The organism is Rhodococcus sp. SB1D, assembly GCF_048573875.1.
In the GTDB taxonomy this organism is placed as follows: domain Bacteria; phylum Actinomycetota; class Actinomycetes; order Mycobacteriales; family Mycobacteriaceae; genus Rhodococcus_F; species Rhodococcus_F qingshengii.
Genome location: NZ_JBMAIQ010000001.1, coordinates 974,807 through 1,090,149 on the forward strand (window position 1 = coordinate 974,807; position 115,343 = coordinate 1,090,149).

Genomic DNA, 115,343 nt, shown 5'->3' on the forward strand with positions numbered 1-115,343 from the left:
AAGATCAACGCCGAGGTTCGCAAAGCTCTGCGCACTCGTTGGCCGGACGCCGGGCTCCTGCCGGAACCGATCCTGAGGCCGGGTTCGTGGATCGGCGGTGACCGAGACGGCAATCCGTACGTGACCGGCGAAATCGTCCAGCGCGCCACGTCGCGCGCTGCGGCGACTGCTCTCGAGCATCACCTCGAGGAACTCGAACATCTCGAGCGTGAACTGTCGATGTCGGCGCGGCTGGTTTCCGTCACGCCCGAACTCGATCTGCTGGCGTCTACCTCCGGCGACGACTCTGCCTTCAGGGCCGACGAGCCGTACCGTCGCGCGATTCGCGGTATCCGCGGGCGCTTGAGCGCCACAGCACTGACGGTACTGGGGGAGTTGCCCGCCCACGGGTCCGACGACGGACTCGAGGCGTACACCGACCCGGCACAGTTGCAGCGGGATCTCGGAATCATCGACACCTCGTTGCGTCGTTTCGGTGACGAGACCATCGCCGACGATCGACTCGATCGGCTCCGAGAAGCGGTGGAGGTGTTCGGCTTTCACCTGTCCGGTCTGGACATGCGGCAGAACTCCGAGGTACACGAAAGCGTCGTCGGAGAACTTCTGGCGTGGGCCGGAGTTCACCCGGACTACGCGTCCTTGCCGGAAGCCGATCGAGTCGAATTGCTGTCGGCCGAGTTGACGACGCGGCGACCACTGACTTCGCCGGACGCCGAGTTCAGCGAATTGACCACCAAGGAACTGGCCATCATGGCGGCCGGTGCCAAGGCAGTGCGGGTTCTCGGGGCGGGTGCGGTACCCAACTACATCATCAGCATGTGTACCTCGGTCAGTGACATGCTCGAGGCCGCAGTGCTGCTCAAAGAGGTCGGGGTGCTCGATCCGGGCGTCGGTAGCGAGCCCTCGTGCCCGATCGGCATCGTGCCGTTGTTCGAGACGATCGAGGATCTGCAGGGCGGCGCCGACACATTGCTGGCGACGCTCGACATCCCGATCTATCGTGCGATCGTCCGTTCCCGTGGTGACAGTCAAGAAGTGATGCTCGGGTACTCCGACTCGAACAAGGACGGCGGGTACCTGGCAGCCAACTGGGCGCTGTACCGTGCCGAACTCGACCTCGTCGATGCCGCGCGTACGAGCGGAATCAGGTTGAGGCTCTTCCACGGCCGCGGCGGAACCGTCGGACGTGGCGGCGGACCGAGTTACGAAGCGATTCTGGCTCAGCCTCCCGGTGCAGTCGCTGGTTCTCTGCGAATCACCGAGCAGGGTGAGGTGATTGCGGCCAAGTACGCCGAACCGCGTCTGGCACATCGCAACCTCGAAACACTCATCGCCGCGACTATCGAGTCGACGTTGCTCGACGTCGAAGGACTCGGCAGCGATGCCGACGCTGCCTACGCGGTACTGGACGAGCTCGCGGCCCTCGCCCGCACCGCGTACAGCGAATTGGTGCACGACACACCAGGATTCGTGCAGTACTTCGAAGCGTCGACACCGGTCGCCGAGATCGGGGCACTCAACATCGGCTCTCGTCCGGCCTCTCGCAAGCAGACCAAGGCGATCTCCGACCTGCGAGCGATTCCCTGGGTGCTCTCGTGGAGTCAGTCTCGCGTGATGCTTCCGGGTTGGTACGGAACCGGCGCCGCGTTCGAACGATGGATCGACGGAGACGACACTCGGCTTGCCACGTTGACGGCCCTGTACGAGAAGTGGCCGTTCTTCCGAACCGTGCTCTCGAACATGGCCATGGTGATGTCGAAGTCGGATCTCGGTTTGGCGGCCCGGTACGCGGACCTCGTGCCCGACGCCGAACTGCGCGATCGAGTCTTCGGAATGATCACCGACGAGCACGAACGCACAATTCGCATGTACAAGGCAATCACGGGCAACGAGAACCTCTTTGCCGACAACTCGGGCCTCGAGCGTTCGGTCCACAACCGGTTCCCGTACCTCGAACCTCTCAACCATCTACAGGTCGAGCTGATCCGTCGGTACCGTTCCGGCGACGAGAGCGATCAGGTGCGTCGGGGTATCCAGCTGACGATGAACGGCCTTGCCACTGCGCTTCGTAACAGTGGCTAGGTAACAGCGGCTGGTTCTGCAGGTTTACCAGGGTGTGCGTGCGGCGACTCTAGAGCTGTCGCACGCACACCCAACGCTGCGCACCGGACCGAACGGGGACCGCAGTGGATCTGCAATTGGACGGACGAACTGCCGTCGTTACCGGCGCGGGAAAAGGTATCGGGTTGGCGATCACTCGGGCCCTGGTGGCCGAGGGAGTCCACGTCGTCGCGGGCTCGCGGACGCTCTCGCCGGAACTCGAATCGCTGCAGTCCGGCGGCGCCGTCACCTTTGTCGGCGTCGACCTCGCGAGTGTCGAAGGATCAACCCGACTGCTCGAGGTTGCAGCAGCGAGGGGCGGCGTCGACATCCTGGTCAACAACGTCGGCGCCGTCACCCCGAGAACGAGCGGTTTCGCGGCCATCACAGACGAAGAGTGGGCGGCGTCGTTCAATCTGACGTTCTTGTCGGCTGTACGCACTGTTCGCGCTGCGCTGCCGGAGTTGATCCGCCGAGGTGGCGGGAGCATCGTGACGATCAGTTCGGTCAACGCATTCTTACCTGACCCCACGGTGATCGACTACAGCGCCGCCAAAGCGGCGTTGACCAACTTCTCGAAGTCGTTGTCGAAAGAACTGGGCGGGCAGGGGATCCGCGTCAATACCGTCAGCCCTGGCCCGGTGCAAACGGAGTTGTGGCTCGGCAAGCACGGAGTGGCCTCGACGCTGGCGAAAGCGAGTGGATCAGCCGCCGACGACATCGTCGAAAGCGCCGCGGCCGGAGCCGAGACTGGGCGGTTCACCTTCCCCGAAGAGGTTGCCGACCTGGTGTTGTTCCTCGCCAGCGATCGTGCGGGGAACGTGACAGGCGCGGATTTCGTGATCGACGGCGGTCTGATCAAGACCTTGTGATCATTGCTGCCTGAAACCTGATCATGTGCGCGACGGTCGACGACGTGATGCACAGGATCACTGCGGACGCGATGACCACCCACAGTCCCCACCCGATGGACGGTCCGGCAGTGTGCCCTGCGAACTCGGTACTACGTCGCACGATGGACGCGGCGTTTCCGACGGCAACGATCAAGACCGCGATTCCGACCAAAGGGCCGGTGCAGTGATTCTTGATCTCGGGCGTGACGTCTCGAACCATGAGGGTGATCAGCGCGGTCACCGCGCAGAGAGCGAGGACGAGAGTGATCACTCCGCATTCGTCGATACCACTGTGGTCCAGTGCGGAGGATGACGTCCACGGGCCGAGGCTTCCGGCGACGATCCCGGCGCACGCCCAGAGCGATCCGATGAGGCTAGGTCCGAAACGGTCGGGCATGAGGGAGGGAATTGCGCGGGTCGACGGCAGCTGAAACCCGAAGGCGCGTTGGTGATCCGGCTGATTGGGTGTGAACGTCACGGGACGGACCACCTTTCCTCCGCGGCGTCGAGCCGCCCAATCCAATGCTTTTCCGGAGTCTAAGGGCCGCCCAGTTCACTTTTGCCGAATCGAGCGAAATTGATCGAACCCGCGGTAGGCGGAACTGGAACGCGATCTACAAGAATTTCAACCGGTGGTCCAGGAGGGCCGTGTGGCCCTGGCCGCTGGAAACTCCGCGGCCAGTCGATCGAGTTCGATGATGGGCAGCGCCCGCATCATCGAGGCGCTTACCTTACGAAACTGCCAATTTGTGCGCGTCGCCGATTCGTAGACGGGACAAAGCGAAGAACTTCCGCAATGAAGGCCGAAGGCCGGTTCGTCTGGGACGCGAGGAGGCCCGGTTGTCGCAAGTGGCCCATAGCCGCCAAGGGGCGGCCGCAGAGCGATGGCATTAGTTGGGGGAGTCATGGCGTAATTAGTCACTTTGAAACCAACCGGTGCGTCCACTTTGTCTGGCGTGTCCGATACTGTCCTGTTGCCAGGAACACAACAAGGGAGTTCGGAGATCTCGATGGTTGAACCGCTCAGGATGGACAAGGCCAAACAGGGCTTTGACAAAGCTGTTGGCAGCTTCGGAAAGTTCGCGCGGAATAGCTCAAAGCAGCTGATCGAGCAGACCAGCGACCTCGAGGACGTCGCCGTAGGCAACGGCGGGAAGCTGACCACGAAGAAGCCAGACCCCTACGAGGAGGCCATAGCCCAGTACAACGGCGCGTTCACTTCGATGAACGACAAGGGCCTTTCTCTCCTACGCCAGCGCGAACGCTCGACGGATCTGATCGAGCTCGTCGAGCTGCTGGTGAACAGCGTCGCTCACACCCCCAAGACGTTCGAGACCGACTTCGACGAGATCCACGTCCACAAGACCGACTTCCTGGAGGCGGAGGAGTTCGCACGCAAGGACCTCGAAGCCGCGCGCAAGTCGGCTGCCGGAGCAGGCGCTGGGTTCACCGCGGGCGCCGCGGTCGCGAGCATGGCTCCGACAGCTGCATTGTGGGTCGCCACCACCTTCGGTACCGCATCGACCGGCACCGCGATCTCCACTCTCTCCGGAGCCGTCGCGACCAAGGCTGCTCTGGCCTGGCTCGGAGGAGGAGCCATCGCGGCCGGAGGCGGAGGCACTGCGGCAGGTGGCGCCTTGCTCGCTCTGGCCGGCCCCGTCGGCTGGACAGTCGCGGGGGCCACCCTCCTCGCATCAATCGGGCTGTTCGCGAAGAACAAGTTCGAGAACCGCGCGGCGAAACAGGAGGCGCTGACCGCGGTGAAGCAGAACACCGTGCTCGTCAAGGGCATGGACGCTCAGATCGACGACCTCCTCCGGCGCACCACCTCCCTTCGTGAGCTGCTCCTGCAGAGCTACGGCGACGCGCTGGGATACTTCGGCGCCGACTTCCGCGCGCTGCCTGCGCCGCAGCAGTCCCAGCTCGCCGCGCTGGTGAACAACACAAAGGCAGGCGCGGCCCTGCTGGGCAAGCGAATCGAGCAGGACCCCGATGACGAGTGACGCGGCAACACTGACGAGTGACGCTGCAACACTAGGCAAGAGCAACCAGGAACAGGCTGTCGCTGCCTGGGTGAACTACCTCAACCAGCTCCGACTGGAAAACCTGCTGAGCGCCCTCAACCGGCAGGACGTGAACCTCCTGGACGCGCTCGCCAGCCTCCACGACGCGATGCGGAGAATCGACCTCGAGGTGGTTGCCGCTAATCGCGGCGGAGTCAAGGGCATGCACGGCTTCATCGCCGAGGTCGCAGAGGTGGGCCTCGGCAACGCTCGCAGCCAGATCCTCGGTAACGGCCCTGTCTATCAGTGGGTCAATGACAACGGCCCCGTGGACCTGATGCGCGGCGGCGTGGAGATTCAGCAGAAGTTCGTCGCGGCCGGCGGCCGCTTCGGCCTCGGCGCGATCGCCGAACACCTCGAGAAGTATCCCGACTTCGTCGAAAACGGTGGAAAATACCAGATCCCCCGCGACCACTTCGAGGTGATCCGGAAGCTGCACGCCATGCCACGCGAGGATGCTGGCAAGCTCCTGACACTCGGCGGCGACGGCCCCTCGCTCAAGGACTGGAACCGGATCCACGCATTCTTCGACGAAGGCTCTGTCGGCATCGAGTCCCTCGAACCCTCGCACCTGGAGTACTCCGAGGTGCAGAAGGGCGCTTACAGTGCAACGCTGGAGACAGAGGAGGGTTCCCTCCGCTCCACCGACCAGTCCCTGCGCGGCGATGCCTACCAGGAAAGCCGCCCGACCCTGCGCGAGGGCACGAAGGCCACCCTTGCGGCCGCCGCGATCGAGGGCGGGACCGCCGTGGTGCTGGCCTTGGTCGAGAGACGGCGTGCGGGGAAGCATCTCAGAGATTTCACTGGTGGGGACTGGGCCGACATCGCGGGCGAAGGCGGTTTCGGCGTCGCCAAAGGCGGTGTCCGAGGGTTCAGCATCTACTGGCTTACGAACTTCACCGCCACCTCCGCCGCTGTCGCCAGCTCGATCGTCACCGCGGCCTTCGGCGTCGCGGAGCAGGCGAACAAGCTTCGTCGTGGCGAGATCGACGAGCTCGAGTTCATCGAGAACGCGGAGCTCGTCTGCCTCGAGACCGCCGTCAGCGCCCTGTCCTCCTGCGTCGGGCAGGCTCTCATCCCAGTGCCCGTCCTCGGCGCCGTGATCGGCAACACCGTCGGCATCATCATGTACAAGACCGTCTCGTCCTCCCTCTCCCAGCGGGAGGCTTCGCTGATCGCGCAATACGTCGGCGAACAGCGGGCGCTCGACGAGCAACTCGCCGCTGAGTACGGGGAGCTCATCGAGAAGCTCGATGCGAGAATGTCCGACTACCTCGGGTTGCTCGAACGGGCCTTCTCACCTGACCTGGAGGTCGCCCTCCTCGGATCCGTAGAGCTCGCACTCGATCTCGGGGTGGCATCGGAAGAGGTCTTGGATTCCGACGAGAAGGTCCTCGCCTACTTTCTCGACTAGTGAGTACCCTGTGGTTCCCCAGGAAAGACACAGGAATAAGCGAACATCTGGCGGACCCAAGTATGTCTGGGTGCACGCTCGATGTGGCCAGTTCAGCTGATGGGGAGTCGTCGCGCTGCACCATCCCACCAGGGTTCGACCTCACGAAGATTCGCGTGATCGAAGACCCTGCGGAGGGCCCCTGGAGCTCCAAGGGGAGCTTCGATCTATTGCGGTTCAGCCCGGGCAGTGTGTCATCGGTCCTATTGTTCTCTGCTTGCCGACCCTGTCGGGAAAGACCTCGTCCATCGTGGCGGCTATGGTTTCCCGCTGCGGCCGTCTTGACATAGACCATCTCGAGCTAGCGCTACGGGACACCGGTTCATTCATCGCTTCCGTGCCCGCGCAAGACTGGGCAGATCTTTGCGCGAGGACCGTCGAGCGCCTACTCGTACGAGCCGCTCTCCGGTCCAACTCTTCGAGTGTTCGGGACCCAATTCCTTGTTCTGCTACTGCATTCCTTGTTCTGCTACTGCGCAGAATGCGCGAAACAGCAAGGGATCTGGTTCGATCGTGGGCTACTCGACTATTTTGGGTAGGCGAATCCCGGGGGCACCTGGTGGCGACCCATCCACAAGTCACTCGCGGTCCCACCGGTGGCCGGTTGATTCTAGACATCAGTAAACCAGCGAGATCGGCTCTGCGCGTAGATAATTTCGTGTCACGTTCCCGCACTACCGCGGGAGTTACACGTGCCCCTCATCTTCCTTTTGGCGGCGGTCGTCGCCATCCTATGAGCAGTCATTGCGCTGCTGCTTATCCCCGTTGTGTGCACGGCACTGTGGGGCTGCCCGCAGCGCAGTGCAACAGCGCGGTCTGTACTTCGCGACCGGCTAGGTGCACTCAATATCGCGAACCGTCGATCTCTGTGCCCTCCGGAGATGGCGCGGATCGCTGCGACACTGCGCGAGCAGGGTCTCAGCAGCCACCTTTAGCATCGCGCGCTAGCTGTCAGTGAACGAAGTCCAGAGCTTCCTTGATCCACGCGTTGAATTCGACGTTCGAACTCGTCCCGGTTCGGTCGACGACGATCCATCCCTTGCTCATCGGCTTACCCCGCATCTCGGGCCAACTTGCACCCTTGTGCGTCAGAAGCTCGTCGACTCGATCGGGGTCACACCGAACCATGATGTTGCCGTGTGAGTTCGCACTGGCGGCCAGCTTCCCGTTCACCATGAAGCTCAGCCCACCGAACATCTTTACTTCCTCGACGTCGTCCTCGCCCGAGAGCGCATCGCGGATACGCTCAGCCAGCGCTTTGTCGTATGCCATGGAGGCCTCCTGGGGTGGAGTTCCAGGTTAGATCAGATGGCGCAGGTACGTGTGCGGGTCGTGAAGGAACCGCTGCCAGTTCGACACCAGATCGAGGTCCTCCCAGCTCGAGGCTCGGATTCCCCATTCTCCGATCTCGAGCAGGTTGGCGTTCGGCAGCGCCGCGATGATCGGCGAGTGCGTCGCGATCACCGCCTGCGCGCCGGATTCCACCAGCTCGCCGAGCAGCGCCGCCAGTGTCAGGGTTCCTTGGAAGGAGAGTGCGGCATCGGGTTCGTCGATGAGATAGAAGCCGCCGTCGGAGGTCCTCGACGACAGGATCTCGAGCAGCGCCTCACCGTGGGAGAGGTGATGGTAAAGCGGTTCAGGTCGCTTGGGATTGGGGTTGTCCTCCAAGTACGTGTACAAACCGTGCAGGGTTTCGTCTCGGAGGTAGTACGCCCACTTCGATGCGCCGGGACTCCGCTCGACCACAAGGTCGAGGCCGCCCGGTTCACTCGATCGAGTCTGATGCCGCGTATTGGTCGACCCGCCTTCGGCATTGAGACCGAGAACGGCGGCAAGAATTTCGATGACGGTCGACTTTCCCGCTCCGTTTTCGCCGACCAGAATGGTGACACCCGGTGGAAGTTCGAGACCGTCCTGAACGATCTGCGCAACAGCGGGTACCGTCATCGGCCAGCTGCCTACGTCGGCGCCCGACGATGGCCCAGCCTTGATGCGGCGGATGGGTTGTCTCTGCACGGCCATACGTTCTCACAAGGCTCCGACGAGAACGGATGTTAGTGGCGCTGCGCGAGCAATTCGACGATCCGAGCCACGAGATCGAGAGGGATCGGTTTGTTCAGCGGGAACTTCACCGTTGATTTCGCAGCCCGGTAAGGGTCGACGGACTTCTCGAACTCGGCGTCACCCGCCGGGAGCGGGTACATCGAGATGTGGTTTTTCCAGCCTGCGAAGTGAATCAGGTTCTTTCCGTTCACCGTCATGGTCGGCATTTGATAGCTGATGGTCTCATCGAGGCCTGGAACCGTGTTGTGAATCGTCTCGCGGATACTCTCGAGGGCTGGTTGCACGTCGGTGGGAAACGAAGCGATGTATTCGTCGATCGTCGGGAATTCGGCCATGCGCGGATCATAATCGCAGCCGGATTCATTTGGTCCGCCAGAAATCGGGGCGGCTGCCGTCCGCGTCGGTGAACCCGTATTCCGTTCCGAGTTCGCCTGAACTGACCGATCGCTGATTCCATCGCTGTCGATTCGGATCGGCAGCGATGGCCGCGATCGCACGTCCGATGAATCTTGGTGACTCGGAGCGTGCGAAATCCGCGGGCGCAGTCGGACCATCCCGCTCCGGCAACAGAGCGTCCCGCCAATTCGATTCGCCGACACCAAAATTGTCCAGCATCATCTCCGATCGCAGGAACCCGGGAGTGATGGCGACGGCAGTACATCCGAACGGGGCAAGTTCGTGGCCTTGCGAAAATGCGAGCCTGTTCACGGACACCTTGGCCAAGTCGTAGAACACCGAGATACGATAGTTCGATGCGTTGTATTCGGTAGTGCCATCGGTTATTTCGGCGACCAGTCCGCCTGGCCTATCGGTCATGAGCGGCAGGAGGTGGTGCGACGTGGTGATGTGGGTGTCGATCGCCAGGCGCAGAATGTGAAACCCCTTGTCCAGATCGTGTTCCCATACCGGCGTGTTCCACTCCGCCGGCCCACCCTTGAGTAATTCCGCGCCCCAGATGTCGTTGACCAAGATGTCGATATGGTGATAGTCGATTCGCAAGCGTTCGGCGAGATCAGCCACTTGTTTGCTCTTGAGATGATCGACGGCAATCGGCACGCCGACGCCGCCCAGTTCGGTGACCAACTCTGCCGTCTCTTCGATGGTCTCTCCGCGCGGATAGTCCGACTGAAGAATTCCGGCAGATGTGCTCCGACCAGTGCAGATGACGGTTGCACCGGCCTCGCCCAAGGCCGCGGCGATTCCGCGTCCGGCGCCCCTCGTCGCCCCGGCAACTACAGCCACTCGCCCGCGAAGTGCGTCCGGATTCGGTGTCCACGACATTGTTCGATTGTTCTCGCCTGGATTGCTTCGTTCAAGAGTGAACGCGATCTGCGGAACCGAACCTTACTTCGCGGCGTCCAAGGTAGTAATCACTCGGATGAAGGAGGCAGGGGGAGAGATGAATCGTTGTGTGGGGCGCAGTGCCGGTTGGAGAAACGGGATCTCGGGATTGAGTTCCGTTCCGTCAAAAGGAAATTCGCATCGGATCCGGACTCGGCGGGTAGTCGAAAGTCGCCACGGTGAGAAAGTCGTCGACGTACCACCAAGCCGGGAATCGCCGGAAGACGATTCCCGACCGGTGTGAAATCAGATCTGTGAAATCAGATCAGGGAAGCTGCGAGGCAGCGTCCGTATCGAGGAACCAACGTGTCGCAACCAAACCGGTGGCGCCGGCGGACGGCCAGTCCTCGGCCGAAGCACCTCCGACGGCTTTGGCAACGGCCTCGGCCTTTGCAGCACCCGAGACGAGCAGCCAGACCTCTTTGGCTCGCCGAACAGCAGGCAACGTGAGGGTGATCCGCACCGGTGGCGGCTTGGGGGAGTCCGTCACCGCGACTACGAAACGCGCTTCTTCGCGAACAGCGTCGGTGTGCGGGAACAACGAGTTGACGTGTCCTTCGCCGCCCATACCGAGCAGGTGCACGTCGAACGTCGGAACCTGATTCCCGTGTGCCTGAGCGCCCAGCAGTTGTTCGTACGCCGTCGCCGCCCCGTGTGGATCACCGTCGTAGATACCGTCGGATGCGGCCATCGCATGTACCCTGTCGGGATCGACCGGCACATGATCGAGAAGCGCCTCACGAGCCTGGACTTCGTTCCGCTCGGGATCGCCGGACGGCAGGAACCGTTCGTCGCCCCAGTACAGATCGATCTGCGACCAGTCGATGTCGCCGGGAGCTTCACGCAACTTCTCCAGAAGTGCGATGCCGGTTCCACCGCCAGTCAGCACGATGGACGCAAACCCGCGAGCCTTCTGGGCATCGACGATGGTCGTGACCAGGCGTGCGGCGGCAGCGTCGACAAGTTGGCCGGCGTCGGAAAACTTCTCTACGACAACATCACTCATAGGTCACCTTCTCCAATCCGGCCAGAGCTTCCTCGTAGATCTCGTCCGGATCGAGCCGACGCAATTCCTCGGCGAGGCAATCGCGTGTCTCTCGACGACCCAGAGAAACCAGCGCGTCAGGCTGACCGGTGCGGATCAACGTAGCGGTCGTGCCCTCCTGAGGACGACTGATGGAGATGCTGCGAGTCTCGAGCTTCAACTCGACCGTCAGCTCACCCGTACGCCGAATGACCGGACCGTCGATCTTGGCCGCCAACCAACCGGCGAGAATATCCAGTGCCGGTTCGGTTTTGAGACCGGAGACCACCGCTGAGGTGATCTTCTCGTGCGGCGGCTGATCGAGAGCCGACGCGAGGAGCGCGCGCCAGTAGGTGACGCGACTCCAGGCGAGATCGGTATCGCCGGCGGTGTACGACGCGAGTCGCCCCTTGATAGTGGCGGTCGGATCGGGGGCGCCGGTGGCATCGGTGATGCGCCGTATCGCGAGCTTCCCGACGGGGTCCTTCGCCGGAATCTCGGGTGCCTCGAGGGGCCACCACGCGACTACCGGGGTGTCGGGGAGCAGGAACGGGATGACGACGCTGCTCTCGTGGTCCGCAAGCGGACCGTAGAGACGCAACACGACAACCTCCGAGGCGCCGGCGTCCCCGCCGACACGGATCTGAGCATCGAGCCTGGGCTCACTCTGCTCGTCGCCACGCAGAAGCACGATGACGCGGCAAGGGTGCTCGCGGCTTGCTTCGTTGGCGGCCTCGATGGCTTCCTCGGCATTCCCGGTGTCCCTGGTGCAGACGACGAGCGTCAACACTCGTCCCAAGGTGACAGCGCCGCCGGTCTTACGTACCTCGACCAGTTTCTTGCTGACCTGGACCGTGGTGGTGGACGGCAAATCGAGAATCACTAGGGTCGCCTCCATTCGCGTCCGGTGCGTTGCATCATTTCGTCCGCAGACGGTGGTCCCCACGTTCCGGCCTCGTAGGGTTCCGGCTTACCGCCGGCAGCCCAGTGCTCGAGGACGGGATCGAGGATCTCCCAAGACAATTCAACTTCGGCATTCACCGGGAACAGAGACGGCTCGCCGAGCAACACGTCGAGAATGAGCCGCTCGTACGCCTCCGGAGACGACTCGGTGAAAGCCTGGCCGTACGAGAAGTCCATGTTGACGTCACGGACTTCCATGCTCGATCCGGGAACCTTCGAGCCGAACCGCATGGTGACGCCCTCGTCGGGCTGCACGCGGATGACCAGAGCGTTCTGGCCGAGGTCTTCGGTCATCGTCTTGTCGAACGGTAGGTGCGGTGCACGTTTGAACACCACCGCGATCTCGGTGACACGGCGTCCGAGTCGTTTGCCCGTGCGCAGGTAGAACGGCACACCCGCCCAGCGGCGGGTGTCGACCTCGAGGGTGATGGCGGCAAAGGTCTCCGTGATGGAGTCCGCTGCGAAGCCGTCTTCTTCGAGGAGCCCGACCACCGGCAGCCCACCCTGCCAGCCGCCCGCGTACTGGCCGCGGGCGGTGGTCTCGTCGAGGGGCTCGGCAAGGCGAGTAGCCGAGAGGACCTTGATCTTCTCCGCCTGCAGATTGAGCGGCTCGAAGCTGATGGGTTCTTCCATCGCCGTGAACGCGAGCAACTGCAGCAGGTGGTTCTGGATCACGTCACGGGCCGCGCCGATGCCGTCGTAGTACCCCGCGCGTCCACCGAGGCCGATGTCCTCGGCCATCGTGATCTGAACGTGGTCGACGTAGTGCGCGTTCCAGATCGGATCGAACAACTGGTTCGCGAAGCGCAGAGCCAGAATGTTCTGGACGGTTTCCTTACCGAGGTAGTGGTCGATACGGAAGACCGTGTCCTCGGGGAACACCTTGTTGACGACGGCGTTCAGTTCGCGAGCGCTCTCGAGGTCGTGGCCGAACGGCTTCTCGATGACGACTCGTCGCCACTGACCGTCCTCGGCCTGCGCGAGGCCCGACGCCGACAGTTGCTCGAGCACCTGAGGAAACGCGTTGGGCGGAATCGCAAGGTAGAAACCGTGATTGCCGCCGATACCACGTTCGTTGTCGAGCGTGGCCAACGTGTCGGACAGGTTCTGGAAGGCCTCGGCCTCGTCGAAACTGCCCTCCACGAACCGGATACCTTCGGCGAGCCTCTCCCAGACGTCCTGACGGAACTTGGTGCGAGCGCCGTCCTTGACTGCTTCGAGGACGACGTTCGTGAAGTCCTCGTCCGTCCAGTCACGCCGGGCGAACCCGACCAGAGCGAATCCGGGCGGCAACAGTCCACGGTTGGCGAGGTCGTAGATGGCGGGCATGAGCTTGCGCCTGGCAAGGTCGCCGGTAACACCGAAAATCACCAGGGCGCAGGGCCCCGCAATGTGCGGAAGCCGTTTGTCGGTGCTGTCCCGAAGGGGATTCACCCAATCTGATGCCGCCGCGGAATCGCTCACAGGCTCAGCTCTTCTGGGTTGCTGCGCGGAGCTGCTCGGCGGTTGCGTCGAGCAACTCGTTCCAGGACACCTCGAACTTGTCGACGCCCTCTGTCTCGAGGACCTTGAACACGTCCGCAAGATCGATGCCGACTGCAGCGAGCTGATCGAAGACCGCCTGTGACTCCTGAGCGGTGCCCGAGATCGTGTCGCCGGTGATCTCGCCGTGGTCGGCGAGAGCGTCGAGCGTCTTCTCCGGCATGGTGTTGACCGTGTTCGGCGCAACCAACTCGGTGACGTAGAGAGTGTCGGGGTAATCCGGGTTCTTCACGCCGGTCGACGCCCACAGCGGACGCTGAGCCTTGGCGCCGTCGGACAGAAGAGCCTGGAAGCGCGGCTGCACCTCGAAGATCTGCTGGTACGCGTTGTACGCCAGACGCGCGTTTGCGAGTGCAGCCTTGCCACGAAGCTCGAGGGCTTCCGGCGTGCCGATTGCCGTGAGGCGGTTGTCGATCTCGGAATCCACGCGGGAGACGAAGAACGAGGCGACCGACTCGATGGACGAGATGTCGCGGCCGGCAGCCTTGGCGGTGTCCAGACCTTCCAGGTATGCGCCCATGACTGCCTCGTAGCGCTCGACCGAGAAGATCAAGGTGACGTTGACGCTGATGCCCTCACCGATCACCTTGGCGATGGCGGGAATGCCTGCCAGCGTCGCGGGGATCTTGATCAGGACGTTCGGACGATCGACGATCTTGTGCAGCTCGATCGCCTGCGCGACGGTGGCGTCGGTGTCGTGTGCCAGGCGAGGATCGACTTCGATGGACACGCGGCCGTCGACGCCGTTCGACGCCTCGAACTGCGGAGCCAGGATGTCGCACGCAGCACGCACGTCGTCGGTGGTCACCGCGGTGATGGTGGCGTCGACATCGGCGCCGCGCTGTGCGAGCTCACGGACCTGAGCGTCGTACGCCGATCCCTTGGACAGTGCCGCCTGGAAGATCGACGGGTTGGTCGTGACACCCACGATCGACTTCGTGTCGATGAGGTTCTGCAGGTTGCCGGACTGGATGCGATCCCGCGAGAGGTCGTCGAGCCAGATGGAAACGCCTGCAGCGGAGAGCTTTTCGGTATTCACGTTCTGTGTCATCGAGATCATCCCTTCACAGCTGCGAGGGAGCGCTGCGCGGCTTCGACAGTCGCGTCGGCAGTGATGCCGAACTCCCGGAACAAGGTCTTGTAATCGGCGGAAGCGCCGTAGTGCTCGAGCGAGACGGCCTGACCGGCGTCGCCGAGGATGCGCCACCACGGCATCGCGATGCCGGCTTCGACGGACACACGCGCGCGCACGGCGGGCGGAATGACCTCGTCGCGGTACGCCTGATCCTGCTCGAGGAACCAATCGAGGCACGGCACGGAAACGACGCGGGTTGCGACGCCCTGAGCTTCGAGGGTTTCGCGAGCCTCGGTGGCCAGATGCAGTTCGGAACCGGTCGCCAGCAAGATGACCTCGGGCGAACCGTTGGCTGCGTCGACGAGGACGTAAGCGCCGCGCTTGACACCCTCGGCAGCCTTCTCCTTGGTGCCTTCGAGAACCGGGATGTCCTGGCGAGTGAGTGCCAGAGCCGTCGGGCCCGTCTTGTTCTCGAGTGCTGCCTGCCATGCGAACGAGGTCTCGTTGGCGTCACCCGGGCGGACGACGGCGAGGTTCGGGATCGCACGAAGAGCAGCGAGGTGCTCGACCGGCTGGTGGGTCGGGCCGTCTTCGCCGAGACCGATGGAGTCGTGGGTCCAGACGTAGGTGACGGCAGTCTTCATCAGTGCGGCCAGGCGAACCGCCGGACGCATGTAGTCGGAGAAGACCATGAAGGTTCCGCCGTACGGGCGGGTGGGTCCGTGAAGCGCGATGCCGTTGAGGATCGAGCCCATCGCGTGCTCGCGGATGCCGAAGTGGAGCGTGCGGCCGTAAGGCTGCGCATTCCAGTCGTTGGTGGAGATGGAGAACGGGCCGAACGAATCTGCGCCCTTGATGGTGGTGTTGTTGCTGCCGGCGAGGTCGGCGGAGCCGCCCCACAGCTCGGGCAGGATCGGTCCGAGCGCGTTGAGTGCCGAACCGGAGGCCTTGCGAGTCGCAACGCCCTTGGCGTCGGCCTCGTAGGTCGGGAGAGCGTCGGCCCAGCCGGCGGGGAACTCACCGGCGAACAGGCGGTCGAAGAGTTCCTTGCGCTCGGTCTCACGTGCAGCCCACGCGTCGAACTCGACCTGCCATGCCTTGCGTGCGTCGGCGCCGCGGGAGACGACCTCACGGGCGTGAGCCAGAGCGTCGGCGTCGACGTCGAAGGACTTGGCCGGATCGAAGCCGAGGGCTTCCTTGACCGCTGCAACTTCGTCGGCACCGAGAGCGGAGCCGTGGACGTCGCCGGTGTTCATCTTCTTCGGAGCCGGGAAACCGATGATGGTGCGGAGCAAGATGATGGACGGACGATCGACGACGGCCTTGGCCGCGGCAACCGCGTCGAGGATGCCGGAGACGTTCTCGCCACCTTCGACGTGCTGAACGTGCCAGCCGTACGCCTCGTATCGCTTTCCGACGTCTTCGCCGAGAGCGATGGTGGTGTCGTGCTCGATGGAGATCTTGTTGTCGTCGTAGAAGACGATGAGGTTGCCCAGTTCCTGGACACCGGCGAGGGACGAGGCCTCGGACGTGACGCCTTCTTCGATGTCACCGTCGGACGCGATCACGTAGATGTGATGGTCGAAGGGGGAGGAGCCGACCGGGGTCTCCGGATCGAACAGCCCACGCTCACGACGCGCGGCCATCGCCATACCGACTGCGGACGCAAGGCCCTGGCCCAGCGGACCGGTGGTCATCTCGACGCCGACGGTGTGGCCGACCTCGGGGTGGCCGGGGGTCAGTGCGCCCCACGTCCGGAGAGCTTCGAGGTCAGCGAGCTCGAGGCCGTAGCCCGACAGGTAGAGCTGGGTGTACAGCGTCAAGGATGAATGGCCACAGGAGAGAACGAAGCGGTCACGGCCGACCCATTCTGCATCCGAAGGATCGTGGCGCATGACGCGCTGGAAGAGGGTGTATGCCAACGGCGCCAAGCTCATTGCAGTTCCGGGATGGCCGTTGCCGACCTTCTGAACCGCGTCGGCGGCGAGCACGCGGGCGGTATCGACAGCCTTGGTGTCCAGGTCGGTCCAGTCCGAGGGGTGGACGGGTTGCGTGAGGACGTGGATCTCGTCTGTGATCGACACTGGCAGATGTCTCCTGACATGGTGTACGTGGATTGCGAGGGTGGGGTGTCCCTCCACTGCGTAACCCAGCCTAATGGTCCTGGCTGTCCGGGTCGATTCGGTTCCTCAATGGCTGCGGTCTACCATCGTTCGTAGTAGAGAACAGTGTCAGCAGTGTGTCGTGAAGAGTTAGTGCGGTAACGCGTGGTGCAAGGAGAGAACGTGCGGACAGGGCAACAGCCGAGCGGACATGGCTTCGGCAGCCCAGGTGCCGCCCCGCGGGCGACCAATACCGATACGGTGTGGGGTCGCGCAACGGGCAAGGTTCTGGCTTATATCGCGCTCACGAAGCCGCGAGTGATCGAATTGCTGTTGGTGGCAACCATTCCGGCAATGCTGCTGGCCGATCGCGGAACAGTCGACATCGTTCTGATCCTCAGCACCCTCTTCGGTGGCTGGATGGGCGCGGCGAGTGCGAACTCGCTCAACTGCGTCGTCGACGCCGACATCGACAAGGTCATGAAGCGCACGGCGAAGCGTCCGCTGGCCCGCGAGGCGGTGCCGACGCGCAACGCGCTCGTCTTCGGGCTCCTTCTCGGACTCGCGTCGTTCCTGTGGCTGTGGTGGCGAGCCAACCTCTTGGCCGGCATCCTCGTCGTGATCACGATCGCGTTCTACGTCCTCATCTACACGATGGTTCTCAAGCGTCGTACCTGGCAGAACGTCATCTGGGGTGGCGCAGCCGGATGTATGCCCGTCCTCGTGGGCTGGGCCGCTGTCACCGGTTCGCTGAGCTGGCAGCCCGTCGTGCTGTTCCTGATCATCTTCTTCTGGACGCCGCCGCACACCTGGGCGCTGGCGATGCGATACAAAGAGGACTACAAAGCTGCCGGTGTTCCCATGCTTCCGGTGATCGCCACCGAAGAGCACGTCACCAAGCAGATTCTGTTCTACAGCTGGGCAATGGTCGTCACGACGCTTGTCCTCGTGCCCGCATCGGGAGTCATCTACGCCGCCATCACCATCGTTGCCGGTGCGTGGTTCCTGCTCATGGCACATCAGCTGTACCGCAGCGTTCGCGGTGGTGCTCAGGTCAAGCCGCTGCGCCTGTTCCTGCAGTCCAACAACTATCTTGCGATCGTCTTCGTCGGCCTCGCTGTCGACTCGGTGCTCGGACTCCAGACGATCAGCGACATGCTCAGCTGATTCTGCTGTGCGCCTTTACTAACCGCGGGCGGTTAATAAAGGCGCACAGCACTTCGCTAGGGGATCAGAACGATCGACCCGGTCGTTGCTCTACCTTCCAGATCCCGATGGGCTGTTGCCGCGTCGGCGAGGGGATAATCGGCGCCGACACGAATATCGAGCTTCCCGGCCGCAATGGCGTCGAAGACATCGCCGGCACGCCAGGTCAGTTCCTCTCGAGTGCGAATGTGATGCGCGAGCGTCGGACGCGTCAGGAACAGCGAACCCGACGAATTGAGCCGCTGCGGATCGACAGGCGGAACCGGTCCACTGGCCGCACCGAACAAAGCGACCGTGCCGCGGATGCGCACGGAAGCCAAGCTCGAATCAAAAGTTGTCGCGCCGACGCCGTCGTATGCCGCCGCTACTCCTTCGCCGCCGGTCAACTCCCGGACTCGCGCTGCGATGTCCTCGTCGTACCGCAGAACCTCCGAGGCACCGGCGCCGCGCGAGAGTCCTTCCTTTGCATCCGATGACACAGTCGTGATGACCTTCGCCCCGAGGCTGACGGCCATCTGCGTCAGGATCAACCCGACGCCGCCCGCGCCTGCGTGCACGAGCACGGTGTCGCCGCTCTGGATCGGATACGTCGACTTCGCGAGGTAGTGCGCTGTCATCCCCTGCAGGAGCGCCGACGCTGCGGCCGATGCCGGGACACCGTCAGGCACTTTCACTGCGACTGCGGCGGGAACAGCCACCTTCTCGGCATAGCTGCCAGTGGCAGCGGCCCACGCGACCCGGTCGCCCACGGAGAATTCGTTGACCTCGGAGCCGACAGCTTCGACGACACCGCTGCCCTCGTCGCCGGGAATGTAGGGGAGCGGACGCTTGTACTGGCCCATTCGGAAGTACGTGTCGATGAAATTGATGCCGATCGCTTCGGTCTTGACGAGTAGATCGCCTGGGCCGGGTGTCGGTTCGGGTTGTTCGGTCAGAGTCAGAACCTCTGGTCCGCCGGTCTCGGTCACGTAGATGGCTCGCATGGTTTCTGTTCTACACCCGAGGCGGCCGACGCTCAGTCCATGCCTGGTGTCGCTTCCGGGCTACCGACCAGTATTGTCGAGTCATGAGCACCGATACCGAGAAGTCGGACGCCACCCCGTCCGCGCCGGAACTGCCGAAGTCCACGGTGAACGCCATCACCAAGTTCGTCGCCGAGCACGGCGGCTCCGCCAGCGCCGTCATCCAGCCGGTCGGCCTGGCCGGCGTTCGCATCACCCTCGTAGGTGCCGACGGCATCCTCGGTGATCAGGTCGTCGAGGACCTCGCCACGGCCAATGCCGTCGTTGCGTCCTTCGACAACGTCACCGTTGCCGAGTGGGAGCGCGAACTGACGAGCATCGTCACCCCGCAGGAAGGTCATTTCAAGAAGATGGCCGGTTGGGTCGCCAACCAGACTCGGTTCCCGAAAGCTCGCAACGAATCCTGAAATGACGTGTGGGGCGTAGGAACACCTTTTGGTGTTCCTACGCCCCACACGTGTCTTGAAGCGTCAGACAGCTGGTATCGGCGAATTGGTCGGCGTGTACTGGCGGGTCTTACCCGCAGCCCAAACTGCTGCGGTCGCAGCCGTGCACAGTCCTGCACCGGCGACGTGCATGATCACCAGAACTTCCGGCACATCGGTGAAGTACTGCACGACACCGATGAGCGACTGCGCGAGGATCAGTCCCAGCAGGACCTTCAGACGGATCTTCACGGCTGCGGATGTCCCGACCGCATACAGGCCGAAGGTCAGACCCACGACCAGCGCGAGATATCCGACCAGAAGCTGTGAGTGCAGATGGACGAGCGTCACGATCTCGATCTCCAGGCGAGGCACCGTCCGGTCCAGTCCCTTGTCGCCGGCGTGCGGGCCTGCGCCCGTTACGAGAGTTCCAGCGACCAAAACGCCGGCGAGCGCGACACCTGACAGCGCGGTAAGCCAGCGCAACGGCTTCGGCATCACGACCAGAGTTGTTGCTTCGTCGGGTTCCGCGATCTTCGCGTACATCACCGTGGCAACCCAGACCATCAGCATCGACGCAACCAGGTGAATGGCGACCGTCCACCACAGCAAGCCTGTGAGGACGGTGATACCGCCGATCACTGCCTGAACGACAGTGCCGAGCGGCATCATCCAGGCGTAGACAAGCACCTCTTTGCGTCGGCGAGCGCGAGTCACCGCAAGCACGATCGCAGCGGCGACGATGACGACCAGGAAGGTCAGCAGGCGGTTGCCGAACTCGACGGCTTGGTGAATCACCGCGACCTGTCCGTGGCCGACCGGGACGAAGCTACCGGGGAAGCACTGCGGCCACGTCGGGCAACCGAGTCCCGAGTCCGTCACGCGCACCACCGCGCCGGTGACAGCGATGCCGCCCTGCGTCAGGATCACGATGAACGCGATGATTTTCTGCGTTTTCAGCGAGGGGAGAGGTAGTCGATCCACCAAGCGTAAAAATCCGGCATACACACGATTCACCACGCCAACGATCGTAGTTCCCCATCAACTACACAGTGTCGTTGGGGCCAGCTCGCTCCGCGCCTGCCCCGCGTCGTTGGGGCCAGCTCGCTCCGCGCCTGCCCCGCGTCGTTGGGCCCCCTCGCTCCGCGCCTGCCCCGACTCGACGAGACCAGAACTGCGCAGCCGTGGGGCCAGCTCGCGTCAGTTCGCGCGAACTCGCACGATTCCCGAGATCGTTCCCTGGAAGTACTCGCCCGACTCGGTGATGAGTGCAGACATCTGAAGGGTGTCGTTGAGGATCGTCGACGGCAGCGGAGTCGAACCGATCTGCGACCCGTCCTTCGAGTCGATCACCGCGAAGGAGTAACCGTCCAGCGGAGAGGTGTTCGGAGCACCGTCTCGTGTCACGGTGTAGATCGAGCCGTCAGCCGTCGAGAGGTGGGGTACCGCGGAGCTGCGAATCGTGTTGTCCCACACGACATGGCAACCGACCGGATCGATGTCGACGCGGGTCATTCCGCCGTTGAAGGGTGCCGTGGCGGGGACCGCTGGACCGGCACCTTCAGGAGTCGTGGGGTACGGGTATCCGTAAGTGCCGGCGACGTAGACGGAATGACCGATGCCGACGGGGGAGTTCTCGCTGCCGCTCGGTGAGCCGTCCTGGCTGGCAGCGGACAACACCGGCTGCGTGCACACCTCGGCGCCCGTGTCAGCGCGATAGACATGCAAGCTCACTGTCGGGTGGGCGTTGTCGACGATGGTCAAGAAATCGCTGCCCGTCGACGGGCCGAAGTATGTCGGCGTCGATCCGGTTCCCCAGCTGAGCTGACCCGGATTACGGGCCGGCCCGCGGTCGTACGGCTGACGCCAGTCGATGACGACCTCGTCGCCATTTCGCTTCAGTTGGTAGAGCGCGTGGGTCGTTGCGACGGCAGTGCCCGTCGGGGAGGTGGAGATGCTGTTCTGCACCTGTTCACCTTCGGGGAGCGCAATGCTGTGCGCGATTCGATCCGCGCCGACATACCCGACGGTGCCGTGCCCGGTGGCGAACCAGACATTGCCTTCCCAGTCCGGAGCGAGGCCGGTGACGTTGTCGTCGGCGGCTACCGCACCACTGAGATCGACTACATCCGCGAGTTCCAGCCGCCAACTGCCGTCCGGATTCTGCGCATGGGAAATGCGGACCAGTTGACGGTTTCCGTCGACGGCTACGAGACGGTTCTCGTTGTCGAGGTAGGCGTAGACGCCGCCGAGCAGACTGCCCTTCGCGAGCGGCAGTTGTGCTACGGATCTACCCAACGGCATGGCGTCGGCCTTCGGATCGATCAAATGGATGGTCGGGATCTGGCCGATCATCGTCGTGCAGAGCGAGACGACCATGCCGTCGGAACCCTGGAGGACCGTCGGGCAGGCGGCCATCATCGGGAAAGCAGTCACCTCGTGGGGGCCGGTTCCTGGACCGGGCAGCGGAGTGACGTCGGACGAGCCCGCGTCACCGTGCATGGTGGAAGTACCGACGGGACCGAGGTACGGATTTGCAGGTGCGAGTGGACCGGACACCGAAGGGGTCGCCGTTGCGGGTCCGGCACACAACATGACTGTTGCGGCCACACAGCCGACGATCTGAGCTGTCCGTCGTGTACTCACGTGAACTTGAACCACCTTGCTGCGCAGACTCCGGCCACTGCGGCCCAGATGAGTAGTACGAGAATCGAAAACCAGTCCATCGAGGTGTCGAGGGCCGCTTCGAGTGCGTGTGCGAGAGCGCCGGACGGAACAATGCGGACCAGCGTGTGAACAGCGGTCGGAAGTTCGCCGCTGGCGAAGACCACACTGCCGATGCCCACCATGATGAACCACAGGATGTTGGCGAGCGCGAGAACGATCTCTGCTCGCAAAGTACCGCCGAGCAGTAGGCCAAGCGCTGCAAATGTGACAGTACCGATGGCAATGACCACTGCACCGAGTACAAGTTCGACGAACGACGGACGCCATCCCAACGCCAAACCGATAGCGCCGAGCAAGAGTGACTGCAGAGCCACGACGATGATGACGGCAGCGCTCTTGCCTGCGATGATTCCCCACCGCGGTAGCGGCGTTGCACCGAGTCGCTTGAGCGCGCCGTATCGGCGGTCGAATCCGACGGCGATGGCCTGTCCGGTGAACGCCGTCGACATCACGGCAACCATCATGACACCAGGGAGCACGGTATCGACCCGAGAATCGCCCAAATCGCCGATCGGGAGTAGACACAGTCCGATGAGCAGGGTGATCGGGATGAACATGGTGAGCAGCAATTGCTCACCGTTGCGGAGCAGAAGAGTCAGCTCCAGTTTGGTCTGCGCCGCCAGCATCTTGGCCGCCGAATTGGGGCGGGGATCCGGCGAGAAGGTGCGTGGCTCGAAGCGGTTCTCGGCGAGCCGTCGGTCTCTGGCAACGCTGATGGGACTGCTCTGGCCGTTCGACGCTGTTTCGTTCATGACCTTGATCTCCGTCATCCCCTCAGTTCCCGGCCCGTCAATTCGAGGAAGACGTCTTCCAGACTCCGTTGATCGACGCGAATGTCGTTGATCAGCACGTCCTGATCGGCACACCACGTTGCGACAGTCGCCACGGTTGCCGGATCGATTGCACCTTCGACGACATAGGTGCCGGGGTTGGATTCCTCGATGCGGAACCCGGCGAGTGAACCGGCCAGCGAATCGAGGCTCAAACCGGGAACCGTCGTCAGACGGAGTTGTCCTTCGGCGCCCTTGCTGGTGACCTCCGCCGGCGTTCCCGACGCGACGATCTTGCCGTGGTCGATGATGACCAGTTCGTCGGCGAGCGCTTCGGCCTCGTCCATGAGGTGTGTGGTGAGCAGGACGCTCACGCCGTCGCGTCGCAGAGCATCGATGAGTTCCCACACGAGCAGGCGCGCCTGAGCGTCGAGGCCGGCGGTGGGTTCGTCCAGAAATACCAACTCGGGACGCCCGACCAGCGCGCACGCCAGGGACAGTCGTTGCTGCTGGCCTCCGGAGAGGCGGCGGTACGGGGTCTTGCGCGCATCGGTGAGGCCGAGTTTGGAAAGGAGCCAGGCGGGATCGAGCGGGTCGGCCGAGTATGCGGCCACGAGGTCGAGCATTTCCCCGGCCTTGGACCCGGGGTACGCGCCGCCGCCCTGCAGCATGACGCCGATTCGCGAGCGGACTTCACCGGAGTCGGCGATGGGGTCGAGACCGAGCACTCGAACCGTGCCGGCATCGGGGGTGACAAACCCTTCGCACATCTCGACGGTGGTTGTCTTGCCGGCTCCGTTGGGGCCGAGCAGGGCAACGACCTGGGCCGTCTCGACAGTGAGATCGATACCGTCGACGGCTCGAACACCGTCGAAGGACTTGACGACACCCTGGATCTGTACCGCCGGCGTCGACGATCTGGAGGCTCTCGAGGTCACGGGGAATCAGCGTAAGCCCCCGCCGAGTTGTCTTCGTCTACCGGTCCGCCTTTCGTGATCTCCGCTACTGGCTTGTCGCTACGCCAGGGGAGTGAATTGCGGGTGAAGACGATGAGCGTTCCGGCGGTGAGGATGGTCGCGATGACGGCCTGCACGATCATGAACGGAAGGTATTCGGCGCCGTTGGACATCAACATGACGCTGACGATCGAGGTGAAGACGACGGCAGGGATGCGGAAAATCGGCGCGGTGGCCCACGCCGCCAACGGAAGGATCGCCCACAGCAGGTACCACGGCTGAACGACGGGGAACAGGAGAACGATCGCGCCGAGCGCGATGCCGAGTCCGCCGACCGGATGGATGCGGCCCATGTAGACCGAGATCATCATCCGTGCGGTGACGAGCATGGCGACGAGAGTTGCGATGGGCCGCGTGATCGTGAGGATCGCCGTCGTGTGATCGCCGAGTCCGAGCAGTACGCCTGCCAATCCCGTGCCGACGCCCAGGAGCGTCGGGATGGACATCCAACTCCGGACTGCCGTGGCGGTGTCGAGGGTGTTGATCCAACCCATACCGAGCCCACTGGCCACGCTGATGACAAACGTGACGACAGCGGCAACGATGCCCAGGAGAATCGCGGCTCCCGCCAGGGCTTTCCAGGTTCCACCCCAACGCCGGGCCAAGGCCATGCCGACAAATCCCAGTGCAAGCAAGGACGGAATTTTGACGGTCGACGACAATGCGATCAAACCTGATCCCGCAACGAGATAGAACAGCGCTCGCCCACGGATGGGCCCGGACCCTTCGACTGCGCGAAGAGCGATCTCGATTCCGGCGAGCATCAACCCGAGCATGAGTGCTTCGTTGTGGATGCCGGCCACCAAGTGGAAGAGCAACAGCGGGTTCGCGGCACCGAGCCAGAGCGAACTGACGGCAGAGACACCGCATCGCTTGGCCAGTCGCGGTATCGCCCACACGATGAGCGCGACGCCGGCCAATGCGAGCAAGCGGTGCAAGAAGATTCCGGCCACGATGTTGTCGCCGGTCAGTGAGCTGATCCCGCGTCCCAGCCACAGGAAGAACGGACCGTACGGAGCCGGGGTGTCGCGCCAGATCGTCGGAACCGTGCGGGTGAGAACGTGGTCGACGCCCAGTGCCGCCTTGGGGCCGATGGCGTACGGATCGAGTCCACGGGCCGCGATTTCGCTTTGAGCCAGATACGAGTAGACGTCGCGGCTGAACATCGGCGGTGCGACCGAGAGCGGCAGGATCCACAGCAGGAGTGTGCGGTCCAACTGGGAACGGGTCATGCGCCGCGGTGCGCCGGAACGGCTGCGTATGTCCCCGACTGCAAATCGGCCCATCATCAGCCAGGCCAGAACGACGAGCACGGTTCCGGTCATCGTCATGGTGAGTGAGACCGTCGGCATACGTCCGGGAAGGCTGAGGACTCGAAGTCCTGCGGTCGGATTCTGCAGGACGGGTTGTGCGCCGGCGCCGAGCGCTCCGACTGCCATCAAGACCGCGCCGGTTGCGCCGAATCGGCGAATCCCTCGCAGTTGTGCGGTTTCCTTCGCGTTCAGGCCCGGGCGCTCGTCCTCGTCGCCGTGCAGCACCGCGGCCATACTCTGCCGGGGAGCGGATCCGAAAGGTCGAACGCCGATTGTGGAAAGCGCGAGTGCCTTGGGTTTTTCCAGCAGGATCGCGCGCGCCGATCGGGCGGTCGTCGTCTTCTCGGGGGTCTGCGGCACACCAGGCAGCGTAGCGGCTCCATCCAGCCGGACAGACAAGCACAAACAACGTACGTTGTCCGGATATTCCCGAATGTAATGCAGGTTGCCCTTAGTAGACCTGCGAAAAGAATTCCGTCACACTTGTGTTGTGAAAAGAAATGCGTCAGACCCACGAAGCAAGGAAGTTGCAGGTCAGCCCACTGTAGCGGCCTCGCCGAGTGCTGCCGCAAATCCGGTGACAGTGAGCGTCGAAGGTCAGACGCGGGCGGCAGTGGTCAAGCTGCTACTCGAAGAAGGCCCCATTACCGCCTCCGAAATCGGCACGCGCCTCGGTTTGAGTGCCGCAGGTGTCCGACGTCACTTGGATGCGTTGATCGAGTCCGGCGAAGCCCGAACTGCTTCGGCGTCGTCGCTGCGTCAGCGTGGACGAGGTCGTCCCGCCAAGCAGTTCCAGATCACCGCGACCGGTCGCGGCCGCCTCGGCCACACCTACGACGATCTGGCGGGAGCCGCGATGCGGCAACTCCGTGAAATCGGCGGAGACGCGGCAATCGAGGAGTTCGCCAAGCGTCGGGTTCAGGCGATCGTCGGAGACGTCGAACCGGCTGATCCGACAGATGTCGACAACGTCGAGGCGACAGCGGACGCAATCGCCGAAGCCTTCAACGCGGTGGGGTTCGCGGCGTCGACCCGGCCGGTCGGCAACGGCGTGCAGATCTGCCAACACCATTGCCCGGTTTCCCATGTGGCAGAAGAGTTTCCGGAACTGTGCGAGGCAGAGCAGCAAGCATTCCGGCAATTGCTCGGGACTCATGTTCAGCGTCTGGCGACCATCGCCAACGGTGACTGCGCCTGCACGACGCACGTGCCCCTCGTGTCCACTGGGAGTAGATGACCGGACCAGAGTGTTCTACAGAGCGTTGCCACCGTGCAGCGTTCGAATAGAGATTTTTCAGCTAGTTCTTCAAAGTCAGAACTGCTCGACCACAGCGACCAGCCCTCGCTGAACCCGAGCAGCCGTCAAGAAACAAGACTCCGGAAGGAGCTCGCATGACCGTCACATCAGACCAGGCGACTACCACTGCGGCAGCAGGCACCGAGCCGCTCACGCAGGAAGAGACCATCGCGTCCCTCGGTCATTACGGCTACGGCTGGTCCGATTCCGACGAAGCCGGAGCCAGCGCGCAGCGCGGGTTGTCCGAGGCTGTCGTGCGGGACATCTCCGCCAAGAAGAGCGAGCCCGAGTGGATGCTCGACATCCGCCTCAAGGCGCTGCGCACCTTCGACAAGAAGCCGATGCCGAACTGGGGCAGCGACCTCGAAGGTATTCACTTCGACAACATCAAGTACTTCGTCCGGTCCAGCGAGAAGCAGGCCGAGTCGTGGGAAGACCTGCCCGAGGACATCAAGAACACGTACGACAAGCTCGGCATCCCCGAGGCGGAGAAGCAGCGCCTCGTTGCCGGCGTCGCAGCTCAGTACGAGTCCGAGGTCGTCTACCACTCGATCCGTGAGGACCTCGAGGAGCAGGGCGTCATCTTCCTCGACACGGACACCGGTCTCAAGCAGCACCCGGAGCTGTTCAAGGAGTACTTCGGATCGGTCATCCCGGCCGGCGACAACAAGTTCTCCGCGCTGAACACCGCCGTGTGGTCGGGCGGCTCGTTCATCTACGTTCCGCCGGGAGTCCACGTGGACATCCCGTTGCAGGCGTACTTCCGCATCAACACCGAGAACATGGGTCAGTTCGAGCGCACCCTGATCATCGTCGACGAAGATGCCTCCGTGCACTACGTCGAGGGTTGCACCGCGCCGATCTACAAGTCCGATTCACTGCACTCGGCCGTCGTCGAGATCATCGTGAAGAAGGGCGGCCACTGCCGCTACACGACCATCCAGAACTGGTCCAACAACGTCTACAACCTGGTGACCAAGCGCACCAAGGTCGAGGCCGGCGGATCCATGGAGTGGGTCGACGGCAACATCGGCTCCAAGGTCACCATGAAGTACCCGGCCGTGTGGCTGATGGGCGAGTACGCCCGCGGTGAGGTTCTCTCCGTTGCGTTCTCCGGCGAGGGCCAGCACCAGGACACCGGCGCCAAGATGCTCCACCTCGCGCCGCACACGTCCTCGACCATCATCAGCAAGTCTGTCGCCCGTGGTGGTGGACGTGCGTCGTACCGCGGTCTGGTGCAGGTCAACAAGGGTGCCCACGGCTCCAAATCGACCGTCAAGTGTGACGCTCTGCTGGTCGACCAGATCAGCCGAAGCGACACCTACCCGTACGTCGACATCCGCGAGGACGACGTCACCATGGGTCACGAGGCCACCGTTTCGAAGGTCAGTGACGATCAGCTCTTCTACCTGATGAGCCGCGGACTGACCGAGGACGAGGCGATGGCCACCATCGTGCGTGGATTCGTCGAGCCCATCGCGAAGGAACTCCCGATGGAGTACGCGCTCGAGCTCAACCGCCTTATCGAACTTCAGATGGAAGGGGCTGTGGGTTAGTGACCACGCCAGAGACCGGAGTCATCGGAGCTGTTGCCGGGGAGAACCCGACCGCTCCTGTAAAGGGTGCAGCCACAGGCTCACCCATCACGAACAAGGGTGAGCAGTTCTCCTCGTTCGACGTCAATGCTTTCGAGGTTCCCGGCGGACGTGACGAGATCTGGCGGTTCACCCCGCTGCGTCGCCTCCGGGGATTGCACGACGGCAGCGCCGTCGCCAACGGACAGGTCACCGTCGAGGTCGACGGCGGCAGCGACATCACCGTCGAGACCGTCGGCCGTGACGACGCACGTCTGGGCAAAGCCGGCGTTCCCGCTGATCGCATTGCAGCGCAGGCGTATTCGAGCTTCGAGACGGCAACGGTCATCTCGGTTGGTGCCGAGGTCGAGGTCGAGAAGCCCGTTGTAGTCACCATGACCGGCCCCGGAGTCGACAACGTCGCCTACGGACACACCCAGATTCGTCTGGCGCAGTTCGCCAAGGCGACGTTCGTGATCGACCAGCGCGGCAGCGGAACCTTCGCGGAGAACATCGAATTCGTTCTCGGTGACAGTTCGCAGCTGACCGTGGTGGCCATCCAGGACTGGGCGGACGACGCAGTTCACGTGACGTCACACCACGCTCGCCTGAACCGCGACGCAGTGCTTCGATACACCTCGATCAGCCTGGGCGGCGACCTGGTTCGCCTGTCCGCCACCGTCAAGTACGACGGACCGGGCGGCGACGCCGAACTGCTCGGCCTGTACTTCGCCGACGCCGGCCAGCATCTGGAACAGCGTCTGCTGGTGGACCATTCGCAGCCCAACTGCAAGTCCAACGTGGTCTACAAGGGTGCGCTTCAGGGAGATCCCGGATCCGGCAAGCCCGACGCGCACACCGTGTGGATCGGCGACGTTCTCATCCGCGCCGCAGCGGAGGGCACCGACACGTTCGAGCTCAACCGCAACCTGGTGCTGACCGACGGCGCCCGCGCCGACTCGGTTCCGAACCTCGAAATCGAAACCGGTGAGATCGTCGGGGCCGGCCACGCAAGTGCAACGGGACGTTTCGACGACGAGCAGCTGTTCTACCTGCGTGCTCGTGGTATCCCGGAGGATCAGGCTCGTCGTCTGGTCGTACGTGGGTTCTTCCACGAAATCATCAACAAGATCGCTGTTCCCGAGGTGCGCGATCGCCTCGAAGCCGCAGTCGAAGCCGAACTCGCAGCCGTCGGCTCCTGACCGCCCCGCCTGCGACACCACCCCGTCGCTACGCTCGCCCGCCTCATCTTGAAGGAATTTCATGTCTACCAGTGACAACACCACCACCTCGGTCCTCGAGGTTCGTGACCTGCACGTCGAGGTCGCCAACTCCGATGCCAACGCCGAGCCCATCCAGATCCTCAAGGGCGTCGACCTGACGGTCCGCTCCGGGGAGACCCACGCGATCATGGGCCCCAACGGCTCCGGCAAGTCGACTCTGTCGTACGCCATCGCCGGTCACCCCAAGTACCAGGTCACGTCCGGCTCCATCACCCTCAACGGTGAAGACGTCCTCGCAATGAGCGTCGACGAGCGTGCACGTGCCGGTCTCTTCCTGGCCATGCAGTACCCCGTCGAGGTTCCCGGCGTTTCCATGTCCAACTTCCTGCGCACCGCCGCTACGGCCGTGCGAGGCGAGGCTCCCAAGCTGCGCCACTGGGTCAAGGAAGTCAAGGAAGCCCTCAGCGAGCTCGAGATCGATCCCTCGTTCATCGAGCGCTCGGTCAACGAAGGCTTCTCCGGTGGCGAGAAGAAGCGCCACGAGATCCTGCAGTTGGGCATGCTCAAGCCGAAGATCGCGATCCTCGACGAGACCGACTCCGGCCTCGACGTCGACGCTCTGCGCACCGTCTCCGAAGGCGTCAACCGCTACAAGGAGCGCGAGAACGGCGGCGTTCTGCTGATCACGCACTACACGCGCATTCTGCGCTACATCAACCCCGACTTCGTTCACGTGTTCGTCGGTGGCCGCATCGTCGAGTCCGGTGGACCGGAGCTGGCCGACGAGCTCGAGACCAACGGCTACGTTCGTTTCACCGCGGACACCGCAGCTACCCAGGGAGCGTAATCACGATGACCACCTCGGTGCGCGAGCTCGACGTCACAGCGGTTCGGGCCGACTTCCCGATCCTGGCGCGAACCGTGCGCGACGGAAAACCTTTGGTGTACTTGGATTCCGGCGCTACCTCACAGCGTCCGGTCCAGGTTCTCGATGCCGAACGGGACTTCCTGACCACGTGTAACGCGGCAGTACACCGGGGTGCTCATCAGCTCGCAGAAGAGGCGACTGACGCGTACGAGAATGCTCGCGCCACCATCGCTTCCTTCGTGGGTGCGGATTCGGACGAGTTGGTGTTCACCAAGAACGCCACCGAGGCTCTCAATCTGGTGACCCACGTTCTCGGTGACGATCGCTTCGACCGCCATGTCGGTCCTGGCGACGAAATCGTCATCACCGAACTCGAACACCACGCCAACCTCGTTCCCTGGCAGGAACTTGCGCGCCGAACCGGTGCGACGCTCAAGTGGTACGGCGTCACCGACGACGGCCGGATCGATTTTGATTCGCTGGAGCTGACGGACGCGGTGAAGGTCGTTTCGTTCACCCACCAGTCCAACGTGACCGGCGCGATCGCGCCCGTCGAGGAATTGGTGCGACGAGCACGCGCCGTCGGTGCACTCGTCGTGCTCGACGCGTGCCAGTCGGTGCCTCACATGGCGGTCGACTTCCACGAACTGGGAGTGGACTACGCGGCGTTCTCCGGTCACAAGATGCTCGGCCCTTCGGGGGTCGGAGTTCTCTACGGCCGTCGTGAACTGCTGGCAGCGATGCCTCCGTTCATCACCGGTGGCTCGATGATCGAGACGGTCACCATGGAGGTCAGCACTTACGCGCCACCGCCTCAGCGTTTCGAAGCCGGCGTACCGATGACCTCACAGGTGGTCGGGTTGGGCGCTGCCGTGGATTACCTGAACACCTTCGGGATGGACGCAGTCGCCGCGCACGAGCACGTGTTGGTGGAGGCTGCTCTCGAAAAGTTGTCGGCGATCGAAGGTCTGCGCATCATCGGACCACAGACGTCCGAGAACCGCGGCGGCGCGATTTCCTTTGTCGTGGACGGTATTCACGCCCACGACCTCGGACAGATCCTCGACGACGAGGGCGTCGCGATTCGCGTCGGACACCATTGTGCGTGGCCGCTGCATCGTAAGTTCGGTGTCGCTGCGACGGCCCGTGCGTCGTTTGCGCTCTACAACACCACCGCGGAAATCGATGTTCTCGTTGCCGCGATCAAGCGTGCGCAGGAATTTTTCGGTGTCGCAGGGGAGTTGAACTGAATCATGCGCATGGAGCAGATGTATCAGGAAGTGATCCTCGATCACTACAAACATCCGCACGGCCGCGGACTCCGTGAGCCGTTCGGCGCCGAGGTGCACCACGTCAACCCGACGTGTGGCGACGAGGTGACGTTGCGCGTCCAGATATCCGAGGACGGAACGGTCTCCGACGTCTCGTACGACGGTCAGGGTTGTTCGATCAGCCAGGCGTCGACGTCGGTGCTCAACGACCTCGTCATCGGGATGCAGGTCACCGACGCACTGAAGACGGTGACGGCGTTCAACGAGATGGTGAGCAGTCGGGGCACCGTCGAGGGGGACGAGGACGTTCTCGGCGACGGTATCGCGTTCGTCGGAGTCTCGAAGTATCCGGCACGCGTGAAGTGCGCCTTGCTCGGATGGATGGCATTCAAGGATGCTGTAGTCCAGATTGTCGACGGCAGTGCTGTGACGACGGCGGACAGCAGCAGTGAATTGGTCGACACGACTGAAGGACAGGGATCATGACCGAGACACAACCAGTGCAGGACGCCGAGGTCGGCGCTCCGGTGAATCCGAATCCCGATTCCACTGCGGAATTCGGTGGCGCACAGGGCAGTGGCACTGTCCCGTCGCCTGAGCGACTCGACGAACTCGAAGAAGCGATGCGCGACGTCGTCGATCCCGAACTGGGAATCAACGTCGTCGATCTCGGCTTGGTCTACGGACTCTTCGAAGACGACGGTGTCGTCACTATCGACATGACTTTGACGTCGGCGGCGTGCCCGTTGACCGACGTGATCGAGGACCAGGCGCGCGGCGCACTTGTGCGTAGCGATCTGTGTACCGACATGAAGATCAACTGGGTGTGGTTGCCGCCGTGGGGACCGGACAAGATCACCGAAGACGGACGCGAGCAACTGCGCGCACTCGGCTTCACGGTCTGACAAGCAACCTCGGCACGATCAACTGAATACATTTCACCGGAGCGTCGGTGCCCGTTCGTCGGGTACCGGCGCTTCGGTTTGTTATATAGGGCCGTTTTAGCCATGATATTCAGGACAATAGTCCCAAATGGTTGTTTGATGAATATTTGCTGGAAGCTGACTGATCGGTAACATCGCAGCTGATTGTCACGATGTGATCTCCGGCGGGCGATTTGCCAGTTTCCACCCGAGCTTTCCAAAGTATTCGTCTCATTTTCGAAGTGCCCCGATCAGTTCGAAGCGTCCAGCGGACGCATAAACCTGTTTGCATCATGATCAAGTTGTAAGAGGGAGATTCGTGTGGATGGCAGTCCCGACCGAGGAATCGTTTCCGCAGCTCGTCCGGACGACGAACTCACCTTCCCTCTTTCTGCCGCGCAACTTTCCCTGCTTGTCGCACAACAGCTTCGACCCGAGATTCCCGTCAGCATCGCTCAGTACGTGGACGTGGACGGCCCACTCGACATCGAGCTGCTGACCGCTGCCAGCAAACAGACCGGTCGTGAGATCGGCTCCGGATATCTTCGCCTGGTCGAGGTGGACGGGGTTGCGCGTCAGTGGCTCGATCTCGACATGGACGACTCCCTCGACGTGGTCGATCTTCGCGCCGAATCGGATCCGGAATCTGCAGCGCAGGAATGGATGCGCAGAGAGCACACTGCTGCCATCGATCCGTTCACCGATCGCCTGGTCAGGCTGGCAGTCCTGGTGCTTCGCGACGACCATTACTACTGGTACAGCCGTATTCATCACGTAGCGCTCGACGGTTTCGGCGCGATGTCGATGATGAACCGCACAGCCGAGATCTACACCGCCGCGGTGCGCGATCTACCAGTTCCCCCAGCGGTAACTGCCCCCCTCCAATCGTTGGTGAAGGCAGAGGCCGACTATCTGGGCTCAACCCGGTGGGAACGCGATCGCGACTACTGGAACACCAAGATGGCCGACAAACCGGGCGGAACCTCGCTCGCGTCCTCGACTGCTCCGTCGCAGGCATGGTCGCGCCTACGGTCGGCCACGGTACCTACGGAACTGCGGAGCTCCCTCGAACGGCTGGCCGCCGCCCACGACGTGACGACGTCGTCAGTGGTGATCGGTGCTCTGGCGGCTTACCTCGCCCGGGCCACCGGGACCCGCGACGTGGTCCTCAGCCTGCCGGTCTCGGGGCGGACGACAAAAGCTGCTCGCAGGTCCGGCGGAATGATGTCGAACGTAGTCCCGATACGTGCGAGCGTCGATCCGCATTTCGCGGTCGGGGACCTGCTGCACGAGGTGAAGATCGAACTCACCGGCGCACTGCGTCATCAGAAGTACCGCCACGAGGACCTACGACGCGACCTCAACGCCGGTGATCACAGCATCGCCGACGGACGAGGCTTCCACGGGCCGTTGATCAACCTCATGCTGTTCCATTCCGGAATCACTTTCGGGGACGCGCACGGCGAACTGAACGTGATCTCGACCGGGCCGATCGAAGACCTCTCCGTCAACGTCTATCAGACTTCCGCAGCCGAAGAGATCCAGATCGACTTCGCCGCGAACCCAGACCTGTACACCAACGAGGACATCTCGCGTCACCACCGGCGTTTCCTCGAATTCCTCGAATTATTCTGCGCCGCAGAATCGGGAACTCGATTGATGGACATCGACCCCGACGCCGCGGGGAAATGGATCGCCGAAGTCCAACACGCCCGCAACGTCGAGTACTGGTCTGCGACCTTGTCGAACCCCGCCGAGGAACTGGGTTTGCCGGTCGTCGCCGGATCCGGTCGAACGTCCACGCCCCTCGAGATCGAGGCAGGCCTCTGCCGGAGCCTCGAGACGATGGCGACGACGATGAACACGAGTCTGTTCGTGCTGTTCCAGTCTGCGATGGCCGGACTGCTGCGCCGCGTCGGTTCGGCCGACGAGGTGTCGATCGGCGTCTCGGTCCGAGGGTACGGCGCCTCCAATCCGGACGATTTCGTCTCGATGTTCGCCAACCAGTTGGTGCTTCGCTCGACGGTGTCGAACACCATGACGCTCACCGACCTGGTCGGTGCGGTGGACACCGTCGCAATCGAAGCTCTCGAACACGCAGACATTCTTCTGTCTTCGGTGACCGCCGCACTCGGTGACGGCCGCTGGGTCGAGACGGGCCCGTTGTTCCGGGCGATGGTCTGCTTCGAGGAGCCGCTGGATGCTCACCCGAGATTTCCGGGGCTCATGGTCGGTGCGCCTATCGGATCGGATCTGGCCACCGTGCCGGAACTGTTTGTCTCCCTGGCGATTCCGACTGGTGAGCATGCCGATTTCGATCAGCCGATCTCCGGTGTTCTGGATTGGCTCGGCACGAAGGAGCAAGCCGAGGACCTCGCCGACCGTTATCTACGAATCTTGACCGCGATGGTCGGTGCTCCGCACTCGGCGCTCGGCTCAGTGGATCTACTGCGCCCGGACGCGCGCCAGGCGCTGGTGCCGCCCGTTCTGCCGATTACCCCGGTCCGAACGCTCTCCGAGATCCTTTCCGACCGCATTCGGGCGACCCCGGAAGCGATCGCCGTTGTCGCAGGTAGCGAGCGCGTGTCGTACCGCGAACTCGATCGACGATCGAATCAGTTGGCGCGCAAGCTCGTCGATCATGGCGTGCGATCCGAGTCGTTGGTCGGAATCATGCTGCCGAAATCCGTGGACATGATCGTTGCCGCTGTCGCGGTAGTGAAGGCCGGCGGCGGATACCTCCCACTCGATGGTGCGCACCCCGCCGAGCGTTTGGCGTATGTGGTCGAGGATGCGCAACCGGTGTGCGTCATCTCCGATTCCACTTTCCCGAACTCCACTTTCCCGAACTCCGCCTTCCCGAACTCTGACGTGGTGGTCGTCGGGGTCGAGTCCGACGAGTACTCCGGTGAGAGTCTGGAAACCGATGAGCGCCCGCGCGGACACGGAGCCGACAATCTGGCGTACGTGATCTACACCTCGGGGTCGACGGGACGACCCAAAGGTGTCTCCGTCACCCACGCCACCGTGGTGCGATTGTTCGAGAACACGCACGTCGAATTCGGATTCGACGGCAACGACGTGTGGACGATGTTCCACTCGTTCGCCTTCGACTTCTCGGTGTGGGAACTGTGGGGCGCGCTGCTCCACGGCGGAACGCTGGTCCTGGTCGATCACGAGGTATCACGCGACCCTGACGCCTTCCGGGCGCTGGTCGCCGCAGAAGGCGTCACCGTGCTCAATCAGACGCCCTCGGCCTTCTACCAGTACATCGAAGCCGACCTTCGAGCCGATTCGGAGACCCGGCTCCGGTACGTGATCTTCGGTGGCGAAGCCTTGGATCTTCGTCGCCTCGGGCGCTGGTACGACAATCACCAGGGCTACGACAATCACACGGAATCCGGGCCCGCACTCGTCAACATGTACGGCATCACCGAGACGACGGTGCACGTCACCCATCTCGAACTCGACCGGGCGAGCGCGAGTGCGGTTACCGGCAGCCGGATCGGTGACGCGATCGACGGACTTCGTGTGTACCTGCTCGACGAGCATCTCTCCCCGGTCCCGGTGGGGATCGCGGGGGAGATCTATGTCGCGGGCGGTCAACTCGCCCGTGGCTATCTGGGCCGTCCAGACCTCACCGCGGGCCGGTTCGTTGCCGATCCTTTCAATGCCGGCGGACGACGGTTGTACCGGTCCGGCGACCGCGCACGATGGATTGCGCCCGGACACCTCGAGTACCTCGGACGCGGCGACGCGCAGGTCAAGATCCGCGGATTCCGGATCGAACTCGGCGAAATCGACTCCGTCATCCTCAGCGCGCCGGGAATCGACGATGCCGTGACGGTTGTGGCTCCGACGCCGGCGGGCGGCGCTCTCGTGACCTATGTGACCACTTCCGACGTCGTGGACGCCGAAGCCCTCCGAGCTCACGCCGCCGAAGCCCTCCCGACCTACATGGTTCCCGATGCCTTCATGGTCCTCGATTCGATTCCGTTGACCACCAACGGAAAACTGGACCGGCGTGCGCTGCCTTCGCCTATCCTGGCCTCCACCAAGGTCTTCCGACCCCCGACGACCCCGACCGAGGGCAAGGTTGCGGCGGTTCTGGCTGACATCCTGAGTAGTGGACCGCTCGGACTCGACGATAATTTCTTCCATCTGGGCGGAAACTCGCTGGTAGCGACGACGGCGGTAGCGCGCTTGACCGAAGCCACCGGGGTTAAAATGCCGCTGCGTGCACTCTTCGACCATCCCACGGTGTCTGGGATCGCGGCGACGATCGAGCGTGCGGCACAGACCCCGGACGCCGACGGTATTCAGGTCGTGGCCCGGCCGCCTGTACTGCCTCTCGCTCCCGCGCAGCAGCGACTGTGGTTCCTGAACCGCGTGGCACCGGAATCAGGTGCGTACAACATTCCACTGGCGGTGTCGTTGCGCGGCGCCGTCGATCCCGACGCACTCAGTGCCGCGATCGTGGACGTCGTGACACGTCACGAGTCACTACGCACCGTGTTTCCTCAGATCGGGGACAACGCGACGCAGAAGGTTCTGGGCCTGGGCGAGGGGATCGCAGGGCTCGAGTCGATCGACGTGGAACGCGGAAGCCTCGAGAGAGTGATCTTCGAATTCTCTTCGGCCGGTTTCGATCTGGTCCGCGAACGTCCGGTGCGCTACCTGCTGATCACTGTCGCCGCCGAGAAGGAAGGCGATGACGAGGAAGCTGTCCTCGTAGTGGTTCTGCACCACATGGTGGCCGACGGTTGGTCGCTCGCGCCGTTGGCTGCTGATCTCACCGGCGCCTACGCCGCCCGCGTCGGCGGCAACAGCCCGCAGTGGGCACCCCTTCCGGTGCAGTACGCCGACTACACGCTCTGGCACCGAGAACACCTCGGCGACGCGTCATCCACCGATTCACTTGCCCACTCACAGATCGCGTTCTGGAAGCAGCAGCTGGCGGGAGCGCCCGAGCAGCTCCACCTGCCGACGGACCGTCCGCGCGCACTCGACCCGACCATGCGCGGAGCCGGAGTCGACATCAGAATCGGCGCTTCCACGCATCAGAGGCTCGTTGTACTTGCCGCCGATCACGACGCCACGCCGTTCATCGCCCTGCACGCGTGCTTCGCCCTGCTTCTGGCCAGGTACAGCGGCACGGACGACATCGTCATCGGAACACCGGTGGCCGGACGAGGGGACAGATCTCTCGATCTGCTCGTCGGCATGTTCGTCAACACTCTGGCCTTGCGGACCGTCGTCGATCGGGACGCAACGTTCGCCGCACACCTGTCGCAGGTCAGGGCCGTCGACGTGGATGCCTTCGACAATGCGGACGTGCCTTTCGACGTCGTCGTGGACGCGCTCGAACTGGACCGCTCGCCTGCGCACCATCCGGTCTTTCAAGCTGCCATCACCTCGCGGATAACCACCGCTCACACAGCCGAACTGGCCGGGGTGTCGATGACGGCGCGGGCAGTCGAGACGGGGCTGACCAAGTTCGACCTCGAGCTCACCGTTACCGAACGTCACGAGTCCGGGGCCGCAGCAGGAATCGATGCCACGTTCACCTATTCCACCGACCTGTTCGACAACGCGACCGTCGAAGCCTTGGCGCGAAACTTCGTAACCCTCGTGGAATCGGCAGTGTCGGAACCGACTGCATCGGTTGGTGACCTTCGTGTACTCGGATCGCGGGAGAGTGCCGCGACGTTGCCGCGACGCGGTGTGGCTTCGGTGGGCGAATCGACGCTGGCGCAGATCCTCGGAGACACCGCGAGGAAGTATCCCGACGCGATCGCCCTCGAAGACTCCGAGCGCTCACTCTCGTACGGGGAGCTGGAGCGTCGATCGAATCGGATCGCTCGATACCTCATGGATCTGGGCGTCGGCCCCGAGACACCGGTCGCACTGGCAGTTGCCCGATCGGCCGACTCCGTGCTCGCAGTCTGGTCGGTCACCAAAGCCGGTGGCGTTTTCGTCCCGGTCGATCCCCGTTATCCCGCAGATCGAGTTGCGCACATGCTCGCGGATTCGGGTGTGCGGATCGGAATTCGGTCCGCCGAGGTTGCGGCCGGTCCGGCAGCCGGTGGGAACGTCGCAGTCTGGATCGACCTCGGCGACGCGGACACGGTTGCAGAATGTGCCGCCTACTCCGACGCTGCCATCGACGACGCTGACAGAACAGCGTCGATCACTGCGGCGTCGGCCGCGTACGTCATCTACACGTCCGGCTCGACCGGAGTGCCGAAGGGCACCGTCGTCACTCACGCGGGTTTGGCCAATCTTGCTCGCGAACAACAGGATCGGTACCGGATCACCGCCGGGTCGCGGACTCTGCATTTTGCGTCACCGAGCTTCGACGGCGCCGTACTCGAGCTACTGCTCGCCGGTTCGACCGGCGCGACGATGGTGATCGCCCCTCCCGACATCTACGGAGGGGAGGCGTTGAGCGAGTTCCTCCGAAGCCACGAGGTCACTCATGCCTTCATCACTCCGGCTGCGCTGGCGACCGTCGATCCGGCGGGCGTGACGGCACTGGAATGCGTAGTCGTCGGCGGCGACGTGTGCACGCCGGAATTGGTCTCGAGCTGGGGCAACGGGCGCAGACTGCACAATGGATACGGTCCGACCGAAACCACCGTCATGGTTGCCATCAGTGACCCACTCTCACCGGGGGAGCCGATCACCATCGGCGGTCCCATCCGCGGAATCGACGCCGTGGTGCTCGACTCTCGGCTGCAACCGGTCCCGATCGGCGGCGTCGGCGAGCTGTACATCGGTGGGCCGGGCCTTGCACGTGGTTACCACCTTCGTCCCGCGCTGACGTCGGATCGGTTTGTCGCGCATCCGTACTCGACGCCCGGTGCCCGGATGTACCGAACCGGTGACCTGGTCCGCTGGACCAAGGACCTGACCCTTCGCTACGTGGGCCGCAGCGATCATCAGCTCAAGATCCGCGGGTTCCGCATCGAACTCGGCGAGATCGACGCTGCTCTGATGGATTCCCCTCTCGTCCAGTTCGCCACGACGATTCCCGTCGAATCCGCCGCGGGTACCACTCTGGCGTCGTACGTGTTGCTGAGCGGCGACGCTGATATCGAGTCGCTGTTCGTGGGACTCGCCGACACGCTGCCGCGGTACATGATTCCGTCGTCGATCACCCCGATCGACGCCATTCCGTTGACTCCGGTCGGCAAACTCGATCGCAGAGCGTTGCCGACGCCGATACCGCGCGAAATCCTCGGAACGGGCCGTGAACCCGAGGCCGGACTCGAACGAACCGTTGCCGACGTGTTCGCTTCACTGCTCGACGTACCCGAGGTCCGAGCAGGAGACAGCTTCTTCGATCTCGGGGGCAACTCGCTCGTCGCGACGCAGGTGTCCGCGCGGTTGAGCGCAGCGACGGGACTCACCGTGGACGTGCGCTCGATCTTCGAAGCACCGACCGTCGAAGCGCTCGCTGCACGTCTGGCGGCGAGCGCCGAAGCATCAGACGATCGACCTGCCCTGAGCGCCGGTGCTCGGCCGGACCGCCTACCGCTCTCCGCCGCGCAACAGCGCCTGTGGTTCGTCAATCGCTTCGACCCCCATTCCGCGGTCTACAACATTCCGTTCGCGATCCGCATCACCGGAGACATCCACGGCGATGCACTCGAGGAGGCGCTTGCGGACGTCATTGCACGCCATGAGGTGCTTCGAACGATCTACGTCGACAGCCCCGACGGCCCGAGCCAGGTCATCCGAGCAATTTCCGACGTGCAGTTCTCCGTCGAGCGCTACCGCGGATCCGAAGGTGTGGACGCGGCGACGACGGAGTTCGCGGCGCGTGGGTTCGATCTCGGTTCGGATCTGCCGATTCGGGCCATGTTGGTGCGCGAGGACACTTTCGCTCACGTACTGGTCGTCGTCATCCACCACATCGCCTTCGACGGCTGGTCCCTGACTCCCTTTGCGACAGATTTCGTCGCGGCGTACTCCGCACGCGTCGTCGGAGACGCCCCGGTTTTCACACCGCTCGACGTGCAGTACGCCGACTACGCGGTGTGGCAGCAAGACTCGCTCGGACAGGTCGGCGACCAGGAGTCTCTGGTTGCCCGCGAACTGACCTTCTGGACCACTGCCATGGCTGGTGCCCCGGACGAGGTACTGCTACCGGTCGATCGCCCACGCGGATCTGTCTCCACGACCGCCGTGGGATCGGTGCCGATCGTCATCGACGCGGCGACCGGGGAGCGTCTCGCCGCCTTGGCGAGGCGCAGTGGCTCGACGCAGTTCATGGTCGTACACGCGATCCTGGCGGTTGTTCTCGCGCGTCTCGGTGCAACCGACGACGTGGTGGTCGGCACCCCGGTGGCAGGCCGCGGGCGACCCGAGCTGGATTCCCTGATCGGGATGTTCGTCAATTCGGTACCGCTTCGCACGCCGGTCGATCACCGAGCGCCGTTCACCTCTCTGCTCGAGGTCGTCCGTGAACGCGACCTTGCCGCCTTTGCGCACCCCGAGCTGCCCTTCGAGGTGCTGGTCGACGCCCTCGATCTCGACCGGTCGACTACGCGACACCCCCTGTTCCAGGTCATGCTGTCCTATCACCAGAACGTGGTTTCGCCGCAGGTCACGGTCCACGACGCGCATCTCGAAGCGCAAGCACTCGAACCGTCCGTCGCGAAGTTCGACCTCGAGTTCACCCTGCTGGCAGGCGATTCCGAGAAGACCGAGATCACCGGGTCGCTCAGGTTTGCCGAGGCGCTCTTCGACATTGCCACCGCGGAAACGATCGCCGCGCGTGTGCAGTCGGTGGCCCGCGCCGTCGCCGCAGATCCGGAGACCGCGATCGGCGACCTAGATTTCCTCAGCACCCTCGAGCGGGCGTCGCTGATGCCGGTACGAGGTCCGGCGTGGACAGCCTCGCGTACCTTGGCCGAAATATTGACGCGGACCGCCACCCGTTCAGGCGATTCGGTGGCCCTTCGATCCGGTGACACCACCGTGCTCTACCGAGATCTCTTCGCCCGTGCATCGGCGCTTGCCCGCCGTCTGACCACGGAAGGGATCGGTGCCGAAGACATTGTGGCGATCGCGATTCCGCGCTCGATCGACTCGATCGTCGCCTTGTGGGGCGTTTCCTTGACCGGCGCCGCGTTTGTTCCGGTCGATCCGCGATACCCCGCCGATCGCATTCTGCACATGCTCACCGACTCCGGAGCCACTCGCGGAGTGACGACGGAAGCGGTGATCGAATCACTGCCCCGCCCGGTTCCGTGGATGGCGATGGACGACATCCACGGCGACGGTGTCGGGCAGCCGGTTCCGGCCGCGCCGATCCGAATCGACAACCTCGCCTACATCATCTACACCTCCGGATCGACGGGAAAGCCCAAGGGTGTCAGCGTCACTCATCGTGGCCTGAGCGCATTGGCGGCCGAGCAGACGGCGCGTTACGGCATCTCGGCGCAGTCGCGGACGCTGCACTTCTCCTCACCGAGCTTCGACGCATCCATCCTCGAACTGCTGCTCGCAGTCGGTGAAGGCGCGACGATGGTGATCGCCTCTCCCGACGTCTACGGCGGCCAGGACCTAGCCGAATTGGTCACCGATCACCAGGTGACCCACGCGTTCATCACACCGGCAGCGCTGGCCTCGGTCGATCCCACCGGGCTGGACGTCTTGCAGTCGATCGTTGTCGGTGGCGAGGCATGCCCACCCGAACTGGTCCGTAAGTGGGCACCGGGTCGCCGATTGTTCAACGGCTACGGGCCGACGGAAACCACCGTCATGGTCTGTATCAGTGATGCCTTGAGCGTGGGGGAGACCGTGACCATCGGCGGGCCCGTCCGCGGCGTGTCCGCGGTAATTCTCGACGGCTCGGCTCAGCCGGTACCCGTCGGGGTCACCGGTGAGCTCTACATCGCCGGCCTGGGACTTGCCCGCGGCTACCTCGACCAACCCGCCTTGACGGCGACGCGATTCGTGGCAGCGCCGTTCGGCCCGGCCGGCACCCGCATGTACCGGACCGGTGACTTGGTTCGGTGGACGCCGCTCGAGACGATCGAATACGTTGGACGCTCCGATCACCAGGTGAAAGTGCGCGGATTCCGCATCGAACTGGGCGAGATCGACTCCGTCCTCAGCACTTACCCCGGCGTCGAGTTCGCGGTCACCGTGGGCGTCGACGCAGCTTCCGGTGAGACGATGTTGGCGTCGTACGTAGTGCTCGGTGCCGATGCGGTCGAGATGGACGAGTTGCTGAGCCATGCGCGCCGCTCACTGCCCGCCTTCATGGTGCCGTCGGCGATCACCCCGATCGATCACGTACCGCTGACCCCCGTCGGGAAACTTGACCGATCGGCGCTGCCGGCGCCGACACTGCGTTCGTCCGAGCGAAGTGTCGAGCCGCTGACGACCGCGACCGAACTCCAGGTTGCCGGCGTCGTGGCGGAACTGCTGGGTATCGAACAGATCAGTGCGTCGGACAGTTTCTTCGAACTCGGTGGCAACTCACTGCTCGCCACCAGACTGGCCCAGCGACTCGGCGAGTCGTTGGGCAGGCAGGTGCCTGTCCGAATGCTGTTCGAGCACCCCGAAATTCGGGAACTTGCCACCGCGCTCGACACATCCGCCGGGGCGAAGGCGCTTCCACCGATCACCGCCGTAGACCGCCCCGAGCGAATTCCGCTGTCCTACGCGCAAGCACGCATCTGGTTCCTCAACCAGATGGATCCTGGCTCACCCGCGTACAACGTCCCTGCTGCGATCTCCCTCGACGGTGCACTCGACGTGCCGGCCCTCGAAGCTGCGGTCCTCGACGTGATCGAAAGGCACGAAATCCTGCGCACGGTGTTCCCCGACTCCGGCACCGGTCCACACCAGGTGATCCAGGATGCATTCACATCGCTCGAGTACGGAAATGCGGACACCCGTGAACCGGCAGAGCTCGCCAGAGAATTCGCGTCGCGTGGATTCGACATCACGACCCAAGCTCCCGTTCGCGCGCTCCTGCTCGAATCGACGCCGCAGCACCACACACTTGTCATCGTGATCCACCACATCGCGGCGGACGGATGGTCGATCGCGCCGTTGATGAAGGACGTGCTCACCGCCTACGTCGCGAGAAGTTCGGGACACGCTCCCGAGTTCACCCCGCTCGAAGTGCACTACGCGGACTTCGCCATCTGGCAGCGGGAAGCGCTGGGCTCGGTGGACGAATCCGCGAGCGTGCTCGGGGCACAGGCGTCGTACTGGCGGGAGACGTTGCGGGGAGCACCTGAATTGATCGACCTTCCGAGCGATCGAGCGCGCCCGCGCACCCAGTCGTTGAGCGGTGCCCACACGGCGGTCTCGCTTCCGGCGCACACCCGGATCGCGGTCGAGGCGGTTGCCGGAGCCAATGCGGCGACGCCGTTCATGGTGCTGCACGCTGCCTATGCCGTCCTGCTGTCCAGGCTGAGTCGAAGCACCGACATCGTGATCGGATCTCCGGTCGCCGGGCGAGGACACCGAGTTCTCGACGACCTGGTGGGAATGTTCGTGGGCACGGTCGGACTGCGCACGACAGTCGACCCCGGGTCGATGTTCGTCGACGTTCTGCGTACTGTCCGCTCCGTCGATCTCGACGCCTTCGCCCACGCGGACATTCCGTTCGAGCAGGTCGTGGACGTGGTGGCGCCGACCCGGAGCACCGACCGTCATCCGGTGTTCCAGACGATGATCTCGTTCCACGGCGCCCACCCGACGACGTGGGACCTGCCTGGACTTGCCGTTCGTGCCCACGAGATCACACCGGACATCGCCAAGTACGACCTGCAGTTCACCGTTGTCGAACAGACCGCGGAGGAAGGCGGCGGCTACGAGGCCTCCCTCACCTACGCGAAGGATCTCTTCGACACCGATACGGCGGAGTCGTTTGCAGTGATGCTGGAAACGATCGTCGAGACACTGACTGCCCAGCCCTCCGCCGTCGTCGGTGACGTGGATCTTGCGGGACGTGGCCTGCGTGCGTTGCCCGGACGTCCGGCCGGCGATGCTTTGACCTTGCCGGAGTTGCTGCTTCGCGGCGCTGCCGATCCGCACGCTCCGGCAATCGTCGACGCCGCCACATCCGTCACGCTCACGTACGGCGAACTCGACCGACGCTCCGACGCTATGGCGTTTGCGTTGATCGCTCGCGGAATAGCGCCGGAAATGATGGTGGCACTGGCGCTTCCGAGGTCGGCCGACTATGTGATCGCGCTCTGGGCCGTAGCGAAAGCCGGCGGAGTGTTTCTTCCCGTGGATCCGGCGTACCCCGCCGAGCGGATCGAGCACATGCTCACCGACGGTGGAGCGGTACTCGGTATCACCAGGGGCGAGTATGCGGCCGACCTTCCGGGTGTCACATCGTGGATCGAGTTGGATGCGATCGAATTCACCACCGAAATCGAGGCAGTCCATTCCGAGACACTGCCGGACGCGCCACTCGAGTTCGACAACTCGGCCTACTTGATCTACACCTCGGGCTCGACAGGAAAACCCAAGGGCGTGTTGGTCACTCACGCGGGACTGGCAGCGTTTGCCGACGAACAGCGGGAGCGTTTCGGCGTCACCGCGCACTCTCGCGCTCTGAGCTTCGCCTCGACGAGCTTCGACGCGTCGGTTCTCGAGCTCCTTCTGGCTTTCGGCGCCGGCGCAACGATGGTGATAGCACCTCCGACAGTTCTCGGCGGTGTCGAATTGCACGAACTGCTCGACGAGCAGACGATCACCCATGCTTTCGTGACTCCAGCCGCCTTGGCGACTGTCGATCCCGCCGGGCTCGACCATCTCGAAGCCGTCGTCGTCGGCGGCGACGCCTGTTCCGCCGACCTCGTATCTCGGTGGGCACCGGGGCGCCGAATGTTCAACGCGTACGGCCCGACCGAGGCCACCGTCGCAGTCACCATCAGTGATTCGCTGGTCGCGGGGGAGCCTGTGACGATCGGCGGCCCGATCCGCGGCGTGGACGCGATGATTCTCGATTCCCGACTGCACTCGGTTCCCGGCCAGGTCGTCGGTGAGCTCTACGTCAGCGGCGACGGTCTCGCCCGCGGGTACCTCGGCAACCCCGCACTCACAGCCGCGCGCTTCGTCGCCGACCCGCATGGACCCGAAGGCGCTCGGATGTACCGCACCGGGGATCTTGTGCGCGAAGATCGCTCAGGGGCACTGATCTACCTCGGACGCGCAGACCACCAGGTCAAGATCCGAGGGTTCCGAATCGAACTCGGAGAAATCGACGCGGTGCTGGCAGCGGAAGCGTCCGTGCATTCGGCTGTCAGCGTCGTCGTCGGGGAGGGCGTCGACGCTCGGATCGTCGCGTACGTCGTCCCGGCACATGCGGACTTCGACGCCGCCGCGCTACGCCGTCACGCAGGTATATCGCTGCCTGCGCACATGATCCCGTCCGCTGTTGTCGTGATCGACGCAGTCCCGACCACACCGGCGGGCAAGCTCGATCGCAGCGCTCTGCCTGCTCCCAACTGGGAGTCGCCGAGTGGACGCAGTCCGGAAGGCAGCGACGAGATCGCGATCTGCGCTGCTTTCGCGGAGGTACTCGATCTGGCCGACGTAGACACGTACGCCGATTCGAGTTTCTTCGAACTCGGCGGCAACTCACTCATGGCAACGCGTTTGGTCGCTGCCATCAAAGAACGCACCAGCATGACCGTCCCCGTCGCGTGGATATTCTCCGACCCGACTCCGGAGGCATTGGCGCGCAGACTCTTCGAACTCGAGGCAACAGTTGTGACAAGTGACGCGGATACCTCCGCACTTGCGGTAGTCCTGCCACTACGTCCGGAAGGCCGCGCCGAGCCACTGTTCTGCATCCATCCGGCCATCGGATTGGCCTGGTGCTACGGAGCGCTCGATCGCTACGTCGACTCCAGCCGGCCGCTCTACGGCCTGCAGTCGCCGGTCCTGACGGACTCCGAATTTCGGGCGGAGCTGATCGAGGACTTCGCGGCGCGGTACGTCGAGGAAATTCGAGGAGTTCAGCCGCACGGTCCGTATCACCTGCTGGGGTGGTCGATCGGCGGATTGATCGCTCACGCGGCGGCGGTGCAGTTGCAAGCCGCGGGTGAGAGCGTCGCCGACCTGATTCTGCTCGACAGCTTCGTTCTCGAAGACCCGACGATGGCAGGCGCGCAGCCTTCTCTCGCCGAACTGATCGGCGGGTTGGGGATCTCGGTCCCGGACACCGGCGTGCGTGATCTGACATCCGAGGACGCCGAAGCACTCTTGCGTGAAACCATCGGCGATCACCCTTTGGTCTCGAGCGATCGGATCGAGCGACTGTTCGAGGAATACTCCGCCGGCGCCGAACTGGCTCACCGATACCGCCCGGGCAAGTTCGTGGGCGATCTGCTGTTCTTCTCGGCACACGCCGACACCTTCGACCCGCTGCGAACCGCGTCGGCGTGGCGACCGTTCGTCTCCGGGGTGATCATCGACCGTCCGGTGCCCACGTCACACGCCGAAATGTTCACCGAGGCAGGTCTGGAGGCGATCGGACCCGTGATCAACCTTGCGGTCGGAACGGGTCGTCACGCGGCCCCGGACGTCGACGCTGAGTTGGACGCTCTGATCGAGGTCCAAGACGTGCGCGGCTGACTCAGGCTCGTTTCTTCCTCGGTGTGGTCGACTTCGACGAGCCGGCCTTGGAGGCGTTCGACTTCGCTTCGTCCACACTGCGCTGCAGTGCGGCAACCAGGTCGACCACCTCCGCATCGGTGCCCTCTTGGTCGACCTCGGCGGCGGGGATGACCTTCTTGCCGCCGTTCTCGATCATCTCGTCGAGCAACTGCCGCAGTTGGAGCTGGTAGTCGTCGGTGAACTCGGTCGGATCGAAGTCGCCCGCCATGCTCTCGACGAGCGTCTGCGCCATCTTCAGTTCCTTGGCCTTCGGCTTCTCCACGTCGTCGAGCGAAGGGAACTCTGCTGCGCGAACTTCGTCGGGCCACAGCAACGTCTGGATCACCAGGACGCCGTCGCGAGCGCGCATCGCGGCCAGGCGCGTCTTCTGTCGCAGCGTGAAATGCACCAGTGCCGTTCGATCACTCTCGGTGAGCACAGTCGAAAGCAGGACGTACGCCTTCGGCGACGCCGAATCGGGTTCGAGGAAGTAACTCTTCTCGAACAAGATCGGATCGATCTGATCGTTCGGCACGAATTCCAGCACCGGAATCTCGTGCTTCTCCGCGGCCGGGAGTTTGTTGAAGTCCTCGTCGCTCAAGATGACGCGCGATCCGTCTTCCGAGTCGTACGCCTTGTCGATGTCCGCGAACTGAACCGTGTTTCCGCACTCGGAACACACACGGTTGTACTTGATGCGGCCACCGTCTTTTGCATGGACCTGGTGAAATCGGATGTCGTGGTCCTCGGTCGCCGAGTACACCTTGACCGGGACGTTGACCAGACCGAAGGCTATCGAGCCTTTCCAAATCGAGCGCATGCCTCCCATGATGGTCGCCGCCGGCCGTTTGCGCGAGACAAACGATCACGGTTGATCCCGAACCGTTGCGTGTGGATGGGTCGGTTCGGGGCGTATCGAGCGGGTATCCGCTTCGAGAACCCGACTCGCACACCTGGGGGGACACTCCGATGAGAATCCGAACCTACCGTCGACGCGTCACCGCGGCGCTGGCGATTTCACTGGTTCCACTGCTGTTTGCGCCTTTGCCCGCGAACGCAGATCCGGCACGCACCGTAACCATCAGCGTCCACTCCGATGCGATGGGCCGCGACATTCCACTCGAGGTGATCCTCCCCGCCGACACGAGCGCCCCACGGCCCACGTTGTATCTGCTCAACGGCGCCGGTGGTGGCGAGGACAGTGCAACGTGGGAAGGACGGACCGATGTCCTGGACTTCTTCGCCGACAAGAACGTCAACGTCGTGACGCCGCTGGAAGGAGCGTTCAGCTACTACACCGACTGGCAGAAAGACGATCCCGTACTCGGGCGCAACAAGTGGCAGACGTTCCTCACTCGCGAACTGCCGCCCGTCATCGATGCGCAGTTCGGTACCAACGGGGTCAACGCCATCGCGGCGATTTCGATGACGGCGACGTCGGTACTCAATCTCGCGATCTCGGCACCAGGGCTTTATCGGAGTGTCGGGGCCTACAGCGGGTGCGCGGAGACTTCCACCCAGCCGGGTCAGGACTATGTGCGGTTGGTGGTCGGCGCGCGGGGTGGCGCTGATCCGACAAACATGTGGGGACCGTTCGACGGTCCGGGGTGGCGCGAGAACGATCCGGTCGTGAACGCGGAGAAGTTGCGGGGGACCGCACTGTACGTTTCCACCGGATCCGGGCTGCCAGGTCCGCACGACAACCTTCAGGCACCCGATGTGGACGGAAATCCCGGAGCCCTCCTTAATCAGATCGTCGTCGGCGGCATCATCGAATCCGCGGTCAACGGGTGCACGCACGGCTTGGCGGACCGACTGAACGCACTGGGCATCCCCGCGACCTTCGACTTCAAACCGACTGGAACCCACTCGTGGGGCTACTGGCAGGACGACCTACACAATTCCTGGCCGATGATCGCCGGCTCGATGGGAGCGCAGTAGTCGGTCCGGAGTGCTCACCTCAGAAACGGAGCGCGCATCAACGTCTTTCGGACGTGCCACGGTGACGATCGGAACAGGGTTGCCATCACCTTCGCTGTCGCGGACGCGTCCCGCCGATCGGACAGGTAGGACCGCTGAGCCTCGACCGGTAGATCGAAGAACGTGTCGAAGAATGTCGCGACCTCTCTCGAGCCGAGGGTGAGAAGTGCGTTCAGGCCAACGCGGCGAAGGGCAGACACCGCCTTGGCCGACCGCGGCCAGAGCGCCGCGTTGGGATCTCCACCGTCGGCGATTGCTTTGGCGACAGCGTCTGCCTCGGCGAGTGACGAGGCAACGCTGTATCCGGTTCCCGGATGCATCAGACCGCCTCGCCCGCCGAAACGGAGGACACCGTCGGGGAACGATTCCTTCGGGCCTTCGACTGCAAAACGGACTCGCTCGACCGGTGCGTCGTCGGGGACTTCGCAGCCCCGATTGCGAAGCCGGGTGCGCAGACGCGCTTCGAGTTCGCGGAGCCCCAACGCCGGCCGGCCGACGAGGCAGGTCTCCTCGAGGAGAACTCGCTCGTCATCTAGTGGGACCGCATAGAGAAACGACGGAGTGTCGGCGTCGGAGGCGCCGTTGTCTGTTCGCCAGTCCATGAACCAGGCTTCGCCACCACCCAGAATCGGATCGGCCAGAGCGCGGTCGACGATCACTCCGAAGGCGGTCTGCTGGGCGGTTGTCACCGTCAGTTCGGTACCCCGGGCGTCGATGACGACGGAACCTGTCAGCTGCGATCCGTCCACGCACAGGACGGCGGTAGGTGACAGTGTTTGAGCACGCAAGGCTCTGAACTGTACGGATGTGCCCGAGAGAAATGATTGCAGTAAAGATGTATTCAATACGCAATATGTGCGATCAAGCGTTTTCTGTCTGCGGGTCCACACGCTCGGGCGTTCGATCCGGCTTGCGATCACATCGACCGGCAGCCACGACGGCAGCTCGTCAGCCCACGCCGAATAGGTCGGCGTCCACACCCGATGGGGATGCGGATCGACAACGACGACGGTGAGTTGCCGGGCGATACAGCGGGTGGCGAGTGCCCGCCCGGCCGGGCCGCCACCGACGATCACCACGTCGGCGGAAGAGTTGTCTGTGCTCACGACCGGCGCACTACATCGATCCCGTTGCGAGCAGACCGCCGTCGACCCGGACCGTTTCGCCCGTGATCCACGCCGCCGCGTCGGAGACGAGGAAGCCGACCAGACCGGCAACGTCCTCGGGGGTGCCGAGCCGCTTCATCGGGTAGCCCGCCGACGCCTTGTCCTCGCCGGCAGCGACCAGGGCTGCCGCGAACTGCGTCTTGACGATCCCGGGAGCTACGGCGTTGACACGAATCTTCGGTCCCAGTTGCCAGGCCAGTTCTTCCGTCAGGCGGATGAGCGCAGCCTTCGACGCGCCGTACGCCGCGATGACGCCCGTCGACCGGATCCCGGCCACACTTGCCAGGTTCACGACGGCTCCACCGTGTTCGCCCATCCATGCCCGATGTGCTTGTTGGACGTAACCGAGGGCGGCAACCACATTCACGTCGAAGATCTTGCGCACGGCGTCGAGGTCCGCTTCCATGAGCGAACCGAAGACGGGGTTGATTCCGGTGTTGTTGACCAGAATGTCGAGTGAACCGAATTCGGACACGGCGCGGTCGACGGCACCGGAGCGGGCTTCGGCATCGGCTGCGTTGCCCGCGAATGCGACGACCTTTCCGCCGTGCCCCAGAGCGGACAGCTCGGATGCGGCGGCCTCGAGGGGCTCCGGCTTGCGGGCTGTGATCAAGACGTCGGCACCGCGAGCGAGGAGTTCGGCGGCGACAGCTTTGCCGATTCCGCGACTTGCGCCGGTGACGATGGCGGCACGGCCTTCGAGGTCGCGAGGACGAGTGCTGTTTTCGCTAGTCATGTCCCGAACGTTAGCGGACTCACACGCTGCTGGTCGGAACGACCGTCAGGTCACGGTAAAATCGATAGTTCTTGTGTCTGTAGTCAGGCATTGTTTACCCGTATTCGTCGTTTTTCCTGAGGAGTTTGCTTGATTACCGCCACTGACCTCGAAGTTCGTGCCGGTGTCCGCACCCTTCTCACGGCTCCCGGGCCTTCGTTGCGCATCCAGCCGGGCGACCGGATCGGACTCGTCGGACGTAACGGAGCCGGAAAGACGACCACACTGCGCATCCTCGCCGGCGAAGGTGAGGCATATGCGGGAAGCGTCGTACGTACCGGTGAACTCGGATACCTCCCGCAGGACCCCAAAGAGGGCGACCTGAGCGTCCTCGCCAAGGACCGGGTTCTCTCCGCACGTGGCCTCGACACGATGCTCCGCGAGATGGAGAAGCAGCAGATTCTGATGGGCGAGGTGCTCGATCAGGAATCGCAGGACCGCGCGGTCAAGAAGTACGGTCAGCTCGAGGATCGGTTCTCGGCCCTCGGCGGATACGAAGCCGAGAGTGAAGCTGCACGCATCACCAGCAGCCTCGGTCTCGAAGACCGCATTCTCGGGCAGCCGCTCAGCACGCTGTCCGGCGGTCAGCGTCGTCGCGTCGAATTGGCGCGCATCCTCTTCGCCGCCTCCGACGGCAGCGGTGCCCGCTCGGACACGACTCTGCTGCTCGACGAGCCCACCAACCACCTCGACGCCGACTCCATCACCTGGCTGCGTGGCTTCCTCCAGAACCACGAGGGTGGACTGGTGGTCATCAGCCACGACGTCGACCTGCTCAACGACGTCGTCAACCGCGTGTGGTTCCTCGATGCCGTCCGCGGTGAGGCCGACGTCTACAACATGAACTGGAAGAAGTACCTCGACGCTCGTGCCACGGACGAGCAGCGTCGTCGCCGTGAGCGCGCCAATGCCGAGAAGAAGGCCGGTGCGCTGCGGATTCAGGCCGCCAAGATGGGCGCAAAGGCAACCAAGGCCGTCGCGGCTCAGAACATGGCCAAGCGAGCCGACAAATTGATGGCGAACCTCGATGCCGAACGTGTCTCGGACAAGGTTGCGCGGATTCGTTTCCCCGAACCCGCCGCTTGTGGCAAGACTCCGCTGATGGGCAAGAACCTCACCAAGGTGTACGGCTCGCTCGAGATCTTCACCGGTGTCGATCTCGCGATCGATCGTGGGTCTCGTGTGGTTATCCTCGGACTCAACGGTGCAGGTAAGACCACGCTGCTCCGCATCCTCGCGGGCGCGGAGAAGGCGGACGCGGGTGAGCTGATCGCCGGTCACGGACTCAAGGTCGGCTACTTCGCTCAGGAGCACGACACCCTCGACGACGACGCGTCCGTGTGGGAGAACATCCGCCACGCCGCGCCGGACACAGGGGAGCAGGAACTGCGTTCGCTGCTCGGTGCCTTCATGTTCACCGGCCCGCAGCTCGAACAGCCGGCCGGAACGCTCTCGGGTGGTGAGAAGACGCGTTTGGCTCTGGCCGGTCTGGTGTCTTCGGCTGCCAACGTTCTGCTTCTCGACGAGCCCACCAACAACCTGGACCCGATCTCACGCGAGCAGGTGCTCGACGCGCTCCGCAGCTACACCGGTGCCGTCGTCCTGGTCACCCACGATCCGGGCGCTGCCGAGGCCCTCAACCCCGAGCGAGTCATCCTCCTGCCCGACGGCAACGAGGACCACTGGTCGCAGGAGTACCTCGAGCTGATCCAGCTCGCCTAACCCCCTGTGCGCCTTTTTGGTAGTGGGAACTACCAAAAAGGCGCACAGGGGCGAAGCCCCTCAATCTCTCCGCCGCACCGATTCCTCGACCAGATCGAGAACCGCTGACAGGTTGTCGACGCCGTGGCCGGAGGCGATTCTCGCGACCAGGCCGTCCATCACCAGATCCAGATACCCGATCAGAATTTCGGTGGGGACGTCGTCACGGAGTCTGCCTGCCGATTTCTGTCTGGCGAGGCGCGCACTGGTCGCTTCCGTCAGTTCTACGGAGCGCTGTGACCACTTCTCGCGGAAATCGGCGTCGTTGCGCAGTCGACGCGCTATCTCCAGTCGCGTTCCCAGCCAATCGAATTGGTCGGGCTGCGCGAGCATGTCCCGCATGACCTGGACGAGGCCCTCTTCGGCGACGACATCTGCCATCCGGCTCGCATCCTCGCTTGCGAGAGCGAGGAACAGGCCGTCCTTGTCCTTGAAGTGATGGAAGATCGCTCCGCGGGACAAACCGGTGACTTCTTCGAGACGGCGAACTGTGGCGCCGTCGTAGCCGTATTCCGCAAAGCAGCGGCGGGCGCCGTCAAGGATCTGACTGCGCCGTGCCGCGAGATGGTCTTCACTGACCTTGGGCACGGGCATCCCTCCTTTGTCGGGTTGCCTGTGAACACTTTCGGCCGTAGGCGCTGAATGTCGACTCAGTGCACAAAGCGCTCACGACCACCGATGAAACCTGGTTCGCCTTCCGGCGAAAGTGGTCGTGAGCGCTTTGTGACCCGTCAGGGGCCGAAAGTGCTCACAGGCACGTAGTGCCTACTAGCCGCGGATCATGTTGCGAAGCACGTACTGCAGGATGCCGCCGTTGCGGTAGTAATCCGCTTCGCCGGGGGTATCGATGCGTACGACTGCGTCGAACACGACCTTCTCGCCGTTCTCGCGCGTCGCCGTGACCTTCATGGTCTTCGGGGTGACGCCCTCGTTGAGCTTCTCGACACCTTCGATGTCGAAGGTCTCGGTGCCGTCGAGCTTGAGCGAACCTGCGGACTCGCCGACCGGGAACTGCAGCGGGACAACGCCCATGCCGATCAGGTTGGAGCGGTGGATGCGCTCGAACGACTCGGTGATGACGGCCTTGACGCCGAGCAGGCTCGTGCCCTTGGCTGCCCAGTCACGCGAGGATCCGGAGCCGTACTCCTTGCCGCCCAGGACGACCAGCGGGATGCCGGCTGCCTGGTAGTTCTGCGACGCGTCGTAGATGAATGCCTGCGGTGCGCCTTCCTGCGTGAAGTCGCGGGTGTAACCACCCGAGACGTCGTCGAGGAGCTGGTTGCGCAGACGGATGTTCGCGAACGTTCCGCGAATCATGACCTCGTGGTTACCGCGACGCGAGCCGAGCGAGTTGTAATCCGCACGCTCGACGCCATGGGAGTCGAGGTACTGCGCAGCGGGGGTACCGACCTTGATCGGACCTGCCGGGCTGATGTGGTCGGTGGTGACCGAGTCGCCGAGCAGTGCGAGGACGCGAGCGCCCTTGATGTCCTTGACCGGAGCCGGATCCATCGTCATGCCGTCGAAGTAAGGTGGCTTCCGCACGTAGGTGGAGTTCTCGTCCCACTCGAAGGTGTCACCCTTCGGGGTTTCGAGGTTCTGCCAGCGGCTGTCGCCCGCAAAGATGGTTGCGTACGACTTGCGGAACATGTCCTGGTCGATCGAGGACTTGATGGTCTCTTCGATTTCCTGCGTGGACGGCCAGATGTCCTTGAGGTAGACGGGGTTTCCGTCGGTGTCGTTACCGAGCGAATCGGTCTCGAAGTCGAAGTCCATGGTTCCGGCGAGGCCGTAGGCAATCACGAGCGGCGGGGAAGCCAGGTAGTTCATCTTGACGTCGGGGGAGATACGTCCCTCGAAGTTACGGTTACCCGAGAGCACCGCGGTGACCGAGAGGTCGTTGTCGTTGATCGCCTTCGAGACTGCCTCGGGCAGCGGTCCGGTGTTACCGATGCACGTGGTGCAGCCGTAACCACCGAGGTAGTAACCGAGCTTCTCGAGGTACGGCCACAGGCCGGCCTTCTCGTAGTAGTCGGTGACGACCTGCGAACCGGGAGCCATGTTGGTCTTGACCCACGGCTTGGTGGCGAGGCCCTTTTCGACGGCGTTGCGTGCGAGCAGTGCAGCGCCGAGCATGACCGACGGGTTGGACGTGTTGGTGCAGGAGGTGATACCTGCAACGACGACGGCGCCGTGGTCGAGAACGAACTCACCGGCGTCGGACTTGACGACGACCGGCTTGCTCGGACGGCCTTCTGCACCGTTGGCAGCAGAGAGAACGTCGACCGCTCCGTCGTCGGCAAACGACAGAACCGCGGGATCGGAAGCCGGGAAGGACTCTTCGACGGCCTCGTCGAGCTGGGTGTGCTCGGTCGGGTGGTTCTCTTCCACGTAGTTGTGGATGTCCTTGCGGAACGCAGTCTTGGACTCCGACAACAGGATTCGGTCCTGCGGGCGCTTCGGGCCGGCGATCGAGGGAACAACGGTTCCCAGATCCAGCTCGATGTACTCCGAGAAGACGGGTTCCTTGTCGGGGTTGTGCCACAGGCCCTGTTCCTTGGCGTACGCCTCGACGAGAGCGAGCTGCTCGTCGCTGCGGCCGGTGAGGCGCAGGTATTCGATGGTCTCGGCGTCGATCGGGAAGATCGCTGCGGTGGAACCGAATTCGGGGCTCATGTTGCCCAGCGTCGCGCGGTTCGCGAGCGGAACCTCGGCAACACCGTTGCCGTAGAACTCGACGAACTTGCCGACGACGCCGTGCTTACGGAGCATCTCGGTGGCGGTGAGCACGACGTCGGTTGCGGTGACGCCGGGCTTGATCTCACCGGAGAGCTTGAAGCCGACGACGCGGGGGATCAGCATGGAGACGGGCTGGCCGAGCATTGCTGCCTCGGCCTCGATGCCGCCGACGCCCCAGCCGAGCACGCCGAGGCCGTTGACCATCGTGGTGTGCGAGTCGGTGCCGACACAGGTGTCGGGGTATGCCTGTCCGTTACGCGACATGACGGTGGGTGCCAGGTACTCGATGTTGACCTGGTGAACGATGCCCATTCCCGGGGGGACGACCTTGAAGTCGTCGAATGCGCCCTGGCCCCAACGGAGGAACTGGTAACGCTCGCCGTTGCGCTCGTATTCGAGGTCGACGTTGCGCTCGAGTGCGTCGGCCTGGCCGAAGACGTCGAGGATGACCGAGTGGTCGATGACCATGTCGGCGGGGGAGAGCGGGTTGACCTTGTTCGGGTCGCCACCGAGGGTGGTGACGGCCTCACGCATGGTGGCGAGGTCGACGATGCAAGGAACGCCGGTGAAGTCCTGCATGATCACGCGGGCAGGCGTGAACTGGATTTCGATGCTCGGCTCGGCTGAGGGATCCCAGCTTGCGATTGCGCGGATGTGATCCGCGGTGATGTTGGCGCCGTCTTCGGTGCGGAGAAGGTTCTCGGCGAGAACCTTCAAGGAATAGGGCAATTTCTCGGTGCCGGGGACGGCCGAGAGGCGGAAGATCTCGTAAGAGTTCTCACCGACCTCGAGGGTTCCCTTGGCTCCGAATGAATCGATACTGGTGCTCACGTCTGCTCCACTCGTCTATGAGGGTCGCTACCGACGGGGCTGTGTCGGCAGCTGAAGCGAGGTACTTCGGCCGGGAAGATCCTCCGTAGCTCACGCCAATCGCACAGTTCGCGTGAGAACTGTCCGAACATCGGAGCTGCAGTAGAACCTGTCCTGACCGGTGGTACCTCTTGGTCCAAGTCTAACAGTACGCTTGTCCTGTGAGAATTCAGGGCAAGTTGACCGAAACAATCTTCATGCAGACTGCGGGCCTGCGCAACGCAGGCTTGGCTGGGTGACCGCACCCACAGCTACCGCTCGGGCGGCACGCGCGGCGGTTGTGTGTGACGCCTGGTGGCAGTCGACCTGAAGTAGGGTGCATGCAGGCCCGTCGCGGGTCGGCCGCCGAAAAACGACCTCGGAAGAACTCCCCGCATCTCAGCGGTGGACGGAATCCGAACAGCACCCGGATGAGAGATGTCTGCTCCTACAAATCACGCTTTTGCGCCTGTGCACGTGAAGTCCCCGTTGCACGTCGCTGTTCCGTCGGACGTCGATCTCGACGACGTGCTCGCGGACATTTCGACGGACGGCGTCTCCGCCCCCGCGGATGATGTTGCGGGGCTGACCGCGGTGGTGACCGACGCTCGTGAACGTGGTGTCGACTTGAGCGTCGTAGTGGTCGACGCAAATCCGGGCCGGCCGTCCGATCTTAGAGACCTGGCCACGACGGTCGGCAAAACAGAAGGCGGAACGGTTCTCGTTCTGAGCCCTGACTGGATGGGTAGCTACAGCGATTCGATCAGTCGAGTGCAGCTCGAAACTGCACAGGACCGATCTTTCGGCGAAAGCGCAAGCGTGACCGCGGACCGCTTCTCGCACGAGATCGTGGCGCCAGGTCCGCCGTGGACGCTTTACACGGTCCTTGTCATCGCAGTGGTGGCGGTTATTGCCGGAATTACCTTTGCCGTCAAGTGGCGGCGAGAACCAGAAAACGCGCAAACCAGACATATCGCCTCGACTTCGGAAACACCAGCACCATCCGACCACCGGGCCGATTCCGTCTGACCTTGGTCCTTTTGCGAGATTTTCAGTAACTCGTCGAAAACAGGTACTCACTGCTGTTTGCGGTGAGTACCTGCCCTTTTTGGTGCCTGCATGCCATTCGACCAGCTCAAATACCGTTTGTGTTATTTGTGGCTAAAGTTTCCAAAGAACGCTTGAGTGTCGTACGGTACAACTGGCACTTTTTGGGGAAGAAGTGTCGCAGACAGGCTGATGTTGTTCGACGCGTACTTGTCGGTTGCCTCGTTCTCGAGGTGTCGACGGTGGCGTTCGTACGACACGTCCAGGTCGACGAGCAGCTCTCGGGCTGTGGGCGACCGGTGCTTGGTCTGCGCATTCCCTCCCCGCACGGATCGGCGACCCAGCGGGCCGTGGCGTTACACGCGAGGGAGAGTTATTTGTGAGGCAAGTAACACGTGGCGGCGAGTCCCGTCGTGGTCCTTCCCGTAAATCGATGCGCCTGGCGCAACTGGTCATCGGATTCGGCGTCGTCGGATCCCTGATCGTCGGGACGCCGGCCATGTCCTCGGCCGTACCGCCACCGCCGCCGAATCCGAGTGACTCGGATATCGCCGCGGCAGATTCGCAGGTCTCGTCGAGCGTCGGCACCGTCAGCGCGCTCATCAATCAAGTCGCATCGGCAAACGAACAGTTGTCGGCACTCGACAACGAAGTTGCGATCAAGCGTGAAGACGTCAACAAGACTCTCGTGGATCTGCAGAACGCTCGCGGCGCCGCAGACTCCGCAGCGCAGGCCGTCGGAGTCACGAAACAAGCTCTGAAGGACGCGTCGGCGCAGATCGAGGTCGCTCAGACGGACTTCGACAGTTACGCACGCTCGAGCTATGTCAAGGGCACCAATACTGCGTCGATCTCGTCGTTCCTCGACGCCAAGGGTCCTGGCGACGTTCTCGACCGCGCCCAGGTCCTCAAGCTTCTCGCCAATACGCAGAGTGCAGTGCTCGACGGTCTCCAGCGAGCACGTACCGAGCAGGCGAACAAGGATTCCGCGACCCGCCAGGCCAAGCAGCAGGCCGATGCCGCCGCCGAGGTCGCCGCGCAGCTGAAGGATCTGGCGGAGCAAGCGATTCAGATCGCGCGCAACGCTCTCGATCAGCAGGTAGCCAAGAAGGCCGCGATCGAAGCCGAGCGCAACTCTGCCCAGGCTCAGCTCGACGCCGCCCGCAACGCCGTCGCCGGCTTGCAGGGTCAACGCCAGGCATACGCGACCTGGGACGAACAGCGCCGCGCCGAGGAAGCTCATCAGAAGGCTCTCGAAGCCGCTGCCAAGGAAGCGGCCGCTCAGGCCGCCGCCCGTGCCGCAGCCGACCAGGCAGCCAAGGATCGAGCTGCCGCACTGGCAGCAGCCCAGCGTCCGCACACCGCGGTCGAAGACCCGACTCCGACCGTCATCCCGGACGACGACACCTGGACTGACGAAGAAACAGGGACCGACGAGGAAACAGGCACGGACGAAGAGACCGGCACCGACGAGGAAACGGTCACGACGCCCAAGCCCACCACCCCGAAGCCGACGACGCCGAAACCCACCACTCCGAAGCCTTCCGTCACCGGAAGCGCTGCAATCGAATCCGTCATCGACCGCGGAATGTCTCAGCTAGGCGTGCAGTATGCCTGGGGCGGCGGCGACGAGAACGGTCCGACGCGAGGCATCCGTGACGGCGGCGTCGCTGACAGTTACGGCGACTTCAACAAGGTCGGGTTCGACTGCTCCGGCTTGATGATTTATGCCTTTGCCGGCATCGGGATCTCGCTGCCGCACTACACCGGCTACCAGTACACCGCAGGCACTCAGGTTCCGTCTTCGGAGATGAAGCGCGGCGACATGATCTTCTACGGCCCCAACGCCAGCCAACACGTGGCGCTCTACCTCGGTAACGGTCAGATGCTCGAGGCACCACAATCCGGTTCGAGTGTCATGGTCTCACCGGTTCGGTGGGGTGGAATGACGCCGTACGCCGTCCGACTGGTGTCCTGACCGTCAGAGGAAATGCCACTGACACCCGCATTGTCAGGGAAGTATCAAGTTCCCGACGTGGTGTTACGGCATCGAGCGCAACTACCTGGAATAGTTGACGGGGAACACGTTACTGTCGGTACTTTTCTAGGTGAAAGCGATGGATTCTTGGTGACCTCACGTGAAGATTCGGTCGGAACGGTCGACGTAAGCAAGGCGAGTGGAAGTGCGGACGGAGCAGCACCTTCCCTGGCAGCCGACGTTCAGACCTTGGAACGAGCGATTTACGAGGTCAAGCGAGTCATCGTCGGGCAGGACCGGCTTGTCGAGCGCATTCTCGTCGGACTTCTCGCCAAGGGGCACGTCCTCCTCGAAGGAGTACCCGGTGTCGCCAAGACGCTGGCCGTCGAGACTTTCGCGAAGGTCGTCGGCGGTTCGTTCTCCCGCGTCCAGTTCACCCCGGACCTGGTGCCCACCGACCTGATCGGCACGCGCATCTACCGTCAGGGCCGCGAGGAGTTCGACACCGAACTCGGCCCCGTCGTCGCCAACTTCGTGTTGGCCGACGAGATCAACCGTGCCCCGGCCAAGGTGCAGTCCGCGCTCCTCGAGGTGATGGCAGAACGCCACGTCTCGATCGGTGGCAAGCGGTACCACATGCCCGATCCGTTCCTGGTGATGGCGACGCAGAACCCCATCGAGAACGAGGGCGTCTACCCGCTCCCCGAAGCGCAGCGCGACCGCTTCCTGTTCAAGATCCTCGTCGATTACCCGACAGTGGAGGAAGAACGCGAAATCGTCTACCGGATGGGCGTCGCGGCCCCGGAGCCGCACCAGATCCTCGGTCCGGAGGAGTTGGTCAGGCTCCAACGCGTCGCCAGCAACGTCTTCGTTCACCACGCGCTCGTCGATTACGTTGTCCGGGTCATCGCCGCCACGCGTACGCCGCGTGAGGTCGGACTCGAGGACGTCGCCGGCTGGATCGCGTACGGCGCCTCACCCCGCGCGACGCTCGGCATCATCGCCGCGTCGCGGGCCCTCGCTCTCGTCCGCGGGCGCGACTACGTAGTGCCGCAGGACGTCATCGAGGTGATCCCGGACGTGTTGCGTCACCGCCTCGTTCTTTCCTACGACGCCATGGCCGACGAGGTGACTCCCGACGCCGTCATCGCCCGGGTGCTGCAGACCGTCGGACTGCCGCAGATCGCCGCGCGGCCGGTTCCTACCGTTCCCGGACCGCCCCAGCAGGGCGCACCGCAAGCACCGCAGTTCAACGCACCGGGCACAGCTAACCCACAGGGCACAGCTAATCCGCAGGGCAACGGCGCGCCGATCGCGACCGCTGAGACGATGAGTCGCCCGCAGTGACCGAAGGCCGCGACGGTGGCCAGGCGACACCCGCCGGATCCACCGGTTCTCCGCCGTCGTTCCGATCCGGCGAGCTCAGCGACCCCAAACTCACCGCTGCGCTGCGCACCCTCGAGCTGACGGTTCGCCGCCGCCTCGACGGTGTGCTGCACGGCGATCATCTCGGCCTGATTCCCGGTCCGGGTTCGGAGCCGGGAGATGCCCGCGAGTATCAGCCGGGCGACGACGTGCGGCAGATGGACTGGTCCGTCACCGCACGGACGACGCACCCACACGTGCGTCAGTCGGTCGCAGATCGTGAGCTCGAGACGTGGCTCGTCATCGACTTGTCCGCAAGTCTCGACTTCGGGACCGCCGGATGCGAGAAGCGCGACCTGGTCGTCGCCGCAGCCGCGGCGATCACTCACCTGACCAGTTCGGGCGGTAACCGCGTCGGCGCCATCATCTCGACCGGCGCACAGACAACTCGAATTCCGGCCCGCGGTGGGCGAATTCACGCACAGGCGATGCTCCGCAAGATCGCGACGACTCCGCACGCGCCGGACGGGGTACGCGGTGATCTGGTCGGCGCGATCGAAGCGCTCAGACGCCCACAGCGTCGGCGCGGACTCGCGGTCGTCATCAGCGACTTCCTCGGACCGATCGACTGGGAACGCTCGCTCCGCGCCATTTCAGGACGGCACGACGTGCTCGGTGTGGAAGTGGTCGATCCGCGAGACCTCGAACTGCCCGACGTGGGCGACGTGGTGCTCCACGATCCCGAGTCCGGCCGGACCAGAGAATTCACCACGACGCCGCAACTGCGCGCCGACTTCGCCAGAGTCGCCGCCGAGCACCGCGTCGAGGTCAGGCAAGCTCTACGTCGTTGCGGCGCACCGCTCATGTCCCTGCACACCGATCGGGACTGGATCGCCGACGTCGTGAGATTCATCTCGGCACGCCGACACAGTTATGGTGCCGGCGCCGGAACTGGGGGCGTTCGTTCGTGAGTCTTTCTCAATTCACCGCACCGTGGTGGCTGCTGTTCCTCGCTGTCATCGCCGCGTTGGTGGTCGGTTACGTACTCGTGCAGAAGCAGCGAGCCAAGCACACACTTCGGTTCACGAACTTCGCACTGTTGGAGAAGGTCGCGCCTTCGCGGCCCGGGCGGTGGCGTCATATTCCGGCGATTCTGATGGTCATCGCATTGGTGTTCTTCACCGTCGCCCTTGCCGGTCCGACGGCAGACAAGAAGGTCCCGCGAAACCGTGCCACGGTGATCCTCGTGATCGACGTGTCGCTGTCGATGCAGGCCACCGACGTCGAGCCGACGCGATTGGCAGCAGCGCAGGAAGCTGCGAAGTCGTTCGCCGACGGTCTGACTCCCGGCATCAACCTCGGGTTGGTCGCATTTGCCGGAACCGCTTCGGTTCTGGTGTCGCCCACCACGAATCGTGACGCGACGAAGGTCGCCATCGACAACCTCAAGCTCAGTGAGCGAACGGCGACGGGCGAAGCGATCTTCACCTCGTTGCAGTCGATCGACACGCTGTCGGCTGTTCTCGGCGGCAGCGACCAGGCGCCACCGGCGCGCATCGTGTTGCTGTCCGACGGTAAGCAGACCGTTCCCGAAAACTCGGACGATCCGCGGGGCGGATTCACCGCTGCCCGTCAGGCCAAGGACAAGGGCGTTCCGATCTCGACCATTTCCTTCGGAACGACATACGGGCGAGTCGAGATCGAAGGAGACCGAATCCCCGTCCCGGTCGACGACGCGTCATTGAAGGAGATCGCCAACCTTTCCGGCGGAAGTTTCTTCACGGCATCGAGCCTCGAAGAACTGCGCCAGGTGTACGACACGCTCGAAGAGCAGATCGGTTTCGAGACGACACGAGGAGACGCGAGTCGACCGTGGTTGGTCCTCGGCGTCGTGTTCGCGACCGCTGGTCTGACGATTGCCCTGGTACGCAGGCAGCGTCTGCCCTGATCGAGAGCAGTTCCGAATTGTCCAAATACCGCTGGTACGCGGCCCGCAGAGAATTGATAGGTTGATCGCCATGTCTACCCCTCCCACGACAGTGGTTTCCGAACGGACCGTCACCACACCTCGCTCGGTGCTCGTCACCGGCGGTAACCGCGGAATCGGCTTGGCCGTCGCACAGCGGCTCGCCGCAGACGGCCACAAGGTAGCCGTCACGCACCGCGGTTCCGGTGTCCCCGAAGGGTTGTTCGGCGTCGTGTGCGACGTCACCGACACCGAGTCGATCGACCGTGCGTTCAAAGAGGTCGAAGCGCACCAGGGGCCGGTCGAGGTCATCGTCGCCAATGCCGGCGTCACCGACGACACACTGATCATGCGAATGAGCGAAGAGCAGTTCACGAGCGTCGTCGACGCGAACCTCACCGGTACGTTCCGCCTCTCGAAGCGTGCGACCCGTTCGATGCTGCGCGCGCGTTTCGGACGGTTCATCTTCCTCGGCTCTGTGGTGGGTCTGGCAGGACAAGCCGGCCAGGTCAACTACGCCGCGTCCAAAGCAGGCATCGTCGGTATCGCTCGTTCCCTGACAAGGGAACTCGGCTCACGTTCGATCACCGCCAACGTCGTCGCTCCCGGGTTCATCGAGACCGACATGACGGCAGCACTGGGCGACGACGTCAAGGACAAGGCCACCGAGTTCATCCCGTTGCAGCGGACCGGAAAGCCGGAAGATGTTGCAGCAGTTGTCAGTTTCCTCGCCTCCGACGATTCGGCCTACGTCTCGGGTGCGGTGATCCCCGTCGACGGTGGACTCGGCATGGGGCACTGACCCGCTTTTCGTACACACACCTTTCTCGTACGTCTGAAATCAGGAGGACATCTCATGGGCGGCTTGCTCGAGGGTAAGACCATTCTTGTCACCGGCATCATCACCGATTCGTCGATCGCGTTCCACGTGGCCAAGGTCGCGCAGGAGCAGGGCGCGAAGGTACTGATCACCGGATTCGATCGTCTGCGCCTCATCGACCGCATCGCCCAGCGCCTGCCGCAGCCCGTGCCGCCGGCAATCTCGCTCAACGTCCAGAGCTCGGAGGATCTCGCCTCTCTCGCCGAGCGTGTGCGCGAGCTGGCTCCCGAGGGTATCGACGGAGTCGTCCACTCGATCGGCTTCGCTCCCCGCTCCTGCCTGGGAAGCCCGTTCATGGACGCGCCGTGGGAAGACGTGGCGGTCGCACTCGAGGTGTCCGCCTACTCGTACAGCGCACTGGCCAAGGCCTTGCTGCCGGTGCTCAACGACAACGCGTCCATCGTCGGAATGGACTTCGATCCGGCACGCGCAATGCCCTTCTACAACTGGATGGGTGTCTCCAAGGCAACCCTCGAGGCCGTCAATCGGTACGTGGCCAAAGAGGTCGGCGTCCGCGGCATCCGCTCGAACCTGGTGTCCTCCGGCCCGATCAAGACCCTGGCCGCCAAGGCCATTGCCGGCGACAGCACCGGTCCGGGCGCGGAGTTGGACAAGCTGAACACCGCATGGGACGGTGCTGCGCCCATCGGCTGGGACGTCGACGATCGCGAGCCGGTCGCCAAAACGGTCTGCACCGTTCTCTCGGATTGGTTGCCCGGCACGACCGCGTCGATCATCTACGTCGACGGCGGCTTCCACGCGATGGTCGGCTAGTAGCACCCCTTCTACTACGCAGGTGAGTACCCGGGTGACTCCCGCCGAACGGCATCGCGCAAGATTGAACTCATGACCGTAAGTATGGACATGCAGTTCGATGCTCTTCTCGTTTTGTCGTTCGGCGGTCCCGAAAAACCCGAAGACGTACGGCCGTTCCTCGAAAACGTCACGCGCGGTAGGGGAGTGCCACCGGAGCGGCTCGACGCCGTTGTCGAGCACTACATGCATTTCGGTGGAGTTTCGCCCATCAACGCGCTCAACCGAGACCTGATCGAACGGGTCGAAGGTGAGCTGGCAGCAGCCGGCGTGGATTTGCCCGTGTACTTCGGCAACCGCAACTGGCACCCGATGGTCGAAGACACCGTTGCCAAGATGCGCGAGGACGGTGTCCGCAACGCCGCCGTGTTCGCCACGTCGGCGTGGGGTGGTTACTCCGGATGTCGGCAGTACCACGAGGACATCGCCCGTGCCCGTGAGGCGGTCGGTGACGGCGCACCGACGCTGACAAAACTTCGCCAGTACTACGACCATCCGCTGGTCGTCGGCGCGTTCGCCGACGGTGTGCGCGCGGCCCGCGCAGAGTTGCCCGAAGCGACTCGCGATACTGCGCGCCTGGTGTTCACCGCGCATTCGGTACCGAGTGCCGCAGACCGCAATGCAGGGCCGCCGGCAGAGGGCGGAAACCTCTACAGTCGACAGGTCGCCGAGGCCGCGAAGTTGGTTGCCGAGGCCGTCGGCGTCGAGGATTTCGATCTGGTGTGGCAGTCGCGATCAGGCCCGCCGCAGGTTCCGTGGCTGGACCCCGACATCTGTGATCACCTGGATACGTTGTCCGCCAAAGATGTTCGCGCCGTGATCGTATGCCCCGTCGGTTTCGTCTCCGATCACCTCGAAGTGGTGTGGGACCTGGACACCGAGGCCAAGGACAAGGCAGCCGAACTCGGGATGGATTTCGTTCGGGCAGCAACGCCCGGCCGCGATCAGCGTTTCGCGCAGCTGGTGCCCACGCTCGTTCGGGAACTGGCCGAGGCCGAGCAGCCACTGCGACTGGGGGTCGAGCCGCTGCTCGGCTCGACCACCAACGGTCTCTCGTGTGCGGTCAATTGCTGCGCGGCCGTTCAGCGTCCCCGCTGACGGTCCGGCGCTCAGGTGTTCGGATGCTTGAGCTTTCCGCAGGGCCCGGGAACGGTGGACGTGCTGCGAGAGGTGAGGAGCGTCTCGACGATCTGTCGATCCTCGGGGCTCAGTGACGGGTCTATGTAGTTGAGTTCGGGCGCGCCCAGTTCGCGGACTCGCCCGGCGAGGGTAGCGACAAACGAGACGCGTTCTTCGTCGTCGTCGTTGACGTCGTGGATCTGCAGCACCGACACCGGAAACTTGCGCAGCGTCACAGGCAGGAAGCGGGCGCCGAGCACATGGTCGACGTTGAATCCCGCCCACTGCCCCTGGTTGGCCTCCACGCATTCGGCGTCGGAGTGAATTGCGCTCTCGCCGATGTACTTACGTGCGGGCAGCATCTTCTTGGGGGCAAGTTCGGATGCGCCCTGCTGAAGGACGGGAAAGTCGCCGTCCGAGTACAACCAGGGCTGGTTGGCCATCTTGATCAACCGACCGGCGTCCAGATCCGGGAGATAGCGAGACTTGAGGAGAAACGCGACGCTGTCGACCGAGATGCCCAGCAGTTCTGCGGCCTTCTGTCGGCTCATCGCGAACGTCGGGGCATTCTTCGGGGCGATCTGGATCAAATTGACCATGCGAACTCCTGTAAGTGTTCAATTGTTGCGGGCTTGGTACAGCTGACATGACAATTCGCCGATTATCAACCTCTAGCTGATTTCCGACTTGTAGATGAGTCGGTTGTCACCATCCGAGTTCACGCAACCGGGGATCTCCGATCCCGAAGTGGTGGCCGATTTCGTGGATCACTGTTCGGCGAACTTGCTCGATCACCTCGTCTTCGGTGCTGCAGATCGCACAGATGGCCCTGCGGTAGATCGTGATGCGGTCGGGAAGGACGCCGGCGTACGTGGTGGTTCTCTTGGTCAGTGGGATGCCCTGATACAGCCCGAGTAGCCCCGGTCGTCCACCTTCGAGTTGAACGGTCACTGCGACATTGGCCATCTCCGCACCCAATTTCGGTGGCAGGCTGTCGAGCGCCCGCTTGACCATGTCCTCGAACTGGCTGTCGTCCACGTCGATCATCTGCCCATTGTGCGTGCGGGGGCGTGACCCGGGTGTGTCCATGTGGAAACAGTGCAGCTTACGGCTATGTTCATTGCGTGGCCGAAGACCTCTATCACCGTTACGAATTCACATTCATCGTTCAGATGCTGACAGTCTCGCAAGAGCAGGCGATCGAAGAGAGCTTGGGCGGAAGGGTCGAGGACCGGCGCGGGCTGCAGCTGCTGACGCTCACCTCGGAAGGTATGCGAGCGGCGACAACGGCTATCACCGTGGTGGACCAGTTGGTGGCTGCAGGCGTGCGTCCCCAGCGGACACATCCCGATCTGGTGTCACGTCAGGACATTGCCGACCGTGCGGGGGTGACGCGGCAAGCTGTCGGGCAGTGGGTGCGAGGGGTCCGGCAGGCGGCTACGCCTTTCCCGATTCCGTACAACTCGGTTGCCGGGGGGATCTGGTTCTGGGGCGACGTCCTGGATTGGTTGCGCCGTCAGGGGTACAGCCAGGACACCGGTTTGCGCTACCCGACGCTGGATGAACATATTCGCATCGACCGCCATATCGCGATCAATCACAAGTCTGTGGGTTGATCGATCAAGCGGTTTGCTTGAAAATAGCTATTGAAACAAACCGACGGTAGGTATAAAGTCCCTAAATACCTCAATCAATCTATCGGTGCGTCGGTCCTGCTCTGGGGGGAGTCTGGTCTGCGTTGCAGATACCCGAGCATGCGAGCAGGAATTCATGGTTTCGACCCCCGAAGTACGACCGATGCCCAAATCGGCCGCGCTCGCGACTTCTGTGGCTATTTCCAGCGATGTAGCAACGGCGAAGCTACGTGAAGGTGTATCGGGCAGGGGCCGTCTGCGAGCGGCGACGGCGGCGCTGTTCCGGCGCTCACGCTCACTTACGACTTCCGCGCCACCGTTGAGCGTGCTTCTTCTCGTCACCTCCGACAACGGTCTCTCGCAGCGGGCCGGTCTTGTTCTTCGCGAGGCGGGACACCAAGTCCGTACAGCCGTCGTCGCCGACGCGGACGCAGTGCTGGCCGCGACTTCTTCGGGAGATTTTGACCTCGTCATCTGCCCGTTCTTGAAAGCCTATGTCCCGGAATCTGTTTGGCAGCGGTGGACAACGATCATCATCCATCCCGGCCCGCCCGGAGATCGCGGGCCGTCGTCGCTGGACTGGGCGATAACGGATGGCGAACCGATCTGGGGTGTCACGGCATTGCAGGCCGCTGAGGAACTCGACGCCGGGCCGGTGTGGGCCTGGCGGACGTTCGAACTCCGGAACGGGGCAACCAAATCCTCGGTATACAACGAGGAAGTCACCGACGCGGCGATGGAGTGCATTACGGAGGTCGTCGAACATTTCCGTACTCCTGACTTCCAGGCGATCCCATCGGACCTAGTTGCGCGGCCCGTGGCTTCGACCCGATCGAGGCCCAGCATGAAACAGGCCGATCGCGTTTTCAGCTGGGAGCAAGACGCGTCGAGCATCGTCCGCGCCGTCAACGCCGCCGACGGGTTTCCCGGCGTCGCCGTTCAGTTGGGGCTCGACCGGGTCTACGTCTACGACGCTCACCTCGATACCCACGTCGACGCAGCGCCCGGCACCATCGTCGAGTACTTCCACCAGGCAATACGTGTTGCCACCGGTGCGGGCTCCGTTTGGATCGGACATGCGCGGCTCGTCGGCGCCGGCAATGTCAAACTTCCGTCGACCGCGGTCGTACGTCCGGACGTGTTCGTTCCACAGGTCTGGGAGAGTCGTTACCCCGAGACCGACTATCACCGCGACGGCGAAATCGGATATCTCTCGTTCCGCTTCTACAACGGTGCGATGAGTACGAAGCAATGCGCGCGACTGACCTCCAGGCTCCGCTGGGCGATCGCGCAGGACACCAAGATCCTTGTCCTGACGGGTGACTACGACAGATTCAGCAACGGTATCCACCTCAATGTCATCGAGGCCGCGTCGGATCAAGCCGGAGAAGCGTGGGCCAACATCAAAGCCATCAACCAGATCGCGAAAGCGATCGTCACCTGTACGGAACAGGTTGTGGTGGCGGCATTCACAGGCAACGCCGGTGCCGGCGGGGTCATGCTCCCGCTTGGAGCCGACGTAGTCGTGGCCAGGGACGGTGTGGTTCTCAATCCTCATTACGCCACGATGGGCCTGTTCGGCTCGGAACTGCACACGTACACACTTCCGGCTCGGGTCGGCGAGCAGCAGGCCCGCAGTCTGCTGGCCGAGTGCAGTGCGATCGGCATCCGTCGAGCCTTGGACATCGGACTTGTCGACGCGATCGGCCCCAGGCGGCCGGATCTGTTCGAGGCGTGGTTGCGCGAGGTCGCCACCGACTTGCTCGAAGGAGATCGGCTGGAATCGATGCTGGAGTGCAAACGTCTTCGACTGGAACGTGATCCGGTGGAGCCCTACGAGGAGCGTGAGCTCGAAGAGATGAAGATCGACATGTTCGGTGACCGCAACGGGTTTGCCGAGAAACGCCGGAACTTCGTGCTCAAGCTCTGATCGACACGCTGTTCGCCGACGCGACACGGGCAGTGCGAACAACGTCCCACAGTCGTCGCAGCAGGTCGTCACGCCTCTGCGCAGTAGACACGCTCGGGGCCTGATTGGTCGATACCGACGCAGCCACGGTGAGAATGGCTGCCACGTTGTCGGCGGTGTCGATCACCTGCAAATGCCGAGGTGACAGTGTCGACGGCCAGCGGTGTCCGGCCTGTGCCTGCAGGGCTTCGGCGACCAGCGTGCGAGCGTCGTTTCCAGGCATTCCGGTGGCTACGGCCGGAAGCCCGCCGAGCACCTCGGCTGCGTCCCGAACAGCTTGGCGCAGTTCGTATTCGGCTTCGCGGAGTCCGATCGATTCGGCGCTGCCCGCCACAGTGGGAATGGAGAAGACCGTCCATCGCAAGACGTCCGGGCCTTCCTTCGACGGCACGAGTCCGACTCCCGGCTTGCCGACGGCGCCGATCTGTATCCCTTCACCCGTTGCGATCGCAGCGCGCGCGAACTCGGTCCCGGTGGGCAGACCACGTACATCACCGGCCGTGGGAAGGACCAGGCGGACCTCGGCAGCCTCCGAGCGCGCGATTCTGAGCAGGGTGGGCACACCGGAAGCCGTGACTCCCGGCCATTCGAGATCGTGGCGGACCGCGGTTTCCGCATCGGCGGCGCCGATCAGGTGCATCGGTGCCCACGCGGCAAGGGCGTCGATGACGTCGTCCGGCGCAGCGTCGCCGGCGAGCCATGACGCTGCCCACACGGTGAGGGTTGCGCTGGGAGAACTCATGACCGTGAAGTTTAGTTCGGCGTGGCGACATGCGCGGCCCCGGCGTTGTGACCTAGCGTGATCCGGCGTGAGCGGTGGCAACGGATACGGTGACATTTTTGCGGGTCATACCCGCAAACAGAAGCGCGTGACGCCTGAAGTGGCGGCCGAGCGTGATCTTGTCGTCGAGGATGCGGCGACGGGATTCTGCGGTGCGGTAGTCGGTTTCGAGCGCACGTACGACGGCGATTTCGTGCGGCTCGAGGACGGTCGTTCCCGGACGCGGTTGTTCGCGATGCGCGAGGCGGCCTTCCTCATCGACGGCTCACCGGTCACCCTCGTACGGCCGGCCCCCAAGCCCGCGTCCACCAAACCCGCACGGTCGGCTTCGGGTTCGACCCGAGTCGAAGGCTTACGTGCACGCACGGCACTGCCCAGCCGGATCTGGGTGGAGGGAGTACACGATGCTGCGCTCGTCGAGCGGGTGTGGGGTCACGATCTTCGCGTCGAAGGTGTTGTCGTCGAACATCTCGAAGGACTCGACAATCTGGGGGAGCGGCTTGCCGAATTCGGGCCTGGTCCCGGCCGCCGCGTCGGGGTCCTGGTCGACCACCTGGTCACCGGTTCCAAGGAAACCCAACTGACTCAGGGCTTCGGCCCGGACGTGTTGGTGACCGGGCACCCGTACATCGACGTGTGGGAGGCCGTTCGTCCCAAATCTGTCGGAATCGCCTCCTGGCCGAAGATTCCACGCGGCGAGGATTGGAAGACGGGAATCTGCCGCGAACTGGGCTGGGGGACACCTCAGGAGGGCTGGCGGCGGGTCTACAACTCGGTCGAGAGCTTCCGCGATCTGGAAGCTCCTTTGATCGGTGCAGTCGAACAACTTGTCGATTTCGTTACCGAGCCGAACTGACGTAGCGGCGGCCTGGGTCACACATTCTGGTTAGATGGTGTTGTGGCTGCACTTATTTGGCTGATCGGAGCACTGGTGCTCGCCGGGGCCGAAGCGCTGGTGGGGGATTTCTTCCTGCTGATGCTCGCCGGTGGGGCGCTCGCTACTGCCGGTGTCAGTGCTGTCACCGACTTCCCGGTGTGGGTCGACGCCGTCATGTTCGGAGTGTTCTCCGCCGCCCTCGTCCTGGGCGTGCGACCGATCATGTTGCGTCGCTTCGGTAGTCCGCCGCCGACCCCGACCGGAATACAGGCACTCGAAGGTAAGCACGCTCTGGTTCTGGAAGAAGTGGGCGAGCATTCCGGGCAGGTCAAGTTGGACGGCGAGGTGTGGACTGCCAGGCCGTACGACACCACCGAGGTGTACCCGCCGGGCACCAAGGTGACGGTGATGGAAATCAACGGCGCAACAGCAGTCGTCTGGAGGGGACCTTAATGGCAGCACTCATAGTGCTCGGTGTGTTGGTGCTATTCGTGATCTTGGTGGTCGCGAAGTCGGTAGCACTGGTACCGCAGGCAGAAGCCGCGGTGATCGAGCGGCTCGGTAGGTATTCGAAGACGGTGTCCGGGCAGCTCACGTTCTTGATCCCGTTCGCCGATCGTGTGCGCGCCAAGGTGGATCTTCGTGAGCGGGTGGTCTCCTTCCCACCGCAGCCGGTGATCACCCAGGACAACCTGACACTGTCCATCGACACGGTGGTGTACTTCCAGGTCACCAATCCGCAAGCTGCGGTGTACGAGATCAGCAACTACATCGCTGCCGTCGAGCAGTTGACAACCACGACGCTGCGAAACGTCGTCGGCGGAATGACCCTCGAAGAGACGCTGACCTCGCGTGATTCCATCAATGGTCAGCTTCGTGGTGTCCTCGACGAGGCGACCGGCCGCTGGGGCCTGCGAGTGGCCCGCGTCGAACTCAAGAGCATCGATCCTCCGCCCTCCATCCAGGAGTCGATGGAAAAGCAGATGAAGGCGGACCGCGAGAAGCGCGCGATGATTCTGACGGCTGAAGGCCACCGCGAATCCGCTATCAAGACAGCCGAGGGCGCCAAGCAGAGCCAGATTCTTTCCGCCGAGGGCAACAAGCAGGCCTCGATCCTCAACGCCGAGGGTGAGCGTCAGTCCCAGATCCTTCGTGCTCAAGGTGACCGCGCGGCCAAGTACTTGCAGGCCCAAGGCGAGGCCAAGGCCATCGAGAAGGTTTTTGCTGCTATCAAGTCCGGTAAGCCGACTCCGGAATTGCTTGCATACCAGTATCTTCAGACGTTGCCGCAGATGGCGCAAGGCGATGCGAACAAGGTGTGGCTCGTGCCCAGCGACTTCGGTGACGCACTGAAGGGATTTGCGAAAACGCTTGGCGCGCAGGGGCAGGACGGTGTCTTCCGGTACGAGCCGCCGGCCGCCGAAGAGAATCTTCCCAACCCTGAGGACGATTCAGCCGAGGTGGCGGAGTGGTTCGAGACCAAATCCGATCCGGCTATCGCAGAAGCAGTCCGTGCTGCTGAAGTTGCTGCACGTACTCCCGTCGAAGATCCGGCAGCTGCGGTCAGGCACCTCCGTGAAAGTGCGCCCGAGCAGCCCGGATTCGTAGATCCCGCGCTGCCGCAGCAGAGTGAAAATCCTTGGCCCGGTCAGCTACCGCTGCCGTCCGAACGCGAAGAATTCCAGCAGAAGTACCCCTACCAGGATCAGCCGCCGGAGGGCGGCCAGCGCCGGTAGGCGCCTCTCGTAGCGAACGTTGATCGGGACGGGCACTCATCACCTACGTGATGAGTGCCCGTCCCGTTCCGCATACGGCGATCGCCCAGAGGACACTGACGAAGGTTCCCATGATGAACTGCTCGGACGCATGAGGTTCACGAAGTTCCGGGTACCGTGCGAGCCCCTTGACTGCCAAGACGATCGCGATCCCCTCCGGCCAGGTTGCGAGAATCGACGCCGCCACCGCGAGCCGTTCGAGGATGCCGATCACACGTCCGCCCCGAAGAGGTCCGGCGTCCGGTGCCGGGCTCCCGTCCGGTTGGCGACGAGCGATCTTGAAGGTGGCAAGTACCAACGGTGCACCGGCCGTGGCGGCGGCAAGTACGCACAGGACAAGCGTCGCCCCGAGAGCGAAACCGGTGACCGGGGTCGTTCGGGTCGATGCCAGTGCGGCAACACCCAGCGCCGGAAGAGCCACCACGGACGACGCCCATTCGGGGACTTCCAGTCGACCACGACTGAGCGGTCCCAGTGCCGCTGCAACTGCTGGTGCCGCGGCGGCGACGGCGAGCGCGATCAACGCCAGAACGACCATGTATTCGAGCCCCCTGCTGTGTCGACGAGTTTGTACCGGTGCGAGCGTGAGCAGTCTAGGGCTGGAGTCTGACCAAAAGTCGTTCTGCGAGTCTGCGCCCGGCGAGTTCTGCGTGCCACCCGGCTGTCAGGAGTCGCTTGGACATGGCCTGTTTGGTGATTCCGAGGTGGGCCGCTGCGCTGACCTGAGTGAGTCCGCTGTCCATCAGGGCGATGGCTTCGCGTCCGTCCTTCGTCTGTCTCGTGACGATCGTTCCGAGCAAGGTGAACGCGGCATCGACATCTGCGGCGAGTTCGTCGCGTGAGCTATCCGCCGGCGCCTGTTCGACGGCAATTCTGGCCGGAGCTCGCTTGGCTCGCTCGACGGCGATCCGAGCAGCTTCGAATGCCGGTCCGCGTCCGGCCCGGGTCTGCCGTGGGAGAGGCTGCTCGACGGGACCGATCCCGATCCCGACACTCCAGTGCTCGCGCCGAATCAGCTCGAGTGCGACGAGGACGAGTAGCGCCGGATCGTCGGTCACCGCTTGAATCTCGTCGCCCGCTGTGCGCTCGAACGGCCGCAGGAGCCTGCGATCGGCCATGTCGTCGATGATGTCCCCGACGCGGTCGACATCGCGTCGGCTACCTCGCTGATCCACTGTCAGTACGAACATTAGTCAATGCTAGATAGTTGACTTTCAATAGTCAATCGTTTTGGGTTGACTCAATCAAATCAACCTCTTGAGGTTGACCGTTGTCAACGATGGTTTCGCCCGGTGAAGGCTGACGGCGAGCGTCGAACACCAGACCGGCGATGCCGATCGCAATGCAGATCCCGGACAGAATCAGGAGACGAGGATCGGCTTCGCCGGAGAGCGCATCGCCCAGAACGACAATCCCAACAGTGCCGGGCAAGATGCCGACGACGGTGGCAAGGATGTAGGGCACGATCCGGATCGACGAAATGCCGCAGCAGTAGTTCACCACCGAGAAGGGGACAAACGCGATCAAGCGCAGAGAGCCGACGGCCAGCCACCCCCGCTTTTCGATCCGCTCGTCCACCCGCCGGATCGTCGGACTCGAAATCCGTTGCCACACGACGTCGCGGCCGATGGCGCGGACCAGGTAGAGGGCCAGAACGGCGCTCACAGTCGTTGCCGCCACGGTAAGAGCGATGCCGGTCACCGAGCCGAAAAGAACCCCCGCGCTGAGCGTGAAGACGGTGCGCGGGAACGGCGCGACGGTGACTGTCGAATGAACCAGGAAGAACACGAGGGGAAACGCCGGGCCAACCGAGTCCGCCCACTCTCGCACCTGGGACACCGTGGGATGTGGGGCGAGGAGGGCTGCGAGGAACAAAGCGAGCACTACCAGGACTATTGCGATCAATCTTCGGTCCAGCAGGCGTCCCATCACAGGTCACAAGGCTACCTGCGAACGGTGAACCGGGCCGACTGCCGACCCGCAATCGTGAGTCGAACATCGCCACGGGGGCGGGAAAGCGACGTGCTCCAGGCGACAATGAAACGGCGCTGTGACGAAAACCACTAGGCTTTCGGAGTGGCCTTCACCTGCAGTCCCGGCCAGTGAAACGAACTCGCGGGTAACCCGCAAACATGCTGAACAATCGCTAGGTAAGGGCCGGTTACACGTGCACGAACGACCGAATCCGCACGTCGCCCGGCCGGTCGGAAAGTGGCCACGAACAGCCCTGTGAAGAACATGACGTGATCCTCACGATATCTGGGCTCAACCGCGGGTTAGCATCACAGAACTAACGAACAAATCCGATTATCGGTAAAGCGCTCACGCAAAAAATGAGAGGGAGCGGACACAGTGTCATTAGCTTCAGAAGCCGAGGCTGTCGAGCAGGCGTACGCGGAGTGGCAGCGCTCCGTAGCCGGTGTGCTCGCCAAGTCCCGCAGAGTCGATGCGGCAGAACTGGGCCCCGAGCCACAGAAACTGCTCGAAACCGTCACCTACGACGGTGTCACTGTCGCACCGCTCTACAGCCCACGCGACGAGCGTCCCGAGCAGAGCTTGCCGGGCACTTTTCCGTACGTGCGTGGCGTCGACGCTCACCGTGATGTCAATGCCGGTTGGTTGGTTTCCGCCGCTTTCGGAACCGCTTCGGCGGCCGAGACCAATCGCGCCATCCTGGACGCCCTCGAAAACGGAGTCAGCGCACTCTGGTTGAAGGTGGGCGCCGACGGCGTTCCGGTCACCGACCTCGCCGCTGCGCTCGAGGGCGTGCTTCTCGACCTCGCACCGCTCACGCTCGATGCAGGCGCAGCGACAAACGATGCAGCCCGAGCACTCTTCTCACTCCTCGATGCACGCAGCGAAGCCGGCGACGGTGTCAGCGATCGCAGCAGTATCCGAGTTCACCTCGGTGCAGCACCGCTGACCAGTTCGTTCTCCGGCGCAGCCGACGTCGAATTTGCAGGCGCAGTCGAGTTGGCCGCCCTCGCCGCCGCTCGTGCGGAAACCGTGCACGCGATCACCGTGGACGGCACGGCCTTTCACAACGCGGGTGCCGGCGACGCCGAAGAACTCGGAGCCGCAATCGCCGCCGGCCTCGAGTACCTCCGTGCACTCACCGCCCAGAGCGGCCTGACCATCGGTGCTGCGTTGTCGCAGTTGGCTTTCCGCTACGCGGCAACCGACGATCAGTTCCAGACCATCGCGAAGTTCCGCGCCGCACGTCTCGTATGGGCACGCATCGCCCAGGTCTGCGGAGCTTCCGATTTTGGTGGAGCGCCGCAGCACGCAGTCACCTCCGCCGCGATGATGGCTCAGCGTGATCCCTGGGTGAACATGCTGCGCACGACCCTCGCTGCATTCGGCGCCGGCGTCGGCGGAGCAGATGCAGTGACTGTTCTTCCGTTCGACGTCGCCCTGGCCGACGGCACCCTCGGTGTCAGCAAGTCCTTCTCCTCGCGCATCGCGCGCAACACACAGCTGCTCCTGCTCGAGGAGTCGCACCTGGGCCGTGTCCTCGATCCGTCGGCCGGGTCTTGGTACGTCGAGGACCTGACACAGCAGATCGCCGCCACCGCGTGGGAGTTCTTCCAGGAAATCGAAGCAGCCGGCGGATATCTGGCGGCACTCGAAGCGGGAATCGTCTCCGGTCGCATCGCCGCTACCAAGGCCAAGCGCGACTCCGACATCGCACACCGCAAGACCACGGTCACCGGTGTCAACGAGTTCCCGAACCTCGGCGAAACGCCGCTGTCCGCCGAAGCCGTCGAGCCTGGCCAGTCCGTCGCCCGCTACGCAGCTGCATTCGAAGCGCTTCGTGACCGTTCGGACGCGTTCCTCGCCGCCGGCGGCGCCCGTCCCACTGCGCTTCTCGCGCCGCTGGGCTCGGTTGCAGAACACAACGTGCGCACCACGTTTGCGTCCAACCTGCTCGCTTCGGGTGGTATCGACGCAGTCAACCCCGGCCCGCTCGAGGTGGGCGCCGAAGCCATCTCCGCTGCAGTCAAGGCTTCCGGTGCCACCGTCGCCGTGCTGTGCGGCACGGACAAGCGCTACGGCGAGAGCGCCGCAGCGGCCGTCGCCGAACTTCGCGCCGCCGGCATCACCAAGGTGCTGCTCGCAGGACCGGAAAAGGCAGTCGCCGACGCGACCGGCGATTCTCGCCCGGACGGATTCCTCACCGCCCGCATCGACGCAGTGTCGGCTCTGACCGAACTGCTCGACTTCATCGAGACGGGAAGCTCCAAGTGACGACACGAGAGGTCAAGCACGTGATCGGCAGTTTCGCCGAGGTCCCACTCGAGGACCCGCAGTCTCCGGCACCCACACCGCCGTCGGTCGAGCAGGCCCAGGCGCTCATCGAAGAGGGCGCCAACGCCAACAACTACGCCGCCGAGCAGGTTGTCTGGTCCACCCCCGAAGGCATCGACGTCAAGCCGGTGTACACCGGTGCGGACCGCACGGCCGCCGCCGAGTCGGGTTACCCGCTCGACAGCTTCCCGGGCGCAGCGCCGTTCCTGCGTGGTCCGTACCCGACCATGTACGTGAACCAGCCGTGGACCATTCGCCAGTACGCCGGATTCTCCACTGCCGCGGAGTCGAATGCGTTCTACCGTCGTAACCTGGCGGCCGGTCAGAAGGGCCTCTCGGTCGCCTTCGACCTCGCCACACACCGCGGCTACGACTCCGATCATCCTCGCGTTGCCGGTGACGTCGGAATGGCCGGTGTCGCAATCGATTCCATCCTCGACATGCGTCAGCTCTTCGACGGAATCGACCTCTCGCAGGTGTCGGTCTCGATGACGATGAACGGCGCCGTGCTGCCGATTCTCGCGCTGTACGTCGCTGCGGCAGGCGAGCAAGGTGTCACTCCGGACAAGCTGGCCGGAACGATCCAGAACGACATCCTCAAAGAGTTCATGGTTCGTAACACCTACATCTATCCGCCGAAGCCCTCGATGCGGATCATCTCGGACATCTTCGCGTACTCCAGCGCGGAAATGCCGAAGTACAACTCCATCTCGATCTCGGGCTACCACATCCAGGAAGCCGGAGCGACGGCCGATCTGGAACTGGCGTACACCCTCGCCGACGGCGTCGAGTACATCCGCGCCGGCCTCGACGCCGGTATGGACATCGACAAGTTCGCACCTCGCCTGTCCTTCTTCTGGGCCATCGGCATGAACTTCTTCATGGAGGTCGCCAAGCTCCGCGCCGGACGCCTCCTGTGGGCCGAGCTTGTCGCCAAGTTCGATCCCAAGAGCGCGAAGTCTCTCTCGCTGCGTACCCACTCGCAGACCTCCGGCTGGTCCCTGACCGCGCAGGACGTCTTCAACAACGTTCCGCGTACCTGCGTCGAAGCCATGGCTGCCACCCAGGGCCACACTCAGTCCTTGCACACCAACGCACTCGACGAAGCGATCGCATTGCCGACGGACTTCTCCGCCCGCATCGCCCGTAACACCCAGTTGCTGCTGCAGCAGGAATCCGGCACCGTGCGTCCCATCGACCCGTGGGGTGGCTCGTACTACGTCGAGTGGCTCACCAACGAACTCGCCAACCGGGCTCGTAAGCACATCGAAGAGGTCGAGGAAGCCGGCGGAATGGCTCAGGCCATCAACGAAGGCATCCCGAAGCTGCGCATCGAGGAAGCTGCCGCCCGCACCCAGGCACGCATCGACTCCGGTCGGCAGCCGCTCGTCGGCGTCAACAAGTACGTTCCCGACGAGGTCGACACCATCGAAGTTCTCAAGGTCGAGAACTCCAAGGTCCGCAAGGAACAGCTCGAGAAGTTGGTTCGCCTTCGCGCGGAACGTGATCCGGAAGTCGTCGAGGCCGCACTGGCGAACCTCACTCGCGCTGCCGCATCCACCGAAGGCGGCATGGCGAACAACCTCCTCGCCCTCGCTGTCGTCGCCGCCCGCGCGATGGCTACCGTCGGCGAAATTTCCGACGCCCTCGAAAAGGTGTACGGACGCCACCAGGCCGAGATCCGCACCATCAGTGGTGTGTACCGCGACGAGGCAGGAACGGTGAGCAACATCAGCAAGGCGATGGAACTGGTCGAGAAGTTCGCCGAGGACGAGGGACGTCGTCCCCGCATCCTCGTCGCGAAGATGGGCCAGGACGGTCACGACCGTGGCCAGAAGGTCATCTCCACCGCCTTCGCGGACATCGGATTCGACGTCGACGTCGGACCGCTGTTCCAGACCCCCGAAGAGGTCGCCAATCAGGCGGCCGACAACGACGTCCACGTAGTCGGTGTGTCGTCGTTGGCCGCCGGTCACCTCACCTTGGTGCCGGCGCTGCGGGAGGCTCTGGCTGCGGCCGGTCGTCCCGACATCATGATCGTCGTCGGCGGCGTCATTCCGCCCGGTGACTTCGACGAACTCTACGAGGCCGGCGCTGCTGCCATCTTCCCGCCCGGCACCGTCATCGCCGACGCTGCCAGCGGATTGTTGGAGAAGCTCTCCGCCCAACTGGGTCACGACAACAGCTGAGAAGGGGGTCACTGAAGATGGCACGTCAGCCCATCGACATTGATTCCCTCGCCGAGGCGGTGCGCGGAAATCAGCGTGCCGGCCTCGCTCGGGCGATCACCCTCGTCGAGTCCACCCGCGACGACCACCGGGCCCTCGCGCAGCAACTTCTACTGAAGTTGCTGCCGGAGGCCGGGGGAGCGCACCGGATCGGCATCACCGGCGTTCCCGGCGTCGGCAAGTCGACCTTCATCGACGCGCTCGGAATGTACTTGCTGGGCAAAGGACATCGGGTTGCGGTGTTGGCGGTCGATCCGTCGTCCACCCGCACCGGCGGCTCGATTCTCGGCGACAAGACACGCATGGCTCGGCTCACCGTCGAACCGAATGCGTACATCCGGCCGTCACCGACGTCCGGCACGCTCGGTGGTGTTGCCAAGGCAACCCGCGAGACCATCGTGCTTCTCGAAGCTGCCGGTTTCGACGTCATCCTGGTGGAAACGGTGGGTGTCGGCCAGTCCGAAGTCACTGTTGCCAACATGGTGGACTGCTTCACGTTCCTGACCCTCGCTCGTACCGGTGATCAGCTCCAGGGCATCAAGAAGGGTGTCCTCGAGCTCGCAGATCTGGTGGCGGTCAACAAGGCCGATGGCAAGCATGAGCGCGAGGCAAAGGGCGCTGCCCGTGAATTGGCGGGTGCGCTTCGCCTGATCTACCCGCACGACGCCATCTGGAAGCCGCCCGTCATCACGATGAGCGGTCTCGAAGGTGTCGGGCTGGACGAGTTCTGGGGAACTGTCACCAAACACCGTGAGGTGCTCACCGAAGCGGGACAGTTCGAGGAGAAGCGTCGCAAGCAACAGGTCGATTGGACCTGGACGATGGTCAACGATCAGCTGCTACGCAGGCTCTCGAGCAACGATCGGGTGCGTGCGATCCGGGCCGACGTCGAGCAGAGCGTGCGTGACGGTTCGCTGACGGCAGCGTTGGCGGCGGGGCGAATTCTCGACGCGTTCGACGGAAGCAACTAGCGCGGAAAGAACGAAATCCCGGGTATCCGAGCGCGGATACCCGGGATTTCTTCTGTGACGAGCTATCGTTCGCGCTTGACTGCAGGCTCGGTGAGTTCGGTCTCGACAGCGAGTTCGACTCCCGTGAAATCGCCTTCTGCCTCGGCCGGGGTGAGAGTGGACCGCTTCCACGCGTAGAACAGCAGCGCTGCCCACGCGCCGAGAATGGTCAGGTAACCGGCCACTGTGACCGCCCCGGTGATGTCGAAGGATTTGAACAGCTTCTGTGCGTTGGTCAACACGATGACGCCGCCCACCGCCGTTCCGAGCAAGGTTGCAGGTACGCGGCTGACCAGCCACGCCGCGAACGGAGCTGCGATGACACCGCCGAGCGCGAGACCGGCGACAACGAGGAGGTTTCCCGCCGACTCACGTCCCAATCCGACAAGGAATCCCAGCGACGCGGCTGACGCGACCAGAAACTCCGAGGCGCTGACCGAGCCGATCACGGTGCGCGGCGCGGTCTTTCCTCGTGAGAGCAGCGTGCTGGTGGTGATCGGACCCCAACCACCACCGCCGGATGCATCGATGAAACCACCGAACAGGCCGAGTGGGGACAGGAAACGTGCAGTGTGCGGGGTGGTACGAGCGTCCGCGACGGCCGGTGGGCGGACCGAAAAGCGTAGTGCCACATAGATACCGATGGCCAGCAGGATCGTCGCCGTGATGGGGACTGCCGCTTCGGTGGACAGACCCGAGAGCACAGTTGCGCCGATGAATGCACCGACTGCGCCGGGCACACCGAGCTTGGCGACGAGCTTCCAGTCGATGTTCTTGAACTTCCAATGCGACACACCCGAAGCGAGGGTGGTGCCGACCTCGGCCAGGTGAACAGCGGCGCTGGCCTGAGCCGGACCGAGGCCACCGATCATCAACAGAGTGGTTGCGGTGACACCGAAGGCCATACCGAGGGCGCCGTCGACGAGCTGGGCGCCGACGCCGACAAGGGTGAACAAAAGAAGATTGAACATGAGAAGACAGACTCCGAGCGAAGAAGCGACAAAGTCAGGGGTGCAGGCAGCGAGAATCGCCGCTCAGCAACACGCCTGATCGAAGCATGCGCTACGACGAGTGGGCCAGAACGCCATCAATCCGAGCGCAAATGCCGGGGAGGCATCGTGGCTGGAAATCTGCACGTCAGGTCCTTTGTTCTCGTACGTTGGTGTTCTGTCCATGCGAGCATAGCCGGTGCCCGGCTCGGTCAACCCACGACGCGGGCGTAATTTCCCACTCGGTGGACAAGTCGATCGAAGAATTCCGCCGGATCGGTGCTGACCGCGATATCCGCGTTGGGCTCACGCTTCCAGTGCCCGACCCAGTCCGCAACCGTCGTTCCGATCAGCAGTGGACTCTCGGTTTCGACATCTACCGTTGCCGGTTTCAGCGTCGCCAGGCTCGGATCGAGCGCGACGGCAGCAGCGAAGGGATCATGCATGTGAGCAAGAAATCCCTGGTCGTATTCACGATGAAATTCCATGTAGAACCGGATTGCGTCGGACATATGCCTGATCACGCTGTTGGACGCGGAACTGCGGACGTCGGGACCGTCGTCAGGCGAGATGATCTCTTCCGGGGTGCTCCCGGCAGCTTCGGCGAGCCGACGCACATGTTCGGGGAACATCTCGATGGATTCGGTGACGTTGAGGCCGCAGATGATCGGGCGCCGGTGCGCGGGTACGACGGAGAACGCGTCGAACACCTCCTTGGCGGCGTGCGGATCCACCGAGACGTTCCACTCCGCGGTCGGCGTCGTGTTGCCCGGATAGTTGAACGACCCACCCATCACTACCAGTCGCTTCAGCAGAGACGGCAGATCGGGTTCACGTCTGATCGCCAAGGCCAGGTTGGTGAGCGGCCCCGTCACCAGCCCGGTGAGTTGTCCGGGGTACTCCCGGACGAGATCCACCCAGAGGTCGGTGGCGGTTCGGACCGAGCGCTTGCGACCCGAATCGGGGAGGACCGCATGGCCGATTCCTTGCGGACCGTGAGTCTCCTCGGTGGTGCGCAACGGTATGACCAATGGCTCGCGGGCGCCGAGTGCAACCTCGATGTCCGGGGCGCCGCAGAGCGCAAGCCAGTTCAAGTTGTTGGCCGCGACCTGTTCCACCGGAACGTTGCCGGCGGTGCTCGCAATCCCCAGTATCTCGGCTTCGGGGCTGGCAAGGAGATAGAGAAGCGCCAACGAGTCGTCGATACCGGTGTCGACGTCGACGATGAGCTTGTGCATGTCACTCATCGGTGGCCACCAGGATCGTCGGGGAATGCAGGACGGGGAAGTTCACCGACCGAGCGATGAAGCACTTCGTGTGTGCGGGGCCGTGAAGCTCCTGGGCCTTCTCGACCATCGACGCCTCCGCGACCAACACCGTCGGATTCAACGTCACTTCGATGAACTGGCCGCCGCCATCGGATTCCTCGATCATGCTGCCGACCGGCTGATCGCTGTAGTCGAGAACGACGACCCCAGCGGCAGCTGCCAGCCCGAGGTACCAGAGCATGTGGCACTGGGCGAGGGAGGCAACGAGCAGTTCCTCGGGGTTCCATCGCTGCGCGTCACCGCGGAACGAGGGATCGGAGCTGCCGAGAAGTTCCGGCTTTCCGACCGCGGATATTGCATGATTGCGCGAATATCCCTGCGTGCTGGACGTTCCGGTTCCCAGATCGCCCGTCCACTGAAGGTCGAGTGTGTAGGTATGTGACTTCACAGGTCCATCTTGCCCTGAATGTGCCGGTCCCTCAGTGTGCCCACTCCGCGCGATCCGATCCCCACGGATGGGCTGGTTCGGGGTAGTCCTCGAACTCTGCCAGCGCGGGTCGTGCGGTGGTCACGTCGGCATGGTTGACAACAACATTCAGGCCGGGAGCCGTCGGCAGACCAGGATGGACGGTTCGGCCGGGTGCGTCGAGAAGACGAGCGCCTGTGCTTGCCAATGACACGTCGACATCGCGGCCACGGCCGTCCTCCGAGCGCAGCGTCAACGCGTCGAGGATCCCCGCTGCCAAGAAGTATCCGGTCGAGTGGTCGAGTGCCTGCGCCGGAAGCGCACCAGGGTTCTCACCACCCGCGAGGAACGAGATACCGGATGCGGCCTGCACGATGCTGTCGAAGCCGCGGCGATTCGCCCACGGACCTTCCCATCCCCATGCGCTGACGCGCCCGTGAATCAGGTGGGCGGGAAGATCCTGCCCGATGAGCGCTTCGAGTGCACCCGGCCGGTAGCCGGTGACCAGTACGTCTGCGGTTTCGAGGAGTTCTCGGAACGCTGCCGCTCCCGCCGAGGACTTCAGGTCGAGAAGCGCCGACCGCTTGCCCTGTCCACTGTCGAGGTGCTGCCATCCGATCTCGGGGATCGCCGGAGGGTCGATCCGCAGAACGTCAGCGCCGACCAACGCCAGGGCACGCGTCGCGACCGGACCGGCGATGACGCGGGTCAGGTCGAGAACACGTGGGCGCGTCGGATGCGTGCGGGGTTTTCCCTCGTCGCGTACTCGGATGGATACCAGAGGCGCAGACCTCGCAGCTGCGCACTGCTCACTCAGGCGCCACTCGGTCTCGGTACGAACACGGACCGCGATGGCTCCGATCTCGGCGGCCTGCAGCTCGATCTCGATGGCGCTGAGTTCGGATATCCGTTGCACCACTGCATCTTTGGGTGATCCATCATCGAGCTCGAGGACGGCGAGCAGGCGGTCGCGATGGTGCGGATAGTTGCCGTGCGTGCGGACCCAACCGTCGCGGGCGGCAAAGAACCCCGAGTGCTCGGAGAACCCGTTGATCGGCTCGCCGCCGATCCGGAACAGTCGATCGCTCGAGAAGGACGCGGCGATGCGCTCGGGATCGAGGGTCCAGTGTCCGTCGCCCGGGCTGGTTGACCGATGAATCGCCGAGGCGAACGCCGCTACCGAGCCCGCAGCGAGGTCGAACACCGGCAAGTGCGCCGCAAGGAAACCCGCCGAGTCCGGGCATTCGATGTGCCCGCGGCGGTCGTCGCTGTGCACCCCGACATCACGCTGGTATTCGTCGAGATAGAACCCGTACCCGTGATCCATGCGACGCCTTTCGGCAGTTCAGTGGCCGAGAAGCTCCCGGCACTTCTCTGCCAGCGTATCGCGGAGCGGCGCAGCACGATCCGCCAACTGTTGTTGCTCACGCACGTATTCGGCGCGGCCCGCGGGAGTTTCGATACGAATGGGGGAGTACCCGTACTCGGCGAGGTCGTATGGGCTCGCGCGCATGTCGAGTTCACGGGCCAGGAGCGCGTGTTCGAAGCACCGCATCACCAGGTCGGAATCGACGAGTGGCAACAATTTGAAGCTCCACTTGTACAGATCCATACCGGCGTGCAGGCAGCCCGGCTGTTCGTGATCGATCTGAGTTTCGCGTGCAAGCGGGAGCGAGTTCTTGGGGGCCGCGTCCGGTGTGAAGAACCGGAACGCGTCGTAGTGCGTGCATTTGAGTGGCAGGGATTCGACGACCGCGTCGGTACCGGCGAACCCGAGTCGCAGCGGCACCGACTGGTGACGGATTGCGTCCTCGCCCCCGCGATAGACCATCGCCCATTCGTGGAGGCCGAAGCAACCCAGCACAGCGGGCCGCGCAGACGTCTGATTCAACAGATTCCACACGAATTCGACTGTGTGACGCCGACGCTCCAGCACTGAGGCCTCGACCGTCGCGGTACCCGACTCGTCGACGCGGTAGCCGGAGAAGGCTGCGTATTCGGCGGCGTTCTCGAGCGCGACTCCGTACCCGGGGTGCCAGCGGCGCAGTTGAGCGGGTTTGAAGTTGTAGTACGTGAAGAGGAAGTCGTGCACCGGGTGAGAGATACCGGCGCTACGACGCGCTCGGTGCGGCTCGACGAGCTTCTCCACCTCCTCGAGGTGAAGTGCCCGCCGAGCCGTCCACTCGCTCTGCGCGAGTGCGAGTGAATGCACCGAACGTGTCATCGATCAGCTGTTTCTTTGTCCGGGAACAGCATCCGTGCCGCGATGCGTGCCATCGCGGACCGTTCCGACGTACTCCTCGAGGAGATCCTCGAGCGCGACGATACCGATCACCACTCCGTCAGCGTCCGTGACAGCGCCGAGGTGCGAGCTGGCCCGACGAAGGCCGGCCAACGCTTCGGCCAGCGGTGTGCTGAGCGGAACGATGGGCAGCGGCCGGATATCCGACGTCGGAACGACGGTGTCCGGTCCAGCGGCCTCGTCGAGCACCTCGTCGAGCACGTCCTTGAGGTGCACGTACCCAGCCAGCGATCCGTCGCTCGCTCGCACCGGGTAACGCGAGTATCCGGTCTCGATGACCGCACGCTCGATCTCACCCAGTGTTGTTCCCGACGGTGTGAGGGGAATGGTCCGCACCTTGTCGAGAGTGATCAGGACCTCGGAGACGGTCCGATCGGTCGATTCGAGTGCCTGCTTCAACCGCCGGTGTTCTTCGGCGTCGATCAGACCTTCGGATCGCGATTCACCGATCATCGCGGACAACTCCACCGCCGAGACCGTGACGTCGAGTTCGTCCTTGGGTTCGACGCGCAGGAGCTTGAGCACTCCGTTCGCGCACAGGTTGTAGAACGCGATGATCGGGCGAGCGATCTTGATGAACGCCAGATGCACGGGAACGAGCAGCATGGCCGTCTTCTCGGGGCCGGCCAACGCGATGTTCTTGGGCACCATCTCGCCGAGCAGGATGTGCAGCACGACGACGAGCGACAGCGCGATGGCAAACGAGATCGGGTGCAGCAATCCGTCGGGCAGGCCGACGGCTTCCATCGGCACCTCGAGGAGGTGCGCAATGGCGGGCTCGGCGACCTTACCGAGGAGGATCGAGCAGATCGTGATGCCCAGCTGAGCCGCCGCAAGCATGAGCGAGAGGTTCTCACCGGCCTTGATGACTGTGAGCGCCCGCTTCTTGCCTTGCGCGACCAGTGCTTCGAGACGGTCACGTCGTGCGGAGATCAGTGCGAACTCCGCACCGACGAAGAATGCATTGCCGGCGAGCAGCACGACGGTGAGGAGTACACCGAAGAGGTTATTCATCGTCGGACTCCTTCTTGCTGTCGTCTGCGGATTCGGGTTCGACGCAAGCGGGGACCGGCGTGATGGTCACCCGGTCGATACGGCGGCCGTCCATGCCGGTCACTCGTGCAATCCACTTTCCGCGCGAATCACCGGACGAGTCGACGTCGGGCAATTCCACCTCGTCACCCTCGTCGGGGATGCGGCCCAGTTCGGTGAGCACCAAGCCGCCGAGCGTGTCGTAGTCGCCTTCGGGAGCGGTGTACCCGGTAGCCGAAGTGACCTCGTCGATGCGCAGGAGACCGGAGCACGACCATCCGTCGCCGACGCGCTGCACGTCGAGTTCGGGTTCGTCGTGTTCGTCGCGCACATCGCCGACGATTTCCTCGATGAGGTCTTCCATCGTGACGATGCCGGCAGTTCCGCCGTACTCGTCGACGACGAGCGCAACCTGCATACCGTCCGAGCGGATTCGCTCCATGACGGTGTCCCCGTCCAGGCTCGACGGCACGACGGGAACACGTTGAGCCAGACTGTCGACGCGCGTCGTGCGCCGACGTTCGGCCGGAACGGTGAACGCGTGCTTGATGTGTACGACGCCGACCGTGTCGTCGAGATCGCCGCGAACGACCGGGAAGCGTGAATAGCCGGTCCGCGACGCCGTCACGATCAGGTCTGCGACGGTGTCCGAGAGTTCCAGCGATTCGATCTTCACTCGCGGAGTCATCAGCTCTTCTGCCGTGCGGTCACCGAACTGCAGTGAACGGTCGACGAGCATCGCCGTGCCCTTGTCGATGGACCCGCGCTGCGCGGACGTCCGCACGAGGGACCCGAGTTCCTGCGGTGATCGCGCGGAGCGCAATTCCTCCGCGGGTTCGATGCCCAGGCGTCGCACGATCCAGTTGGCGGTTCCGTTGAGGCCGTTGATGGCCCACCGGAAGATCAGCGAGAACCCTGCTTGCAGGCCCGCAGTCGCGCGGGCGGTGGGCATCGGCTTGGAGATTGCGAGGTTCTTCGGTACGAGCTCACCGAAGATCATGGAGAACGAGGTCGCGATCACGAGCGCCAGGATCAAAGACGTTGTCGAGGCCGCGGATTCACTGAGCCCGACGGCCTTCGTGACCGGTGTGATGAACCGTGCCAGGACCGGCTCGGCCAGGTAACCGGTGATCAGGGTTGTGATCGTGATGCCCAGCTGAGCGCCGGAGAGCTGGAACGAAAGAGTCTTGTGCGCGTGTTGAACCTGCCGCGAGCGTCGGTCGCCGCCACGAGCAGCTTCGTCGACGGTGCTGCGTTCGAGCGCGGTCAGTGAGAATTCGGCCGCCACGAAGAGGGCGGTGCCTGCAGTCAGCGCGATGAAGCCGACCAGGCTGAGAATGGTGAAAACGATGTCCATGTGTCATCGCCACCTGAGATGTGCACGGGGGCCGCCGGGTTTGTCTCCCGGCTCGCTAGAGGAGCCCTCCGAACCGGCGGAATCAGAAGATTCCTCGGATAAGACGACGGGTGTAGCGCCGGGTAAGTGTGTGGGTGCCTCGGGCACCGGGTTCCTTTCGTCAGAGCCGAGTAGTTCTCGGCTGTAGCGGGCTCGGTCGGGTCGCCGAAGGGCACCCGACCGAGTTTTGTTTTCTGTTTACGGATCCAATGATACCGGCGGGTGCCCGGGAGTAGGGACCCGAGCACCCGCCGACAGTCACAGAACGTGGTTCACCAACCAGACGGAAGCGGCCGTCCTTCGGCAAATCCGGCGGCGGACTGCACGCCCAGAACGGCCTTCTCGTGCAGCTCCTCGAGAGAACGCGCACCCGCGTACGTGCAGGTACTGCGCACGCCGGAACAGATCTGATCGATCAGGTCCTCGACTCCGGGGCGCTCGGGATCGAGACGCATCCGCGAACTGGAGATGCCTTCCTCGAACAATCCCTTACGGGCGCGATCGAAAGCCGTTTCGGTGGCTGTGCGAGCGGCAACAGCGCGCTTGGAGGCCATACCGAAGCTCTCCTTGTACGCGTTGCCCGCCTGATCGACTTTGAGATCGCCGGGGGACTCGTATGTGCCGGCGAACCACGAGCCGATCATGACGTTCGACGCGCCCGCCGCGAGGGCGAGTGCAACGTCGCGGGGGTGTCGAACGCCGCCGTCGGCCCAGACGTGCTTGCCGAGCTCACGTGCCGCTGCAGCACATTCCGCGACGGCCGAGAACTGCGGGCGTCCGACGCCGGTCATCATGCGAGTCGTGCACATGGCTCCGGGCCCGACGCCGACCTTGACGATGTCCGCGCCTGCGGCGATCAGATCACGGGTTCCCTGTGCGGAGACCACGTTGCCTGCAACCAACGGGACGCCGAGATCGAGCGCCTTGAGGGTGGTGAGCGCATCGATCATTCTCTGCTGGTGACCGTGAGCCGTGTCCACGACGATCACGTCTGCACCGGCGTCGACGAGAGCCTTGGCCTTGGCGCCCACGTCACCGTTCACACCGACCGCCGCAGCGACCCGGAGTGCGCCGCGCTCGTCGACTGCGGGGTCGTAGATGCCGGCACGGATCGCGCCGGTGCGGGTGAGGACGCCGGCAAGAGTCCCGTCTTCGTTGACGATGACCGCCAGCGGATCGTGCTTGGTTTCGAGCAGTTCGAAGACCTCACGCGGTGTGGCGGTGACCGGGGCCGTGACGAAGTCGGTGATCGCGACGGTACGTAGGCGAGTGAACCGATCGACATCCGCGCAGGCAGCCTCCGTGACGACACCGAGAGGCTTACCGTCCTCGACCACCACGACCGCGCCGTGAGCACGCTTGGGAAGCAGCGCCAGCGCATCGGAGACGGCGTCGTCCGGACTAAGCGTGACCGGCGTATCGGCGACGAGGTGGCGGCTCTTGACGAACGCCACGGTCTCGGCGACAGCTTCGGTGGGGACGTCCTGCGGAATGATGACCAGTCCGCCGCGGCGGGCGACAGTCTCCGCCATGCGGCGGCCGGCGACTGCGGTCATATTGGCGACCACGACGGGAATGGTCGTTCCGGATCCGTCGGAAGAATTGAGATCGACGTCGAACCGAGAGGTGACCTCGGTCCGGTTAGGGACGAGGAAGACGTCGTCGTAGGTCAGGTCGTATGGGGGGCGTTGCCCTTCGAGGAACTGCACGTTTCACGAGCCTACCGTCGATTCCGCCGTAGCGCCCTCGGTATCGCGCGCTTGTGAGCGGGAAAGGGCGATCGTGGTCATGATCATGACGGCGACGGCGCACCCGATGAGAGCAATTCCGGGACCGTCGACGCGGAGGCGTTCGTCGAGCACTGTCATCCCCAGGAAGATGGCCGCGATCGGCTCGCCGATCGTCAGGGCGGGTAGCGACGCCGACAGCGGCCCGACCTGGAACGCGCGCTGTTGCAGGTAGACCCCGATTGCGCCCGAGGCGATCAGCGCCCACGTCTGCCATGCCGAAATCACCCCGATGACGCCGTGGCCGAGTAGGTCGGTGACGTACTTGGTGAATGCGACGGCGACGCCGTAGAAGATGCCTGCCGCAGAGCCGAGAAGCAGTGCGCGCCAGCCGCCGTCGAGTTTGGACAAGCCGCCGACAGTTGCGGCCACGGCCACTGCGACCGTAATCGTCAGGGGCACAGCCCAATCCGACCATGGAGCATTGCTGTCTCCCTCGGTGGGATCGCCGACGACGAGGAAGATCGCCAAGGAAATCGCGAGCATGATCGCCAGTGACCACGCGGAACGGGTGATGCGGATTCCCGAGAATTTGGCCGAGAGAGGCAGCGCGAACAGCAACGAGGTCACGATCAGCGGCTGCACCACCAACACCGAACCCAACGACAGTGCAACGGCCTGCATGACGTACCCGCCGCCGTCACCGATCAGCCCGGCCCACCACCGAGGACTGCGAATCAACGACGCCACCAACGCCTCGCCCTCGGGAACCGCGGACGCCGCCCGTTGCTGAGCGACCGAAGCGCACGCGAAGAGCAGTGCAGCGAGAAGTGCGCAGAGAACCGAGATCAGTGGAAGATCACCCATTCCCTCAGTGTGCGCGCTTGCCCGCCCGATTTCCGGCAGACGGCTTTCCTGCGCCGGGTGCGCCGCGACGCGGGGTCAAGCCCTTGGACGCCAGACGCTCCGAACGGGTCGGGACCGGAGTGCCGTCCGCACGGATCTTCTTCACACTCTTCGGATCGGTGACGCGCCGCGAGGAGGCGGCGCGCTTGTCGCCGTCCTTCTTCATCCGGCCTCCGGCAGCGGTCCGGCCTGCAGTGTCGTGTTCCTGACGGCCACGCTTGGCGGTGTGCTTGACGGCAACCGTCGTATCGGGAGCCTCGACCGGAATTCCCGTCGGCTCCATCGCACCGGTGATGCGCGTGAGCTCAAGATCGTCAGGACGAACCCGCACACCGTGAACCTTGATGCCTGCCTGCCTGGTCAACTTCTCGACCGATTCACGTTCTTCGTCGGTGACGATGGTGACGACGACGCCCGATTCGCCGGCGCGTGCCGTCCGGCCGGCCCGGTGCAGGTAGTCCTTCGCCTCGGCCGGGGGATCGACGTGAACGACGAGCGTCACGTCGTCGACATGGATTCCGCGCGCGGCGACATCGGTGGCGACCAGGACCGGTGTTGTCCCGTCGGAGAACGACGCGAGGGTCTTGGTCCGATTGTTCTGCGTCTTGCCGCCGTGCAGAGCCCCCGCCGAGACGCCGATCAAATGCAGTTGCTGCGCAAGACGATCCACACCGTGCTTGGTCTTGACGAACATGATGGTCCGCCCCGCACGCGAAGCGATATGTGCGACAACGGATCTCTTGTCGTCGCGGTCGACGAAAAGCAGGTGATGCTCCATGGTCGAGACGGTCGCAACCGGGGGAGCAGTCGAGTGCGACGCCGGATTGCGCAGGTAACCCGCGACCAGATCGTCGACCTTGCCGTCGAGTGTCGCTGAGAAGAGAAGACGCTGACCGTCTTTCGGAGTCGTGTCGAGAATCTTCGCAACCTCGTCGATGAAACCCATGTCCGCCATGTGGTCGGCTTCGTCGATGGTCGTGATCACGACGTCGTCGAGAATCACCGACTTCTGCTCGAGTAGGTCGAGCAGGCGCCCGGGGGTCGCGATCAGCAGATCGACGCCGCGGGCAAGGATGTCGGCCTGACGCTTGATCGGAACGCCCCCGACCGCATTTGCCACACGCAAACCGATCTCGGTAGCGGCGTCGTCGAGTGCCTTGTGGATCTGGATCGCCAGCTCACGGGTGGGAGCGAGCACCAAACCGCGCGGACGATTCCGCTTGCTCGCCCCACCCTTGAGGCGCACCAGCATCGGAAGCCCGAAGGCCAGAGTCTTTCCGGAACCCGTCGCACCGCGCCCGAGTACATCCCGACCGGCAAGAACATCGGGGATGGTTGCCGACTGAATGGGGAAGGGGGCATCGATGCCGCTTCGGCGCAACGCGTGCACCATCACGGCGGGGATTCCGAGGTCGACGAACGAACGCCCTTCGGTCGAGGTGGGCGAGTCGATCGTCGATTCCTGCATTTGTCCAGGCTACCGGGTATCGGTAGACGCAGATGACCGCATCTACCGATACCCGCTGTGAATCAGGCCTCGATTTCGCTGCGGTCACCGCTCCACAGTGTGTGGAACTTGCCCGGCTTGTCGATGCGCTCGTAGGTGTGCGCGCCGAAGAAGTCGCGCTGACCCTGAGTCAGGGCGGCCGGCAGACGCTCCGCGCGCAGACCGTCGTAGTACGACAGCGAGGACGCGAACGCAGGTACCGGAATGCCGAGCATCGTCGCGGTGGCGACCACGCGGCGCCAGCTGTCGATGCCTGCCTCGATGGCCTCGCGGAAGTACGGCGCCAGAATCAAGCTCGGCAGGCTCGGATCGGCGTCGAACGCGTCCTTGATGCGGTTGAGGAACTGCGCACGGATGATGCAGCCACCGCGCCAGATCGTCGCCAGGTCGGCAGGCTTGAGGTTCCAGTCGTACTCGGCGCTGCCGGCAGCGATCTGATCGAAGCCCTGCGCGTACGCCACGATCTTCGACGCGTACAGCGCGGCCTGGATGTCGGCGGCAAACTGCTCGGCGTCAGCAGGCTTGTCGCCGAGAGAGCCGGCAGCCAGACCCTGCGCCTGAGCTGCGGCGCGCTGATTGCGGCTACCGGACAGTGCGCGAGCAAATACGGCCTCGGCGATACCGGTGACCGGCACGCCCAGATCCAGAGCGGACTTGACCGTCCAGCGGCCCGTTCCCTTCTGCTCGGCAGCGTCGACGATGACGTCGACCAACGGCTTGCCCGTCTCGGCGTCGACCTGGCGGAGCACCTCGGCGGTGATCTCGATCAGGTAGGACTCGAGGGTGCCCTTGTTCCACTCGGTGAAGACGTCGGCAACCTGACCGGCGTCGTAGCCCAGAGCGTCGCGGAAGAGGTTGTACGCCTCGCCGATGAGCTGCATGTCGGCGTACTCGATGCCGTTGTGCACCATCTTGACGAAGTGACCGCTGCCATCGGGGCCGATGTGCGTGCAGCACGGGGTGCCGTCGACGTGAGCGGAGATGGACTCGAGAAGCGGGCCGAGAGCCTCGTAGGACTCCTTCGGGCCGCCCGGCATGATCGACGGACCGTTGAGTGCGCCTTCTTCGCCACCGGAGATACCGGCGCCGACGAAGTGCAGACCGCGGGCGCGGATCGCCGCTTCACGACGGATCGTGTCGGTGTAGAGCGAGTTGCCACCGTCGATGATGATGTCGCCGGGCTCCATGGCGTTCGCGAGCTCTTCGATGACAGCATCGGTCGGGGCGCCCGCCTTGACCATGATCAGGACGCGTCGCGGCTTCTGAAGTGCGGCAACAAACTCCTCGACGGTCTCGGTGCGCACGAAATCGCCCTCGGAACCATGCTCGGCGATCAGGGCATCGGTCCTCGCGATGCTGCGGTTGTGCAGGGCAACGGTGTGACCGTGGCGGGCGAAATTGCGGGCAATATTCGAACCCATGACGGCCAGGCCGGTGACGCCGATCTGAGCTCGGGGTGATTCGGTGCTAGTGGTTGACATGCTTACAGCTTTCCCTCTCGGTCCGCGGCTGTGAAATCCTGCGCTGTGCGCAGCCGAAAACGGTGCGGCCGCGACGCGCGTGAACATCAGACCGTGCATACAAAACACGGATGCAGATCACTTTAATTGCAGTGACCTGCATCCGTCTCGATACAGCTTCCGGCACAGCCGGAAGGTTCTCAGTGTTCAGTTGTCGAGCCGCAGCTCAGCGCAGGTATTACCGCTGATCGCGCTTCGGGCCGTCGAATCCGTCATAGCTACGACGGTCGGTGCGGCTGCGGAAGCCGCCACCGCTGGTCGAGGCTGCACGGTTGTCGCCGCCTTCGCGGTTTCCCTGGTATCCGCCGGAGGAGCGGTTGCCCTGGTAGCCGGTCGAGGGGCGGCTGTCGCGATCGCCGTACGAGCGGTTGTTGTCACGGCTGCCCTGGTATCCACCACCGGACGAACGGTTGCCCTGGTATCCGCCGCGGCTCTCGCCGTCACGGCTTCCCTGGTATCCGCCCGACGAGCGGTTGCCCTGGTAACCCGTCGACGGGCGGCTGTCGCGGTCTCCGTAGGACGGACGGCTGTCACGGTTGCCCTGGTAACCACCGCTGGAGCGATCACCCTGGTATCCACCACCGGACGAACGGTTGCCCTGGTATCCGCCGCGGCTCTCGCCGTCGCGGTTGCCCTGGTAGCCACCCGAAGAGCGGTTTCCTTGGTATCCGGTCGAGGGGCGGCTGTCGCGGTTGCCCTGGTAACCACCGCTGGAGCGATCACCCTGGTATCCGCCGCGGCTCTCGCCGTCGCGGTTGCCCTGGTAGCCACCCGAAGAACGGTTGCCTTGGTATCCACCGGACGAGCGGTTGCCCTGGTATCCGCCACGGCTTCCACCACGATCACCGAAGGAACGCTCGCCACGAGAAGAGCTCTCGCGCAACGGTTCTCCGGTCGGCTTCTTGGCGCCGGTGATGCGAGCGAGTTCAGCAGAACCCGGGGTGACGGCAACGGCTGCGGCATTGACGCCGGCCATACCGGTCAGACGCTTGAACTGACGCTTCTGGTTGGGCAGCACGATGGCGACAACGGTGCCCTTCTCGCCGGCGCGAGCGGTACGACCAGCGCGGTGCAGGTAGTCCTTGTGGTCGGCCGGGGGATCGACGTGAACGACGAGGTCGATGCCGTCGACGTGGATACCGCGCGCTGCGACGTCCGTTGCGACGAGGACCGGGGTGCGGCCGTTCTTGAAACGCTCGAGGACGCGGGTGCGCTGGTTCTGTGCCTTGCCGCCGTGAAGCGACTCGGCAGCGATGCCGACTGCGCGGAGGCGGTCGGTGATTCCCTCGCAACCGAGCTTGGTGCGGGCGAACATGATGGTGCGTCCGTCGCGGGCACCGATCTCGGCGAGAACGGAATCCTTCTGTCCACGATCGACGAGGAGAACGTAGTGCTCCATCGTGTCGACGCTTGCGCGGCCGTCTTCGGTGGAGTGGGTGACGTGGTTGGCCAGGAACTGACGAACCAGCGACTGGACCTCACGGTCGAGGGTTGCCGAGAACAGCAGACGCTGTCCGTCTGCGGGGGTCTCACCGAGGATCGAGCGAACCTCGGGCAGGAAGCCCATGTCTGCCATCTGATCGGCTTCGTCGAGTGCGGTGATTTCCACCGAGTCGAGGATGCAGGTGCCCTGACGCAGGTGGTCGCCGAGACGACCCGGCGTTGCGACGAGGACGTCTACGCCGCGGCGGAGCTGATCGACCTGCTTGGCGAACGGCGTTCCACCGACAGCGGGACGAACCGTGAGTCCGAGTGCGCCAGCGTAGGAGTTGAGGGAGTCGACCACCTGGAAAGCAAGCTCACGGGTGGGGACGAGCACGAGTGCGCGGGGACGCTTGGCGGCCGGGCGATCTTCGTGGCGTGAGAGGCGGGTCAGCATCGGCAGGCCGAAGGCGAGGGTCTTGCCCGATCCGGTCTGTGCGCGGCCGAGAACGTTGGTTCCGGCGAGCGCGTCCGGAATGGACTGCGCCTGGATGGGGGACGGGACGGTGATGGAGTTGCGCGCCAATGCGGCAACAAGCTGCTCGGGCAGGCCGATCTCGGCGAAGGTGATACCCGGCTCGGTGGCGACTGCTTCTTCGGCAGCGGGGGTGTTGACGGTGGGGTCTTCGATGTTCTCAGAAGACGACATTTGGACAGCGTTGGTCACGCGGAAACCTCTCCGGACTACGGGCACGTCGCGGAGCGGAAGAAGCCATGCTGAAATACACGACACAGTTCGCAAAGGGACGAGCCAGGGCACATGTCACCTGGCAATCCGAACGCATACTGCGGGGAATTGGGCTGTGTGCCGTTATATGTTGACGGACCACGATGGTGGCCGTGATCCACTCTACGCCACCGGGGACACCGAAGTCAGGTAGCCCCGCCTGTGACCTGCACTACTACACGGGGTTACGCAGGTCAAGACTCAGTATGCGTTGAAAAGCAGTCGAAGTTCGGTGAGCCAGGGCACAGCCACCGCAACCGTGGGAACAACGAGAATCGCGACCGCCCCGAGATACGCAAAAACTGCGATGCGGGGATCTGCGTCGTCGGCCGAGAGGCGCTGCACTCGGATGAGCGTCGACGGCCCGCCCGCTGCCATTGCCCCGCGGGGTGCCGTCGATCCGGCACACGCGACAAGCGCCCGCGCGAGGGGAGTGGGACCGGTAGCCCGCACGGCTGAATCGTCGGCGAGCAACTCCACCAGGAGTTGTACCGATCCGAGCGCCGACTTGCTACGGACGAAGCGGGGGAACGCGTGATTGACGGCCGTGAAAGCCTCGAGGACCAGATCGTGACGAGCTCGCAGGTGGGAACGCTCGTGTGTCAGGATGGCTTTGACCTCGGCATGATCGAGGTTCTGCAGAGTGCCTTGACTGAGAACCACGCGTTGACGCAGACCTGGCAGGCAGTATGCGATCGGTTCGTCGACGTCCAGTACCCGCAGATCGGGTGTGCGTTCCACCGACGCGGGCATGGCGCAGTCGTCGAGAAGGTCCACCAACACGCGGTGACGTGCACGGCGACGTCGGGTTCTCACAGCGACCTGGATGATCGAGAAGATCAGCTTCGCGCCGATCAGAAGCGTCAGGGCAAAAACAACCACGTACAGAATCCACAGCGGGAGCCCGAGTGCATCGATTTCGGCGGTCGGGGCCGTCGTCGGCCTACCGTCAGCGCCGGGAACGAGCAGCTGGCTGGCAATGGCCAGGCCCGAGCTGAATGCCGACAACACCGCAGCAATTGCGACGGCTTGCCACAGAACCAACGCCGCGCGTGGAGCGCGGTAAGGCCACGTGGAGCGGCTCAGGAGTGCGGGAACCGGACCGGCCAGCAACAAGGCAAGCAGTCCGAAAACCAGTGCAGTAGTGGCGTTCATGTCCTACACATCATGCACGACGAAATCAGTTCGGCCTAGAAATTCCGGGCTGCGCAGCCTTTTTCGCGGACTCGCGCACCTCGAGGGCAGCGAGCGCCTCGCGGAGAGCATCGGCTTCGTCAGCATTGACCTGTCCCACGAAGTGGACGAGCGCCGCGGCGCGACCGCCGGACTCCGGAGCCTGGGCCAGAGCGTCGACCATCAGACTCGCAACCAGTTCTTCGCGCTTGTTGACGGGAAGATAGCGATGTGCGCGATCGTCACGCTGCTGAATCACCAGATGCTTCTTCGCCAGGCGCTGCAGAACGGTCATTACCGTCGTGTACGCCAATTCGCGATGCGTCGCGAGTGCTTCATGCACCTGTCGCACAGTTTGCGGTTCCGATGTGGACCACAAATGATCCATCACCGCGCGTTCGAGTTCACCTAGACCTGCCATTCTTCGATTCTACGGACTTCCACGACGAAATACGTACTACTGGTAGTAGTAACCACCTCGGTGGGGGTGTGGTATTGGCCATAGTGATCTGCGTGACGGTTACGGTGGTGTGAGACGACGAAAGTCCCGACAATGACGATGCCCGATAATTGCAAGCCAACAGTCGATCCGCAGAAAGTAGCCGCACGTAGATGACGATCGACAGTTCGCCGGGCACCGAAGAATCGACATCACGGGCGCGGGTAGTCACGCAGAAAGCTGTCGGCATCATCCGTTTCGGCATTCGCGACGCACCGTTGACGGTCGTTCTACTTCTCACCATGTGGATCGTGGGTGCCGCAACCGGCAGCCTCGTTCACGGACCGTCCCGCGATCTCGAGCACACGATCGGTGCCGGAATGGGCTCGATCCAGCACGGCCGCATCTGGACTCCGCTCACGTCCGTGCTGTGGGCAGGAAACCTGCTCGGGTACCTCGGCGCGACCGTGCTCCTGATCGCAGTCGCCGCACCCCTCGAACGCCGAATGGGAACGATCAAGCTTGCGATCGCCGGCGCAAGCACTCAAATCTTGGGAGTCCTGCTCGGGCTCGGCTGGGCGTCGTTTGCGAAGGTGTTCGATTCCAGTTGGGGATTCCGCCTCCACGTGGGCTCCGCGGTCGGAGCCAGTGCATGGATCGTCGGCGCTGCGATGGCCGCCAGCTCGAACATGGGCACCCTGTGGCGCCGTCGCATTCGCGTCGGAACTTTGGCGTTGACGATCACTTTGGCCTTGTTCAGTGGTCAGCTGCAAGACGTCATCCGATTCTTTGCCGCTGTGGTGGGTTTGGTGATCGGTCAGTGGATCGTCGGACGATCGGCGCGCGGTGAGCGCATCGCCGGGACACAGCGAGAGGGTCGCGTCCTGGTCGCCATCGTCGTCGCGGCGAGTGCGATCGGCCCGATGATCGCCGCATTGTCCCCGCAGGCGGTCGGCCCACTCGCGGTCCTCCGTGACCTCTTCCGCGGAGTTCCCTGGACTGTCGCCGAGGTTCGAGAACTGTGCGAGGAGTCCTCGTCGGATCCGGACTGCCGACGAGGACTCCTCGAGCTCAGACTCTCCGGTATCGGCCCGACTCTGCTCTCGCTGATGCCGTCGATCTTCGTTCTCGTGTTGAGTGACGGGCTCCGTCGTGGCCGCAGATTCGCCTGGATTGCGACAGTGTGTGCTCAGGTAGTCCTACTCGTCCTCTCGATCGGGAACTTCGTCATCAGGTTCGTCGACGCCGTCGACAGTGACAGCTTGTTCTACGGAATCAGCGATCCGAACGTGTACCGAACTCTGGTGCCGTTCCTGACACCGCTCTTCGTACTGATCCTGCTGATCGCGACACGTCGATACTTCGACGTCGCGGCCCCGGCCAAGACATACCGACGTCTCGGTGCTGCGATCGTGACCTTGCTCGCGGTCCTCGCCGTGATCTACGTCGGCGGCGGAATGCTCGCCAGGCACGGGTTCGATCGCGAGCCCACTGTAACGATGTTGCTCGCGGACTTCCCTCAGCGCCTTGTACCGCCCGTGTACCTGCAGTTGATCGATCCGCGTCTGCTTCCCGTGGACATCGAGTCGACGTTGCTCTTCGAGTGGACCGGCGTCGTGTTCTGGGGCGTCGCCGCCGTGTTGGTGTTCGTGAGTTTCCTCAAGCCGGTCAAGACCGCCGATCCCAAAGCCGCCGAACGAGCGCGATCCATGTTGATCGCCGGTACCGGCAGCCCGTTGTCCTGGATGACGACGTGGAAGGGAAACACATACTGGTTCAGCGCGGACGGTTCGAGTTACGTCGCGTATCGCGTCATCGCCGGTGTTGCTCTCACAACCGGTGATCCGGTCGGTCCTCCAGATCGCATGCGCACGGCGATCGAGGAGTTTGCCGAGTTCGCTTCGTCGAACGGTTGGATTCCCTGCTTCTATTCAGTGACCGACGACGCCCGAAGCATCACTGATTCCATGGGCTGGAGCGGCCTGCAGGTCGCCGAGGAAACCGTGCTCGACCTCGGACAGGTCGCGTTCACAGGAAAGCGGTTCCAGGATGTGCGAACAGCACTGAACCGGGCGAAGAAGTCCGGGATCACGGCCGAGTGGATTTCCTTCCCTCATGCACCTCTCGCGATCAAGGATCAGATAGTTGCGATCTCGGAGGAATGGGTGGCGGACAAGGGGATGCCCGAGATGGGATTCACCCTCGGCGGACTCGACGAGATCGACGACGAACAAGTGCGGTGCCTGATCGCCGTCGACGAGGATCGCACCGTGCACGGTGTCACGTCGTGGCTACCGGTGCACCGCGACGGCAAAGTCGTCGGGTGGACACTCGACTTCATGAGGCGACGCTCCGAAGGATTCCGTCCCGCGATGGAGTTCCTCATCGCCTCCGCTGCACTGAAATTGGAGGAGGAGGGCGTCGAGTTCCTCAGTCTGTCCGGTGCACCGTTGGCAACAATCGCCGGTGACTCCGAGAGGAATGCGAACGAACCGGAGGCCACGACTTTCTCGGCGATGATGGACAGCGTGCTCGACCTACTCGGTCGCACCCTGGAACCGGTGTACGGATTTCGTTCGCTGTTGGCCTTCAAATCGAAGTTCCAGCCTCGGTACGTGCCGATGCACATGACTTTCGCCGATCCAGCCGCGTTGCCGAGCATCGGGAACGCGGTCGGACGGGCGTACCTGCCGACCGTGACGATCGGTCAAGGATTCAAACTTGTTCGGACGATTCTGGGTCGCTGATTCGCGATCGTCACGCAGGCTTTGCCGGCCCGCCGACGGCGCCGAACACGTGCCGGGTACCGATCGGAACGATCAGCGGCCGATCCGAGACGGGATCGTCGATGACCGCAGCTTCGAGACCGAACACCTCGAGCAGAAGTTCCGCGGAAATGATGTCCTTGGGGACACCAGAAGCGACGACGGCGCCGTCGCGCATCACGATCAGATGATCGCTGTATCTGACCGCGAGATTGAGGTCGTGCAGCACCATCACCACGGTGCGCCCCATTTCCTCGTGGAGTTGATCCACCAGGTCGAGGACTTCCATCGAGTGCGCGAGGTCCAGATAGGTAGTCGGTTCGTCGAGAAGCAGAATGTCGGTTCCCTGGGCGAGAGCCATCGAGATCCAGGCTCGCTGGCGCTGACCGCCGGACAATTGATCGACGGGTCGATCGGCGAGATCCGAGACACCGGTCAGCTCCAGCGCTTCGGCGACCTCGCCCTCGTCGTCCGCGGACCACTGCCTGATCCACGACTGGTGCGGGTGGCGCCCACGTGAGACCAGATCGGCGACGGTGAGTCCTTCGGGCGCAACTGGAGTCTGGGGGAGCATTCCGAGCACCCGTGCGACTTCCTTGGTCTTCATCGAACTGATCGCCTTGCCGTCCAGGACAACCGATCCGCCCTTGGGCTTGAGCAGACGACCGAGCGCACGCAGGAGCGTCGACTTGCCGCAACCGTTGGGGCCGATGACCGTCGTGATCACGCCGGTAGGGATCTCGAGATCGAGTCCGTCGACGATGATGCGGTCCCCGTACCCGAGCGTCAGGTTCTTGGCGACGAGACGCGAAGGAGTATCGGTGGACTGGGCGATGGTGGTCATGCTGTGACCTTCCGATTGTTACGAACCAACAGGTAGAGCAGGAACGGACCACCCAGTGCGGAAGTCACGATTCCGACGGGGAGTTCCACAGGCAGAATTGTTCGAGCGATGACGTCGCTGCCGACCACCAGTACAGCACCGGTCAGCGCGGACGCCACGATGGGCGGGCCGGCAGAGCGCACCAGACGCATGGCGACCTGTGGCGCAGCCAGGGCGACAAAGCCGACCGGACCTGCTGCGGCGGTTGCGATGGCGGCCAGCGCCACGGCGGAAAGCAACAGCTTGGCCTGGGAGGATTGCAAGCGAACACCGAGTGAGGTTGCGTTGTCGTCGCCCAACCGCAGTGCTCCCATGGTGAACGATGCGATCACCGCGTAGCCGCCGACTACTGCGACGGCGATGGCGACCGGCCACATCTGATTCCAGGTGGCACCGTTGAGTGAACCGTTGAGCCACACCTGTGCGCGAGAAGCATCGTTGATGTCCGCCGAGATGAGAAGCCATCCCGTCGCTGCCACGAGCATGGCGTTGATGCCGATGCCGATCAGGATGAGGCGGAATCCCTCGACGCCTTTTCGCCATGCCAGGGCGTAGATCACCACAGCTGTCAGCAGACCGCCACACAGTGCAGCCAACGGAATCCCCAGTGTGGCAAGCAGTCCCACGAACGACCCGCCACCGCCGAGCACGATGAGAGCAACCGCGGCGGCGCTCGATCCGGCCGTGATTCCGAGGATGTCGGGGCTGGCGAGGGCGTTGCGAGCGATCGTCTGGGTGACCGCACCGGCAATGCCGAGTGCCATACCGATGAAGAGTGCGGTGAGCGATCGAGGAAGTCGGAGGTCGAAGACGATCAGGTTCTGTGTCTTGCTTCCATTACCGAGCAGGACGGAAATGACATCGGGGATCGAGATCGGATAGTCGCCGCGTCCGATGTTGATGCAGAGCAGAAGGAAGAGTGCGACCGCGAGCGCAATGCACACCGACACCGCGAGTGGACGGTAGACCAGTGAGAATCCACCGATACGAATCGACTTACGTGAGGGGACGGTCCGGGGGAGTACCCGGAGTTCTTGCTTGAGCGTCACAGACTTGCCAACTTCCTGCGGCGTACGAGAGCGATGAAGAACGGGGCGCCGAAGAGGGCCAGGATGATTCCGACCTGCAACTCGCCGGGGCGCACGACTACGCGACCGATGATGTCCGCGGTGATCAGCATGACCGCACCGAGTAAGCCCGCGTACGGGACCAGCCAGCGGTAGTCGGGTCCGGTGATGGCCCGAGCCACGTGGGGGACCACCAATCCGATGAACGCGATAGGTCCACACGCTGCGGTCGCGGCGCCGGTCAGCAGGGTGATCGCGATGATGCCGAGGGTGCGACTGAACGCGATGTTCGTTCCCAACGCTTTTGCGACGTCTTCACCCAGGCTGAGGACATTGAGACCAGGCGTACTCGCCAGGGCGATGACCAAACCGAGTATCAGGAAGGGGAGGACCTGCCAGAGAACGTCGAACCCGCGACCGGACACCGACCCGACTACCCAGAAACGATAGGCGTCCAGGCTCGTCTGGTCGAGGATTATCACGGCGTTGGTCATGGCTTGCAGGAAGAACGCGACGGCCGCGCCCGCCAGAGCCAGACTCAGAGGACTTGCGCCGCCGTTTCCGATGGAGGACAAGCCGAAGACGACGATGCTGGCGACGAACGATCCTGCAAACGCGAACCAGAGGTACTGACTCGGGGCGGTGAAACCGAAGAGATAGATCGCCATGACTACGAAGAAAGCCGCGCCGGCGTTGAGGCCGAGTAATCCGGCATCTGCCAACGGGTTACGGGTGTGTCCCTGAATCAGGGCGCCGGCGATACCGAGTGCGATGCCGACGACAAGACCCAGGATGGTCCGCGGAGCGCGCAACGTTCGCACGATGATGTCCGTCTGGGTGCCGTCCGAACTGAAGATGGCGTGGAAGATCTCGGCAAACGTCAGCGGACGTGCGCCCACCGCGATGCTCGCGAGCATGACGAGCGCGAGAAGAACCGTGAGCACCGCGAGACCGATCAGCCGGCGTCGACGAGTTGCCCCGACGCTGTTGTCGCGCGCGAGTTCCTCGAACCCTTCTTCGCGCGCCGTGCTTTCACGGACCACCTCGATACCGGTTCGATCGAACGGCCTGCGCAGAGCTCGGCGAACACCGATGGGCTGCTTTGTCTTCGCGTCACGCGTGACCAGACCTACCCATCCCTTTCCCGAGGTCCGGCCTGTGGCACCTTCGCGGAATCCCAGGTTCCACACGAGGAGACCAACGGCAATGGCTATTGCCGTCCCACCGAATACTGCGCGGTCGGCTTCGCCGCCACCGTTCTCGTCTCGGAGCGACTGAACGACGTACCAGCCGACGAGCAACGGAAGCAGGAACACCCCCGCGTCGAAAATCCCAGCTAGAACACGCATTCGGACAGGAGCCGGGCCGCGCGGCACTATGCGCCGTCCGTACGTCTCGCTGGGTCCTCGGGGATGTCCGTTCCCGAGCGGTTTGATCATCGTCACTGGCGGTTCGAGCTCCTGGTCTTTGTGCGCAGGGAATTCGCATCTTAGGTTACGGAACCCTATGTGGGTGTGCTCCCTGCGGGGCAAGTTCCTGTGAATATGCGGTGCCCAGCGTCACAGTTCTTTACTCTTGAATTATGGTGAGGCTAACCTACATTAAGAACCACAAGACAACTTCGGCCGATTGGAGTGCACGGTGACAATCACCTTGACCACCCAGCATGCGGATGTTCGTGAATTCGAACTCCGGTCGAACGCATTGAGCCGCACCAGCGTTCGCCTACGAGCACTCAACCCTGACTACCCGCGCGTCTACGCGGTTGCCGCCATGTCAGGTGAAGGCAAACGGCGTTGGTGGCAGTTGAGTGAAGGCTTGTGCGGGGATCGGGTGCATCAGATGTTCGCCCGCTCGCTCCAGGATCTCGACAGTGCCGAAGCTGCGGCGATACAGGTCGCAACATCACTGATTCACGCTGTGGTCGGCAGGGTTGCCGCATCGATCGTCTCCGAAGGTGCCGCTTGGGATCCAGGGCTCGAGAACCTGTTCATCCACATGGACAGCGACGGCGGTATCGACTGGGCCGGGGTGATCGACGAAACTCTGCGCGTTGCGCCGAACGGACGGGAGTCCGGCAGTGACGGCGTCGTCGACATGCCGTGCGAAGAAGCGCTCCTCGTCTGGACCGCGCACCGTTGCCTGACCTCGCTACGGGCGATCTACGACGCCGTCTCCAGGTGTGCGCCCGTCGACCAGTTCAGATTCTGGGGCTTGGTAGGGGAGTCGATCCTGGGCGCAGCGGCATATGTCCCCATCTTGGCCGGCGGGGGCGAATCAGCCGCTCAGCGCCGCGGGCAGGGGCTGCTGGACGCTTTTGTCGCCGCCGGACTGCCCGTGCGTGCACGCCGCAAGGTCTCGCTACGTCCTCGTTGGAACCAGTTCGACGAAGGGCTTGCTAAATTAGGTCAGCCTTGCCTATGATTGTGGAACACCGCGCGGAGAGCTACACCCCGCGAGAGTGACGAAACTGCCGGACCGCGCCGGAGTCCTGAGGGCTGCAGAGACTCCCGGTCCTTCCCACGGCGGGTTTCACATCGAATGATGTGAAACCCGCCGGTTCTTTTTCCAGACCTGATTCCAAGCTCGAGTTACCTCTCGTGTAATCAGGTAGGGAGTGGCAGCCACACCGGCGCCAGAGAATCACAGATGGAGATGGCATGGTCGACACTGCTGAGACCGCAGAGATGATGAAACGGCTCGGAACGGGCTTCGACGCCACCATCGGCCTGGAATACACCGAACTGAGCCCAGATCGCGTGCGGGCGCAATGGACCGTCAAGCCCACGCTGCACCAGCCCGCCGGGATACAGCACGGGGGTGTGTACTGCTCGGTGGTGGAGTCTCTCGCCAGCGTCGGTGGCACCGTGTGGCTGGGCGAGCGAGGACACGTGGTCGGAGTCAACAACAACACCGACTTCCTGCGCGCAACGCGGGAGGGCACTCTCACCGCTGAAGCCACCCCGATTCATCGCGGACGCACCCAGCAACTCTGGGAAGTGCGCATCACCGACGAGAACGACCGACTCGTTTCCAAGGGACAGGTTCGCCTCGCGAACATCACCGAGGTGGCGAAGATCGGAAACTGACCACGCGGCAGTCGATCGAATGACGGAGGGCGGCTGCGGAGTTGAACTCCACAGCCGCCCTCCGCCGGTCACTCAGGTGTTGATCAGCCGGCGGCCTTCTGCTGCTTGCCGGCAGCCTTCTTGGCTTCGCCATTCGAAGCGCTGCCGGACTCCGTCGCTTCCTTGTTTTTCTTCTCCAATTCGCCCATCGCGTTTCGCGCGAAGACCTGCTGCTCGGTGGACGCCATCTGAGCACGGCCACGCCCGAAGAACGTCACCGCCCATGACAACAGCGTCGAGGCACGGGAACGGAATCCGACGAGGTAGAGGAGGTGAATTGCCAGCCAGGCAACCCACCCGATGAAGCCGCTGATCTCGAGCTTGCCCACCTTGGCTACCGCGCTAAAGCGCGAGATCGTTGCCATACTGCCCTTGTCGAAGTACTTGAACGGAACTCGTTCCGACGGGGACTTGCCGTCCAGTGACGCTTTGATCTGCTTGGCCGCGTACTTGCCACCCTGCATGGCAACCTGAGCCAATCCGGGCAGCTTGTCGAGCGACATCATGTCGCCGATGACAAAGACGTTGGGGTGCCCGGGCAGAGACAAGTCGGGATTAACCATGACGCGGCCGGCGCGGTCGGTTTCTCCGCCGCTCTGTTCTGCGAGCTGCTTGCCGAGGGGGCTGGCCTGCACGCCGGCGGACCACACCTTGCACTGCGACTCGATACGGCGAAGCGTGCCGTCCTTCTCCTTGATGATCAGACCGTCGTTGTCCACGTCGGTGACCATCGCGTCGAGCTGGATCTCGACGCCGAGCTTCTCGAGCGTCTCGGCAGCCTTGCGGCTGAGCTTCCCGCCGTACACGGGCAACACGGCAGGGGCGCCGTCGAGGAGCACGACGCGCGCTTCACGAGGATCGATCTTGCGGAACGCGCCGTCCAGCGTTCGACGGGAAAGCTCGGCGATCTGCCCGGCCAACTCCACGCCGGTGGGGCCGGCGCCGACAACGACGAAGGTGAGCAAGCGCGCACGCTCGGCGGGATCGTCCGACAGTTCGGCCTGCTCGAAGGCCCCGAGGATTCGTCCGCGCAGTTCGAGGGCGTCGTCGATCGTTTTCATTCCGGGGGCGAACTCCGCGAACTGGTCGTTGCCGAAGTACGACTGACCGGCACCGGCTGCCACGATCAGACTGTCGAACGGCGTAACCGTGACGCGTTCGAGCAGGCGCGAGGTCACGGTCTGATTCTCGAGATCAATGGTCTCGACCTCACCGAGCAGTACCTGTGCGTTCTTCTGCTTGCGCAGCACCAGTCTCGTGGCGGGAGCGATGTCACCGACCGAGAGGATGCCGGTCGCAACCTGATAGAGGAGCGGCTGAAACAGATGGTGGGTTGTACGCGCGATCATCGTGATGTCGGCATCGGCTTTTTTGAGAGCCTGAGTGCCGAACAATCCTCCGAAGCCGGAACCGATCACCACTACGCGGTGGCGGTGCGGTTCAACCGACTGGATGCTCATTCCGTACTCCTCGAGTTCTAGGCGACAGTCCAACGGTAGTCCCACCGCGGCCGAGCTTCTCTGCGAGCAGTCCGACGCGCGCCGGTGTGTCCGAATCGATCAAGCGGCCTCGAGGGTGATCACTCCCGAGGTGATCGGCTTGGCCGGACCCGGGGTGATCACCACTTTGTCGAGGTGTCAGCTACTGGCGGACGGACAAGATGAACAGTGCGATGCACCCGCCGACGAAAACCAGGATCGACAGGGCCACCGAGGCATACCCGACACCCACTCCAATTGCTGCCCAGTCCATGTGCCCAACCTCTCTTACGGTGCAATCCGGGATTCAGATCACATCTGCCTAGAGACATCACACCTCATCTGTCCCAACTTTCGAAACCCGGCACGCCCAACCGTTGACATGCAAGTAAATGCTTGCATATTGTGAAGTTGTGAACGACCGGATGAATGCAGCCTTCAAAGCACTGGCCGATCCCACACGAAGGCTTCTCCTGGACCGCTTGTTCGTAGCCAACGGTCAGTCGCTCGGCGAGCTGTGCGACAGCCTCGACATGAGTCGGCAAGCTGTCACTCAACACCTCACCATGCTCGAGGACGCCAATCTGATCAGCACGGTCCGACAGGGGAGGGCAAAGCTTCACTATCTCAATCCCGTTGCGCTCGAAGAGATTCGAGAGCGGTGGATCAACAAGTTCGAGGTACCGCGCCTTCGTGCGCTCAGTACCGTCAAAAAAATCGCGGAGGAAGCCATGACCGACAAGCCCAGTTTTGTGTACGTCACCTACATTGCGAGCACGGCGGACAACGTCTGGAAAGCGCTCACCGACGCACAGGCCACCGCAGAGTATTGGGGACACAGCAACGTCTCCGACTGGCAGCCGGGATCGACGTGGGAGCACCGCCGGATCGACGGTTCGAACATCGCGGATGTAGTCGGCACCGTAGTCGAAAGCAGCCCACCGTCGAGGTTGGTCACCACCTGGGCTGATCCGAACGGAGAACCGGGCGTCGACATCTCGCGGGTGAGTTTCGACATCGAAGCCTTCGGCGCGATCGTGCGACTGACCGTCAAGCACACCGATTTGGCGGACGAATCGGCTCGCATGGAGGTGGCCGGCGGATGGTCGGCGGTGCTGTCGAATCTGAAGTCCTACCTCGAGACCGGAAATACTCTTCCGGTGGCGCCGTGGGAGATGCCGGTCGGTTGACGGTTGTCGACCGGGGCAAACGAGTCCCCTGAACAGGAGGAGATCGCCGTACGTTTGTCCGAACAGTCGGCCCAGTCCGGACTCAAATTCGCATAACCGTCAAATATCGGCGCGTTCAGTCTGTAAAGTTGCCAGAAGGATGCTAGCGTTTTGCCCGACATCGAGTGACGACGACCTCGTCTCGGACGCATGGGAGAAACGCTATGGGCGGCGACGCTTTTCAGAATGTTCCAGTTGATCGACGCAAGTTCGTCAAGACAGTTCTAGCGGCCTCGGCGGTAACTGTGCCAGTCGTGACGTCGATCAGCCTCGGTGGTGCGGCGCCGGCCTTCGCAGCCGGTGACACGCCGAATCTTTCCGGAGTGCCAAGTCGTGGCCAGCAGAATCCGAATCAACCAGGCGGCGAACAACCCGGCGGGAATCAGCCCGGTGGCCATACTCCGGGAGGGAACCAGCCGGGCGGAAACGAGCCGGGCAACCCCGGATCGTCCGGAAGTTCGGGGTCCTCGGGCAGTTCGGGATCGTCTGGAAGTTCCACAGGTTCCGGATCAACCGGTAGCTCTTCAGGTTCCGGTGGAACGACGACGGCTAAGCCGACTGTGCCGACGGAGCCGACCGTCCCGACTGTGCCAACCGTACCGACAGTGCCGACCACTCGCACCGAGCCGACCTTCCCGACCCCTCCGACCCAGCCGACGAATCCCACGGAACCCACGTAGCCGACACGACGCGACTGGTTCCGAGGGAGCACACCGACGATGACAGAGTTCGACGTCGCGCTACACCGCGCTCTGAAGAAGTTTCAGAGCGCGGGGTCCGTTCAGGTGAAGGAGACTCCGCCGCACGGAGAACCGGCCGATCTGACTGTCGCGATCGCGACCTACGACGATTTCGACGGCGCGTACTTCACGATCCACTCGATCTTGGTCCATCATCGCGAGGTTCTGGACAGAGTCGAATTCGTCTTGTTGGACAACAACCCCGAGGGGTTGCCGGCGCCGATGCTCGAATCGTTTGCCGGTTACATCGATCGGTTCCGCTACATCCCGTTCACCGACGTTCGATCGACTGCGGTGCGGGACGTCCTGTTCCGCAAGGCCACCGGAAAGTATGTCCTTGTCCTCGACTCTCACGTGATCTTGGCACCGGGATCGTTGTCGGCGTTGCTGGCATATTTCGATGCGGACCCGGAAACCGACGATCTGATCCAGGGACCGATGCTCTCCCAGGATTCCTCGCACATCGCGGCCACCCACATGGACCCCAAGTGGCGCAACGGGATGTTCGGCTCGTGGGGAGTTGATCAGCGAGCGAAGCAACACCCTGACGTGCCTTTCGAGATCGTCATGCAGGGCCTCGGCTCATTTGCCTGCAGGCGCGAGGCATGGCCGGGATTGAACTCGCACTTCACCGGATTCGGCGGTGAAGAGGGATACATCCACGAGAAGTTCCGGATCAACGGCGGAAAGGTCGTCTGCCTTCCGACATTTGGTTGGCACCATCGATTCGAGCGCCCGGCCGGTGTCCCGTATCGAATAAACTGGGAAGATCGTGTTCACAATTACCTGCTCGGTTGGAGTGAGGTCGGATGGGATCTCGACTCACTCCATCGTCAGTTCTCCGAATACCTCGGTGATTCGTATCCCGAGATTCGTCGCCGTGCCGAGCTGAGCGTCCAGAGACCCGAGTTGGTCTTCGGTGGGGTGGTCGTTCTCAGCGACGACGGCCGAGTCGCTCCGTGGCGTTCATGCCTGGCGGAGGCCGAGTCGATCGAACTGACCGTTCACCGTGCCATTCCGGCGGAGGACGACGGTCCGGATGGGTGGAGGACGGCCTCTGCGTTCGTCGCCGGACTCGACAAGGCAATTCTGCTGGGCTGGAAGTCGGTGGTTTTTCTGGACGAGGCGCGCGTGATCGAACCCGCGGTTATGTACAAGCTACGGAACATCGTCGACGGCCTCCCCGCCGAAGCCGATACGGCTGTCATCCACGCACACGGCGAAGATCTGGTCGGAGCTGCACTGATTGTTCGCGCGGCGACATACGGAACTTTGCGAGACGAACTCTCACGAAGGATCAACGGACCCGTGCCGTCCGACTTCTCACTGGCGGCTTATCTGCTCGAGCGAGGCGCAGTCGACGTTGTGCTCGATCGCCCACTGTCGCCTGTCCGAGTAGGGGGAGAACCCAACCCCGTTGTCGAGGATTCTGAGTCGGACCTCGGTGTTGCCGTCGTGAATCTCGATCTTGACATCGACAGATGGAAAGCGTCCTGGCATAGATTCATTCGCTTACCGCGCGTAACAGCGGTGGAAAGAGTGTCGGCTTTCGAGGACGCGATGAATCAGGACGCGGCCTTCACCGTCTCGTGGCGTCGTGCGCTCGCTCGGGCGACTGAGAAGGGCTGGGATTCGGTCCTCATCGCTGCTGACGACGTCAGTTTGCTGGATGCCGCCGCATCGATCCTTGGCCATGCCCGCGAAGAGTTGGATCACGGCGATTGGGATGTCGTCCACCTCGGACACGACCCGAAATCGAGGGACGGAGCTCTGCTCGACGGTTCGGCACTCTTGCGCACCAGTCCTGAGAACCGTGGAGTCCACGCCGTTCTCGTACATTCGCGCGCCTTCGAGCGAATTCTCGATGAGATTGCGGATCCGGAGTCAGATCCCGAAGCATTCGGACAATGGGCGGGTCACTACCGAACTCTGGGCGACTACCTGGTGGATGCGAGTGCCGGGGGAGCGCTCACGTGCCTGACGCTGTCGCCCGGAATCGCCTCCACACGCAGCCTGATTCGTTCGGGCGCAATCGAATCCGAATACTCACGACGCTTCGCACTGTGAGACCACCACCAAAACGAAATCGGATTCGCTGAATCAAGGAGATATCTTGACCGAACTACTCGAAGGTGTGAGACCGCAACGCTCTCAGACGGTGGAGAGCAACGATCTCACCGACGGTGTTGTGCTGTACGACAGCTCCAGCGAGGTTGCCCATCACCTCAACCCGGTCGCGACGTTGGTGTGGGAACTGTGTGACGGCCGGACCGTCAGCGAAATTGTCGAGGCCGTGGCAGAAGTGCTCGAGATCCCTGACGACGAGGCGAAGTCGGTAGTCAACGAGACGTACGGACAGCTGAGCACCTCTCGTCTGCTGGTGTGAGAATTCCGTGACAGGCAACCACGTACCACAATTCCGGGCGCACTACCTTTGGGTTGACGCGATTGTGCGCGGTTTCCGCATACCCGAGGTCGGTGTCGTCGAGCATCGGATTGCCAGCCCGTGGCCTGCGGACAACAACGTCGAAGTTCGGATTCAGCGGAATCGAGCGACATTCGGTCGCTGGGACGTCACCATCGAATCGACCATCGGCGGCAGCCATGAAACGCTGATCGGTCTGGACGGTCTCCAGCTCGCGGAGAGCGTGTACCGCACGGTGCACCGGGATGTCATGACGGCCGCGCACGCCCGACAGTGGACACGCCTGCACGCCGCTCTGGTCGACTGCAACGGTGTGAGAGTGGCGATCGCCGGGCATTCCGGGGCGGGCAAGACCACCTTGGCGCTCGCCCTTGCCCTGCGGGGTGCACAACTGCGTGCTGACGAAGGCGTCTTCATTCGTGGTACCGAAGCTGTGGGCTTACCACGGCGGGTTCACCTCAAAGCCGGTACGTTCGACGTCCTCCCGGAGATCAAAGCGCACGATTCGCTGTATCTTCCGTACGCCCCGCCGGTGTGGGCGTTGGACCCGTCGACCTTGCCTGCTGAACGAAACGTCAGCTCGGCGGTTCGCGGAATCGACCTGGTGCTGATCCTCGATGGATGGGACGAGGGGCCGACTCGACTCGCTCCGATGCCCGTATCCCAAGCGATACAGTCGCTGGCCGGGCAATCCGCACTGTGGTCCGACAATCACGGATTGACCCTGAGAAACATCGCTGCTCTACTCTCGAATGCCCCGTGCTACAGACTGATTCGACATCACGGCGACACCGGCGCCGACACCGTGGAGGAACTGGTGGCGTCATGCGTGACACCCGGTACCTGATTTCCATGTTGAAACCCGAGTGTGGGGCCGACGTCATCCGCTTGTGTTCGCAGCAGGATTGGCCCAGAGTCATCGACGCCGCTGTAAGGCACAAGGTATTGCCGCTGCTCGCCTCCCGAGCGGTCGAGGCCGGCTTCGCATCGGTCCTACCTGCGAGCTTCGCGGAAATGCTGTCGGAATCCTCGGCCACCGCATCGAGTCCGGAACTGACGCTGAGCCTTGTCCATCACCGAAACACCATAAGGATCTCGGACCTCGACGCGCAGCGAGTGGAACTGCAAGAGTTGTTACACAGCAACGGATTTCCGACGGTTGCACTTAAGGGTGCCGCCCTTCTCGAGCGAAAAATCTGGCCGAACCCGGCAGCTCGACGGATGACGGACATCGACCTTTTGGTCGTCGACCCTGCACATGCCGTTCCGGCCAACGACGCGATCCTCGATTTCGGCTACCGAATGGTCCGCCCCGACGAAGTGGACTCCGACTCCATCGATCACGACGATCACCAGGAACCGGCACTCCTTCGCGACGACCGTCATGGCTCCGTCGAAATCCATTCGCACTTGCTTCCGCGGTTCGCACGTCACGCGCTGACCCGGGAGGCCGCGGTCCGAGGAATCAGCTCGGAGGCGGAAGGATCCCGCCTTGCGATGGCCGACGTGACGCTGCACGTCATCGCTCACGCGCGGCTTGCCGATCGGGCCTTGATTCGAGCCGATTTGTCGTTGAACAGTGTCTTCGACGTGGGGTACCTGCTCACTTCCGAACCGGAACTCGCTGTGACGCTCTCCAGACGCCAGTTGCCACGCGATGTCCGTCGGGCGGTGAACGTCCACTGGGCGGCGGTGGAATCGATCTTCGGCGTCAGTACCGGAATGACGACCGTCCCGGCGCGTTGGTGGTGGCGATGGACGCTGTGGTTGGCGGATCGCCCACGCCTGCACTCGCTCTACCGCGATCTGGTCATGGTGCCGCTCTTTCTCGACCGTGATCGGCTTTCCATCCGGGACGGGCGCGACCTACGTGGATGGGACTTGGCCCGCTCACGCGTGTCTCACTTCGTCCGTCGTGCGAGGACTGCCGTCGAAGATGCCGGGGGAGCGGCGTGAAAGTACTGATCACGGGCGGAGCGGGATTCATCGGAAGCACCGTAGCGTCGAAGTGCGTCGACGCCGGGATCGATGTCGTGATTCTCGACAACCTGCTGACCGGCCGCGCCGAATTTGCGCACAGATTCCCGTTCTACTGCGGCGACATCGCGGACGAGAAACTGCTCGACAAGGTATTCGCAGATCATTCCGATATCGATGCGACAGTTCACTGTGCGGCCTTGATCGTGGTCGGAGATTCCGTGAGTAGCCCGGCGCGGTACTACGAGAACAACGTATCCAAGTCGCTGACGCTGGTATCGAGTGTCCTTCGGAACGGGTGTGAGCGCTTCTTGTTCAGTTCCTCTGCGGCGGTGTATGCGCCGAGCGACGGTGGGTGCGTCGACGAACGTTGGGGGATCGCACCGCAGAGTCCCTATGCGCACAGCAAGGCTCAGTTCGAAACGATGCTCGACGACATTGCGGCGGCCACTGAATTATCGGCGATATCTCTACGCTACTTCAACCCGGTCGGGGCAGATCCGGATCTGCGAAGTGGTACACCATCGGCACGCCCGACCCACGCACTCGGAAAGCTGTTCGAATCATATTCGACAGGAACGCCTTTCAGGGTTACGGGAACGGATTGGCCGACGCGCGACGGATCCGGAGTGCGTGATTACGTTCATGTCTGGGACCTTGCAGACGCTCATGTTCGAGCACTGAAAAGGTTCGACCGGGTCACCGCTGAATCATCACGCATGACTGTGGTCAATCTGGGCAGCGGGCGGGGGACGACCGTGTGGGAGCTGGTACACACATTCGAGAACGTGCTCGGCGAAGATATCGACGTGGTCGCTGCCGGCCGACGCACCGGTGACACTGCCGGCGCTTACGCATCGAACGATCGTGCGTTGCGACTACTCGGGTGGGTTCCGACATTCACCCTGGAACAGGGGATCGAGGACACCGCGCGGTGGCTGGCAGTTCGGCCGCACCTGCTCAACTCGGTGTAGCCGAACGTCAGCCCGTCGGGTCGTCGTCAACGGTGATGTTGTTGCTACGTAGCCAGAAGGTGGCGTCCGGATCCCACCCGGCGAGCACAGTGGCCCCCGCGTTGGCCGACAACGGGATCGCGACACCTGGCGTGGTCAGATAAGCCATCATGGTCAGGTGCACGGCGTCGTAATCCGCGGACACCGAAACCCAGTCCGGAATGAACCAGTCACGGTATTCACCGGTCGTGTCGTACCACACGGAGCGACGTGAAGCGGGCACTGGCAGGGGATAGGTATCGACCAGATTCGCCCAGTCCTGCGGACCGGTGATCTCGTAGATGCGGGGCGCGCCGTAGATCCTTACCGGCTGCACCCGCGCCTCGTTCGAGGAGCTGTCTTCTTCGAGAATCACCCCGAGGGCCCCGATACCGTCGCGGGCCCTGGTTGTTTCGGTTGTGCCGTTGGCAAACGGGATAGACCACCATTCGCCTCCGATGTGACGGTCCGGATCTTCGATCTGGTATTCCAGAAACTGACGTTCGTTGTCGAGTGCCTCAGCACGCCACTGTTCGAGGCCGTCTTCTGTGCGGTAAATCCGCAAGGGTAGGTCCGACCAGCCGTAAATGGGGTTTCGCTTTTCAACCAGATTCTGGTTCAGAAGGTCAGCAGGCTCGGCCCACCAGGCGGTGTGTGACGAGTCGAGAAGGGTTTGGGCGATCGGGCGCAATGCCGCGATCACCTCAGGGCGGACGAAGATCAGATCTTCTTCGTCCGGCGGCTCCCAGTAGCGTGCAAAATCTACGGCATACGCAAGACAGTGCAGAATCTCGAGTTCCGACATTTCTGCTGGCACGCGTACCCGACGTTCGCGCAGAAGCGACGGCCACGTGGTGAACCGAGGACGAGTGCAACGGAATCCATGTGGGTAAAGCTAGCGGACAAGCTGACGGGGGACGTTCGAATATCCATTACTTGACATAATGTAGATTATCGGCAAATTCTCGACCTGGCGATATCCGCCTCACGCCTGGTTCGTGCAACCTTCTTTGTTTCCGCCCACTCATGTCTGTCTGCCGGTACATTTGCCGGCTTTCCTGCGTTTCAGTCCGAGATCTGCGACCGGCTTGCACGACTCGACCATTGCGACTCCGCGATCGCCGGCTGAATTGCTGCCGATCACCGCCTGGCCTCGCCGGCGACTGCGGCTACGCCGCGCGACCTGGACGTCAGGAACGACCAATAAGTGCTCTGATGTGGATTGATGCCGATAAACACGTCTCACCGACTTCCGGCTACCCCACCTCAATTCGTCACTGTGACGTATTATGGTTGACAGGCTGGAGGCGAGTTCAGTTCCATTGTCATCGCCACGGACTACTATCGCCGCATGTGTTGTATTCGACCGGCCGCTTCTCATGGTCAGTGGCCGCGATGAGCGACACACCCAAGGTCGTGCATCGCTGGCTCGCAGTGCCAGACCAGTATGACCGATTCACGCGATTCTTGCGCGACAACGGAATTCTGATGCCGACTCGGATAGGCATCGGCGTATTGGTTTTCCTCCTGGGTATCACGATTCTGCTGAAGCGACTGGGCACTCATTCGGTACAGACCATCGGATTTCCGTTGGACGTCGTCGTCGCAGTGCTTGTGATGATCGGCGGAATTGCCCTGCCTGTCGTAGCGACCACCCGTGAAAGGTCGTATTTCTTCGTCGTTGCCGGGGACTTCGCTGTTGCGGTGATCGTGCTGGCCGAGGCGAATCCGGATCAGAGATTGCTTGGATGTCTCGTCTTCGGGCTCGTCGGCTCGTACATAGCCTTCTTTCACAATCTTCGAACTC

Annotated in this window: 90 protein-coding genes (2 of these 90 running past the window's edge); 42 read left to right on the plus strand and 48 right to left on the minus strand. The window is 63.4% G+C overall.

Annotation, left to right across the window (positions count from 1 at the left end):
* Together ppc and ACN50D_RS04650 are read left to right on the plus strand one after the other, a co-directional pair.
* Positions 1–2,082, plus strand: the 3' portion of a protein-coding gene (ppc, locus tag ACN50D_RS04645; RefSeq protein WP_211920199.1) for a phosphoenolpyruvate carboxylase. The gene continues 693 nt to the left of window position 1, outside the view; 2,082 of the gene's 2,775 nt are visible here — the last part of the coding sequence; the start codon falls outside the window, past its left edge; it ends in the stop codon at positions 2,080–2,082.
* Positions 2,083–2,186: 104 nt separating this feature from the next.
* Positions 2,187–2,972, plus strand: a complete 786-nt coding sequence (locus ACN50D_RS04650) for an oxidoreductase (RefSeq protein ID WP_042919818.1) — start codon at positions 2,187–2,189, stop codon at positions 2,970–2,972.
* Here the strand turns inward: ACN50D_RS04650 and ACN50D_RS04655 are convergent.
* Entirely contained in the window at positions 2,959–3,471 is a 513-nt protein-coding gene (locus ACN50D_RS04655) for a hypothetical protein (protein ID WP_007727952.1), read from the minus strand. The genes ACN50D_RS04650 and ACN50D_RS04655 overlap by 14 nt on opposite strands.
* Before the next feature lie 532 nt (positions 3,472–4,003).
* Between ACN50D_RS04655 and ACN50D_RS04660 the strand changes: the two genes are divergently transcribed.
* Together ACN50D_RS04660 and ACN50D_RS04665 are read left to right on the plus strand one after the other, a co-directional pair.
* On the plus strand, positions 4,004–4,996 hold the full coding sequence (locus ACN50D_RS04660; protein ID WP_193595306.1) for a hypothetical protein: 993 nt from the start codon (positions 4,004–4,006) through the stop codon (positions 4,994–4,996).
* Complete coding sequence (locus tag ACN50D_RS04665) at positions 4,986–6,470, plus strand: hypothetical protein (protein ID WP_210378405.1); 1,485 nt, start codon at positions 4,986–4,988, stop codon at positions 6,468–6,470. The genes ACN50D_RS04660 and ACN50D_RS04665 overlap by 11 nt, the downstream gene beginning before the upstream one ends.
* A 990-nt stretch (positions 6,471–7,460) precedes the next feature.
* Here ACN50D_RS04665 and ACN50D_RS04670 read toward each other — a convergent pair.
* The 9 genes from ACN50D_RS04670 to tkt all read right to left on the minus strand — a co-directional run bounded on the left by ACN50D_RS04670 (position 7,461) and on the right by tkt (position 16,602).
* Complete coding sequence (locus ACN50D_RS04670) at positions 7,461–7,781, minus strand: TfoX/Sxy family protein (protein ID WP_003944891.1); 321 nt, start codon at positions 7,779–7,781, stop codon at positions 7,461–7,463.
* A gap of 27 nt (positions 7,782–7,808) precedes the next feature.
* Positions 7,809–8,531, minus strand: coding sequence for an AAA family ATPase (locus ACN50D_RS04675; protein ID WP_064444586.1), 723 nt, complete (start codon positions 8,529–8,531; stop codon positions 7,809–7,811).
* A gap of 32 nt (positions 8,532–8,563) precedes the next feature.
* Entirely contained in the window at positions 8,564–8,908 is a 345-nt protein-coding gene (locus ACN50D_RS04680; RefSeq protein ID WP_211920197.1) for an iron chaperone, read from the minus strand.
* 25 nt (positions 8,909–8,933) lie between these two features.
* Positions 8,934–9,854 (minus strand): SDR family oxidoreductase, encoded by a 921-nt coding sequence (locus ACN50D_RS04685; RefSeq protein WP_064075321.1) that lies wholly within the window; start codon positions 9,852–9,854, stop codon positions 8,934–8,936.
* 325 nt (positions 9,855–10,179) lie between these two features.
* Positions 10,180–10,920, minus strand: a complete 741-nt coding sequence (pgl, locus tag ACN50D_RS04690) for a 6-phosphogluconolactonase (RefSeq protein ID WP_007727943.1) — start codon at positions 10,918–10,920, stop codon at positions 10,180–10,182.
* Positions 10,913–11,821, minus strand: a complete 909-nt coding sequence (gene opcA, locus ACN50D_RS04695; protein ID WP_003944921.1) for a glucose-6-phosphate dehydrogenase assembly protein OpcA — start codon at positions 11,819–11,821, stop codon at positions 10,913–10,915. The genes pgl and opcA overlap by 8 nt, the downstream gene beginning before the upstream one ends.
* Complete coding sequence (zwf, locus tag ACN50D_RS04700) at positions 11,821–13,365, minus strand: glucose-6-phosphate dehydrogenase (RefSeq protein WP_030536404.1); 1,545 nt, start codon at positions 13,363–13,365, stop codon at positions 11,821–11,823. The genes opcA and zwf overlap by 1 nt, the downstream gene beginning before the upstream one ends.
* A 4-nt stretch (positions 13,366–13,369) precedes the next feature.
* Complete coding sequence (gene tal, locus ACN50D_RS04705; protein WP_064114350.1) at positions 13,370–14,494, minus strand: transaldolase; 1,125 nt, start codon at positions 14,492–14,494, stop codon at positions 13,370–13,372.
* A 5-nt stretch (positions 14,495–14,499) separates the two neighbouring features.
* Complete coding sequence (gene tkt / locus ACN50D_RS04710; RefSeq protein ID WP_003944976.1) at positions 14,500–16,602, minus strand: transketolase; 2,103 nt, start codon at positions 16,600–16,602, stop codon at positions 14,500–14,502.
* Positions 16,603–16,803: 201 nt separating this feature from the next.
* Between tkt and ACN50D_RS04715 the strand changes: the two genes are divergently transcribed.
* On the plus strand, positions 16,804–17,787 hold the full coding sequence (locus tag ACN50D_RS04715; RefSeq protein WP_003944994.1) for a heme o synthase: 984 nt from the start codon (positions 16,804–16,806) through the stop codon (positions 17,785–17,787).
* A gap of 56 nt (positions 17,788–17,843) precedes the next feature.
* On the opposite strand, the gene ACN50D_RS04720 is transcribed toward ACN50D_RS04715, so the two are convergent.
* Positions 17,844–18,809 carry a quinone oxidoreductase family protein gene (locus ACN50D_RS04720; protein ID WP_007727939.1) on the minus strand — a complete coding sequence of 322 codons (966 nt, stop codon included), beginning with the start codon at positions 18,807–18,809 and terminating at the stop codon, positions 17,844–17,846.
* An 83-nt stretch (positions 18,810–18,892) separates the two neighbouring features.
* Between ACN50D_RS04720 and ACN50D_RS04725 the strand changes: the two genes are divergently transcribed.
* Positions 18,893–19,255, plus strand: coding sequence for a hypothetical protein (locus ACN50D_RS04725; protein ID WP_003945032.1), 363 nt, complete (start codon positions 18,893–18,895; stop codon positions 19,253–19,255).
* Between the two features lie 63 nt (positions 19,256–19,318).
* On the opposite strand, the gene ACN50D_RS04730 is transcribed toward ACN50D_RS04725, so the two are convergent.
* From ACN50D_RS04730 to mptB, 5 genes are all read right to left on the minus strand, one after another.
* Positions 19,319–20,293, minus strand: coding sequence for a COX15/CtaA family protein (locus ACN50D_RS04730; RefSeq protein ID WP_021332987.1), 975 nt, complete (start codon positions 20,291–20,293; stop codon positions 19,319–19,321).
* Positions 20,294–20,473: 180 nt separating this feature from the next.
* The gene (locus tag ACN50D_RS04735; RefSeq protein WP_249342699.1) at positions 20,474–21,868 is read right to left on the minus strand and encodes a hypothetical protein; all 1,395 of its coding nucleotides are present in this window, start codon (positions 21,866–21,868) and stop codon (positions 20,474–20,476) included.
* A gap of 47 nt (positions 21,869–21,915) precedes the next feature.
* Positions 21,916–22,752 carry an ABC transporter permease gene (locus ACN50D_RS04740; protein ID WP_370852751.1) on the minus strand — a complete coding sequence of 279 codons (837 nt, stop codon included), beginning with the start codon at positions 22,750–22,752 and terminating at the stop codon, positions 21,916–21,918.
* 14 nt (positions 22,753–22,766) lie between these two features.
* Positions 22,767–23,708: an ABC transporter ATP-binding protein gene (locus ACN50D_RS04745; RefSeq protein ID WP_007727917.1), complete on the minus strand. Its 942-nt coding sequence runs from the start codon at positions 23,706–23,708 to the stop codon at positions 22,767–22,769.
* Entirely contained in the window at positions 23,705–25,459 is a 1,755-nt protein-coding gene (gene mptB, locus ACN50D_RS04750; protein ID WP_003944776.1) for a polyprenol phosphomannose-dependent alpha 1,6 mannosyltransferase MptB, read from the minus strand. Before mptB ends, ACN50D_RS04745 begins: the two co-directional genes overlap by 4 nt.
* Positions 25,460–25,589: 130 nt before the next feature.
* Here mptB and ACN50D_RS04755 point away from each other — a divergent pair, with 130 nt between their 5' ends.
* From ACN50D_RS04755 to ACN50D_RS04790, 8 genes are all read left to right on the plus strand, one after another.
* Positions 25,590–26,336 carry a helix-turn-helix transcriptional regulator gene (locus tag ACN50D_RS04755; RefSeq protein ID WP_269455348.1) on the plus strand — a complete coding sequence of 249 codons (747 nt, stop codon included), beginning with the start codon at positions 25,590–25,592 and terminating at the stop codon, positions 26,334–26,336.
* 155 nt (positions 26,337–26,491) lie between these two features.
* Complete coding sequence (gene sufB, locus ACN50D_RS04760; RefSeq protein WP_003944799.1) at positions 26,492–27,952, plus strand: Fe-S cluster assembly protein SufB; 1,461 nt, start codon at positions 26,492–26,494, stop codon at positions 27,950–27,952.
* Positions 27,952–29,172: a Fe-S cluster assembly protein SufD gene (sufD, locus tag ACN50D_RS04765; RefSeq protein WP_003945011.1), complete on the plus strand. Its 1,221-nt coding sequence runs from the start codon at positions 27,952–27,954 to the stop codon at positions 29,170–29,172. The genes sufB and sufD overlap by 1 nt, the downstream gene beginning before the upstream one ends.
* Positions 29,173–29,233: 61 nt before the next feature.
* Complete coding sequence (sufC, locus tag ACN50D_RS04770; protein WP_003944795.1) at positions 29,234–30,040, plus strand: Fe-S cluster assembly ATPase SufC; 807 nt, start codon at positions 29,234–29,236, stop codon at positions 30,038–30,040.
* Between the two features lie 5 nt (positions 30,041–30,045).
* Entirely contained in the window at positions 30,046–31,311 is a 1,266-nt protein-coding gene (locus ACN50D_RS04775; RefSeq protein ID WP_211920193.1) for a cysteine desulfurase, read from the plus strand.
* A 3-nt stretch (positions 31,312–31,314) separates the two neighbouring features.
* Positions 31,315–31,818, plus strand: coding sequence for a Fe-S cluster assembly sulfur transfer protein SufU (sufU, locus tag ACN50D_RS04780; protein ID WP_003944894.1), 504 nt, complete (start codon positions 31,315–31,317; stop codon positions 31,816–31,818).
* Positions 31,815–32,237, plus strand: coding sequence for a metal-sulfur cluster assembly factor (locus ACN50D_RS04785; RefSeq protein WP_003944963.1), 423 nt, complete (start codon positions 31,815–31,817; stop codon positions 32,235–32,237). Before sufU ends, ACN50D_RS04785 begins: the two co-directional genes overlap by 4 nt.
* A 339-nt stretch (positions 32,238–32,576) precedes the next feature.
* Entirely contained in the window at positions 32,577–46,877 is a 14,301-nt protein-coding gene (locus ACN50D_RS04790; RefSeq protein ID WP_211920191.1) for a non-ribosomal peptide synthetase, read from the plus strand.
* Between the two features lies 1 nt (position 46,878).
* Here the strand turns inward: ACN50D_RS04790 and ACN50D_RS04795 are convergent, their stop codons facing one another.
* A complete protein-coding gene (locus ACN50D_RS04795; protein WP_020907736.1) occupies positions 46,879–47,727 on the minus strand; it encodes a Ku protein in 849 nt (282 codons plus the stop codon).
* 140 nt (positions 47,728–47,867) lie between these two features.
* On the opposite strand from ACN50D_RS04795, the gene ACN50D_RS04800 reads away from it, so the two are divergent.
* Positions 47,868–48,839 (plus strand): alpha/beta hydrolase, encoded by a 972-nt coding sequence (locus tag ACN50D_RS04800; protein WP_211920189.1) that lies wholly within the window; start codon positions 47,868–47,870, stop codon positions 48,837–48,839.
* Positions 48,840–48,853: 14 nt separating this feature from the next.
* Here the strand turns inward: ACN50D_RS04800 and ACN50D_RS04805 are convergent, their stop codons facing one another.
* Together ACN50D_RS04805 and ACN50D_RS04810 are read right to left on the minus strand one after the other, a co-directional pair.
* Complete coding sequence (locus ACN50D_RS04805) at positions 48,854–49,984, minus strand: lycopene cyclase family protein (protein WP_211920187.1); 1,131 nt, start codon at positions 49,982–49,984, stop codon at positions 48,854–48,856.
* A 10-nt stretch (positions 49,985–49,994) separates the two neighbouring features.
* Positions 49,995–50,780 (minus strand): SDR family oxidoreductase, encoded by a 786-nt coding sequence (locus ACN50D_RS04810; RefSeq protein ID WP_047270400.1) that lies wholly within the window; start codon positions 50,778–50,780, stop codon positions 49,995–49,997.
* A 129-nt stretch (positions 50,781–50,909) separates the two neighbouring features.
* Between ACN50D_RS04810 and ACN50D_RS04815 the strand changes: the two genes are divergently transcribed.
* Complete coding sequence (locus ACN50D_RS04815) at positions 50,910–52,541, plus strand: ABC-F family ATP-binding cassette domain-containing protein (RefSeq protein WP_003944932.1); 1,632 nt, start codon at positions 50,910–50,912, stop codon at positions 52,539–52,541.
* Between the two features lie 60 nt (positions 52,542–52,601).
* Here ACN50D_RS04815 and ACN50D_RS04820 read toward each other — a convergent pair whose 3' ends face one another.
* Together ACN50D_RS04820 and acnA are read right to left on the minus strand one after the other, a co-directional pair.
* Positions 52,602–53,168: a TetR/AcrR family transcriptional regulator gene (locus tag ACN50D_RS04820; RefSeq protein WP_003944970.1), complete on the minus strand. Its 567-nt coding sequence runs from the start codon at positions 53,166–53,168 to the stop codon at positions 52,602–52,604.
* Between the two features lie 180 nt (positions 53,169–53,348).
* Entirely contained in the window at positions 53,349–56,150 is a 2,802-nt protein-coding gene (gene acnA, locus ACN50D_RS04825; RefSeq protein WP_007727883.1) for an aconitate hydratase AcnA, read from the minus strand.
* A gap of 456 nt (positions 56,151–56,606) precedes the next feature.
* On the opposite strand from acnA, the gene ACN50D_RS04830 reads away from it, so the two are divergent.
* From ACN50D_RS04830 to ACN50D_RS04865, 8 genes are all read left to right on the plus strand, one after another.
* Positions 56,607–57,197, plus strand: coding sequence for a DUF6676 family protein (locus ACN50D_RS04830; RefSeq protein WP_021332993.1), 591 nt, complete (start codon positions 56,607–56,609; stop codon positions 57,195–57,197).
* A gap of 451 nt (positions 57,198–57,648) precedes the next feature.
* Positions 57,649–59,193 (plus strand): NlpC/P60 family protein, encoded by a 1,545-nt coding sequence (locus ACN50D_RS04835; protein ID WP_211920185.1) that lies wholly within the window; start codon positions 57,649–57,651, stop codon positions 59,191–59,193.
* Positions 59,194–59,343: 150 nt separating this feature from the next.
* Complete coding sequence (locus ACN50D_RS04840) at positions 59,344–60,540, plus strand: AAA family ATPase (RefSeq protein WP_003944917.1); 1,197 nt, start codon at positions 59,344–59,346, stop codon at positions 60,538–60,540.
* On the plus strand, positions 60,537–61,529 hold the full coding sequence (locus tag ACN50D_RS04845; RefSeq protein ID WP_003944991.1) for a DUF58 domain-containing protein: 993 nt from the start codon (positions 60,537–60,539) through the stop codon (positions 61,527–61,529). The genes ACN50D_RS04840 and ACN50D_RS04845 overlap by 4 nt, the downstream gene beginning before the upstream one ends.
* Positions 61,526–62,506 carry a VWA domain-containing protein gene (locus ACN50D_RS04850; RefSeq protein ID WP_003944878.1) on the plus strand — a complete coding sequence of 327 codons (981 nt, stop codon included), beginning with the start codon at positions 61,526–61,528 and terminating at the stop codon, positions 62,504–62,506. The genes ACN50D_RS04845 and ACN50D_RS04850 overlap by 4 nt, the downstream gene beginning before the upstream one ends.
* Before the next feature lie 70 nt (positions 62,507–62,576).
* Positions 62,577–63,326: a 3-oxoacyl-ACP reductase FabG1 gene (gene fabG1 / locus ACN50D_RS04855; RefSeq protein ID WP_007727875.1), complete on the plus strand. Its 750-nt coding sequence runs from the start codon at positions 62,577–62,579 to the stop codon at positions 63,324–63,326.
* A gap of 54 nt (positions 63,327–63,380) precedes the next feature.
* The gene (gene inhA / locus ACN50D_RS04860; protein ID WP_003944803.1) at positions 63,381–64,178 is read left to right on the plus strand and encodes an NADH-dependent enoyl-ACP reductase InhA; all 798 of its coding nucleotides are present in this window, start codon (positions 63,381–63,383) and stop codon (positions 64,176–64,178) included.
* 84 nt (positions 64,179–64,262) lie between these two features.
* A complete protein-coding gene (locus tag ACN50D_RS04865) occupies positions 64,263–65,315 on the plus strand; it encodes a ferrochelatase (protein ID WP_007727874.1) in 1,053 nt (350 codons plus the stop codon).
* A gap of 11 nt (positions 65,316–65,326) precedes the next feature.
* Here the strand turns inward: ACN50D_RS04865 and ACN50D_RS04870 are convergent, their stop codons facing one another.
* Both ACN50D_RS04870 and ACN50D_RS04875 read right to left on the minus strand, forming a co-directional pair.
* Entirely contained in the window at positions 65,327–65,935 is a 609-nt protein-coding gene (locus ACN50D_RS04870) for a transcriptional regulator (protein WP_007727873.1), read from the minus strand.
* Between the two features lie 106 nt (positions 65,936–66,041).
* Complete coding sequence (locus ACN50D_RS04875; RefSeq protein ID WP_003944783.1) at positions 66,042–66,383, minus strand: metallopeptidase family protein; 342 nt, start codon at positions 66,381–66,383, stop codon at positions 66,042–66,044.
* 77 nt (positions 66,384–66,460) lie between these two features.
* On the opposite strand from ACN50D_RS04875, the gene ACN50D_RS04880 reads away from it, so the two are divergent.
* Positions 66,461–66,952: a hypothetical protein gene (locus tag ACN50D_RS04880; RefSeq protein ID WP_030536391.1), complete on the plus strand. Its 492-nt coding sequence runs from the start codon at positions 66,461–66,463 to the stop codon at positions 66,950–66,952.
* 154 nt (positions 66,953–67,106) lie between these two features.
* Complete coding sequence (locus tag ACN50D_RS04885) at positions 67,107–68,900, plus strand: enoyl-CoA hydratase-related protein (RefSeq protein WP_211920183.1); 1,794 nt, start codon at positions 67,107–67,109, stop codon at positions 68,898–68,900.
* Here the strand turns inward: ACN50D_RS04885 and ACN50D_RS04890 are convergent.
* The gene (locus tag ACN50D_RS04890; protein ID WP_007727857.1) at positions 68,890–69,681 is read right to left on the minus strand and encodes a hypothetical protein; all 792 of its coding nucleotides are present in this window, start codon (positions 69,679–69,681) and stop codon (positions 68,890–68,892) included. The genes ACN50D_RS04885 and ACN50D_RS04890 overlap by 11 nt on opposite strands.
* A 67-nt stretch (positions 69,682–69,748) precedes the next feature.
* Here ACN50D_RS04890 and ACN50D_RS04895 point away from each other — a divergent pair, with 67 nt between their 5' ends.
* The 3 genes from ACN50D_RS04895 to ACN50D_RS04905 are packed head-to-tail and all read left to right on the plus strand — an operon-like array spanning position 69,749 to position 72,333.
* On the plus strand, positions 69,749–70,576 hold the full coding sequence (locus ACN50D_RS04895) for a DUF3097 domain-containing protein (protein WP_211920181.1): 828 nt from the start codon (positions 69,749–69,751) through the stop codon (positions 70,574–70,576).
* A 42-nt stretch (positions 70,577–70,618) separates the two neighbouring features.
* Positions 70,619–71,050, plus strand: coding sequence for an NfeD family protein (locus ACN50D_RS04900; RefSeq protein ID WP_003944877.1), 432 nt, complete (start codon positions 70,619–70,621; stop codon positions 71,048–71,050).
* Entirely contained in the window at positions 71,050–72,333 is a 1,284-nt protein-coding gene (locus tag ACN50D_RS04905) for an SPFH domain-containing protein (protein WP_003944935.1), read from the plus strand. Before ACN50D_RS04900 ends, ACN50D_RS04905 begins: the two co-directional genes overlap by 1 nt.
* 43 nt (positions 72,334–72,376) lie before the next feature.
* Here ACN50D_RS04905 and ACN50D_RS04910 read toward each other — a convergent pair whose 3' ends face one another.
* Genes ACN50D_RS04910 through ACN50D_RS04920 form a run of 3 tightly spaced genes read right to left on the minus strand, consistent with a single transcriptional unit; the run spans position 72,377 to position 74,301 of the window.
* Positions 72,377–72,910 carry a hypothetical protein gene (locus tag ACN50D_RS04910; RefSeq protein ID WP_003944797.1) on the minus strand — a complete coding sequence of 178 codons (534 nt, stop codon included), beginning with the start codon at positions 72,908–72,910 and terminating at the stop codon, positions 72,377–72,379.
* Positions 72,911–72,965: 55 nt separating this feature from the next.
* On the minus strand, positions 72,966–73,562 hold the full coding sequence (locus tag ACN50D_RS04915; RefSeq protein ID WP_003944858.1) for a hypothetical protein: 597 nt from the start codon (positions 73,560–73,562) through the stop codon (positions 72,966–72,968).
* A gap of 31 nt (positions 73,563–73,593) precedes the next feature.
* The gene (locus tag ACN50D_RS04920; RefSeq protein ID WP_193595753.1) at positions 73,594–74,301 is read right to left on the minus strand and encodes a TVP38/TMEM64 family protein; all 708 of its coding nucleotides are present in this window, start codon (positions 74,299–74,301) and stop codon (positions 73,594–73,596) included.
* A gap of 423 nt (positions 74,302–74,724) precedes the next feature.
* On the opposite strand from ACN50D_RS04920, the gene mutA reads away from it, so the two are divergent.
* Genes mutA through meaB form a run of 3 tightly spaced genes read left to right on the plus strand, consistent with a single transcriptional unit; the run spans position 74,725 to position 79,879 of the window.
* Positions 74,725–76,620 carry a methylmalonyl-CoA mutase small subunit gene (mutA, locus tag ACN50D_RS04925; RefSeq protein WP_030536386.1) on the plus strand — a complete coding sequence of 632 codons (1,896 nt, stop codon included), beginning with the start codon at positions 74,725–74,727 and terminating at the stop codon, positions 76,618–76,620.
* Entirely contained in the window at positions 76,617–78,869 is a 2,253-nt protein-coding gene (gene scpA, locus ACN50D_RS04930; RefSeq protein WP_211920179.1) for a methylmalonyl-CoA mutase, read from the plus strand. Before mutA ends, scpA begins: the two co-directional genes overlap by 4 nt.
* Before the next feature lie 17 nt (positions 78,870–78,886).
* A complete protein-coding gene (gene meaB, locus ACN50D_RS04935; RefSeq protein WP_003945003.1) occupies positions 78,887–79,879 on the plus strand; it encodes a methylmalonyl Co-A mutase-associated GTPase MeaB in 993 nt (330 codons plus the stop codon).
* 62 nt (positions 79,880–79,941) lie between these two features.
* On the opposite strand, the gene ACN50D_RS04940 is transcribed toward meaB, so the two are convergent.
* The 15 genes from ACN50D_RS04940 to ACN50D_RS05010 all read right to left on the minus strand — a co-directional run bounded on the left by ACN50D_RS04940 (position 79,942) and on the right by ACN50D_RS05010 (position 96,834).
* Positions 79,942–80,889, minus strand: a complete 948-nt coding sequence (locus tag ACN50D_RS04940; RefSeq protein WP_007727818.1) for a sulfite exporter TauE/SafE family protein — start codon at positions 80,887–80,889, stop codon at positions 79,942–79,944.
* A gap of 63 nt (positions 80,890–80,952) precedes the next feature.
* Positions 80,953–81,093, minus strand: coding sequence for a hypothetical protein (locus tag ACN50D_RS04945; protein WP_156423186.1), 141 nt, complete (start codon positions 81,091–81,093; stop codon positions 80,953–80,955).
* 26 nt (positions 81,094–81,119) lie between these two features.
* Positions 81,120–82,154 (minus strand): nucleoside hydrolase, encoded by a 1,035-nt coding sequence (locus ACN50D_RS04950; protein ID WP_007727817.1) that lies wholly within the window; start codon positions 82,152–82,154, stop codon positions 81,120–81,122.
* A complete protein-coding gene (locus ACN50D_RS04955) occupies positions 82,147–82,623 on the minus strand; it encodes an OsmC family protein (RefSeq protein ID WP_007727816.1) in 477 nt (158 codons plus the stop codon). The genes ACN50D_RS04950 and ACN50D_RS04955 overlap by 8 nt, the downstream gene beginning before the upstream one ends.
* A 31-nt stretch (positions 82,624–82,654) precedes the next feature.
* Positions 82,655–83,968, minus strand: a complete 1,314-nt coding sequence (locus tag ACN50D_RS04960; RefSeq protein ID WP_211920177.1) for a CoA transferase — start codon at positions 83,966–83,968, stop codon at positions 82,655–82,657.
* Between the two features lie 18 nt (positions 83,969–83,986).
* Positions 83,987–84,865, minus strand: a complete 879-nt coding sequence (locus tag ACN50D_RS04965) for a hypothetical protein (RefSeq protein ID WP_058038788.1) — start codon at positions 84,863–84,865, stop codon at positions 83,987–83,989.
* Positions 84,866–84,868: 3 nt separating this feature from the next.
* Positions 84,869–85,957 (minus strand): hemolysin family protein, encoded by a 1,089-nt coding sequence (locus ACN50D_RS04970; RefSeq protein ID WP_003944826.1) that lies wholly within the window; start codon positions 85,955–85,957, stop codon positions 84,869–84,871.
* The gene (locus ACN50D_RS04975; RefSeq protein WP_211920175.1) at positions 85,950–87,332 is read right to left on the minus strand and encodes a hemolysin family protein; all 1,383 of its coding nucleotides are present in this window, start codon (positions 87,330–87,332) and stop codon (positions 85,950–85,952) included. Before ACN50D_RS04975 ends, ACN50D_RS04970 begins: the two co-directional genes overlap by 8 nt.
* 311 nt (positions 87,333–87,643) lie before the next feature.
* The gene (locus tag ACN50D_RS04980) at positions 87,644–89,080 is read right to left on the minus strand and encodes a GuaB1 family IMP dehydrogenase-related protein (protein ID WP_020969620.1); all 1,437 of its coding nucleotides are present in this window, start codon (positions 89,078–89,080) and stop codon (positions 87,644–87,646) included.
* Between the two features lie 3 nt (positions 89,081–89,083).
* On the minus strand, positions 89,084–89,965 hold the full coding sequence (locus tag ACN50D_RS04985; RefSeq protein WP_042919783.1) for a DMT family transporter: 882 nt from the start codon (positions 89,963–89,965) through the stop codon (positions 89,084–89,086).
* A 4-nt stretch (positions 89,966–89,969) separates the two neighbouring features.
* Positions 89,970–91,472: a DEAD/DEAH box helicase gene (locus ACN50D_RS04990; protein ID WP_054188236.1), complete on the minus strand. Its 1,503-nt coding sequence runs from the start codon at positions 91,470–91,472 to the stop codon at positions 89,970–89,972.
* 62 nt (positions 91,473–91,534) lie between these two features.
* Positions 91,535–92,992, minus strand: coding sequence for an NADP-dependent phosphogluconate dehydrogenase (gene gndA, locus ACN50D_RS04995; RefSeq protein WP_211920173.1), 1,458 nt, complete (start codon positions 92,990–92,992; stop codon positions 91,535–91,537).
* A gap of 217 nt (positions 92,993–93,209) precedes the next feature.
* A complete protein-coding gene (locus ACN50D_RS05000; protein ID WP_030536379.1) occupies positions 93,210–95,180 on the minus strand; it encodes a DEAD/DEAH box helicase in 1,971 nt (656 codons plus the stop codon).
* A gap of 261 nt (positions 95,181–95,441) precedes the next feature.
* Positions 95,442–96,395 carry a M56 family metallopeptidase gene (locus tag ACN50D_RS05005; protein WP_003944922.1) on the minus strand — a complete coding sequence of 318 codons (954 nt, stop codon included), beginning with the start codon at positions 96,393–96,395 and terminating at the stop codon, positions 95,442–95,444.
* Between the two features lie 25 nt (positions 96,396–96,420).
* Positions 96,421–96,834, minus strand: coding sequence for a BlaI/MecI/CopY family transcriptional regulator (locus tag ACN50D_RS05010; protein ID WP_003944876.1), 414 nt, complete (start codon positions 96,832–96,834; stop codon positions 96,421–96,423).
* A gap of 191 nt (positions 96,835–97,025) precedes the next feature.
* Between ACN50D_RS05010 and ACN50D_RS05015 the strand changes: the two genes are divergently transcribed.
* A complete protein-coding gene (locus ACN50D_RS05015) occupies positions 97,026–99,599 on the plus strand; it encodes a bifunctional lysylphosphatidylglycerol flippase/synthetase MprF (RefSeq protein WP_211920171.1) in 2,574 nt (857 codons plus the stop codon).
* A gap of 10 nt (positions 99,600–99,609) precedes the next feature.
* Here the strand turns inward: ACN50D_RS05015 and ACN50D_RS05020 are convergent, their stop codons facing one another.
* From ACN50D_RS05020 to ACN50D_RS05030, 3 genes are read right to left on the minus strand one after another with little or no spacing between them, the layout of a single operon-like run.
* Positions 99,610–100,461, minus strand: coding sequence for an ABC transporter ATP-binding protein (locus ACN50D_RS05020; protein ID WP_003945031.1), 852 nt, complete (start codon positions 100,459–100,461; stop codon positions 99,610–99,612).
* The gene (locus tag ACN50D_RS05025; RefSeq protein WP_003944960.1) at positions 100,458–101,549 is read right to left on the minus strand and encodes a FecCD family ABC transporter permease; all 1,092 of its coding nucleotides are present in this window, start codon (positions 101,547–101,549) and stop codon (positions 100,458–100,460) included. The genes ACN50D_RS05020 and ACN50D_RS05025 overlap by 4 nt, the downstream gene beginning before the upstream one ends.
* Positions 101,546–103,006 (minus strand): FecCD family ABC transporter permease, encoded by a 1,461-nt coding sequence (locus tag ACN50D_RS05030; RefSeq protein ID WP_073512408.1) that lies wholly within the window; start codon positions 103,004–103,006, stop codon positions 101,546–101,548. The genes ACN50D_RS05025 and ACN50D_RS05030 overlap by 4 nt, the downstream gene beginning before the upstream one ends.
* A gap of 202 nt (positions 103,007–103,208) precedes the next feature.
* Here ACN50D_RS05030 and ACN50D_RS05035 point away from each other — a divergent pair, with 202 nt between their 5' ends.
* Complete coding sequence (locus ACN50D_RS05035; RefSeq protein ID WP_003944809.1) at positions 103,209–103,991, plus strand: hypothetical protein; 783 nt, start codon at positions 103,209–103,211, stop codon at positions 103,989–103,991.
* Between the two features lie 236 nt (positions 103,992–104,227).
* Complete coding sequence (locus tag ACN50D_RS05040) at positions 104,228–104,656, plus strand: PaaI family thioesterase (RefSeq protein ID WP_003945020.1); 429 nt, start codon at positions 104,228–104,230, stop codon at positions 104,654–104,656.
* 83 nt (positions 104,657–104,739) lie between these two features.
* Here the strand turns inward: ACN50D_RS05040 and ACN50D_RS05045 are convergent, their stop codons facing one another.
* On the minus strand, positions 104,740–106,155 hold the full coding sequence (locus tag ACN50D_RS05045; RefSeq protein ID WP_003944885.1) for an NAD(P)/FAD-dependent oxidoreductase: 1,416 nt from the start codon (positions 106,153–106,155) through the stop codon (positions 104,740–104,742).
* Positions 106,156–106,565: 410 nt separating this feature from the next.
* Here ACN50D_RS05045 and ACN50D_RS05050 point away from each other — a divergent pair, with 410 nt between their 5' ends.
* Positions 106,566–107,363: an ArsR/SmtB family transcription factor gene (locus ACN50D_RS05050; protein WP_083954668.1), complete on the plus strand. Its 798-nt coding sequence runs from the start codon at positions 106,566–106,568 to the stop codon at positions 107,361–107,363.
* A gap of 421 nt (positions 107,364–107,784) precedes the next feature.
* Here the strand turns inward: ACN50D_RS05050 and ACN50D_RS05055 are convergent, their stop codons facing one another.
* A complete protein-coding gene (locus tag ACN50D_RS05055) occupies positions 107,785–108,114 on the minus strand; it encodes a hypothetical protein (protein ID WP_249342660.1) in 330 nt (109 codons plus the stop codon).
* A 7-nt stretch (positions 108,115–108,121) separates the two neighbouring features.
* Between ACN50D_RS05055 and ACN50D_RS05060 the strand changes: the two genes are divergently transcribed.
* Genes ACN50D_RS05060 through galE form a run of 5 tightly spaced genes read left to right on the plus strand, consistent with a single transcriptional unit; the run spans position 108,122 to position 113,518 of the window.
* The gene (locus ACN50D_RS05060; RefSeq protein WP_211920169.1) at positions 108,122–110,209 is read left to right on the plus strand and encodes a glycosyltransferase; all 2,088 of its coding nucleotides are present in this window, start codon (positions 108,122–108,124) and stop codon (positions 110,207–110,209) included.
* Between the two features lie 46 nt (positions 110,210–110,255).
* Entirely contained in the window at positions 110,256–110,528 is a 273-nt protein-coding gene (locus ACN50D_RS05065) for a PqqD family protein (protein WP_064444600.1), read from the plus strand.
* Between the two features lie 7 nt (positions 110,529–110,535).
* Positions 110,536–111,414, plus strand: coding sequence for a hypothetical protein (locus ACN50D_RS05070; protein ID WP_238592727.1), 879 nt, complete (start codon positions 110,536–110,538; stop codon positions 111,412–111,414).
* Complete coding sequence (locus ACN50D_RS05075; protein WP_054825874.1) at positions 111,393–112,523, plus strand: nucleotidyltransferase family protein; 1,131 nt, start codon at positions 111,393–111,395, stop codon at positions 112,521–112,523. The genes ACN50D_RS05070 and ACN50D_RS05075 overlap by 22 nt, the downstream gene beginning before the upstream one ends.
* Positions 112,520–113,518, plus strand: a complete 999-nt coding sequence (gene galE, locus ACN50D_RS05080; protein ID WP_064444603.1) for a UDP-glucose 4-epimerase GalE — start codon at positions 112,520–112,522, stop codon at positions 113,516–113,518. The genes ACN50D_RS05075 and galE overlap by 4 nt, the downstream gene beginning before the upstream one ends.
* 7 nt (positions 113,519–113,525) lie before the next feature.
* On the opposite strand, the gene ACN50D_RS05085 is transcribed toward galE, so the two are convergent.
* Positions 113,526–114,341: a hypothetical protein gene (locus ACN50D_RS05085; protein ID WP_419970226.1), complete on the minus strand. Its 816-nt coding sequence runs from the start codon at positions 114,339–114,341 to the stop codon at positions 113,526–113,528.
* A gap of 590 nt (positions 114,342–114,931) precedes the next feature.
* Here ACN50D_RS05085 and ACN50D_RS05090 point away from each other — a divergent pair.
* On the plus strand, positions 114,932–115,343 hold the beginning of the coding sequence (locus tag ACN50D_RS05090; protein WP_249342659.1) for a sensor domain-containing diguanylate cyclase. Its footprint extends 722 nt past the window's final position; only the first 412 of its 1,134 coding nucleotides appear in the window; it begins with the start codon at positions 114,932–114,934; its stop codon lies off the right edge, out of view.

What these genes read in the sequence shown, in the direction of transcription:
- ACN50D_RS04660 (WP_193595306.1), top strand. Translation starts at nt 4,004, where the DNA reads ATGGTTGAACCGCTCAGGATGGACAAGGCCAAACAGGGCTTTGACAAA.
- ACN50D_RS04665 (WP_210378405.1), top strand. Translation starts at nt 4,986, where the DNA reads ATGACGAGTGACGCGGCAACACTGACGAGTGACGCTGCAACACTAGGC.
- ACN50D_RS04670 (WP_003944891.1), bottom strand. Translation starts at nt 7,781, where the DNA reads ATGGCATACGACAAAGCGCTGGCTGAGCGTATCCGCGATGCGCTCTCG.
- ACN50D_RS04675 (WP_064444586.1), bottom strand. Translation starts at nt 8,531, where the DNA reads ATGGCCGTGCAGAGACAACCCATCCGCCGCATCAAGGCTGGGCCATCG.
- ACN50D_RS04680 (WP_211920197.1), bottom strand. Translation starts at nt 8,908, where the DNA reads ATGGCCGAATTCCCGACGATCGACGAATACATCGCTTCGTTTCCCACC.
- ACN50D_RS04685 (WP_064075321.1), bottom strand. Translation starts at nt 9,854, where the DNA reads ATGTCGTGGACACCGAATCCGGACGCACTTCGCGGGCGAGTGGCTGTA.
- pgl (WP_007727943.1), bottom strand. Translation starts at nt 10,920, where the DNA reads ATGAGTGATGTTGTCGTAGAGAAGTTTTCCGACGCCGGCCAACTTGTC.
- tal (WP_064114350.1), bottom strand. Translation starts at nt 14,494, where the DNA reads ATGACACAGAACGTGAATACCGAAAAGCTCTCCGCTGCAGGCGTTTCC.
- ACN50D_RS04720 (WP_007727939.1), bottom strand. Translation starts at nt 18,809, where the DNA reads ATGCGAGCCATCTACGTGACCGAGACCGGCGGACCAGAGGTTCTGACT.
- ACN50D_RS04725 (WP_003945032.1), top strand. Translation starts at nt 18,893, where the DNA reads ATGAGCACCGATACCGAGAAGTCGGACGCCACCCCGTCCGCGCCGGAA.
- ACN50D_RS04735 (WP_249342699.1), bottom strand. Translation starts at nt 21,868, where the DNA reads ATGTTGTGTGCCGGACCCGCAACGGCGACCCCTTCGGTGTCCGGTCCA.
- ACN50D_RS04740 (WP_370852751.1), bottom strand. Translation starts at nt 22,752, where the DNA reads ATGAACGAAACAGCGTCGAACGGCCAGAGCAGTCCCATCAGCGTTGCC.
- sufB (WP_003944799.1), top strand. Translation starts at nt 26,492, where the DNA reads ATGACCGTCACATCAGACCAGGCGACTACCACTGCGGCAGCAGGCACC.
- sufC (WP_003944795.1), top strand. Translation starts at nt 29,234, where the DNA reads ATGTCTACCAGTGACAACACCACCACCTCGGTCCTCGAGGTTCGTGAC.
- ACN50D_RS04775 (WP_211920193.1), top strand. Translation starts at nt 30,046, where the DNA reads ATGACCACCTCGGTGCGCGAGCTCGACGTCACAGCGGTTCGGGCCGAC.
- sufU (WP_003944894.1), top strand. Translation starts at nt 31,315, where the DNA reads ATGCGCATGGAGCAGATGTATCAGGAAGTGATCCTCGATCACTACAAA.
- ACN50D_RS04785 (WP_003944963.1), top strand. Translation starts at nt 31,815, where the DNA reads ATGACCGAGACACAACCAGTGCAGGACGCCGAGGTCGGCGCTCCGGTG.
- ACN50D_RS04795 (WP_020907736.1), bottom strand. Translation starts at nt 47,727, where the DNA reads ATGGGAGGCATGCGCTCGATTTGGAAAGGCTCGATAGCCTTCGGTCTG.
- ACN50D_RS04800 (WP_211920189.1), top strand. Translation starts at nt 47,868, where the DNA reads ATGAGAATCCGAACCTACCGTCGACGCGTCACCGCGGCGCTGGCGATT.
- ACN50D_RS04810 (WP_047270400.1), bottom strand. Translation starts at nt 50,780, where the DNA reads ATGACTAGCGAAAACAGCACTCGTCCTCGCGACCTCGAAGGCCGTGCC.
- ACN50D_RS04830 (WP_021332993.1), top strand. Translation starts at nt 56,607, where the DNA reads ATGTCTGCTCCTACAAATCACGCTTTTGCGCCTGTGCACGTGAAGTCC.
- ACN50D_RS04835 (WP_211920185.1), top strand. Translation starts at nt 57,649, where the DNA reads ATGCGCCTGGCGCAACTGGTCATCGGATTCGGCGTCGTCGGATCCCTG.
- fabG1 (WP_007727875.1), top strand. Translation starts at nt 62,577, where the DNA reads ATGTCTACCCCTCCCACGACAGTGGTTTCCGAACGGACCGTCACCACA.
- inhA (WP_003944803.1), top strand. Translation starts at nt 63,381, where the DNA reads ATGGGCGGCTTGCTCGAGGGTAAGACCATTCTTGTCACCGGCATCATC.
- ACN50D_RS04865 (WP_007727874.1), top strand. Translation starts at nt 64,263, where the DNA reads ATGGACATGCAGTTCGATGCTCTTCTCGTTTTGTCGTTCGGCGGTCCC.
- ACN50D_RS04870 (WP_007727873.1), bottom strand. Translation starts at nt 65,935, where the DNA reads ATGGTCAATTTGATCCAGATCGCCCCGAAGAATGCCCCGACGTTCGCG.
- ACN50D_RS04875 (WP_003944783.1), bottom strand. Translation starts at nt 66,383, where the DNA reads ATGATCGACGTGGACGACAGCCAGTTCGAGGACATGGTCAAGCGGGCG.
- ACN50D_RS04885 (WP_211920183.1), top strand. Translation starts at nt 67,107, where the DNA reads ATGGTTTCGACCCCCGAAGTACGACCGATGCCCAAATCGGCCGCGCTC.
- ACN50D_RS04890 (WP_007727857.1), bottom strand. Translation starts at nt 69,681, where the DNA reads ATGAGTTCTCCCAGCGCAACCCTCACCGTGTGGGCAGCGTCATGGCTC.
- ACN50D_RS04905 (WP_003944935.1), top strand. Translation starts at nt 71,050, where the DNA reads ATGGCAGCACTCATAGTGCTCGGTGTGTTGGTGCTATTCGTGATCTTG.
- ACN50D_RS04910 (WP_003944797.1), bottom strand. Translation starts at nt 72,910, where the DNA reads ATGGTCGTTCTGGCGTTGATCGCGCTCGCCGTCGCCGCCGCGGCACCA.
- ACN50D_RS04915 (WP_003944858.1), bottom strand. Translation starts at nt 73,562, where the DNA reads ATGTTCGTACTGACAGTGGATCAGCGAGGTAGCCGACGCGATGTCGAC.
- ACN50D_RS04920 (WP_193595753.1), bottom strand. Translation starts at nt 74,301, where the DNA reads ATGGGACGCCTGCTGGACCGAAGATTGATCGCAATAGTCCTGGTAGTG.
- meaB (WP_003945003.1), top strand. Translation starts at nt 78,887, where the DNA reads ATGGCACGTCAGCCCATCGACATTGATTCCCTCGCCGAGGCGGTGCGC.
- ACN50D_RS04940 (WP_007727818.1), bottom strand. Translation starts at nt 80,889, where the DNA reads ATGTTCAATCTTCTTTTGTTCACCCTTGTCGGCGTCGGCGCCCAGCTC.
- ACN50D_RS04945 (WP_156423186.1), bottom strand. Translation starts at nt 81,093, where the DNA reads ATGGACAGAACACCAACGTACGAGAACAAAGGACCTGACGTGCAGATT.
- ACN50D_RS04950 (WP_007727817.1), bottom strand. Translation starts at nt 82,154, where the DNA reads ATGAGTGACATGCACAAGCTCATCGTCGACGTCGACACCGGTATCGAC.
- ACN50D_RS04960 (WP_211920177.1), bottom strand. Translation starts at nt 83,968, where the DNA reads ATGGATCACGGGTACGGGTTCTATCTCGACGAATACCAGCGTGATGTC.
- ACN50D_RS04965 (WP_058038788.1), bottom strand. Translation starts at nt 84,865, where the DNA reads ATGACACGTTCGGTGCATTCACTCGCACTCGCGCAGAGCGAGTGGACG.
- ACN50D_RS04970 (WP_003944826.1), bottom strand. Translation starts at nt 85,957, where the DNA reads ATGAATAACCTCTTCGGTGTACTCCTCACCGTCGTGCTGCTCGCCGGC.
- ACN50D_RS04975 (WP_211920175.1), bottom strand. Translation starts at nt 87,332, where the DNA reads ATGGACATCGTTTTCACCATTCTCAGCCTGGTCGGCTTCATCGCGCTG.
- ACN50D_RS04985 (WP_042919783.1), bottom strand. Translation starts at nt 89,965, where the DNA reads ATGGGTGATCTTCCACTGATCTCGGTTCTCTGCGCACTTCTCGCTGCA.
- ACN50D_RS04990 (WP_054188236.1), bottom strand. Translation starts at nt 91,472, where the DNA reads ATGCAGGAATCGACGATCGACTCGCCCACCTCGACCGAAGGGCGTTCG.
- gndA (WP_211920173.1), bottom strand. Translation starts at nt 92,992, where the DNA reads ATGTCAACCACTAGCACCGAATCACCCCGAGCTCAGATCGGCGTCACC.
- ACN50D_RS05005 (WP_003944922.1), bottom strand. Translation starts at nt 96,395, where the DNA reads ATGAACGCCACTACTGCACTGGTTTTCGGACTGCTTGCCTTGTTGCTG.
- ACN50D_RS05010 (WP_003944876.1), bottom strand. Translation starts at nt 96,834, where the DNA reads ATGGCAGGTCTAGGTGAACTCGAACGCGCGGTGATGGATCATTTGTGG.
- ACN50D_RS05015 (WP_211920171.1), top strand. Translation starts at nt 97,026, where the DNA reads ATGACGATCGACAGTTCGCCGGGCACCGAAGAATCGACATCACGGGCG.
- ACN50D_RS05020 (WP_003945031.1), bottom strand. Translation starts at nt 100,461, where the DNA reads ATGACCACCATCGCCCAGTCCACCGATACTCCTTCGCGTCTCGTCGCC.
- ACN50D_RS05030 (WP_073512408.1), bottom strand. Translation starts at nt 103,006, where the DNA reads ATGATCAAACCGCTCGGGAACGGACATCCCCGAGGACCCAGCGAGACG.
- ACN50D_RS05040 (WP_003945020.1), top strand. Translation starts at nt 104,228, where the DNA reads ATGGTCGACACTGCTGAGACCGCAGAGATGATGAAACGGCTCGGAACG.
- ACN50D_RS05045 (WP_003944885.1), bottom strand. Translation starts at nt 106,155, where the DNA reads ATGAGCATCCAGTCGGTTGAACCGCACCGCCACCGCGTAGTGGTGATC.
- ACN50D_RS05050 (WP_083954668.1), top strand. Translation starts at nt 106,566, where the DNA reads ATGCTTGCATATTGTGAAGTTGTGAACGACCGGATGAATGCAGCCTTC.
- ACN50D_RS05060 (WP_211920169.1), top strand. Translation starts at nt 108,122, where the DNA reads ATGACAGAGTTCGACGTCGCGCTACACCGCGCTCTGAAGAAGTTTCAG.
- ACN50D_RS05075 (WP_054825874.1), top strand. Translation starts at nt 111,393, where the DNA reads ATGCGTGACACCCGGTACCTGATTTCCATGTTGAAACCCGAGTGTGGG.
- ACN50D_RS05085 (WP_419970226.1), bottom strand. Translation starts at nt 114,341, where the DNA reads ATGTCGGAACTCGAGATTCTGCACTGTCTTGCGTATGCCGTAGATTTT.